Annotated in this window: 77 protein-coding genes, 4 tRNA genes, 2 rRNA genes, 3 pseudogenes and 1 CRISPR repeat array (1 of these 87 cut by a window edge); of the genes and pseudogenes, 19 read left to right on the forward strand and 67 right to left on the reverse strand. The window is 35.7% G+C overall.

Annotation, left to right across the window (positions count from 1 at the left end):
* The 13 genes from bamA to accD all read right to left on the reverse strand — a co-directional run.
* Positions 1–1,773, reverse strand: partial view of an outer membrane protein assembly factor BamA gene (bamA, locus tag A9G42_RS06315; RefSeq protein ID WP_065579674.1) — the 5' portion only. 651 nt of this gene lie to the left of the window's left edge; only the first 1,773 of its 2,424 coding nucleotides appear in the window; it begins with the start codon at positions 1,771–1,773; its stop codon lies off the left edge, out of view.
* A 25-nt stretch (positions 1,774–1,798) separates the two neighbouring features.
* Complete coding sequence (gene rseP / locus A9G42_RS06320) at positions 1,799–3,157, reverse strand: RIP metalloprotease RseP (RefSeq protein ID WP_179854623.1); 1,359 nt, start codon at positions 3,155–3,157, stop codon at positions 1,799–1,801.
* 13 nt (positions 3,158–3,170) lie between these two features.
* On the reverse strand, positions 3,171–4,028 hold the full coding sequence (locus A9G42_RS06325) for a phosphatidate cytidylyltransferase (RefSeq protein ID WP_065652973.1): 858 nt from the start codon (positions 4,026–4,028) through the stop codon (positions 3,171–3,173).
* Positions 4,029–4,037: 9 nt separating this feature from the next.
* Positions 4,038–4,754: an isoprenyl transferase gene (locus A9G42_RS06330; RefSeq protein WP_065652974.1), complete on the reverse strand. Its 717-nt coding sequence runs from the start codon at positions 4,752–4,754 to the stop codon at positions 4,038–4,040.
* Between the two features lie 52 nt (positions 4,755–4,806).
* Positions 4,807–5,439 carry a cAMP-activated global transcriptional regulator CRP gene (gene crp / locus A9G42_RS06335; protein WP_065566905.1) on the reverse strand — a complete coding sequence of 211 codons (633 nt, stop codon included), beginning with the start codon at positions 5,437–5,439 and terminating at the stop codon, positions 4,807–4,809.
* An 82-nt stretch (positions 5,440–5,521) separates the two neighbouring features.
* Positions 5,522–5,728: a YheU family protein gene (locus tag A9G42_RS06340; protein WP_065566873.1), complete on the reverse strand. Its 207-nt coding sequence runs from the start codon at positions 5,726–5,728 to the stop codon at positions 5,522–5,524.
* A 134-nt stretch (positions 5,729–5,862) separates the two neighbouring features.
* The gene (locus A9G42_RS06345; RefSeq protein ID WP_065652975.1) at positions 5,863–6,852 is read right to left on the reverse strand and encodes a hypothetical protein; all 990 of its coding nucleotides are present in this window, start codon (positions 6,850–6,852) and stop codon (positions 5,863–5,865) included.
* Positions 6,853–6,967: 115 nt separating this feature from the next.
* The gene (locus A9G42_RS06350) at positions 6,968–9,652 is read right to left on the reverse strand and encodes an inverse autotransporter beta domain-containing protein (RefSeq protein WP_065588140.1); all 2,685 of its coding nucleotides are present in this window, start codon (positions 9,650–9,652) and stop codon (positions 6,968–6,970) included.
* A gap of 463 nt (positions 9,653–10,115) precedes the next feature.
* On the reverse strand, positions 10,116–11,633 hold the full coding sequence (gene purF / locus A9G42_RS06355; protein ID WP_065588948.1) for an amidophosphoribosyltransferase: 1,518 nt from the start codon (positions 11,631–11,633) through the stop codon (positions 10,116–10,118).
* Between the two features lie 17 nt (positions 11,634–11,650).
* The gene (locus A9G42_RS06360) at positions 11,651–12,136 is read right to left on the reverse strand and encodes a CvpA family protein (protein WP_065566906.1); all 486 of its coding nucleotides are present in this window, start codon (positions 12,134–12,136) and stop codon (positions 11,651–11,653) included.
* A gap of 89 nt (positions 12,137–12,225) precedes the next feature.
* Complete coding sequence (locus A9G42_RS06365; RefSeq protein WP_065588949.1) at positions 12,226–12,807, reverse strand: SPOR domain-containing protein; 582 nt, start codon at positions 12,805–12,807, stop codon at positions 12,226–12,228.
* Positions 12,808–12,819: 12 nt separating this feature from the next.
* Positions 12,820–14,091, reverse strand: a complete 1,272-nt coding sequence (gene folC, locus A9G42_RS06370) for a bifunctional tetrahydrofolate synthase/dihydrofolate synthase (protein ID WP_065588951.1) — start codon at positions 14,089–14,091, stop codon at positions 12,820–12,822.
* A gap of 6 nt (positions 14,092–14,097) precedes the next feature.
* Positions 14,098–14,988: an acetyl-CoA carboxylase, carboxyltransferase subunit beta gene (accD, locus tag A9G42_RS06375; protein ID WP_065566878.1), complete on the reverse strand. Its 891-nt coding sequence runs from the start codon at positions 14,986–14,988 to the stop codon at positions 14,098–14,100.
* 318 nt (positions 14,989–15,306) lie between these two features.
* Here accD and tmaR point away from each other — a divergent pair, with 318 nt between their 5' ends.
* Positions 15,307–15,627, forward strand: coding sequence for a PTS system regulator TmaR (tmaR, locus tag A9G42_RS06380; protein WP_065566879.1), 321 nt, complete (start codon positions 15,307–15,309; stop codon positions 15,625–15,627).
* Positions 15,628–15,688: 61 nt separating this feature from the next.
* Here tmaR and yciH read toward each other — a convergent pair whose 3' ends face one another.
* From yciH to tmk, 7 genes are all read right to left on the reverse strand, one after another.
* A complete protein-coding gene (gene yciH / locus A9G42_RS06385) occupies positions 15,689–16,009 on the reverse strand; it encodes a stress response translation initiation inhibitor YciH (RefSeq protein WP_065579680.1) in 321 nt (106 codons plus the stop codon).
* A 7-nt stretch (positions 16,010–16,016) separates the two neighbouring features.
* Positions 16,017–16,721 carry an orotidine-5'-phosphate decarboxylase gene (gene pyrF, locus A9G42_RS06390; protein WP_065579681.1) on the reverse strand — a complete coding sequence of 235 codons (705 nt, stop codon included), beginning with the start codon at positions 16,719–16,721 and terminating at the stop codon, positions 16,017–16,019.
* Positions 16,722–16,750: 29 nt separating this feature from the next.
* Positions 16,751–17,914 (reverse strand): GDSL-type esterase/lipase family protein, encoded by a 1,164-nt coding sequence (locus A9G42_RS06395; protein WP_065566882.1) that lies wholly within the window; start codon positions 17,912–17,914, stop codon positions 16,751–16,753.
* Positions 17,907–19,124: an SGNH/GDSL hydrolase family protein gene (locus tag A9G42_RS06400; RefSeq protein ID WP_065652976.1), complete on the reverse strand. Its 1,218-nt coding sequence runs from the start codon at positions 19,122–19,124 to the stop codon at positions 17,907–17,909. Before A9G42_RS06400 ends, A9G42_RS06395 begins: the two co-directional genes overlap by 8 nt.
* 12 nt (positions 19,125–19,136) lie before the next feature.
* Complete coding sequence (locus tag A9G42_RS06405) at positions 19,137–20,537, reverse strand: MBOAT family O-acyltransferase (RefSeq protein WP_065652977.1); 1,401 nt, start codon at positions 20,535–20,537, stop codon at positions 19,137–19,139.
* Between the two features lie 62 nt (positions 20,538–20,599).
* A complete protein-coding gene (gene holB / locus A9G42_RS06410; RefSeq protein ID WP_082211978.1) occupies positions 20,600–21,595 on the reverse strand; it encodes a DNA polymerase III subunit delta' in 996 nt (331 codons plus the stop codon).
* A complete protein-coding gene (gene tmk / locus A9G42_RS06415) occupies positions 21,595–22,233 on the reverse strand; it encodes a dTMP kinase (protein WP_065588665.1) in 639 nt (212 codons plus the stop codon). The genes holB and tmk overlap by 1 nt, the downstream gene beginning before the upstream one ends.
* A gap of 424 nt (positions 22,234–22,657) precedes the next feature.
* On the opposite strand from tmk, the pseudogene A9G42_RS06420 reads away from it, so the two are divergent.
* Positions 22,658–23,059 (forward strand): annotated as a pseudogene (locus A9G42_RS06420) (tail fiber assembly protein); the annotation flags it as partial.
* Positions 23,060–23,061: 2 nt separating this feature from the next.
* Here A9G42_RS06420 and A9G42_RS06425 read toward each other — a convergent pair.
* The 9 genes from A9G42_RS06425 to casA form a co-directional block, all read right to left on the reverse strand.
* On the reverse strand, positions 23,062–23,355 hold the full coding sequence (locus A9G42_RS06425; RefSeq protein ID WP_081297932.1) for a helix-turn-helix domain-containing protein: 294 nt from the start codon (positions 23,353–23,355) through the stop codon (positions 23,062–23,064).
* Positions 23,348–23,668: a type II toxin-antitoxin system RelE/ParE family toxin gene (locus A9G42_RS06430; RefSeq protein ID WP_065652978.1), complete on the reverse strand. Its 321-nt coding sequence runs from the start codon at positions 23,666–23,668 to the stop codon at positions 23,348–23,350. The genes A9G42_RS06425 and A9G42_RS06430 overlap by 8 nt, the downstream gene beginning before the upstream one ends.
* Positions 23,669–23,737: 69 nt before the next feature.
* Positions 23,738–25,419: a CRISPR direct-repeat array (repeat unit 29 nt; unit sequence CGGTATATCCCTGTACATACAGGGAACAC).
* An 84-nt stretch (positions 25,420–25,503) separates the two neighbouring features.
* Positions 25,504–25,797: a type I-E CRISPR-associated endoribonuclease Cas2e gene (gene cas2e / locus A9G42_RS06435; RefSeq protein ID WP_065582533.1), complete on the reverse strand. Its 294-nt coding sequence runs from the start codon at positions 25,795–25,797 to the stop codon at positions 25,504–25,506.
* Between the two features lie 2 nt (positions 25,798–25,799).
* Entirely contained in the window at positions 25,800–26,717 is a 918-nt protein-coding gene (gene cas1e / locus A9G42_RS06440) for a type I-E CRISPR-associated endonuclease Cas1e (RefSeq protein ID WP_065653020.1), read from the reverse strand.
* Between the two features lie 11 nt (positions 26,718–26,728).
* Positions 26,729–27,400: a type I-E CRISPR-associated protein Cas6/Cse3/CasE gene (gene cas6e, locus A9G42_RS06445; protein WP_065588379.1), complete on the reverse strand. Its 672-nt coding sequence runs from the start codon at positions 27,398–27,400 to the stop codon at positions 26,729–26,731.
* On the reverse strand, positions 27,401–28,144 hold the full coding sequence (gene cas5e / locus A9G42_RS06450; protein WP_065652979.1) for a type I-E CRISPR-associated protein Cas5/CasD: 744 nt from the start codon (positions 28,142–28,144) through the stop codon (positions 27,401–27,403).
* 13 nt (positions 28,145–28,157) lie between these two features.
* On the reverse strand, positions 28,158–29,222 hold the full coding sequence (cas7e, locus tag A9G42_RS06455) for a type I-E CRISPR-associated protein Cas7/Cse4/CasC (RefSeq protein ID WP_065652980.1): 1,065 nt from the start codon (positions 29,220–29,222) through the stop codon (positions 28,158–28,160).
* A gap of 5 nt (positions 29,223–29,227) precedes the next feature.
* Positions 29,228–29,851, reverse strand: coding sequence for a type I-E CRISPR-associated protein Cse2/CasB (casB, locus tag A9G42_RS06460; protein ID WP_065652981.1), 624 nt, complete (start codon positions 29,849–29,851; stop codon positions 29,228–29,230).
* Between the two features lie 21 nt (positions 29,852–29,872).
* Complete coding sequence (casA, locus tag A9G42_RS06465) at positions 29,873–31,399, reverse strand: type I-E CRISPR-associated protein Cse1/CasA (RefSeq protein WP_065652982.1); 1,527 nt, start codon at positions 31,397–31,399, stop codon at positions 29,873–29,875.
* Between the two features lie 623 nt (positions 31,400–32,022).
* On the opposite strand from casA, the gene A9G42_RS06470 reads away from it, so the two are divergent.
* Positions 32,023–32,433 carry a hypothetical protein gene (locus tag A9G42_RS06470; protein ID WP_065588383.1) on the forward strand — a complete coding sequence of 137 codons (411 nt, stop codon included), beginning with the start codon at positions 32,023–32,025 and terminating at the stop codon, positions 32,431–32,433.
* Positions 32,434–32,447: 14 nt separating this feature from the next.
* A complete protein-coding gene (frdD, locus tag A9G42_RS06475) occupies positions 32,448–32,804 on the forward strand; it encodes a fumarate reductase subunit FrdD (RefSeq protein WP_065652983.1) in 357 nt (118 codons plus the stop codon).
* A 70-nt stretch (positions 32,805–32,874) separates the two neighbouring features.
* Here the strand turns inward: frdD and A9G42_RS06480 are convergent, their stop codons facing one another.
* Genes A9G42_RS06480 through A9G42_RS06500 form a run of 5 tightly spaced genes read right to left on the reverse strand, consistent with a single transcriptional unit; the run spans position 32,875 to position 39,556 of the window.
* On the reverse strand, positions 32,875–33,729 hold the full coding sequence (locus tag A9G42_RS06480; RefSeq protein WP_065652984.1) for a hypothetical protein: 855 nt from the start codon (positions 33,727–33,729) through the stop codon (positions 32,875–32,877).
* Positions 33,730–33,761: 32 nt separating this feature from the next.
* Positions 33,762–35,486 carry a microcin C ABC transporter ATP-binding protein YejF gene (yejF, locus tag A9G42_RS06485; RefSeq protein ID WP_065652985.1) on the reverse strand — a complete coding sequence of 575 codons (1,725 nt, stop codon included), beginning with the start codon at positions 35,484–35,486 and terminating at the stop codon, positions 33,762–33,764.
* The gene (locus A9G42_RS06490) at positions 35,483–36,514 is read right to left on the reverse strand and encodes an ABC transporter permease (protein WP_065652986.1); all 1,032 of its coding nucleotides are present in this window, start codon (positions 36,512–36,514) and stop codon (positions 35,483–35,485) included. The genes yejF and A9G42_RS06490 overlap by 4 nt, the downstream gene beginning before the upstream one ends.
* Positions 36,514–37,602 carry a microcin C ABC transporter permease YejB gene (locus tag A9G42_RS06495; RefSeq protein ID WP_065652987.1) on the reverse strand — a complete coding sequence of 363 codons (1,089 nt, stop codon included), beginning with the start codon at positions 37,600–37,602 and terminating at the stop codon, positions 36,514–36,516. Before A9G42_RS06495 ends, A9G42_RS06490 begins: the two co-directional genes overlap by 1 nt.
* A gap of 1 nt (position 37,603) precedes the next feature.
* Complete coding sequence (locus tag A9G42_RS06500) at positions 37,604–39,556, reverse strand: extracellular solute-binding protein (protein WP_082211984.1); 1,953 nt, start codon at positions 39,554–39,556, stop codon at positions 37,604–37,606.
* 282 nt (positions 39,557–39,838) lie between these two features.
* Between A9G42_RS06500 and A9G42_RS06505 the strand changes: the two genes are divergently transcribed.
* On the forward strand, positions 39,839–42,556 hold the full coding sequence (locus A9G42_RS06505; RefSeq protein WP_065652988.1) for a CRISPR-associated helicase/endonuclease Cas3: 2,718 nt from the start codon (positions 39,839–39,841) through the stop codon (positions 42,554–42,556).
* Positions 42,557–42,573: 17 nt separating this feature from the next.
* On the opposite strand, the gene A9G42_RS06510 is transcribed toward A9G42_RS06505, so the two are convergent.
* The 10 genes from A9G42_RS06510 to A9G42_RS06555 form a co-directional block, all read right to left on the reverse strand.
* Positions 42,574–42,726, reverse strand: a complete 153-nt coding sequence (locus A9G42_RS06510) for a hypothetical protein (protein ID WP_218837779.1) — start codon at positions 42,724–42,726, stop codon at positions 42,574–42,576.
* Between the two features lie 95 nt (positions 42,727–42,821).
* A tRNA-Ala gene (locus tag A9G42_RS06515) sits at positions 42,822–42,897 on the reverse strand.
* Between the two features lie 125 nt (positions 42,898–43,022).
* A complete protein-coding gene (gene secF, locus A9G42_RS06520) occupies positions 43,023–44,015 on the reverse strand; it encodes a protein translocase subunit SecF (protein WP_065566199.1) in 993 nt (330 codons plus the stop codon).
* 15 nt (positions 44,016–44,030) lie between these two features.
* A complete protein-coding gene (secD, locus tag A9G42_RS06525) occupies positions 44,031–45,887 on the reverse strand; it encodes a protein translocase subunit SecD (protein ID WP_082211986.1) in 1,857 nt (618 codons plus the stop codon).
* A 59-nt stretch (positions 45,888–45,946) separates the two neighbouring features.
* Positions 45,947–46,276 carry a preprotein translocase subunit YajC gene (yajC, locus tag A9G42_RS06530; protein ID WP_065566193.1) on the reverse strand — a complete coding sequence of 110 codons (330 nt, stop codon included), beginning with the start codon at positions 46,274–46,276 and terminating at the stop codon, positions 45,947–45,949.
* A 185-nt stretch (positions 46,277–46,461) separates the two neighbouring features.
* The gene (locus A9G42_RS06535; protein ID WP_065652991.1) at positions 46,462–48,168 is read right to left on the reverse strand and encodes an NADH-quinone oxidoreductase subunit N; all 1,707 of its coding nucleotides are present in this window, start codon (positions 48,166–48,168) and stop codon (positions 46,462–46,464) included.
* A 6-nt stretch (positions 48,169–48,174) separates the two neighbouring features.
* Complete coding sequence (locus A9G42_RS06540) at positions 48,175–49,719, reverse strand: complex I subunit 4 family protein (protein ID WP_065652992.1); 1,545 nt, start codon at positions 49,717–49,719, stop codon at positions 48,175–48,177.
* Between the two features lie 17 nt (positions 49,720–49,736).
* Positions 49,737–51,584: an NADH-quinone oxidoreductase subunit 5 family protein gene (locus tag A9G42_RS06545; protein ID WP_082211989.1), complete on the reverse strand. Its 1,848-nt coding sequence runs from the start codon at positions 51,582–51,584 to the stop codon at positions 49,737–49,739.
* Positions 51,581–51,883 carry an NADH-quinone oxidoreductase subunit NuoK gene (nuoK, locus tag A9G42_RS06550; protein ID WP_065652994.1) on the reverse strand — a complete coding sequence of 101 codons (303 nt, stop codon included), beginning with the start codon at positions 51,881–51,883 and terminating at the stop codon, positions 51,581–51,583. Before nuoK ends, A9G42_RS06545 begins: the two co-directional genes overlap by 4 nt.
* Position 51,884: 1 nt before the next feature.
* A complete protein-coding gene (locus A9G42_RS06555) occupies positions 51,885–52,376 on the reverse strand; it encodes an NADH-quinone oxidoreductase subunit J (protein WP_065652995.1) in 492 nt (163 codons plus the stop codon).
* Positions 52,377–52,726: 350 nt separating this feature from the next.
* Here A9G42_RS06555 and ppc point away from each other — a divergent pair, with 350 nt between their 5' ends.
* A complete protein-coding gene (ppc, locus tag A9G42_RS06560; RefSeq protein WP_065652996.1) occupies positions 52,727–55,372 on the forward strand; it encodes a phosphoenolpyruvate carboxylase in 2,646 nt (881 codons plus the stop codon).
* Positions 55,373–55,390: 18 nt separating this feature from the next.
* Here the strand turns inward: ppc and A9G42_RS06565 are convergent, their stop codons facing one another.
* From A9G42_RS06565 to aspS, 5 genes are all read right to left on the reverse strand, one after another.
* Positions 55,391–56,455 (reverse strand): SEL1-like repeat protein, encoded by a 1,065-nt coding sequence (locus A9G42_RS06565; RefSeq protein WP_065652997.1) that lies wholly within the window; start codon positions 56,453–56,455, stop codon positions 55,391–55,393.
* A gap of 388 nt (positions 56,456–56,843) precedes the next feature.
* Complete coding sequence (gene ubiD, locus A9G42_RS06570; protein ID WP_065652998.1) at positions 56,844–58,307, reverse strand: 4-hydroxy-3-polyprenylbenzoate decarboxylase; 1,464 nt, start codon at positions 58,305–58,307, stop codon at positions 56,844–56,846.
* Positions 58,308–58,396: 89 nt separating this feature from the next.
* The gene (locus tag A9G42_RS06575; RefSeq protein ID WP_065566184.1) at positions 58,397–58,807 is read right to left on the reverse strand and encodes a hypothetical protein; all 411 of its coding nucleotides are present in this window, start codon (positions 58,805–58,807) and stop codon (positions 58,397–58,399) included.
* A 10-nt stretch (positions 58,808–58,817) separates the two neighbouring features.
* Positions 58,818–59,270, reverse strand: a complete 453-nt coding sequence (nudB, locus tag A9G42_RS06580) for a dihydroneopterin triphosphate diphosphatase (RefSeq protein WP_065652999.1) — start codon at positions 59,268–59,270, stop codon at positions 58,818–58,820.
* Between the two features lie 9 nt (positions 59,271–59,279).
* Positions 59,280–61,037 carry an aspartate--tRNA ligase gene (gene aspS / locus A9G42_RS06585; protein ID WP_065653000.1) on the reverse strand — a complete coding sequence of 586 codons (1,758 nt, stop codon included), beginning with the start codon at positions 61,035–61,037 and terminating at the stop codon, positions 59,280–59,282.
* 284 nt (positions 61,038–61,321) lie between these two features.
* Between aspS and A9G42_RS06590 the strand changes: the two genes are divergently transcribed.
* From A9G42_RS06590 to dusC, 6 genes are all read left to right on the forward strand, one after another.
* On the forward strand, positions 61,322–61,867 hold the full coding sequence (locus A9G42_RS06590; protein ID WP_065653001.1) for a cysteine hydrolase family protein: 546 nt from the start codon (positions 61,322–61,324) through the stop codon (positions 61,865–61,867).
* Between the two features lie 28 nt (positions 61,868–61,895).
* A complete protein-coding gene (locus A9G42_RS06595; protein ID WP_065566180.1) occupies positions 61,896–62,690 on the forward strand; it encodes a DUF3100 domain-containing protein in 795 nt (264 codons plus the stop codon).
* Positions 62,690–63,139 (forward strand): hypothetical protein, encoded by a 450-nt coding sequence (locus tag A9G42_RS06600; protein WP_065653002.1) that lies wholly within the window; start codon positions 62,690–62,692, stop codon positions 63,137–63,139. Before A9G42_RS06595 ends, A9G42_RS06600 begins: the two co-directional genes overlap by 1 nt.
* A gap of 20 nt (positions 63,140–63,159) precedes the next feature.
* The gene (locus A9G42_RS06605) at positions 63,160–64,479 is read left to right on the forward strand and encodes an amidohydrolase (protein WP_065653003.1); all 1,320 of its coding nucleotides are present in this window, start codon (positions 63,160–63,162) and stop codon (positions 64,477–64,479) included.
* A 78-nt stretch (positions 64,480–64,557) separates the two neighbouring features.
* A complete protein-coding gene (locus tag A9G42_RS06610) occupies positions 64,558–65,331 on the forward strand; it encodes a molybdopterin-synthase adenylyltransferase MoeB (protein ID WP_065582832.1) in 774 nt (257 codons plus the stop codon).
* Positions 65,328–66,290 (forward strand): tRNA dihydrouridine(16) synthase DusC, encoded by a 963-nt coding sequence (dusC, locus tag A9G42_RS06615; RefSeq protein WP_065653004.1) that lies wholly within the window; start codon positions 65,328–65,330, stop codon positions 66,288–66,290. The genes A9G42_RS06610 and dusC overlap by 4 nt, the downstream gene beginning before the upstream one ends.
* A 343-nt stretch (positions 66,291–66,633) precedes the next feature.
* Here dusC and A9G42_RS06620 read toward each other — a convergent pair whose 3' ends face one another.
* The gene (locus tag A9G42_RS06620) at positions 66,634–67,911 is read right to left on the reverse strand and encodes a hypothetical protein (protein WP_143426115.1); all 1,278 of its coding nucleotides are present in this window, start codon (positions 67,909–67,911) and stop codon (positions 66,634–66,636) included.
* Between the two features lie 187 nt (positions 67,912–68,098).
* Between A9G42_RS06620 and A9G42_RS06630 the strand changes: the two genes are divergently transcribed.
* Positions 68,099–68,305: a hypothetical protein gene (locus A9G42_RS06630; RefSeq protein WP_065653007.1), complete on the forward strand. Its 207-nt coding sequence runs from the start codon at positions 68,099–68,101 to the stop codon at positions 68,303–68,305.
* Positions 68,306–68,791: 486 nt separating this feature from the next.
* Here A9G42_RS06630 and murJ (A9G42_RS06640) read toward each other — a convergent pair.
* A pseudogene (gene murJ, locus A9G42_RS06640) lies at positions 68,792–69,560 on the reverse strand (murein biosynthesis integral membrane protein MurJ); the annotation flags it as partial.
* Positions 69,561–69,569: 9 nt separating this feature from the next.
* Here murJ (A9G42_RS06640) and A9G42_RS14755 point away from each other — a divergent pair.
* Positions 69,570–69,722, forward strand: a pseudogene (locus A9G42_RS14755) (AbgT family transporter); the annotation flags it as partial.
* 192 nt (positions 69,723–69,914) lie between these two features.
* On the opposite strand, the gene A9G42_RS13915 reads toward A9G42_RS14755, so the two are convergent.
* The 3 genes from A9G42_RS13915 to murJ (A9G42_RS06655) all read right to left on the reverse strand — a co-directional run bounded on the left by A9G42_RS13915 (position 69,915) and on the right by murJ (A9G42_RS06655) (position 72,721).
* Positions 69,915–70,067 (reverse strand): hypothetical protein, encoded by a 153-nt coding sequence (locus A9G42_RS13915; RefSeq protein WP_179854624.1) that lies wholly within the window; start codon positions 70,065–70,067, stop codon positions 69,915–69,917.
* Positions 70,068–70,198: 131 nt separating this feature from the next.
* The gene (locus A9G42_RS06650) at positions 70,199–71,092 is read right to left on the reverse strand and encodes a hypothetical protein (protein WP_065653011.1); all 894 of its coding nucleotides are present in this window, start codon (positions 71,090–71,092) and stop codon (positions 70,199–70,201) included.
* A 90-nt stretch (positions 71,093–71,182) separates the two neighbouring features.
* Entirely contained in the window at positions 71,183–72,721 is a 1,539-nt protein-coding gene (gene murJ / locus A9G42_RS06655; RefSeq protein WP_065653012.1) for a murein biosynthesis integral membrane protein MurJ, read from the reverse strand.
* A 335-nt stretch (positions 72,722–73,056) separates the two neighbouring features.
* On the opposite strand from murJ (A9G42_RS06655), the gene A9G42_RS06660 reads away from it, so the two are divergent.
* A complete protein-coding gene (locus tag A9G42_RS06660) occupies positions 73,057–74,616 on the forward strand; it encodes an AbgT family transporter (RefSeq protein ID WP_065567790.1) in 1,560 nt (519 codons plus the stop codon).
* 23 nt (positions 74,617–74,639) lie between these two features.
* Positions 74,640–75,872: a peptidase T gene (pepT, locus tag A9G42_RS06665; protein WP_065580064.1), complete on the forward strand. Its 1,233-nt coding sequence runs from the start codon at positions 74,640–74,642 to the stop codon at positions 75,870–75,872.
* A 178-nt stretch (positions 75,873–76,050) separates the two neighbouring features.
* On the opposite strand, the gene A9G42_RS06670 is transcribed toward pepT, so the two are convergent.
* The 8 genes from A9G42_RS06670 to znuA all read right to left on the reverse strand — a co-directional run bounded on the left by A9G42_RS06670 (position 76,051) and on the right by znuA (position 85,030).
* A tRNA-Lys gene (locus tag A9G42_RS06670) sits at positions 76,051–76,126 on the reverse strand.
* 128 nt (positions 76,127–76,254) lie between these two features.
* Complete coding sequence (gene ybgF / locus A9G42_RS06675; RefSeq protein WP_065653013.1) at positions 76,255–76,971, reverse strand: tol-pal system protein YbgF; 717 nt, start codon at positions 76,969–76,971, stop codon at positions 76,255–76,257.
* A gap of 64 nt (positions 76,972–77,035) precedes the next feature.
* On the reverse strand, positions 77,036–77,515 hold the full coding sequence (gene pal, locus A9G42_RS06680) for a peptidoglycan-associated lipoprotein Pal (protein ID WP_065653014.1): 480 nt from the start codon (positions 77,513–77,515) through the stop codon (positions 77,036–77,038).
* A gap of 169 nt (positions 77,516–77,684) precedes the next feature.
* Complete coding sequence (gene tolB / locus A9G42_RS06685) at positions 77,685–78,980, reverse strand: Tol-Pal system beta propeller repeat protein TolB (protein WP_065653022.1); 1,296 nt, start codon at positions 78,978–78,980, stop codon at positions 77,685–77,687.
* A 416-nt stretch (positions 78,981–79,396) separates the two neighbouring features.
* Positions 79,397–80,206 carry a bifunctional DNA-formamidopyrimidine glycosylase/DNA-(apurinic or apyrimidinic site) lyase gene (gene mutM, locus A9G42_RS06690; RefSeq protein WP_065580065.1) on the reverse strand — a complete coding sequence of 270 codons (810 nt, stop codon included), beginning with the start codon at positions 80,204–80,206 and terminating at the stop codon, positions 79,397–79,399.
* A 12-nt stretch (positions 80,207–80,218) separates the two neighbouring features.
* Positions 80,219–82,561: a bifunctional glycosyl transferase/transpeptidase gene (gene mrcB / locus A9G42_RS06695; protein ID WP_065588402.1), complete on the reverse strand. Its 2,343-nt coding sequence runs from the start codon at positions 82,559–82,561 to the stop codon at positions 80,219–80,221.
* Positions 82,562–82,693: 132 nt separating this feature from the next.
* Positions 82,694–84,049: a murein DD-endopeptidase MepM gene (gene mepM / locus A9G42_RS06700; protein WP_065567796.1), complete on the reverse strand. Its 1,356-nt coding sequence runs from the start codon at positions 84,047–84,049 to the stop codon at positions 82,694–82,696.
* 27 nt (positions 84,050–84,076) lie between these two features.
* On the reverse strand, positions 84,077–85,030 hold the full coding sequence (znuA, locus tag A9G42_RS06705; RefSeq protein ID WP_065580068.1) for a zinc ABC transporter substrate-binding protein ZnuA: 954 nt from the start codon (positions 85,028–85,030) through the stop codon (positions 84,077–84,079).
* A gap of 93 nt (positions 85,031–85,123) precedes the next feature.
* Between znuA and znuC the strand changes: the two genes are divergently transcribed.
* The 3 genes from znuC (at position 85,124) to A9G42_RS06720 (ending at position 88,350) form a co-directional block, all read left to right on the forward strand.
* The gene (gene znuC / locus A9G42_RS06710) at positions 85,124–85,903 is read left to right on the forward strand and encodes a zinc ABC transporter ATP-binding protein ZnuC (RefSeq protein WP_065653015.1); all 780 of its coding nucleotides are present in this window, start codon (positions 85,124–85,126) and stop codon (positions 85,901–85,903) included.
* Positions 85,900–86,700 (forward strand): zinc ABC transporter permease subunit ZnuB, encoded by an 801-nt coding sequence (znuB, locus tag A9G42_RS06715; RefSeq protein ID WP_065653016.1) that lies wholly within the window; start codon positions 85,900–85,902, stop codon positions 86,698–86,700. The genes znuC and znuB overlap by 4 nt, the downstream gene beginning before the upstream one ends.
* Positions 86,701–86,826: 126 nt before the next feature.
* The gene (locus tag A9G42_RS06720; RefSeq protein WP_065653017.1) at positions 86,827–88,350 is read left to right on the forward strand and encodes a YifB family Mg chelatase-like AAA ATPase; all 1,524 of its coding nucleotides are present in this window, start codon (positions 86,827–86,829) and stop codon (positions 88,348–88,350) included.
* 4 nt (positions 88,351–88,354) lie between these two features.
* Here A9G42_RS06720 and A9G42_RS06725 read toward each other — a convergent pair whose 3' ends face one another.
* From A9G42_RS06725 to A9G42_RS06745, 5 genes are all read right to left on the reverse strand, one after another.
* Positions 88,355–88,693 (reverse strand): DUF413 domain-containing protein, encoded by a 339-nt coding sequence (locus A9G42_RS06725; RefSeq protein ID WP_065567801.1) that lies wholly within the window; start codon positions 88,691–88,693, stop codon positions 88,355–88,357.
* A 132-nt stretch (positions 88,694–88,825) separates the two neighbouring features.
* Positions 88,826–88,901 (reverse strand) — tRNA-Trp (locus A9G42_RS06730).
* A gap of 9 nt (positions 88,902–88,910) precedes the next feature.
* Positions 88,911–88,987, reverse strand: a tRNA-Asp gene (locus A9G42_RS06735).
* Between the two features lie 37 nt (positions 88,988–89,024).
* Positions 89,025–89,140 (reverse strand): 5S ribosomal RNA (rrf, locus tag A9G42_RS06740).
* 165 nt (positions 89,141–89,305) lie between these two features.
* A 23S ribosomal RNA gene (locus A9G42_RS06745) occupies positions 89,306–90,492 on the reverse strand; the annotation flags it as partial.

Genomic DNA, 90,492 nt, shown 5'->3' on the forward strand with positions numbered 1-90,492 from the left:
TCCACGATCTAAAGAATTATATGTCCAATAAGCGCTTAGTAATAAATCATTAGTATCGAAAGAAATAGAATTTTTATTTTTCAAATTTTCGCCCATGGAGTCAAAATAACGCCACATACTATATTGCGCTTGCATATCGGACAAATTATGATTAGCGTATTCGGCACCAAAACGAACAAAATTATTTTCACTAATAGGGAAACCTAAATTAGCTGAAGCGCCCCAAGTCTTGCTCGCATATTCTGACTCATCATCTTTATCATCGTTTTTATAGGTGTTATAGTAAATGCTACCGCCTAAACTTACACCATCAACAGTAAAATAAGGATCAACAATAGAAACAGACGCTGTTTTATCTGTATCAGTAGTGTTAATATCAAATGAGACACTATTACCTGTGCCTAACCAGTTATCTTGAGAGATACCTGCATTGAAGCTAAGACCGCTATCAGAACCGACGCCAACACCAAATTTGATACTACCCGTATTACGTTCAGCAACTTTATAAATAATATCAACTTGATCATCAACACCAGACACACGCTCGGTGTTTGCTTCAACAGTATCAAAAAAGCCAAGTCGATTTAAACGTTCTTTACCTAATTCGACTAACCCGTTACTTAACCAAGCTCCTTCCATTTGTCGAAGCTCACGACGGATTACACTTTCGCTTGTTACGGTATTTCCTACTATCTTAATATTGCGAACATAAAAACGCTCACCAACATCAACAAGAACAACTAATTTAGCCGTATGTTCTGAATCATCCATTTCTGGCTGAATGGAAACTTTTGGATATGCATAACCAAAATTAGCAAGTAAACGTTTAATGCTATCCTCAATTTCAGTAATTTTTTTACCATTATAAAGCTCACCAACGGTTACTTTTTCGTTAGCGATTTTAGCAATTGCTTCTTTATAATTTGCAAAATTACCCATAAACTCAAGTTTAGAGAGCTTATACTGTTCACCTTCATGGATATTAATTGTAACGTAAATACCTTTTTTATCTGGCGTTAAACTAACTTGTGTTGACTCAATATTGAAACGAGCATAACCACGATTTAAATAAAAACTTTGTAACTCATCCAAATCAGAGGCTAATTTTTGTTTTTGATATTTACGATCACCAAGCATATTCCACCAAGGAACTTCATCACGCAAGGTAAAACGTGAAATAAGTTCTTCTGATGAAAAAGCCTTAGCTCCAACAATATTGATCTGATCGATTAATGCTGATTTACCTTCAGCAACAACTAATTTTAAATCGACACGATTACGAGATAATGGAGTTACAACAGCTTTAATTTGAGCATTATATTTACCAACACTGTAATAAAAATCTTCTAAGCCTTTTTCAATACCTGAAAGCATAGTGCGATCTAAAGCTTCACCCTCACGAATGCCTGAACTATCTAGATTTTTCTTAAGCATGTCATTTTTAACTGACTTATTACCAGAAAAACTTATACTAGCAATAGTTGGGCGTTCTTGAACATGAACAATTAACCGATCACCATCACGAGAAATAGTAATATTATCAAAGTTTCCACTAGAATAAAGCGATTTAATTATACGCCCTAAATCCGCTTCATTAACATAATCACCAACTTGGATTGGCATTTCAAGCAATGCTGCCCCAACAGTAACACGCTGTAAACCTTCAAATTTGATATCTTTTACCACAAAATCATCAATACAAAATGCGTTAGAACTATATACTGCTGTAGTACTAAGCAACAAAGATGCTATAAGTAATTTATTTATTTTCATCGTAAATATTTATGCCCTCATTCCATCACAACCGTAAAATATCATTAAATAGTGCAATTCCCATTATTACCATTAATAAAAAAAAGCCAATACGAGAAAAACGCTCTTGTGCTTTATTTGATAAGGTTCGCCCTCTTATTTTTTCAAGTAATAAAAAAACAAGGTGTCCCCCGTCTAATATAGGTAATGGAACAAGATTGATAACTCCCAAACTTATACTTATAAAGGCTAGAAAATATAAGTAAGAAGTAAAACCATAACTTGCTGTTTGCCCTGCGCCTTTTGCTATTGTTATTGGGCCAGATATATGTTCTAGACCAATAACACCCGTTACTAATTGATAAAGCGAACGAATAGTTAACTTTGTAGTTAACGCCGTTTGCGCTATACCTTTATTAAACCCTTCGAAAAAACCATATTGCACAACTTTTACATCAGTTGTAGGATATAATCCCGCAACACCTTTCCCGTTTTTTTGAACGGTTGGAACGAGTGTAAGATAAATATCTTTGTTTTCCCGATCGACCTTCAACATCATTGTTTGAGCTTTTTTAATCGTGTTGGAAAAAACCTGCCAATTTGTATATAGCTGATCATTATAACCAATAATTTTATCGCCAACACGCAAACCTGCACGTTCTGCTGCCGAACCTGATACAATTTTACTCACAATTGGATAAATTTCCACCTCTTTAGGAACAAAACCAAATGCGGTAATAGCTGAGTCTTTTTCTATATCAAAATACCAATTGCTAATATCTACACTTTTCTTAACTTCTTTTTTTTGATCGCTATTATTGGTACCATCAATATAGGTGAAAGACATATCATTCTTTCCCATTAGAGAGATTAAAGCCAAGTTTACATCTTGCCATGTTTCAATTTTGATATTATCAATAGTTTTCAATTCAGCACCAACTGGAATTGCTATTGTGGAAGCAGGTGTGTTAGGTATCACTTCCTTTATTTTAACAGGATAAACATTTACACCTATTAAAAAAATAATCCAATAGCTTATTAAAGCTAACACAAAATTAGCAAACGGACCTGCAAAAATAATTGCAGCCCTTTGCCAAATTTTCTTTTGATCAAATGCCAAGCTATTGCTATTGCTATTGCTATTGCTATTGCTATTGCTATTGCTATTGCTTGATAATGCTGTTGATCTGGTATTTAACATTTTAACATAACCACCAAGTGGAATCATAGCAATTACCAATTCTGTTCCACTTGAAAATTTATGTGACCATAATTTTTTACCAAAACCAATTGAAAAACATTCAACTTGAACCTTACATAAGCGAGCAACATAAAAATGCCCAAACTCATGAATAGTAACTAGTATACTAATCGTAATAACAAATAATAACAGTGACCACAGCAAAATCAATCTCCATTTATAATAAATAAAAAGATAATGTAGTAAAAACAGGAACAGCAGCAGTTAAACTATCAATACGATCTAAAATTCCACCATGACCTGGAATTAAGTGACCACTATCTTTTATACCTGCTTCACGCTTAAACATGCTTTCAGTTAAATCACCTAAAACCGAAACAAAAATTGCCGATAAAGAGCTAATAAAAAATGTACTAAATGTCATATCAAATAAATTAAGCATATAAGCAATGATACTAATTATGATAGCCACACTTATACCACCAATAAAACCTTCTATGGTCTTACCTGGAGAAACTTTTGCAGCTAATTTTCGTTTACCAAATGCGCGTCCTGCAAAATAAGCACCTGTATCTGTTGCCCAGACCAACACAAAAACATAAAGTAAGCAAACTGCACCAGTATAAGAATTAGACATATAGTTAATTGCTCTTAGTTCAATCATACCAATAAAAAATGGCACTATCGTAAAAAAAGCAAATAGTAGCTTTATAAAAGTTGAATTAATAACCGTTGAATCACTCCAGTATTTGGTTGTATCTGGATAACTAACCACCAAATACAAAGCAATTAGCCACCATATAATTGATAAAGATAAAATCACAGTGTATAGCTTTATTTTTAATTCAACTGAATTTGGGATCAAATAAAGTATAGTTAATAAAATAACGATTGAAAGAGCAAATATTAATTTTGAATGTTTTTTAGTAATATGAAGAAACTGAGCCCATTCCCATGCAGCTAATCCACAGACCAAAATAATAGTTAGAGAAAATACAGATAAAGGAACAAAAAAAAGAACGACTATGACAAGTGGAATAAGCACAGCTGCAGCAAGTATACGATGAATTAACATAAATGATCCTTAATTGCGAATGCCACCAAAGCGCCTCTCTCTGGCATTAAATGCATTGATTGCTTCATCAAATAAAGTTTGGTTAAAATCAGGCCATAAAGTATCGGTAAAATAGAGTTCAGAATAAGCAATCTGCCATAACAAAAAATTACTGATTCGATATTCTCCCCCAGTACGGATAACTAAATCAACATCAGGAAATTCTCCCATACACATTATTGAAGCAAAACGATCTTCTGTTACTTCATCTAAAGTGATCTCACCGTTAGTCACTTGGGTAGCCATTTTTTTTGCCGATTGCAAAATATCCCAACGCCCACCATAGTTGGCGGCAATATTTAGTACTAAACCCGAATTGTTTTTGGTTAAATTTTGCGCTTGAATAATCATATTTTGTAAATTATCACTAAAACGAGATATATCACCAATAATATTCAAGCGAACATTATTTTTATTCAAACTTTTGATTTCTCGTTTTAATGCATAGATAAAAAGGGAAATTAGAGCGGAAACTTCATTGGGTGGGCGCCTCCAGTTTTCACTGCTAAATGCATATAAAGTAAGAACTTTAACTTTTAAAGTTGCCGCGTAAGCCACAATTTTCCGTACCGTTTTTAATCCTGCCCGATGACCAACAGCGCGTAACTGGTTACGTTGCTGAGCCCAACGACCATTACCATCCATAATTATAGCCACATGACTTGGAATACCTCTTTTTTTTGTCATGCGATATCTCGTATTGTATTAATCATTGTATTAATTATATCATCTTGGTCAATCAACGCGTACCATAAACAACAATTGTCTTGCCATGAGCTGAGATTAAATGCTGATCTTCAAGCATTTTTAAAATTCGCCCCACCGTCTCACGCGAACAACCAACAATTTGACCTATTTCTTGGCGTGTAATTTTTATTTGCATACCATCAGGGTGTGTCATAGCATCAGGTTGTTTAGCAAGGTTTAAAAGCGTTTGCGCAATACGCCCAGCAACGTCTAAAAAGGCTAAATTACTGACTTTTTCAGATGTGACTTGTAATCGACTTGCCATTTGACTGGCAAGATGCATTAAAATATCTGGATTGACTTGAACAAGCTGTTTAAATTTTTTATACGAAATTTCTGCAACCTCACAACTTGTTTTGGCTTTAACCCAAGCAGTTCGCTCAGTACCTTCTTCAAAAAGTCCCAACTCGCCCAAAAATTGATTTTGGTTTAAATAAGATAAAATCATTTCATTACCTTCATCATCCTTAATCAATACTGCTACAGAACCTTTTAAAATGTAATAGAGAGTTTCTGCTTTTTCGCCTTGATGTATAAGAGTACTCTTAGCTGGATATTTATGAATATGGCAATGAGATAAAAACCATTCTAACGTTGTATCCGATTGCTGTTTACCAATCATTATTCCCACCTCTCCATTTAATTTACAACAATAACACTATAACAAAGTTACACAATAAATTATATACAAACAATCATTTTAACCATTATTTGATTGGCTTAATATCCATTGTTTCGTGCAATTGCGACCAAAAAATTGCAACAGAGCCATTAATTAATTGCAGTTTAACTTCATCAACCTTTTCTTGTAGTGATTTTTCTTGTAAACCGTAGTCAGTACCTTCGCGTAATACAAAATATTCAATTAGATTAGTTAATGTTTGTGGATCGAGGTCTTGCCAAGGAATAATCATATATTATAACAATAAATTCAAATTATAATTATTTTATAACAAAGCTTCGATAATATAAAGCATACAAAGTAATGCTTCATCACTAACAAAAAAACCACTCAAAAGAGTGGTTTTTGATAGCAACATGGCTTAACTTACTTTGTTCTAACTGCAAGTTTATAACCTTGAATACCAGCCTTATAATCTGTTGAGTACAGGCTATTATGCTTAGCTCCAGAATCTGAACCTAATAAGATAGCATCGTTAACCCCTACTTTATTATATGCGCCAGATAGAGCTGTATCTACTGCTTCTACTGTCTCATATGTACCAGTCACGTACCATTCATAAGTAAATCTTGAGGTATAATCCCCATTATCCGCTGTATCTTTCACTACTACAGCAAATTTTTCACCATATTTAGGACTAACCGCTGTAGATGCATAGTCAACAGCCTCTTCTAGATTACCAGCTACATCTAGCTTGTAAATATAAACTTTATACGAATCAGATTCAATTGGTCCAGGACTAGGGTGATCAGGATTAAGCTTACCAGGACCTGTTGGTTCTGTTGGGTTGCCTGGGTTTTCTGGGCCTGACCCCGGGTTAGTCGGATCAGATTGCTCTACAGCTGGAGGATTACTAGCAAAAATATCACTTACAGTTATCCATTGGTTTGATAGAGGGTAACCAAAATCTGTTCTTTCTAAAATTTTAAAACCAATTTCAGTTTTACCAGCAAAATCGTTAGTAATAGCGAATGAAATTTCACCTACTCCGTCATTATTATACGTTGTACTGGCTGTTATAGCTACAGGAAGCCATTGACCATTTGTATCTTTAACAAAAACTTTTAAGGAGTCTTTTATTCCTGAAGTATCTGTATCACCATCTGCATCGATCAATTTATATTGAATGTGAATTGTATCGTTAACTTTAAGCGTGTCGTTGCTAGTAAGAAGACGTCCATCACGTTTGAAAGAGACCGCCATTGTATGCTCTGCTGATGAGTCGTCAGCTTTCATTACAGGTGCATTACCGGCGATAACTGCTTGGGTTGTCCCACCTATTGCAAATGCGCTACTTGCTGCATAGCCAGCCAAAAGCAAGCCTAACGCAACTTTTTTTACTGTAAAATTTTTCATGTTTAACTTCCTATTTTTCTATCAATTAACATGTTGTATTTATATAAATACACCACTTTTACTGGTGTTTCCTTTTGATTAACGATACGGCTCGGTAATCAAAATTCTTGTTCTATTACAAGACAGTTACTTGTAATTTAAATCCTTGATCGCCTGCACACGCAGAAGATGGTGCCGAAATTGGGCTGAAATCTAATAAACTAGTTGGCGCATCTGCTACAGCTTGAATACTAGTGCCTGATGTTGCATAACTGTCATTTATCCCCCTTATTTTGTAAGGTGCATCTTTACCCATAGCAACGTTAAACCATGGTCCTTTAGGATGACTAATAACATCATGTTCCAATAAAGTCGCATGAGTACCAGGACAAGCTTTATCATTTGAACCAACTAATGACCAAATAACAAACGGATCAGCAATTGGTGTATTGTTTGTGGTAAACGCTTTAACATAGTATTCATGACCAACTAACCATTCTTTTGGTCCTGCTGGGGTAAACTGAAGTATAGCCCCTTCACTTTTAGCAACTAATGTTCCATCTGCCTTCCAAACTTCAATGTAACCTGATTTACCGCCAGAAAAATTAACAGCAGCTTTATTAAATGATGAACCAAAACCGTATTGATCTAACGAAATTGAAAAATCAACTATTCCCTCAATATTTGAAGCCACATCTAAAGTATAACTGTCACCAATCACTTCTATGCCCGCAGCGGTTGAAGCATCAGATGACACTTTTTGACCTTTTGCAACTTTCTCAAAGGATTTGACAATCACGCAAGGTTTTTGCTCTGGGCATTCGTTTACATCGCCCGATGTACCATTAATTAAAGCTATTTTTTCACCGTTACTCGTTGCAGTCCATAACGCTGAAAATTCATTAAATGTTCCCGGTATACGATCCATTATTTCATTATCACTAAAGCCATCTACATCATCAAATGAGTTGACTGAACCGTTATCTACCTTTGGCTTAACAAGCGTTGCCAATACTGTCAAACTACTTAAACCATCAGCTCTTTGAGTCGCCAAGGTTGTTTTATTCCCTGAACTATCAACTGCCCAGACGCCAACTTTACGCATTGCTGGATCGGGCAATACCTCAAAGCTGACTGCATTAGATGTTGCGGATTTACCACGACTATCTGTAACTGATACCGATAAAGAATATTTACCATTTGTGCTCACTGGACGACGTTGACCATTTTGATCAACATAACTTGGTGCAACAATTTGCCAGTTATTGGTATCAGTAGGAGGATTAAGCCATGAAGAAGCAGAACATGTCCCTGCTGCTGCACATAAAAAACCACCTCCAGCATCAATTTCTAGCATATCACCAGACCATACTAGGCTTGATAAATCCTTAGCATTATGAACACTAATACTTAATGGATAAGTTTGTCCTTCGATCAATTGCGTTTGTTCAAGCCCTAGATCGACAGACATTTTCTTTTCTTTATATTCAAGAACAATATAGTTATTACGGTCAACTAAATCATAACGGCTACCCTTTAAAGAACGAGCTGATTGAACCATATCTGGATCCAATTGATCTTTTAATGGCGTGCCTATACGATAGTTCATCGTTAATTCTGCTTTAGTTGCCTTTTTATTATCTTGACCACGTTTATGTTCAGCTTTAATCGTGAAAAGAGGAACTGGCGTATAATCAAGACCAACAGTAATGGCTCTTGGATCTTTTTGTAGATTATCTTTACCAAATAAAGCTACTTTATCACCATAGTATTGCTCATACATCAGTGATCCACCTAAATGCGGATATTGTGGTAAATACCCTTGGAAGCGAACATCAAATCCCCTTGCTGCACGTTCTAAGTAATCATCGAAATCCTTAGAATCTTTCCAATCAGATAATGGGTGATAATAGTTAACCGCAAATTTCATGTAATCACTCCACGCTTCAGCACCAATACCTAAGCGGTTGTGATCACGCTGGAAATCATGATCAAAAAATACGTTATAACCAAGTAACCATGTTTTATCAGCAACATCCCAACGTTGACCAATACCAAAGTTACCTATACGGCGCTTATGCTCATATTCTTGAAATGATATTTGGCTAAATATTAATGTATCTTCAGAATCATATAATGGGCTAAATAATTTTAGGTTAACGTTATTAAATTCCCCTTTATCACTCAGATCAAATTGCAACTGAGCGGTACCAAAACGCCCTAAAAAATCCTGTACAGCATTACGAACTGGATCAACAACTTGGCTTTTAACGCCATTGCGTACATAACTTTCGGCGTAATCTCTACCTTTATTTTTTAAATGCCCTGATAAACCACCGTTGTCTGCCGAGGTTATTTGTTTCCAATCCTGACTAGCTAAAGTTTGCAAAGTTGAAGCAATTTGCGTTGAAAGTGCATCTTTGTCTTTTTTTACATCATAGTTATCATCTGAACCAAGCTGAGGCAAATTAACATGTTTGTCATCTTTGTCATCTTTTATTTTAATTGCCGGCAATAAAGGAGAGTTTTCAGGCAAAACAATGCGCTCACCGACATTAACAACATCTTTTTTATCAAAACGCCCGGCGTTCATTGCACGTAATTCTGAAATAGAGATACTACTTAAAAGCGCAATCTGATAAAGACTACGTTGCTGATTATTAATCATTTCACGAGCTTTTGAGCCATCTTTTAATTCAATTATCGCATTGCTATCTACAGGACCTTGCGATACCTGAGCATCAGTAGCATAAGCAGATTGCCAACTTAATGTGGCAATTACAAATGCAGAGATAATTGTTAAATTAAGATTCTTTCTCATCTTAATAGTCCTTATATTCCACCGACAATGCCCATAACATAAAATTTATAGCCAATATCAATTTATCTTTATTAAATATCAATGTTATTATTTATTAATATATTTTAGAGCACGGTTTCTTCTTTTGTGCTTTACATTTCTTTACAAAGCTTACTTAAGTTTTGCAATTCTATTACAAAAAAGTCATTTATCAAAATATTTTATTACTTTTTTTGATCTTTTTTTATTGGTTTAGAATTTCTTTATATAATTCAATTTATTAATTTGTATTTTTTTGCTAATTTCATTACATTTGATTATATCTTTATGAAAAACAATGATTAAATAACGCCCATATTTTACGTAGGATGACATAAAAAATGTTAAAAATAATAAGCTAAAAATACTATTTCAATAAAAACTTAAATTTTGGGATTAGGTCTTTATGTAATATTTCTGCTCTTTTACAACAGCTATTGTTGTTTTATTGTCCTTCATTATAAATCTCTAAGTTTTCAGGCTCTTTAGATTCTGAAGATTTTTTACTTTCAGTTCTTTTTTGTTCTAATAATGACAAATAGTTATCATCAATCCCTTCAGTAATATATTTTCCATCAAAAACAGAACACTCTAAATGATGAATATTAGGATTTTGCTGTGTAATTGAATCAATTAAATCAGATAAATCTTGAAAAATAAGTTTATCAGCACCAATATCTTTTGCTATTTCATCAACCGTTCGATTATAGGCAATAAGTTCACTGGCAACAGGCATATCGATCCCATAAACATTGGGATGTCTAATTTCTGGTGCAGCAGATGCTAAATAAACTTTTTTGGCACCAACTGAACGCACCATTTCAAGAATTTCCTTTGAGGTTGTGCCACGAACAACAGAATCGTCAACTAATAGTACATTTTTGCCTTCAAATTCAATACGATTCGCATTGAGTTTTCTTCTTACTGATAATTTACGTGTGCTTTGTCCTGGCATGATAAAAGTGCGACCAATATAACGATTTTTAACAAACCCTTGGCGATAAGGTTTATTTAAAATACGCGCTATTTCAAATGCCGCATCGCATGATGTTTCGGGGATAGGGATGACAACATCAATATCAATATCCTTCCACTCTCTCGCTATTTTTTGCCCAAGCTTTTGCCCCATCAAAATACGTGATTGATAAACCGATACGCCATTCATTAATGAATCTGGTCTTGCAAAATAAACATATTCGAAAATACATGGGTAATATTGAGGATTATTAGAACATTGTTGAGAATATAATTGGCCATCTTGAGTAATATAGATGGCTTCGCCTGGTTCGACATCGCGCATAAATTCAAAATCAAGAATATCTAATGCGACGCTTTCAGATGCAACCATGTATTCGACTTTTTGATTTTCAAGAGTACGTTTGCCTATCACTAAAGGGCGAATCCCATAAGGATCACGAAAAGCAACAAGACCATGACCAATAATCATCGCAACACAAGCATATGCGCCTTTAATAATATTATGTACATTATGTATTGCGGTAAAAATATTATCTGCGGTTAGAGGATAAGTTGGGAATTTGTCGAGTTCGTGAGCAAAAATATTGAGTAAAACTTCAGAATCAGAATTCGTGTTGATATGCCTTCTTGCTAGCTCAAATACTTTATTGCGTATTTGTTCAGTATTGGTTAAATTTCCATTGTGGGCAAGAGCAATACCATAAGGTGAATTAACATAAAATGGTTGCGCTTCGGATGGATTGGAACTACCTGCTGTTGGATAACGGATATGCCCTATGCCCAAATTACCTTGCAGCCGTTGCATATGATGTTCTTGAAACACATCTCTAACTAAGCCATTTGCTTTGCGTAAACGAAAGCGATTTTGATTATCAATAGTCACAATCCCTGCGGCATCTTGCCCTCGATGCTGCAAAACAGTCAATGCATCATAGATCGATTGATTAACAGTACTATACCCTACAATACCAACGACACCACACATGCTATAGTTACCTCGATTTATTGTACTAAAAAAGAAGAAGACTGCTGTATAAAATCAAAAAACCAACGAATAATAAAATGAAAATGTGGAATTAGCTGCGATTGCACCCAGTAAGGTGATTGCGATAACGGTGTAAAAGTATCAACTAAAAAGAGTATTGCAGCAACAACTAAAACTCCTCGTAGCACACCAAAACAGATACCTAATATGCGATCAGTGCCAGATAATCCCGTTTTTTGAACTAATTGACCAATAACATAAGACACTATCGCACAAACCAATAGTGTAGTAATAAAAAGGAGAACAATAGCTACAGCAATACGTATTATATCGCTATCAAAATAAGTTAAATAATCGGTAATATAGATATAAAATCGGCTGGAAATAAAAAAAGCTAAGATCCAACTAATTAATGATAATGCTTCTCGTATAAATCCTCGCACAATGCTAATCAATGCCGAGAATGCAATCACTCCGATAATCGTAAAATCAATCCAATTCAACATAATAATTCACAATTTTATATTAATAATATTTTATTTTAATTACTGTTTACAACATAAAAAAACGATAGCAACCAATAAAACAGAACTTAATTAGCAACGATCATACCTTTTAATTTTGTTAGATTATTTAAGTTAATAATGACTTGTTCTGCTTGCTTTTTATTAGCATATGGGCCAACCTGTAACTTAATTAACTGATCAGGTTCAGGCTTTTGTGGTATTGTTCTAACGTTATAATTATTTAACCTTAATAATGCAACTAATTCTTCTATTTTTTGCCTATTTTTCAAAGCAGTAAGCTGGATCATATAAGGTTTAGGTTCTTGTTGCGAAGTTGAAGAATTAGCTATCGTTGTTGAAGTGTCGATATCAACAATATCTGGCGAAACAAATGAACTTGGATTTTGCTCTGAGTCTGATATATAAGAATCTTTTGATCTATCACTGGTTAAATTGTCATCAAAATCATCTGGGGATTCTACTTCACGGTTTTGCTGAGTAATCACTTCTGGTTGCAAAATAGGTGTTGTCGAAGTTCGTAAGTTGGATTTATCCGTTATAATGGAAGGGATAATTGCTGCGATAATAAGCAATAATGTAGCAAAACCTACAAGGCGATTCCTTACTTTATTTTGGTTTTTGGGGCTAATTTTTTGATTGTTCACCATGTTCAATTTCACTTAATGCTCTGTTTCAGCTAAAACCTCTGATACCGTATGAAATGAGCCACATACCACAATAATATCATCCTCTTTAGCATCTTGAATTGCTGTTTGATAAGCAGTAGAAACTGTATCAAATGTTGATATATTAAGCTCACCTTTACTTAATAAGTGCTGTTTTAATACTGCTGCGCTACAACCTCGCTCACCATAAAGTGAAGCGCAATACCATTTATCCCCTTTTAAAATGGACAACGTACTTTTAATATCTTTATCTTTAAGCATACCAACAACAAATCTAACTTCACTAATACTTGGATATTCCATTTTTAGTTTTTCCAATTGTTGTGTTAAATAGCCTGCGGCATGTGGGTTATGTGCGACATCAAGGATCACAAGAGGCTTTTTTTGAATAATTTGAAAACGCCCAATCAATTTAGATTTTGCCAAACCTTTAGTTATTTGTTCTTTGGTTATTTTAAGTGATGAGTAACTTAAGGCAGCAATTGCGGTTGCGGCATTAGCTAAAGGAACATCGGCAATAGGTAGATTGTCATATTGCTTTATTGGTGATTTAAATGTCCAAGCATCTTCGCTAACTTGTTGATAGTGCCAATCGCCATTGACCGCATGGATAGGACAACTGGCTAATTTAGCTGCATTTAAGATGGATTCAGGTATTTCTGGCTCGCCTACAATAGCAATACTTTTAGGCTTGAAAATACCTGCTTTTTCTCGTCCTATGCTTTCACGGGTTTCCCCTAAATAATCAACATGATCAATGCCAATTGTGGTAACTACGGCTACATCAGCATCAACAATATTAGTTGCATCAAGCCTCCCACCAAGCCCAACTTCTAATATAACAACATCTAATTTTGCTTGTTTAAATTGATAAAGCGCAGCCAATGTTGCATATTCAAAATAAGTAAGCGATATATCGCCTCTGGCTTTTTCTATTTCTACAAAGGCTTTTATGGTGTTTTGTTCACTTGACTCTTGATTATTAATACGTACACGTTCTGTAAACCGTAATAAATGAGGTGAACTATAAATGCCAACTTGTAAGTTAGCCTCAAGCAATATCATTTCAAGAGTTCGGCATGTTGTGCCTTTGCCATTAGTGCCTGCAACAGTAAAAACATAAGGTGCAGGTTGTAATAAATTTAGGCGTTTAGCTACCGTTTTGACTCGTTCTAAACCCAAATCAATAGTTGTAGGATGTAATTGCTCTAAATAACAAAGCCATGTACTTAAATCGGACATGGCGTTGGGTTGTTTGTTTTGCATACTCAATTAAACTGTCTCGTTTAGAGTAACATCATTAAAAGGATCCGGCTGTTTCATCAGTTTTGTTATTAAACTGGCAATCTTAGGTCGCATATCTTTACGATGAATAATCATATCAATGGCGCCTTTTTCAAGTAAAAACTCACTGCGTTGAAATCCTTCAGGCAATACTTCACGTACAGTTTGTTGGATCACTCGTGGCCCTGCAAAGCCGATTAACGCTTTAGGTTCAGCTATATTAATATCGCCTAACATTGCCAAACTTGCCGATACCCCTCCCATTGTGGGGTCGGTCATGACTGAAATATAAGGTAAGCCTTCATCTTGCATTTTGGCAAGAATAGCACTGGTTTTTGCCATTTGCATTAATGAAAATAATGCCTCTTGCATTCGTGCTCCACCGCTTGTTGAAAAACAAATTAACGGACATTTATCGGCAATAGCTTGTTCCGCTGCACGAGTAAATAATGCACCAACAACAGAGGACATCGATCCACCAATGAAAGAAAACTCAAAACAAGCGACAACGACAGGTGTACCAAACAATGTCCCCTTCATTACCACCATCGCTTCTTTTTCGTGAGTTTCTTTTTGTGCAGCAGTTAAGCGATCCTTATATTTTTTAGTATCTTTGAATTTTAAGATATCTTTAGGCATAAGATCTGTGCCAATTTCGACATCTGAACCATCGTCTAAAAAGCGGTATAAGCGCACACGGGCGGGAATATGCATGTGGTGATCGCATTTTGGACAGACTTCTAAATTAAGATCCAGTTCAGCCTGATAAATAACTTGCTCACAGTTACTGCATTTTGTCCAAACACCACCAGGAATATTCGCCTTTTTATGATCTGACGATATATTATTTTTACTAAGAATTTTTTCAATCCAGCTCATTATGATTCTCTCATTCTGGCACTCTTTACAAATTTCGGAGTATTGTACAATACTTTGTACTAATTCTTAATAGTTGTTTTTATTTTTATCTTATTTTGTAAATAAATTTTGCTAGAAGACATAACCTTTAAAGAAAAATGTGAAGCTAAATCTGTCATTAAAGTCAAATTAAATGCAATTGATGTGCAAGTAGGCAGTTTTAGTTAATGTAAAAAATATCATTTATTGCTTAATAAATATAATAAATATGACCAAAAAAAAATATTAGTATATAATTAGTAGAAGTTTATTTTCCATTTTTCAGATAAGGGGTTATAGATGGACAAGGAAAAAGCAAGCGCATCGTCATTTCAAGATGTATTAGAATACATTCGTCTATCACGTCGTTTAAATAAATTAAAGCGTGAAATATCAGACAATGAAAAGAAAATTCGTGATAACCAAAAACGTGTACTCTTACTTGAAAACTTAAGTGAATATATTAAACCTGATATGACTTACGAAGAGCTTCAAGCAATTATTGCGAATATGAAAAGCGATTATGATGATCGTGTTGATGATTATATTATTAAAAATGCCGAAATATCTAAAGAACGCCGTGAAATAAGTAAAAAAATGCGTACTTATCGATCAAATTAATATCTATGTTTTTATAAGTAGCGTCCTTTTTAGTTATGGACGCTATTTTTATAGCATGAAATCAGCCTCCAGCTAATTTTACTTTGAATCCTTTTTCTTCTAACAATGATTTTAGTAAATCTCGTTTATCACCTTGAATTTCAATAGCACTATCTTTAACTGAACCACCACAACCACAGCGCTTTTTTAATTCAGCAGCTAACTGTAATAATTGTGCATCGTCTATCTCAAATCCGGTAATTACACAAACACCTTTACCTTTACGGCCTGAAGTTTGTCGCTGAATTCGAATAATGCCATCTCCCTTTGGACGTGAAATAGCTGGCTTTGTCGGTTTAATTCGACCTTGATCGGTTGAATAAATAATCGGGTTATCAGACATAATTTAATTAACTCTTACTTGTATCAAGTGTGGCCAAAATTGTTTTTAACGCTTTAGCTGGATCTTCTGCTTGAGTAATTGGCCGTCCAATGACTAAGTAATCAGAGCCAGCAGCTTGAGCACGTTGAGGTGTCATAATACGGCGTTGGTCATCAGGGTTACTACCCGCTGGCCTAATACCTGGTGTCACTAATTTAAAGTCACTACCTAAACGCGTTCTAAAACTTTGTACTTCTTTTGCTGAACAAACTACCCCATCAAGTCCACAATTTTTAGCTAGCATAGCTAATTTAGTTGCTTGCTCTAAAGGCGATGCATTAATACCTATTTCTTGTAAATCGGTCGATTCCATGCTGGTTAATACTGTCACAGCGATTAATATTGGCGCATCTTTACCATATGAATAAAGAGCATCTTTAGCTGCTGTCATCATGCGCGCCCCACCACTCGCATGTACATTGGTCATCCATATACCTAAATCAGCCGCAGCAGTTACGGCTTTAGCAACCGTATTTGGGATATCATGAAATTTAAGATCTAAAAAAACGTCAAAACCTTTTTGCATAATTTGCTTAATAAATTCGGGACCTGCGTGTGTAAAAAGCTCTTTACCTATTTTAAGACGACAATCTTTTGGTTCAACACGATCAATAAAATTCCACGCTGATTTTACATCTGCAAAATCAACAGCAATAATAATAGGTGATGGCATAACTTATTTGTTCCTTTTAATCAAAATTTTTAGCTATTTTTTCTAACAAATTCATTCAAATCAGCATAAAAGATACGAGCACTTTCTTTATATCCTTTTAATGTTTGGTGAACTAAATCTGCACGCGCAAGTCCACGTTTTCGCCACTGCTTAATAGAAAACTGACCACCCATTGCCACTTGCCAATCCCAAAATAACGTTTTTTCAGATTTAGCAACTTGCTTTTGAATAGTCATTATCTTTGCAAAAGATTTAGGCATATTTTTTTCATTTGCCATAGTGTCTGGGGGTGTCATTATTAAAATAGCAGCATTAGGCAATGTTTCGCGAATCATTCTGATATTATTCACTAAATTTTTTCGATATTGATTACTGTCTAATGTTTCATCAAAACTTTCATTGGTACCATATGCTAGGATCACTAAATCACTTTGCGATACAGCAAGTTCTTTAAACCAGTTTTTTCCCCACTTTTGCCAAATGGTTTGTTTAGCGCCATTAGTCGCAATGGGTGAAACAACAACACCAGATTGTTGATTACAAGTTAACCAAATACCGCCCAGTTCCATCTCTTTTTGGCCTTTGATAACTAAAGGCATTTTAGATAAAACCGATGCAGTTTGCCAAACCTTTGGGGTTGGTGTATAGCTGAAGTTAATCTTATTGTTATTAGCATCATAAAGCGATAGTAGGTTTGAGTTGTTTTTTAGTGTTTTAAAGGTCAATTTAACTTGCCAATTTTTATTGCAAGATCCTCTTGCTGTAATTTGGACAGTAGCAGAATCTTTAATGGGTTTAGCAATAAAACCACCCATGGGAAAATCAAGATTACTTAAAGTTCGGCTACTTAGCATATCCCAATCTCTAGCTCGCCATGTAACCGCTGCATGGCTTTGCCCTTTTATCGCTATAGGCGTTATCCAACCAATACCTGCGTTGCCATACTTTTTTTGCATTAATGTTCTAAATTCACCAGTAAAAAAGTCGGCTGCCACATGTGAATCGCCAAATTGAGTAATATTGATTACTCGGTTAGTTTTTTTATGATCCGCTAACGAGTTCAAACGCGCTGCAAATTGTTTAGCGTTAGGATCCCCAAAATCAACAACAGTAGATGTTTTACTTTCAGCTACACTACAACCAGTAATCGTTATTGCAATGAGGGCTATAATATATTTTAAAAATTTAATCACTATGGGTGTCCTCTAATTCTTTATAAATTATTTTTTCCATAATGGCCTTTGCTAGAATTTTTTGGCCTGTTGGCGTAAAGTGAACACCATCATCAACCCTTACCTTAACTTTTGCTTTATTGCTTTCTACGAAATTACTAAATTTTTGATACGTACATCCCAATAAATCATTTGTCATTAAGAAATGTTGTTGGACTTTTTCTAATTCGGACTGATATAAATTATTTAGATAAACCATCGCATTATTTAATTTTGGTTTGCGCATACAAGGCGCTGCCAGCCAAAGTATTTGAACATCATGCTCTATGGCACTATTTAAAATAGATTCAATACGCAAACGGTAGTGTTCTTCCCACAAGTCGGATTGGAATTTAGCATATTTGACATAGCCTTTAACTGGAAAATCCCAAGGATCATTTGCGCCAAGAAAAACAATAAGCAATTTAATTGAAGGATCTGCAATTAGATTATCACTAATTGTTTTTGGCCAATCAAAAGCACTCGGATAAGCAAGCCCAGTGCTCTGTTTGCTCAAATCAAGGCTTTCTATTTTATACTGCTTGAATAGCATTTTTTTAACATATGGTGCAACACCTTGCATTAAAGAATCACCAGCAAAAAACACCTTATCATTGCTTGTTAATATAATGGGTTGTGGCTCAACTGGTACCGTGTCTTTTTGTGCTTTTTGATTTTCATCTTGCTGTGCTAGGTCTGTTTCGGACACGTTGTCAGTATTGACTCTTTGTCCACTTTCAAGTTTTGCATTCTTTAAAGCATCAATTGTCTTATTTTTAGCATCTTTCACCGCAACATCAAGCAACTGAGAAAACGGAGGAAGTATTTTTATTGATATATATTTTTGAAAATCCTGTTCGTCATCCTTGCTTGTTTCAAGCTCTTGTATCAAACTTTCTTGGTTTGCAAGCGTATTATTATTCAACAAATCGGTATGATACACTTGCTCGCAATAAATCAATATTGATTTGTAGTAAATGGCTATTAACGCAATAGCGGTAACAAACATTATCAAAAATACATAGTGAGTAGACAAAAGATTGCTAGTAACAACAAGAGATGAATTTGTTTTCTTATTTTTTTTACAATCTTTTTTAAGCGTATTTTTATGCTGTGATTTATTACGTTGCCGTTTCAAATTCGGTTTGGATTTTTTATTATTTTTTGAAAACGATTTTTTATATATTTTCATAATTAAGCATCATTAAAAATTAGCGTAAATAAAGTTTGGCATTCCTGATGGTGCAATATAAATCGTCAGCCATAAAATCAAAATAAAAACTAAAGGTAAATAGTAATACGGCATTTTAGTCAACTGTAAAATAAACCACTCAGTCAAATTTTTACACATTGGGTAGGCAAGGTAGATGACACAAATAACCAAAAACGCCCCAGCATGATGCGGTTCTATCAAGAAGTTATGCGTTAATGCTGTCAAATAATCTACAGCATCAGATAAACTTTCACTATTAAAAAACAGCCATGTAAAACAAATATAGTGCCATGTTAATAACCGTGCCATCAGTGGCGAACGCGCAGCTATCCAACCTTGCCCCAAATAACGGTCGCCAATGTTAAGTACCACAATACCAATACCATGACATGCCCCCCAAATAATAAAATTAACGCCAGCACCATGCCACAATCCCGATAATAACATGGCTAACATGACATTAATTTGAGTGCGTATAAATCCTCGACGACTTCCGCCTAAAGGAATATAAATATAGTCACGAATCCAACGTGATAAACTAATATGCCAACGTACCCAAAACTCTCTCAAATTCAATGACAAATAAGGAAGATTAAAGTTGATTGGCAAGCGAAAACCTAATAATAGAGCAATGCCAGTAACTAAATCAGTATATCCAGAAAAGTTTAAATAAATCTGTATTGCATACGCATAAAGGCCAACTAATAAATCAACCACACTAAATTCTAGTGGGTTAGCAAATATAGGTGTAACCCAATGCTCATTAACTAAACCACCTAAACAGTAAACCTTTATCACAGCTAAAATAAGTAGCGTAAATGCGCGAAATGGCTCTAAAATTTCACGCGGTTGATTAACATTAATTTGAGGTAGAAAGTCTTTTGCTCGGTTAATAGGGCCTGCAATAATACTTGGGAAAAAGGACAGAAATAAGGCAAAATCCCAAAAATTAGCAACAGGTAACTCCTGATTTTTTACTGAAACTAAATAACTTATTGAATGAAAGGTGTAAAATGAGATCCCAATAGGGATTAATACCGTAATAGCGGGAAGCAAAATCGGTAAATCTAATAAATTAAACAGATCTTGTAACTCGTAACGGAAAAAATCAAAATATTTAAATAATGCTAGATTAATTATAGATACGCATAACCCTAAAATTAACCATCGCTTGGCATTGCGTTCTGATGCAGCGATCATCACAGAAAAAAAATAGATCACACAGGTATAAATAAAAAGGATGAGTGAAAATCGCCAGCTGTAACTACCAACAATCAGGTAACTTACAACTAAAAGCAGAGTATTTTGTGTTTTGGGTGATAAGCGACAACCCCAATACAAGGCAAAAAAAGCGATAAAAAGTAAACAAAATTCAATAGATAAATAACTCACTACGATCCTTTTAGCTTAAATGTGTGCTTTTTTGAAGCATTAATAAAATTTTTATAAACAGCTTAGCTTTTTGCCTCGCTAATTAATTCGGATTGAGCAAGTACATTATAAATAATCAGCTCCTTATTCAATCCTGTAATAGTCAATAACTGATTTCTTGCTTGTAACCATAAATGATAAAGAGCAGAAAGCTTTTCATTATTTTGAGTCGCAAGTAATCGAACTAACGGGACTTGATCACGATTAACAATAAAGCGCCCCGCTTTTTGCTTTGCTTTAAGCGCATCGCTTAATAAAGCGCAAAACCAAATAATTCGTTCAATAAAATCTTCATTATCAAAGGTCTTTGCTAATTGCCAATAATTATTTTGAGGAATAACCTCTAATAATTGGCTACAAAACACGTTTCTTTGTTGCCACTTTTCTGGTGCTAATAGTGCGATAGCTCTTAGTGGCGCATTTTCGCTCAATAATAACGCCGAAGCAAGCTCATTATCACTGTATTGTTGATCATGTTTGTTTTTTAACCACTCAATAGATTGTTCCAACTTTGGAGTTGATAAAAAATAAGAAAAACAACGGCTATGAATCGTAGGTAATAATTGGCTATTATGCTCATCACTTAAAATAAAATATGTACTGTCTGGCGGTTCTTCTAACGTTTTTAGTAGTGCATTAGCCGCTGCTTCAGTCATTAAAGCGGCATGTTTTATCCAAATAACTTTATTACCGCCTTGCTGGGATTTTTCGTAAATCTTGCTAGATATATTACGTATTTGATCAATACCTATTGATTGCTTACCTTGTTCATTAGTTATCGCATAATAATCAGGGTGATGATGAGACAAAAACAATTGGCAACTGTGGCATTTAAAGCACGGCTCCAATTGCTGTGAATTTTGGCATAACAAACGGTTGACAAGATTTTCAATAAATTCATTTTCACCGCTACCTTGGACATAATTAATTAATAGCGCATGATGAGCACGCTTATGCATAATACCAGAAGCCAATTGCTGATAAGGTAGCAAAAGCCAAGGATAATCACTTAACATCATTAAATATTAACCTGTTTTGTTAACCAATCTATTAAAATTTGTTCAATTTGCTCAGCTACATTGTCAATTGATTTTGTAGCATCGACCATCCTAATCGTTTCATCTTGTTTGGCTAGTTCTAAATAGCGTTGATGAACTCGCTTAAAAAAAGGTAGCGACTGTTGTTCAATACGATCGAGATCGCCTCGAGATCTTGCTCGCCGCAAACCACTTTCAGGATCAATATCCAAATACAAAGTCAAATCAGGTTTAAAATCACCTAATACTTGTTCCTTTAGTGTCATCATAAAAACTTTATCTAACTGACGCCCTCCACCTTGATAAGCTTGTGTGGATAAATCATGACGATCGCCAATAACCCATTTACCCGCATGCAGTGCTGGTTTAATCACATTGTCAATCAACTGAATACGTGCGGCATATAGCATAAGTAATTCAGCTTTATCAGTCAAAGGCTCATTATCTAAACCATTTTTAATAATATTACGTAAAGCTTCAGCAATCGGCGTGCCCCCTGGCTCACGAGTGAATTGTACATCATCAATATGATGTTGATTCAAAATGCGAGCAACGATATTAATCGCCGTCGTTTTACCTGCGCCTTCAAGCCCTTCAATGGCAATAAATTTGCCTGTCATACTAAGTTCCTAAATTATTTATAATAAATCTGCATTTATATGCCATTATATTGTACGCCATTTTTGCTAATTATTTTAGACAGCATTATTAATAATTTCTTTTAGTTTTACAGTAAATATTATAATAACAACTATATTGTTAAACTTTCCGTTAATTGTAAACTATTTATAATAAAGAGAATATTAAACTTATAATTAATACAATAACAACCAACCAATAGATATTTAATGTAGCAATAAAAATCATTCAGAAAACCCATTGATTTTATTAAAGTTTTTATTTTGATTAAATTTCTATAAAATAAATGAAACATATAACAAATACAGCTTTACCTCTGTGGGTACAAGGAACACAGCTTCAGAGGCTTTCTGAGTTAATTTCTCAGCGGTTTATCCCTGTACCTACAGGGAACACACATTTTATAACGCAAACACCAACGGTTTTTATGATTCTAATATTAGTGAACCGCCGATAGATTCTATAGAAATCACTCAAGAATATCATTCTGAATTACTACAACAACAATATGCCGGTTTAGTTATACAACCTGATGTTTCTGGATATCCCGTGGCTGTAAAACGAGTATTAACAGCAACAGAGGTTACAGCAATAAATAAATCAAAAAAACAGCAATTAATTAATGACGCTAACGCTCACATAATATTGTTACAACGAGCTGTTAAATATAATAAAGCTACAGAGCCTGAAAAACAGTTATTAGAAAATTTAGAATTGTTTACGATTGATGTTGTACGCATTGATACAACAGATATTAACGTTATTTTCCCAGATTTGCCAAAAAGTAGTGCTGATGCACTACTTTAAATTTATAATGTAGATAAATTCATATCTATTTTTGCATTACACGCGTTTAAATATTTTAAAATCGTTTTTATGTTTGTGTTCAACGGAGCCCGTTCAATTCTGTTTATGTTAGACGGTGCAATATCTAAACGTTTTGCTAGCTCAGTTTGAGATAGTTTTGCTGTTTCTCTCGCTGTCAACAATAATTCACGTAATTTCCACTCGTCCTCTGCATCATCATATGCCGCACGCGCTACAGGATCTGCTAGCGCTATATCTTTGATTTCATTAAATGTTGTGCTGTGTTTTTTATTCATTTTCAATCATCTCCTTCAGTCGGATTCTCGCTATTTGCATTGCGCCAACTGGTGTTTTTTGTGTTTTTTTAACAAACGCATGTAAAATAAAAATCGTTTGCTCTTTTTGATAAACATAAATAGTTCTAGCTATATTATTACGCTCTAACGCTCTCAATTCAAACAACCCACCCCCCAACGATTTACTATGTGGCATTTGCATTTGTCCAAATTGTTCTAGTTTTTCAATCAATTTAATTGTTCGACCTATTAATTCTGCGGGTAAATCTAGAATTTCAGATTTAGCATCATCATGCGTTTTTATCGTAAACATTTAATCAATCTGTTTTGTTATTTTTAATAATTATATCAAATTTGATAAAAATATCAATGAAATTTCTATTGGTTTATCCCTGTACCTACAGGGAACACTTATTTCGTTCTCGTCGTCATTTTTTTGTGCTCGGTTTATCCCTGTACCTACAGGGAACACTTTCGCCATCATGAACGGGGATAACATCGAAATCGGTTTATCCCTGTACCTACAGGGAACACTTTCGCCATCATGAACGGGGATAACATCGAAATCGGTTTATCCCTGTACCTACAGGGAACACATTAAGTCGCTCTCGTGCTGTTTGATAGCGTTCGGTTTATCCCTGTACCTACAGGGAACACATCTACATTTCTTATTGGTATTTTTATAAATACGGTATATCCCTGTACATACAGGGAACACAAGCTATTTTGGGATTCCTCAAACTATCAGGGCGGTATATCCCTGTACATACAGGGAACACGGCGATACGATTCTAGTTGTGTAGCCGATATTCGGGTATATCCCTGTACATACAGGGAACACTTTCGAGCAAATATTTTAACAAATTGATTGATCGGTATATCCCTGTACATACAGGGAACACTCAAGCTGTCGGCGGCAAAACAAGCAGTCAGCACGGTATATCCCTGTACATACAGGGAACACCTCTTTAACGCGCGCTTTTATCTCGTCCGCCTCGGTATATCCCTGTACATACAGGGAACACGGCGAGCAAGTATACGCCCTTTTTTGTACCTACGGTATATCCCTGTACATACAGGGAACACATCAGTATTTTTTTATCCAGAGGCTTGGATTGCGGTATATCCCTGTACATACAGGGAACACAGTTTGATACAACACCAGCGATTAGCGCAAGACGGTATATCCCTGTACATACAGGGAACACGGCGATACGATTCTAGTTGTGTAGCCGATATTCCGGTATATCCCTGTACATACAGGGAACACGTGGCATTACCCTCAAAAAACATCAGAAAAAACGGTATATCCCTGTACATACAGGGAACACTTAACCAAGCCCCTGAATTTTGGGTGTTTTGTGGGTATATCCCTGTACATACAGGGAACACTGCTTGTGATTGAGTCCCAGCCGTCCATTCGACGGTATATCCCTGTACATACAGGGAACACCAACTGGCATTGCTCAACAGTCAAAATAATACCGGTATATCCCTGTACATACAGGGAACACATTTTTCTTCAAAATCAAATTTGCCACCAATTCGGTATATCCCTGTACATACAGGGAACACTTCTCGTATTACTAGGTTCCAAGACGAAATTGCGGTATATCCCTGTACATACAGGGAACACATAAGTGCAATGAATTGCCTTTAGTTATTGAGCGGTATATCCCTGTACATACAGGGAACACATACCCATCCAAGCCAACAGTAAAGGTGATTACGGTATATCCCTGTACATACAGGGAACACATTCAGACATGGGGCGGTTAACAATTGATGTCCGGTATATCCCTGTACATACAGGGAACACTTTTTTCTCCTTATTTGCTATATATTGATTTACGGTATATCCCTGTACATACAGGGAACACTTAAAATGCTGGGGTCTAATTTCGGTGTAAGACGGTATATCCCTGTACATACAGGGAACACTTTTCCATTAAATATCAAAGCCACATTAGTGGCGGTATATCCCTGTACATACAGGGAACACTCGATAAATGGTTGCCAGTACTCGCCAAACAGACGGTATATCCCTGTACATACAGGGAACACTCTAAATATAGATATTTGTTTTATTTAAACTTATATCTGCTATTAAATCCTACCAAATTTTTCTAATTTTTAAAGAAAATTAACTTATTGATTTTTAATAGGTAAAAATGATACTAAGCGTAGCCCATCAAGATCTACCGGAACTCTTCTATTTGTACCATAGGTTTGAAAATCAAATCCTGATTCAGTATTAGTTGCCCAAGCAAGGACAACATTACCGTCTTCTGCAAATTTAATAATTTGTTGCCATATCATTTCTCTTATCGGTCTTGATATATCACCAATATAAACCCCAGCCCTAATTTCAAGTAACCAAATGGCTAAACGGCCTCGTAATCGAGCTGGAACATTTTCAGTTACAACAACACACATACTCATTATTAGCGACGCCTAAAACCGCTATCGGCAAGAGATTGAGGTTCGGGAATAGCGGGGGGTTGAACATTGTCTGGATGCGGTGGCGGTTCAATGCCACCGGCTGACAAAACTTCTTCAATAAGAGGGATTAATGTTGCTAATGTTTTCTGGCTTCTAAAAATTTCGCGACACGCAATTCTAACTTCGCGATCAGGATCGCTCTTGTTCTTTGCGGCGATTTCGAAAGCTTTGGGAACGACAGTATCAAATTTAATAATATCAGCAATATCATAAACAAATGATAGTGGCTTGCCACTATGCACAAAGCCAATTGCTGGAGCATAGCCTGCTGCCAAGACAGCGGCTTCCGTAATGCCATATAAGCAAGAGGTGGCTGCACTTATACATTGATTAATGGTATCGCCTTTTTGCCAATCTTTGGGATCATACTTTCGCCCATGCCATTTTACGTTATAACGTTTAGCCAATAAAGAATAGGTTTCTCGCACTCGTGCGCCTTCAATTCCTCGTAATTGTTCAATCGAACGACGACTAGGTGCAAGTTCACCAAATCGCAATTCAAACATCTTTTTAACCACTTTTAAACGTAAATTATCATCTAAAGCCAATTTAGCTTGATAAAGCAGTTTGTCAGATCTTGCTCCACCGGGTTGACCTGATGAATACATTCTTACGCCAGCTTCACCAACCCAAACTAGCAAGGTTCCGACCGTTGCTGCTAACTTGACTGCGGCATGTGAAACGCGAGTTCCAGGCTCAAGCATTATGCATGCTATAGAGCCTACTGGAATATGTGTTCTAATACCTGTTTGATCGATTAATACAAATGCCCCATCTAAAACATCAATTTGTCCATATTGTAAAAAAATCATTGAGGTTCTATTTTTTAAAGGAATAGGATTAAGAGGAACATAAACCATAGCACCCCATCCTATTGATAATGTTTTATCAAAAATAAGCCACAACCAAATCCTTTACTTTTACCAATACCTCGATAAATTGTGTTCAAAAACAATTCTGTATCCGTCACCGTTAACACCCCTTGATAATCAACGGTGCTATAAGTAATCGGTTTAAGATCATTTCTTTTACTAAATTGCTGTTGGTTATAACTGGTTACCGTGCAATTTACTTGTTGATCATCCGTTGTTAATAATGAAAATCCTCTGGTTTCACTCTGTTTTATTAACCAGTTGATTGCTGCATCATGTTGTCGGATTTTTATCTCTTTTGAGCTTAAACCTTGTTGTTTTGCTAGATATTTAGCATTCATCATTACATCACTACGTTTACCATTTTTAAATACCACAGGATTAGCTCGTAAGGAAAAAATCAATCTCATTCCAACAGTTAATTTGGGTTGATATGGTTTAGTTTCTATTGAAAATAGATCATGATTTGAAAGTGGCTCGGTTTCCGATAATAAATAGTATTGATAACCTTTACCTATTTGTTCCTCATGGAATAAAAAGGCGCGTTTATCTTGATTAGGGAAGAGTTGCCATAACCATTGATGAATTGCATAAGGCCCCGAATTTTGCATTTTCTGATGTAAAACATCATGAAGCCGATTCAGTTTTAAAGTAACTCGAGAAAAATACATCTATTCACTCCCTTTCAAATGGCCTGAAAATTGCTGACGGTTAATAAATTGCCATCGATGACGATTTATTGGTTGATCTTGTCGGCACTGAATTTTAATGACATCAAATCGATCTTCTTGATTGTTCTGTTCCCAATAATATTCATCCGCAGTGCCTTGTAATAATTTATTGATAACAGGATCTTGACGATGGCAATCTTGGTAATGTTTATCGGCAAAAATAAAAGCATCGCTCAATGTGCCTTGGCACAAGATAGGCGATAATGGCAGTGATAATGGTGAGTTTTTTCTGCCTGCATATAATGGAAAAACGGGCTTAAGTAATGCTTGTTGTATTTGCTCTAAACGATAGGGCGCCTTGTCGGTTTCAGACATGACAATTTGATAATAAACGTCATTATAATATTCACGCTGTGATAATAAGGTTTCTAGCTCAAGAGGGCTTTTTCGTATTTCGTCAAAACGGGTATGCCATACTTGCTTTTTGTTCGCTTTAGGTGCTTGTACCGTTTGAAAATCTCTAAACCAACTATTACTAGCAATAAAAGGACGAATAGCAAAATGATAATACAAATTAAAGTTATCAATTTGTTTATCATCACGCCTTATACCAAGTGCGGCAGCCACTATTCCTAATAAAGCCGAACGTGAAGGGATGATATTGCTGTGGCGAACTTCACCAACAGCCGGTTCGCCCCATGAGGTAAAAGGGGCATAAATCTGAAAAATAAGATGGTTTATCATCTTGTCCGCTCTCCTATTTTTGCGCAACAAAATCTAATGCAGCACTCAGTGTTCCTTCTCCTGTTTCACTGTTGAGAATATAGCCGCTATCGGCACATTGCCCATAAACTTTATCAAATTTATCACGTTGCTCTTCTAAACGAGTAATCGCATCATTCACCATATCTTGGCCACGAATTGGGTTAAAATAGGCCACAGCTAAAGAGCGTGGTTGTTGGGAGCCTTTCTCTATTAATAGATAAGAGGTATATGCTCTTGAGGCAAAACTGTTTTGCATACCAGTTGGAGCCACTTTTGTTGCCGATTCGGTTAAAGCTTTTAAGGTTTTTTCTACTAATGCTTCATCACCATTTAAATTCTCTAGTAGTAAATCACGGCTGATACAAACATAGGTGTAAAATAGTGCTGAAGCAAATCCTCGCTCACCCAGATGAGCAGAACCAGCATCAACATCGTTATTATTTAAATCATCAACAGCAGTAAAGAAATCATCTTCTATCGTAACCGTACTTACACCTAATGCATGAGAAACTTGGCACGCGGCTTCAATATTAAATGCTGGGCTATCTGCTAACATTCGTCCAAATAATGCCACATCAACACTACTATTCTCTTTACGCAGTAATTTCACTTCATCATCGCTAGGTTCACGTTTTTCACTAATCAATAATTCCACTAATTGCTTGATTGCTTGTTGCTCATTACTGCTAATATGCACCAATTGTTCAATCTCTAAATTAGTTAATGGATCTTTAGGTGATTTTTCATTTTTTACTTTACCAAACTGGCTTGCTATTTTGATGGTACTGTCTTTGGCTATTTTTTCAGAAATACCACTCTCAATCATTGGCGTATATACCCAATCTCGCGCAAAACGACGTGAACGAACACCAATATGATCGCTTAGTGATTGATAAAAAAAGTCCGAGGTTCGCCAAGCTCGCTTTAAACTTTGTGATGAAATACGTAAACGATCGGTGTTGCCCATTTTGGCTGTTTTTGGTCGCCCTAAATCATCACGGTTTAAATTTGAAGGCGCATAAGCAGTTAATAAGTGTAATTGAATAAATGTAGTCATGATGATTATTCCTTAGAATTATTTTTTGTTGAAGAATAGTCCATTGCCCAACGAACAGAAAGGCGTTCAAACGGATTAGTTTTGGCTGATGAATTATGCTTATACTCTCGCTCATACCACTCTTGCATCCATAAAAAGATGCCATCGGCAAGTGAAATAAGGTTAACACCTTTTTCGCCACGTATTTTTACCGCACGAATTAAGCGACGACAAAATTCTTCAGGGTTTTGGCTTGCTAAAAGTTGTTGAAACCGTAGAGAAGATAAGTAGTTACGTTCACTGCCTTTTACTTTTTCACTTAATTGTGCGGCAAATGGGGCTTTGTCATTATTAGCTTGAGCAAAAACAGCGGCATTGACAAATATCTGTAATGCTTGATACTGAACATCCGTTTGCGCCAATTTACTATCGTTATGAATAAGCGCTTTAGCTAAAATCGTATAGCCTTCTTGCAAGATTATAAATTCAGATAGTGCATTCCGACGTAATTCAGCTCGCAATTTACGTCCATTGTAGTTAATACCATTAAATTTATGTTGCCTTAGCTGCAACATAGAAAACCACTCATCGATGATCTTTTTATGGTTATCATTTAAGATCATCAGCTTTTTTTGGATAGTGCCTGACATGTTGTTCTCCCCCACATGCAATCAAGACGATTTGTTATTTTTAATCTTTTTGATATTTCTCAATTTATTAAAATCTTTAATTAAGTTTTCTCTTGCGGTGATTTTTTCAGAGCTAATCATTAGTTGATCTGGGTCAGCAAAAGCAGCTTTATCATAAATTTGTGTGATATATTTCAATAAGGTATTGGTCCAATCGAATAACAAAGGAAAGCGACCATTTGGGTTGTCTTTCTCTTCAATCAATTGTTTAATATATTGATAAAAAGGCGTTTCAGTCTCCTTCCAATAAGCGATATCAACGGTGCTTGATTGCTTGTTAATACTACTCATCGCTTTACGGAGTATTGGCAAGGTATCTTTGCTGAAATCTAGCGCAAGTGTTATTAGTTCTTTAATATCGCTATCCAAATCATCAAATATTGCATAAACAGGGAAAGTATGTTCATACCAACAACGAGCCTTCATATTGTCAAAATCATAGCCAAAACACCAAAGATGATATTTTTCTGAAGCTCTCAATCCACGCGAATAATGAACTGCAACTAATCTGGCTGACTGAGTTTCGTCATTGGTACTGACCATACCTAACCAATCACGATAAATTAATCCTCCCGGTTGGCCTTTAATCGCAATCGGTTCCCCCGTTTTACTGTCGGTCCGATAAGGCGATAACGGATGTCGCCAATTTTTATATTGAACACCGTAATTTTTTGTTTGATACTGACTAATAAGTTCGGACGATTTTTCACCACAAAGGTCACAATTGCCTTGCGTGGTATTTTCAAAATCAAGCTCAATGCGGCGAGGCATCCCCCAATATGCTTGACAGCAATTAGCTTGCTCAGGGAATACACTTAAATTTTTGGGTGGTTCGCTAGTTACTGTTTTGTTTAACCACGGGAAGACGGTTTCATCATAATGTTGAGGTTTTTCGTCATCATCAAGAGGCATCACATTTAGCCATAACTTTTTCCATAATGGCGTTGATGTATCGAGTGCAGGCATCATTAAAGTGGTAATCGGCCCACCGCCTCGCAAACTAACGCGATGCCCTTGTCCTCCCGATGGCGCATTAGTTTGTAAAGTAAACAGTGCCATAACGGCACAATGTGGGCAGATCGCTTTGACAAAATCACGTTTGATAAAATGGTCAGTATTTTTCTTTAATGCGTTTTCACCCGGTGCTTCAACCAATAAGCCCGATATTGGTACTTTATTACCATCTAATGGCGTAAAATCTTGCATAAATGCCGGTTTATGTTCACCAAATTGCATGGCCTGTTTAGCTGGTTTGAATGCTTCATCTAATTGTGATTGAGTAATACCTTCATGCCAATATTCTAACCATTCATCATTATCTTCAGGAGAAAAAGTGGTTTGTAGCAAACCGATAAGAAATTGGTATGCAGCACCTTGGAAGTCAGGTCTAAAATAGGCCAAATCGGAGATGGTTTCGTCAGCAATTTGGCTAGGCTTAATTTTACTTATTTGACCATTAAAATGTCTCACGGGGAGCCATTCTTCGTCTAAAAGAGATAAACAGAACAAAACTCACTCCTTTTATTGATAATAAGCAATACATTATACCGCTTATCTTTTTTGTTTTAAATCCAAAATTTAATGAAGTTGTTTTCTACAGTTAAGTAATAATATGTAGTTACTATTAAATTAACACACAAATTCTACAACAACAATAATTTTTACAAAGACAGTTAGCAATAATGCACATTCAAGTATGGCATATTATAAATATAAAACACCTTTAGTTATATGTTACAATTAGCTATCTGAATAATCGTTCCTTATATTAATAGGGATAAACCAACAGTTAGCAATAATTGCGATCCGTTCCCCACATTCGTGGGGATTTTTATTTTATCGCTAGTGAGTTAAGCGGGAGTTATTAGTCTAACGAAAATTAACCTAAAAAAATGTGATCTTAGCTTCTTTTTTAAAAAACTTACTTGTTTGAACTTGGTTGGAAATTGACCATGAAAATAATATATCGATTAAACCAACGCACTTTCTGCCTAGGCTATTACATGAAAAACCGATATCATGCATGACTTTAATTTGACTGCTTCAATGGCTTAGTGTTTATAATATTGCATAAAATACTAACCACTCGAAACATCAATTACATAATAATGTTACACACATTGAGAAATGTTATGATTAAAAAAAATAATGATCTAGATAACAGCAACAGTCCATCTGAGCGCCTTGATTCACCTAAAGAACAGTCTTCAATTCTGTCAATCCTTAATAAATTAGTTCCCTTTTCAATGATTTGGGTCAGTTTAGTTTTAATGTTTGGTGTTATTTGTATGTACACCAATGCCATGGGACAAGACGAATTTTATCGCTTTATCTTCTTTTTACGTAGTCCTTTTGCTATTGTGCTCAATAGCATTGCATTGTTGGTTGCTATTTTTCATTCAATCTGTTGGTTTAATTCCATTCCTAAAACGATATTTTTATATCGTACTGCTAAAAAATCACAAGCTTATTTAATTATTATAGGGTTGTGGATAGCAACAATTTTTGTGTCAGCCTATTTGCTGTTATTTATCTTAAGATAAGTGGTATTTAATCAATGAAAAATCAAGAAATCCAAGCTAGAAGCACCAATGGAAAAGTTGTAAAAGGGCTATTTGCGCTAGGGGGTACATGGGCGGCTGTTTTTTATCCCATTGTGCTAATAATTATGATATTTATCATCCCTTTTGGTGATGCAGCAACACGTTCTTATATTCTTAAAATAGCCAATACGGAATTTGGCAAGATCTTTTTATTTTTGATGATTTCACTACCTATCTGGTGTGGATTACAACAAATTTTAACCATTTTGCATAAGTATAATATTCACCCAAAACGCGAAAAACTACTTACTTTTAGTTTAGCATTGGCATGGACAGTTCATGCCATTTATGTCTTATTTATTCGGATATAGCAAGCATTTGAAAATTGCGACAAAATAAAAAGCGTTATTAATCAATTAACGCTTTTTTTATTTTTGGAAACTAATAATAAGTAATTTCGCGAATAATATTAGTTTGTTTGTTATTTTTAGATTTTTTGGCTGTAAGCCAATCGTTTTTTTCATTAAATGTTAAAAATTGAGTGACATAATGTGCTAATTCTTTACCAGCAGATAGATAAGATGTTTCTATAGTTGTAAAACGATGAAGGTTGTTATCATACTGATACAAAAAATCACTCTCGTTTTGCATATTATTACTAAATTGATAGCGCACTTTCGCTAATTGGTGTGTTTGGTATTCAAATGTGTAGGTTGAAGCTCCTTTTTGCTCTTTCCCTGTATATTTGCCATTCTCATCAACTTCTTTGAGTTGCCATTGGACATTTTTATTGATAAGGCAATTATTACTATCGTAAACATAGTTATCGGTTTCAAAAAAAATGAAATCAACCGCTTTTTTAGTCTGTTGTGATACAATAATTTTACCTTGTTCATCAGTATTAAATTGGATAATGCTATTGGTTTTATCTTCGACATCTTCAATAATATTTTCCCAACCCGATTTATTTTTTTGTAGGTGTTCAGAATAGATTCGAACGTTTTTATCTAAATAAAGATCATAATGGCTTTTTATTATTTCTCCGTTAGTATCATATTCTAATGCATGTTTAGCGTTCGTACTGTTAGTTTCAGTAGTTAATTTAGTGGTTAATGTTCTCACCTCGTGTTTAATGCCTTGTACAGGGGAATCAATATAATCAAGGATCTGAAAAATATAGTTATTGGCATTCGCTGTATTTTGAGTAGGATTATCACTACAAGTTAGCGCCATGGCGTCTATTGATGTGAGTGATAAACAGAGTGTTAATAAAAAAAATCGTATTTGTTTTTGCATCGTGTTCCTGCTGAATAATTTATTGTATGCTTTTACCTTTTGCCCATTAATAATGCATCATCCCAATTCACTTTTTTACCTTGTTTTTTACTTGATTGGCTGTCATCTTGATGAGTAAATTTTTCTTCTTTGTTTTCATCTATCAACGTGTTACTCGCTCTACGAGGTGGTTTATCTAAAAAAGAAAGTAACTCTTTGGTGTATTCTTCTTCAGGAGAATAGAAAATCTTTTCTCGTGAGCCTTGCTCTATAATTCTACCCTCTTTCATAACAACAACTTGATGACACATTGAGTAAACCAGCGCTAAGTCATGGCTAATAAACAGGTAACTGAGCTGATGTTTTTCTTGCAATGATTTCAGTAAATTAATAATTTGTTTTTGAATTGTATGATCTAAAGATGAAGTTGGCTCATCTAAAATTAACAATTCTGGCTTTAAAATTAAAGCTCTAGCAATAGCTATTCGTTGGCGCTGCCCACCAGAAAACTCTGTTGGATAGCGATAACGCATATCGGGATCTAGACCCACTTCTTGCATAATATCAATAACGGCCTGCTCACGTTGTTTCTTACTTTGTTTTTTGTGCGTCATTAATCCTTCACTAATAATCTGTTCAATATTAAAACGAGGATTAAGTGACGAAAACGGATCTTGGAATACCACTTGGATACGACTTCGGAATGGCAATAATTTTTTGCCAGTTAGATTTTGTATCGGATGGCTATCAAATACAATATTACCTTGTGATTTAATCAACCGCAAAATAGCTAGTGCCGTTGTGCTTTTACCGGAGCCCGATTCACCCACAATACCGACCGTCTCGCCTTGATGTACAGCAAAACCAACATTATTGACAATTTTCTTTTTAGTTTTTTGAAAAAATCCCTTTCTAGCGATTACCTCAACATCCAAATGGTTAACATTAAGCAGTATTCCTGGCGTATTAGGCAATGGCGCAGGATCGCCACTCGGTGCTGAATTTAATAAGGTACGAGTATATTCATGTTCAGGACGTAAAAAAATGCGTTGCCTATTATTATACTCAACGATTTTCCCTTGCTGCATAACAGCAACTTTATCCGCCAGTTTTTTGACAATGCCAAGATTGTGTGAAATAAATAATAGACTCATATTTAATTCATTTTTTAACTCTTTAAGCAAGCGAATAATTTGTGCTTGTACCGATACATCTAGGGCCGTAGTTGGCTCATCGGCAATTAACAATTTGGGATGAGTTAAAATGGCCATGGCAATCATAACTCGTTGCCGTTCTCCGCCCGACAGTTGATGAGGGTAAGAGGATAATTTACTTTTTGGATCTTTAATGCCCACCCGATCAAGATATTGCAAAATTTCATTACGTGCGACATTTCGGCGCATGCCTCGATGTAATGACAGCACTTCATAAAGCTGTTTTTCAACCGTGTGTAGTGGATTAAGTGACACCATCGGTTCTTGGAAGATCATGCTAATTTGATTACCACGCACACTTTGCAGTGTTTTGTCTGTCGCATGTAATAACGATTTTTCTTCAAACAAAATATCCCCTGTGGGATAAGTCACTTGATCTTTACACAGTAAACGTAAAATAGACAACGCGGTTACACTTTTTCCCGAACCAGATTCACCAACTAAGGCTAATGTTTCTTGTTCATGGATATCAAAACTAACATTGCTTACTACTTGGGATTCAGCTTGAATGTTACGTTTAAAAGCGATACTTAAATCCTGAACGGATAATAAAGGAGAACTCATCGATACACTCCTTTGTTTGGATCAAATGCATCCCTGACTGCCTCACCAATAAAAATAAGCAGCGAAAGCAAAGTTGCAATGATTAAAAATGAACTAATCCCAAGCCAAGGTGCTTGCAAATTATTTTTACCTTGTAGCAATAAACGACCAAGAGACGGCGAATCAATAGGCAAACCAAAACCCAAAAAATCTAGCGACGTTAAGGTGGTAATTGATCCACAAAGAATAAATGGTAAAAAGGTTAATGTTGCCACCATCGCATTAGGTAATATGTGACGGAACATAATTTTAATGTCACTAACCCCCATAGCTTTAGCTGCACGAATATAATCAAAATTGCGGGTACGCAAAAATTCAGTACGTACAATTCCCGCCAATCCCATCCAACCAAATAAAACGGTAATACCAAGCAACCACCAAAAATTAAGCGGTAAAATACTAGCTAATAGAATAATCACAAATAATCCAGGTAAACCACACCAAATTTCAATAAATCGCTGACCTATCAGATCAACGATACCACCATAATAACCTTGAATCGCACCAATAATAACACCAATGACAGAAGTAAATACTGTCAAAAAAATGGCAAAAAACATTGAGAGACGAAAACCATACAAGATATTGGCAAACACATCAAAACCCGCATCAGTAGTGCCTAACCAATGTGATGATGAGGGCGGCGTTGGAAAGGTATTTGCCGTATCATAAATTAATGTACTATAGCTATAGCGAAATGGTGCCCATAAAATCCAACCATTAGCTTCTATTTTCTTTTGTACAACAGGATCAAGATAATTGGCTTGTGTTTCTAATTGACCACCAAACTGTGTTTCTGGATAAAAATGAAAAATCGGTGAATAGTAATTATCCTGATATTTAATAAAAATAGGTCTATCGTTAGTAATAAAATCAGCAAATAAACTAACCACAAGCAAAATTGAAAATAACCAGAGTGAATAATAACCACGGCGATTATGTTTAAACCGTTGCCAACGTTGCTGATTAATAGAATAGTTTTTGGTCATTATTTGTGTGCCTCAAAGTCAATGCGTGGATCAATCATCATATAAGATAAATCCGATAAGAGTTGAGTGATGAGCCCTATTAATGTAAAAATATACAAAGAACCAAAAATGACAGGATAGTCACGTTGAATAATAGCTTCATAACCCAATAAACCAAGTCCATTGAGCGAAAAGATAATTTCAATGAGTAACGACCCAGTAAATAGAATACCAACAAAAGCAGCAGGAAAGCCCGATACAATCAGTAACGTTGCATTACGAAAAACATGTTTATATATAATTTTTCGTTCACTTAAACCTTTAGCTCGTGCAGTAATGACATATTGTTTACGAATTTCATCTAAAAATGAGTTTTTAGTCAGCATGGTGAGCGAAGCAAAACCACCAATGACCATTGCAATGGTGGGCAAGCAAATATGCCATGCGTAGTCTTTCACTTTGCCCCAAAAATCAAGTTGTTCAAAATGATTTGAAATAAGCCCTCGTAGAGGGAAAATATCCCAATAACTACCACCAGCAAACACCACGATTAGCAATACAGCTAATAAGAAAGGAGGTATAGCATAACCAATAATAATTAGTGTGCTTGTCCAAAAGTCAAATATAGAACCCTCTTTCACCGCTTTACGAATGCCTAAAGGGATTGAAATTAGGTAAACAATTAGTGTGCTCCACAGCCCCAACGAAATCGAAACAGGTAAGCTTTTAACAATTAACCCTAATACCGATTCACTTTTAAAAAAACTATTGCCAAAATCGAATAAAATATACTTTTTGAGCGTTTCAATATAACGTTCAAATATTGGTTTATCAAAACCATACTGTTTTTCAATCATTGCGACAATTTGTGGATCGAGCCCGCGTGATCCTCGATAGCTAGATTCATTCTTATACTGTTCAATTGATGTCGATGAACTAATGCTTCCGGGCAATAGTCCTTGTCCTGCTTGCGATCCATTTTCAATCATAGCAAGCGCCTGATCGACAGGCCCACCAGGGGCTACTTGCACAATAAAAAAATTGATAGTTAAAATCACAAATAATGTTGGAATAATCAATAGAAGTCGACGAATAAGATAATTGAGCATATTAATGTTTCCGATTTTTAGGCAGGCTAGCTGCTTTGTTAGCATCATACCACCAGCTATCAACACCTATTGCATAAGTCGGTTGTATGGCTGGTTGCCCAAATTTGTTCCAGTATGCATAATACGTTTTGCTGTTATACCACATTGGAATCATGGGGTACTCTTGCGTTAGAATTCGGTCAAGAGCTCGCCCTAGAGGGATTAATGCTTCTTGATTATCTACATTTTTGGTAATTTCAGCAATAATGCCATCAATCGCCTTGTTATGCAAACCCGATGCGTTCCACGATGAATTAAGATACTCGCTCCCCCAAAGTATCTGCAAATTAGAGTTTGGGTAATTGACGGCATAATAATCACGAGCAACCATATCATAATCACGCTCACGAACACGGCGTAATTGTTGTGCTGAATCTAATAAGGTAATTTTCATGGTGATCCCTAAGCGCGCTAAATTTTGTTGGAAGGGAATTGCATACTTAATATCACTACCAAGATAACTAATCAGTTCAAATTCAAAAGGTTGCTGTGTTTTAGTGTTAATCAGTTTACCTTTTTTAATTACCCATCCAGCTTGTTTTAGTAATTCAGCAGCTATTAATAAATTATCACGATTAAAACCCAATCCATCACTTTTAGGTACATAATAAGCATTACCAAAAGCACGCTTTGGAATAATATCTTTATAAGCATTTAACCATTTTAGCTCTTGTTCGCTAGGCTTGCCGATTGCTGCATAGATTGTGTTTTCAAAAAAACTATAAGGCCTTTTGTAACTGTCATAATAAAATGCATGATTTAACCATTCAAAATCAAATGCCAGTGTGATTGCTTCACGCACTTTAACATCGTGAAACAGATCTTTTTGCAAATTAAACGCTAACCACTTAGTATCAGTTGCCGTTTGAACGGGTTTTTCTTGTTTAACAATGTGGTTAGCATCAAAATATTTTCCTTGATATTGAGTAAACCAGTTTTTAGGTTGATCTTCAGCTCGTAAATCATATTCACCTGCTTTAAAGGCCTCTAACGAGATATTATCATCCATATAATAGTCAATTCGTTTTTCGTCAAAATTATCTAACCCTTTATTAATCGGCAAATTACGTGCCCAATAATTGGGATTACGTCGATAAACAACATATTGCCCTAATTTATATTCGCTAATATAGTAAGGACCACTACCAATTGGTGGGGTGTTTAAAGGTTCAGCAAGATCATGATTCTGCCAAAAATGTTTTGGCATAACTCGCATACCACCGACAAATGAAAATAATTTTTCACGATCAGAATTAGGGATATCAACACGCAAACGATAATTATCTATCACTTTAACGGTAATGCCTTTATTATAAACACGATATTGAGGCACACCTTCGGTCATAAATTTGTGAAAAGTAAACGCAACATCCTGTGCAGTAATTGGCTGATCATCTTGAAAACGAGCATTTGGGTTAATTGAAACTTCAGCCCAGCGATAACTATCAGAATAAGTTATTGAAGTAGCAATAAGTGGATAAAAACTGGTAATATCATCGGCAGTATTGGTAAAAAGTGTGTCATATAACGATCCCGAACTCCGCTCAGGAGCTCCTCGGCTAGCAAAACGATTAAAATTATCAAAAGAGCCAACTTCAGCTAGCTTAATCGCACCACCTTTGGGTGCATTTGGATTGACATAATCAAGATGTTGAAAATTAGCTGAATATTTAGGTTGACCTGAAAGTGAAAAAATCGTTTTATGATAAATTTTTTCAGTTATTTGGCTAGGACCAACAATATCAATTGGTTTATCCCCAGATAATTGAACTGGGACATTAACATCCTTGTTTAACTCAGTTTGAGGCTCTCGTTGTTCTTCATCGGCAAAAGCAGGCGCAGAACAAATAACTAGACTAGTTAGGCAACTCAAGATGAATAATGTTTTTATAGGTTGTTTAATTCGAATAATCATCCCAATTCCATTAGTAATTTATTTAACAATAGCGTATTTATGCTACTTTTTTATTTTTAACATATCTAAACCATTTAAGGTGATAACACTCCCCCTCAACTTAGGCTGTCTATTTTGCCAAACTTCAACTAAATGAGCAAAACCTAATTAATAAAGTTGATATAAAATGATAATGTTAGGTAAAAAGATACCTTTATTTTTACATAAAACAAGTTATATTAAATCAATTATTAAAGAATAAACATCATAAAAAAAGACAAACGTAATGAAGGGATAAAATCAATGACTGAATCGTTTTATCAATATTGGGGAAAATGTCGACAAAGGGACAATAGCGATGATAGCGATGATTATCACCTACTGGCTTATCACAATTTAGATGTCGCTGCTTGTGGATACCATATTGTTAAAAAGAATTATTTTTATTCTGCTGAATTATTTGAGCAACTTGGCTTCTCATCAGATGAGATGGAAAACGCAGCCCTTTGGTTTGCCTATTTTTTAGCTTGGCATGATATTGGTAAATTTGCTAATGGGTTCCAGCAATTATTCAAGCATAATAATCCCAAGCTCGTCGCCGCCGATCCAGCAAAAAGTTACACTACCCGACATGATTCGCTTGGTCACTGGTTATGGCAGAACTATTTAATTGAAAAACCAGAAATACAGCTAGAATCATACAATTATAATATAAAACAAGTATATAATATCTGGTTATTAATCATGACAGGCCACCATGGTAAACCGCCTATATTGGATGCCAATGGTAACTTATCATTTAACGCACAAGATAAACAAGCTTCATTAGATTATATTAAAGCAATTAATCAACTGTTTATTGTGGATAATAATTTAGCCAGTTACCACACCCGCTTTTTTGACAAAACATTCCGTAAAAATCTTAACAAACTAAGTTGGCTATTAGCGGCAATAACCGTTATTAGTGATTGGTTAGGTTCCAACCAACAATTTTTTCCTTTTTCTTCAAATGTGATGGAATTGTCAGAATATTGGTTAAACTACGCTCTAGTTAGGGCTGAAAAAGCCGTAGCGGCTTTACCTCAACAATCCCCTATTATGCCTTTCAATGGTATCCAAAATTTATTTCCATTTATTGAAAAACCAACCCCCTTACAACAACAAGCATTATCTTGCCAACTATCAGATAATGACCCAGAGTTATTTATTATGGAAGATGTTACTGGAGCGGGTAAAACAGAAGCTTCAATGATTTTGGCACATCGATTAATGGCAGCAGGGAAAGCACAAGGGATTTATATTGGCTTACCAACTCAAGCTACCGCAAATGCAATATATCAACGCACAGCACAGGTATATGGGCAATTATATCGATCTAACAGCCATCCATCGCTTGTTCTAGCTCATGGTGCAAGTTATATGAATCCCAATTTTACCCAAACAGTCATTAATTTGGATAATCTTAGTCAACCCAAATACCTCACAAATGAAAATTCCGCGAGTAACGAGTGTAATGAGTGGTTTGTTGACACACGAAAAAAATCATTGCTTGCTGAAGTTGGAGTTGGAACGCTAGATCAAGCTTTAATGGCAGTTATGCCGTTTAAACATCAATCGTTGCGGCTATTAGGACTACGACATAAATTACTGATTTTAGATGAAGTTCATGCTTATGATAGTTATATGGCGAAATTATTAGAATCACTGTTACAGTATCATGCTTCACAAGGCGGGAGTGCGATTATACTTACCGCAACTTTACCCTTTTTTCTACGTGAAAAATTACTTAATGCTTTTTATAAAGGATTAAATTCAAATCAATCGCCTTTAACGCTAAATTCAGATTTACCTTTTCCTTTATTGACAAAACTCAATCAACAAGGCTTAGTCGAACAAGCAATAGAGACAAGAGATGAAGTAAAGCGGCAAGTTGATATTAACTGGATTGATAGTATTGATTCTGGTATAGAAAAAATTAAGATTGCTATCCAGCAAGGGAAAATTATTTGCTGGATAAAAAACAGTGTGGCTGACGCAATTAGTTTATATCAACAACTACAGCAAGAGTTGAATATTGATAGTAAACAAATCTTGCTATTTCATAGTCGCTTTGCATATTGTGATCGCTTGGATATCGAACAAAAAACGTTAGCATGGGCAGGAAAAACCTCAAATCATGCAATTCGCTCAGGAAAGATCATCATTGCAACTCAAGTCATTGAGCAATCATTAGATCTCGATTTTGACGAAATGATTAGTGATATTGCCCCAATTGATTTATTGATACAACGTGCAGGTCGTTTACAACGACATGTACGAGATAAACAAGGAAATATCAAACTATCCACAAACCAAAATCAACCTTGCGATGATCGAGATAAACCAATATTAACGATATTTGCGCCAACTTGGAATGACAATCCAACCGAAGATTGGCTAGATTACCCAGAATTTGGCAATACTAAGTATGTTTACGCTAATCATGCTTATTTATGGTTCACGCAACGAATCTTACGTCAAAAAGGCGCCATAAAAATGCCCGAAGATGCCAGATTACTCATTGAATCAGTTTATCATAGCGATCTTGAACCACCAAAAGGTTTACAAGCGGTTTTTTATAAAGAATTAGGACAACAACTTGGGCAAAGTTCACAAGCTAAAAGTATGATATTGAATTTTAAAAATTGTTATAGCCGAGCGCAATTCAATGCTGAATGGGATCATGAAATTGAAGTATCTACCCGTTTATCAAGAGATAATATTGATCTTTATTTAGCTTATCAGCAAGATGATAAAATCGTTCCTTACTGTAGTAGTAGTGAATATGCTTGGGAACAAAGCCATCTTACAATTAGTGTATCAAAATGGAATAGAATAAAAAGTGCAATTCCACAACTAGAACAGCACCATCTAGAAAAATTAAGGCAAAAGATACATAGGCCTAATGCAATAATTGTTTTAATTGAAAAGGAAAAAGTATCTTGTTTTTACACTAAAGAATTAGGCTTTTATCTCAATTAATTAATGCGGTAGATTAATCATATTTGATTAACCAAAGCTAAAATATTTTGGATGGTAGTTTTTGCTTGGTGGCTATTTTTCCAACATGATGATCCAGTTAACAAAGTGCCTTTGTTTAATATTTCATCCAATGTGGTATTACGTAGTTTTTCAAAAGAATCTAATTCCATTTGTTGCAATCTTTCAATAATTTTATCACCAACAAATTTTAGTTCTAAAATTGCTAGGTTTGGTATGCTTTAAAGAATGTTACCATTTATTAAATTGGTGGAGCCAAGGGGGATCGAACCCCTGACCTCAACGCTGCCAGCGTTGCGCTCTCCCAGCTGAGCTATGGCCCCAAAAGAAAGGGATAAAACTATGGCTAATAATATGCAACTAAATGGTAGGTGTCAATCAATTTGGTATCATTTGTTTTAAAAATAGTCTAATGAAACTCTGCCAATTAATGGCAGAGTTTAAACAATTAGCGTAATATTGAAGGTTGATCAGCTCCTTCTGCTTCAATTTTTGGTGGCATAAAGTGTTCTCTTTTTACGCCTAATTTAAGTGACATATAAGCCGCCACATAAATTGATGAGATGGTTCCAAGCACAATACCCACCCCTAATGTTTCAGAAAATCCTTTTAACATTGAACCGCCAAAGATATATAGAATAATCACCACCACAAGCGTTGTCCCTGATGTCATTAAAGTACGATGCAACGTTTGCGTTAATGAGATATTAATTACATCATAAGGTTCTGCACGGCGTATCTTTCTAAAATTTTCACGAATTCTATCAAAGACAACAATAGTATCGTTGAGCGAATAACCAATAATGGATAACATTGCAGCAATAATCGTTAAATCTAATTCTCGTTCAAATAGTGATAGATAACCTGCAGTAATGACGACATCATGTGCTAAAGCAACAACCGCTCCAGTACCAAATCGCCACTCAAAACGGAATGCAATATAGATTAAAATACAAACTAATGCAGCACAGATTGCCAAAATACCATCTTGAGCAAGTTCAGCGCCAACAGTTGGACCTACAAATTCAATACGTTTGATTTGAGCATCTGCATCAATATCTTTATGTATTAAATTGGAAATCTTTGTACCTAGCGCATTATCAATAGCCGATGAGGTATTGTCTTCTTGCTTAGCCGAAGGTAACCGAATGATGATATCTTTACTACTACCGTAATATTGCACTATCGGCTCATGATAGCCTGCATCGCGTAAACTATTACGAATATCATCAAGATTAACATTTTTTGTTACGGTAAGCTCGACTGTTGTTCCGCCAGTGAAGTCTTGTCCTAGATTGAATCCTTTAACAAAAATAACGACAAAAGACGCTACAACTAAGAGCATAGAAATAACAAAAGCAACGAAGCCAAATTTTAAAAAGTCGAGGACTCTGCGACCATGATTTAATTCTCTAACATCATGATTTTCTTTTTTATTAATAATCACAATAAACCTCTAAATTGATAACTTATTAACGCGACGACCGCCATAAATAAGATTGGCTAATGCGCGAGTACCAACAATCGATGTAAACATTGATGTAACGATACCGATACCTAACGTAATAGCAAAGCCTTTAATTGAACCAGTACCAACTGCATAAAGAATAACCGCAGTAATTAAAGTAGTAAGATTGGCATCAAAAATACTGCTCCAAGCTCCTGCATATCCTTCATTAATTGCATGTTGCACACTTCTACCATTACTCAGCTCTTCTTTTATTCTTTCGTTAATCAGTACATTAGCATCAACAGCCATACCTACGGTCAATACAATACCAGCAATACCCGGCATACTTAGCGTTGCCCCAGGAAGTAAAGACATTGCACCAACAATTAAAATTAAGTTTGCAACTAATGCAAGGCTAGCAAACACACCAAATAGGCGATACATTACTAACATAAAAATAACTGAAACCGCCAAACCCCATACACAAGATTCTAAGCCTTGGGTGATATTTTCTTGCCCCATGGATGGCCCAACAGTTCGTTCCTCAATAATTTGGATCGGTGCAATTAATGCCCCTGCACGTAATAATAGTGATAAATTTTTAGCTTCATCAATACTACCTATACCCGTTACTTGGAAACGATCACTAAAAATACCTTGAATAGTCGCGACGTTAATAACTCGTTCTTGTTTTTCAAGAATCGGCTTGTCGTTTTCATCGCGTTTTCCTGTATCTTTGTATTCAACAAATAAGGTTGCCATCGATTTATGAAGATTTTTTTGGGTAAAATCAAACATTTTTTTACCGCCTGCGCCATCAAGCGTAATAGCAACTTCAGGCAACCCATATGGATTAACACGATATGAAGAATCAGTAATATGATTTCCTGTTAATACAATACGTTTATAAAGTAATACAGGACGTCCATTTTCCATATACTGAATTTCTGAACCATAAGGAACACGCATATCACCATTGATAATGGCCGGTAAATTTGGTGTGCTTTCTTCGTTAACTTGCCTAAACTCAAGTGTCGCTGTTGCCCCTAAAATGCGCTTAGCTAACGCGGTGTCTTGAATACCTGGTAATTCAACTACAATACGATCAGCACCTTGGCGTTGAACAATAGGTTCGGCTACGCCTAGTTGATTAACACGATTACGTAAAATAGTAGTATTTTGTTGCACAGCATCATTTTTAGTTTGTTGTAAACGTTGTTCACTGATATCGACAACGATACTGCTGTCTGTTTGAGAAGCTACTTTGTAATCTCGCAATCCATTAATTTTAGTAATACCTTTATTGCGATCATCCGTATTATCAAATTGTAATACAATTTGTTGATTACTATTTTTGCTGATTTTTTTATAATTTAATTTGCTATTTGTAAATTCAGTTTTTATGTTTTCAATAGATTGTTCAGTGAGTTTACTTAATGCGGTTGTCATATCGACTTCCATTAAAAAGTGAACGCCACCACGTAAATCAAGACCGAGTTTCATAGGTTCAGCACCTAATGCTGTCAGCCACGTTGGTGTTGCGGGTGCTAAGTTCAATGCAACGATATATTCTTCACCTAATGCTTCTGATATGAGCTCTTTTGCTTTAAGCTGTGTATCATTATCACCAACGCGAATTAAAATTGATTTATTTTCATAAATTAATGATTTAGTCTCGATGTGATTATCAGCTAAAAGTTTTCTGATTTTACCTTGCGTAGCAACATTAATTTCAGCAGTATTTGAGCCTGAAATCTGTATAGCAGGATCTTCACCATAAATATTTGGAAGTGCATAAAGAAGGCCGAGGCAAATTACAACGACCAACATAATGTACTTCCACAAAGGATAGCGGTTTAACACGACATATTCTCTTGTAGAATTAGATAATCAATACAATGAACAATAATAGATGATCCCTATTATAGCGATTTCATTGTCCCTTTTGGTAAAACTGATGTGATAAAGTCACGCTTGATCACAACTTCAGTAGTATCATTTAATTCTAGCGCTATGTAGCCATTTTCGTTGACTTTTGATACACGACCAATAAGTCCGCCATTGGTTAATACTTCATCACCTTTGGAGATAGAAGCCATAAGATCGCGATGTGCCTTTGCGCGTTTTTGTTGTGGGCGCATGATCATAAAATAGAAAAATAAACCAAACACAACTAACATAATTGGCATGAAAAAATCGCCACCGGGTTGGCTACCATCTGCGGCATAAGCATTAGAGATTAAAAAGTCCATACTGGTCCTCTTGGTTAAAATAAATTTTTAAAGGTCAGAATTATAACATAATAAATAAATCTGTTATTAACTATTTCTTGTCAAAAAGCCTTAGGAAAACATATGCTTTAGGATAAAATGCTGGTTTTATTTATTTTAGTTAAGATGACTCCACTATTGAATTAAAGGAAGCTGATATAGGCTCATTATGTGGTTAAATATTGAGCTATGCTAACTAAGTTAAATAACCATTTAGGGTAAATTCCGCAAAGCATCGTCAATAAGGCACATAGCACGATGATTAACTCGCTTATTCTAATATTAGTCCATTTTAACTTAATTGAGGCTCCACCTAACAGTTTTCCATCACAGTTAATTGGTTTTATATAAAGATTGATAATTAAGCGAGCATAAAAATAAAGTCCTAATGCACTACCAATCACTACAGCGGCAACTAACCACCATAATTCTGCTGTAACACCTAATAGCACCAGTAAAAATCGACCGACAAAACCTGCGGTTAATGGTGTACCAGCTAAAGATAAAAAACCAATCCCCATAGCTAGCGCAAGAATTGGTCTTCGCCAAAATAGACCTGAAAGATCGATCTCATTTTCATGATCTTGTAATTCATCTGAATGGGAATCTAAGCTGATTGTGCCTAAAATACAGATATTAGCTAAAATATAGCCAATGAGATAAACGCCAATAGTTTCTAATGCAAGCACTTGATATTGCACAGCAATTAACGCTGTAAATAAATAGCCAAAATGTGCAATTGAGGAGTAAGCAAGTACTCGCTTTAAGCTACTTTGCATCAATGCCAATAGATTGCCCCATAAAATAGAACAAAAAGCCATAATAACTAAAATAATACGGATTGTTTCATTGTTCACAATCGGTGCCAATAAAAACAGCCTAGCAATGGCACAAAAAACAGCTACTTTTCCAACTGTTGATAATAATAAAGCAACAACCGTTGGTGCGCCTTGATAAACATCGGGTAGCCAAAGTTGGAATGGAACGAGAGATAATTTAAAACCAATACCAACTAACATCAAACAAACACCCATCAGTAATAATGTACTTGGGTAAGTCATCGTTGAGAGTTGATAACTTAGTCCACTGAATGTTAGCTCACCAGTAGTTGCATAATAAAATGCAATCCCTATCAATAAAAATACACTGGCAATAGCAGATAAAATCATGTATTTAACTGCTGCTTCTAATGAATGAGTCTGTGTATATTGATAGCCAATTAACCCTACAAATGGAATAGATAGCAGTTCAATCCCAATAAAAAATGCAATGAGATGGCTTGCGTATAAGAGTGTTGCTCCACCTAATGTCATGAAAAGTAGGATTAAATAAAATAGTCCGTGATGAATCTTTTCTTGCCTGAACCAACGATAAGCAAAACAGGCTACAGCAATAGATATCATTAAAATCAAACTGGTATAAAGCAACCCATAACCATCACAAGTAAAAAGTGCAGTGATATGGTGCGCTTTCCACTCATCTATTGAACTATTATCAGTGTTTGAATTAGCATCAATATTTGTCTTATCAATCTTACTGTTGTTGACGTTATCATCAATATTTTCATTTTGTTTGTCCACATCATCAGTAGACACAGTATCAATTGCTATCGTTTTTTCAGTTGATGGAGTTAGTTCTTTATTGGCGTCTGAAACTGATACCGATAATTGCATATTATCACTACTGATATCCGCAATAGCTTGTGCATTAAATGAAATTTTATAGCCAACCACCGCGGAACAAGCTAACGCACATGTTAATCCACAAATGGTTAAAATAGTACATCCTTTAGTGCTTATTTTAAAAACAAATAATGAAAATAACACAACAATGATGGCAATGCTTAGTACAAAAATAGGCGATAAAGCTATCATAGATTATTACTCTCCCACTCGCTCTGTGGTTATGTATTGTTGTGTTTGATTCATGATAGAGTAAGACATATCTAAAATCAGTTGTGGATACAAACCAATAAAAATAAGGACAATTAAGATGCTTGATAATAACAAAATATCTTTTTTACTAAGTAGATGTTTTGTGGAAGCCTCTTTATCTGCGGCACCATAGAATATTGGCTGCATACGCACGATAAATGAAATAGACAATAATAATAAGCCAATTACTAGCAAAATGGTATAAAAAGAAAATGTGTTATAACTACCAAGTAACATCATATAATTACCAACAAAATTAGCTGTACCTGGAATACCTAACACAGCCAATATAAAATATAAAGTTAACGAAGATAGATAAGGCACTCGTCCTTTTAACCCAGTGAACTGGTTTATATTCCGAGTGGAATAACATTCAACCAATAACCCACTGATTATAAACATACCAACGATTGCTAAATTGATGGCTATCATCTGGATAACTACACCTTGATAAGCAATAATAGAACCGCTATAAATTATTGCAGTAACAAATCCCATTAAAGCAATATGAATATAAGCAACAAGTTTTTTAATATCCGTTTGATTAAATGCAAGTAATGCTACATAAACAACAGTAACCAGTGCACAAGCTAACATCAATGGCATAATCATGATTGAGGCATTAGGAAATAGCGGTATAACAAAACGTAATAAACCAAATGCTGCTGTATTGAGTAATAATCCACTAATCATCATTGAGCCAGTTGTTGAAGATTCAATATGGGCTTCAACAAGCCAACCATGAAAGGGAACAAAAGGAATGCGTACTATCAAAGCAGCTAAAAAGCCTAACATCAGTAAAAATTCAGTATGGCTTGATATTGGTGTTTTTATTAGCTCCTGAGAATCAAATGTCCAATGACCTGTTAAGTTCCAGTTGATTAGTGCCAATGAAACGATTGAAATTAGCATGAGCAAACTACTTAATTGGGTATAAATCAAAAATTTGCTTGCCCCATTAAAGCGCAATTGCGAGCTCGAATCTCGGCGCCCCCATAAGGAGATCAAAAAATAGACCGGTATTGCCACAGCTTCCCACAGAAAGAACATTAAAAATAAGTCAGTGGCGACAAACAACATCATAATGGTTGATGTCATAAATAATAGGCACAGGTAAAATAAACCAAGATTGTTTAAATTTTCTTTACTAGAATAAACAATAGTCAATAATACAATAAATAATGTTGAGGTAATAACAACCATTGATAAGCCATCTAAAACAAGGTGAAAACGGATGCCTAGTAATGGGATCCACTCTAGATTAATTTCCTTTCCCCAGTTTGCGCCTTGCTTTAGTGTTTCAGCGGCATCTATCCATAATACGATCGCTATCGATAATGTAATACAAATTGTGGTAAATGCTACAATTATGGGTAATTTTGACCAACGTTTTTGTACGTTGATGGAAACAACCCCTCTTTGTAAACATGCATGGCATAACCAACCAACAAATCCGCCTATTACAGGTAAAAAAACAAGCCATAACAACATGAATGATTACACCTTTATTAAATGAAAATCAGTAACATTAATATAATAATACTGCCTATAACCATCGAAACCATATACCATCTAATTTGCCCATTTTCTAGATCAACGATAAATGCGTTTATTTTTTTTATGCCCAACATTATCCAATTATCCCATAAAGCAATAGGATCTTTTTTTAACAATTTAGCTAGATAGATATAAGGTTTAACAAATAAGCAATTTAACAAATAATCATAACGCCAATCACTATTACACAAACGTAAAAATAATTTAATCATTGGTGTACTAAGTACTTCTCGCACTTCGCTATTAGGGCGCACATATAAAATGTAGGCAATAAGAAAGCTCAAGCCTGTCACTGCGGCTAATAGTAGTTGAAAAGGCAATTGCCCATTAGTATCTAACTTGCCTAATGGAATAATGCCATGAATCGGTAATGGAAAATAAATAAATAAAGCGGTAGTAAATATCAATAAGATAAAAATCGGGCTATAGCTTATCCATTTAATTTTTGTAAAATCATACCATTTTTGTTTATGATAAAATACCATTGAAATTAAACGCCAAATGCCTAAGCTAGAAAATAAAATACCTATCAGACCAATTGTTCCAGATATTAATCTACCCTGTGCCATTACTCCCCAAATGATATCTCCTTTGATATAAAATGATGCCGAAATCCAAGGAATAGCACTGAGTGAAAGCATAATTAACAAAAATACAATATACAGTGCTGGCAAAGATTTAATTAAACCGCCTAATTTGCTTATATCTCGCTCGCCTTGGCATTTTCTAATTACAATAGATGAGGCTAAAATTAACAATGTGCTTGTTACGGAGTAATTAATTAAGCAATTCAGAGACAAATTCCAACTTTGTGTTGAAAAAGCATAAAAAAGGTAACTAATTTGCGCTAAATTGATATACGTGATAATTCGTTTAATATCATACTGCACTAATGCAATAGTACTAGCAAATAATATCGTTAATGATGAAATCATCGATATAATAGCTAAGACATCGCTCGACATCATAAACAAATTACTTAATCTTAAAACTAAATATACCCCAGCTAAAATAACTGTTGATGATTGTAACAAAGCTACCGCGGGCATTGGTGCTAATGTTGTTTCGGTAAACCATGAATGCATGGGAAACAGTGCAGATTTACTCATTGCTCCAAGAAATAACATTAAAGTTATCCAGAATATAATGTCTGAATCAACCGCTAAATTATCATGTGCTTGCACCAAAACATCATGAATATTTAATGTGTTTAAAGTCTGATAAAGTAAAAATATACCAATGATTAAAAATATATCCGTTAAATGCATAACGATAAATGCTTTCACTGCAGCATAACCATTACGCGCTTGTTGATAGTAAATACCAATAAGTAAGTAAGTACTTATGCTCACACCTTCCCAACCAATTAGCATAACAAATAAATTATCAACTAATATAATAGTTAACATGCTAGCAATTAATAAGTTACTGTAAGCATAAAAAGTATAAATATCCTTTCTTAACGTCAAATAACAAGCTGCAAAAAAATAGATCAAGAAACCAAAAAATGAGATTAGCACTAAAAAAGTTAGCGATAAACCATCTAGTGTCAAAGATAAAGGTATAACGAAATCACCAACAGAAATCCAATTCCACAATAACCTAGTATAGATTAGCGTCATGTCGGGCACTGTATTTGAATAAAAATCAATACATGAAAATACCGTAATTAATGCAATGATGAGCATAGTGCTGATACCTATAATTATTACATTAATTGAGCGTATATGCCTCCCTAGGCAAATTAATCCAAGAAAAGAAAGCAAGGGAACAATGATAGTTAAATAAAGTAGATTCATCCTTTCATCTCACTCAGTGAGTCAATATTTAAGGTTTTTCGGCGGTAGAATAGTTTCATCATTAATGCTAGCCCAACACAAATCTCTGCTAAGGCTGTTATTACCGCGAGTATTGCAAGTACTAGCCCATCAGATTGTTGCCAATAACTACTTGCCGAAAACAACGCAACGATTGCACCATTATTCATAATCATCAGGCTAAGCAACAAAAAATAGAGATTGCGTCGAATCATTACCCCTAATAAGCCGATCACAAATAAAATAGAAGCAAAGATAAGACAATGCATAAGTGGGATCATATTATTTCTCCGACAACAGCCGATGCATAAAATGATAAGCAATCACAGCTGCACCTAATAATAAAAATATAGCTAATTCAGCCATTAAAATGTATGCATATACAGACATTTCATGCATTAATTCATGAGACTCTTTCAGCTCCGAATAGTTGGCCGTTACTACACCATAAATAAGCACGACTAACAAAATAAAGGCTAAAATTAATGGCCCTAACCAAATTTTTGGGCTAATGCCTTGTTTTTTTGTTTCTATATTATCAACACGAATTGTCAAAATTGAAGCGACAACACAAAAAAGAGCCGTTGTTCCACCAATAAACAATAATATATATATAACAGCAGAAAAATAGGTATTAAGTAGAATAAATATCGACGCTGAAGCAAACAGTGAAATAATAAGGTACAAAATTGCCTTATCAACTCGCAAGCTACTAATCACTTTTATACTAGCAATAACAGCAATAATCGACGCGATATAAAAAACAGCGATCATCAAATTATCCAATATATATTCATAATACTGTTAGTATATACCCAAATGATATTAATATACAGTTTGCAACACTGTGTTCACTGAAAAATAAACCAGCTAAATACTATTTAGACGGACATTTCAAAATGAAAGAAATATTTTTACTTATTAATATTTTGAAGTAAATATAATTAAAACAATTAAAAATAATAAAAACCATAAAATTTTATTATTTAAATTCAAAGCAACATTGTTATAAAGTATATATCTTAAACAAGTTAACCAACAATTATACCGATGTCATTAAACTGCCATTTTTTTCATGCATTTTAAAGGATCTTAGGCATAATAAAATCAAAAACGAGAAAATCATGAATAACCAATACTCCTCAATGCGAAGTAATGTCAATATGCTGGGTACTTTACTAGGCAATGCGATTAAACGCGCCACAGGCAATGAAACATTCGATTTAGTCGAAAAAATAAGACAATTATCAAAATCAGCTCAACAAGGAAACGTTCAAGCACATAATGAGCTACTCAAATTAATTGAAAATCTGAATGATGATGATCTATTGCATGTTGCACGCGCATTTAACCAATTTTTGAACTTAGTTAACACTGCTGCTGAGTATTATGGTATTTCACCGCATGGGGAAGCTTCTAGTAGCCCTAAAAAAATGACTGAATTATTTAGTACTCTAAAAAAACTTAATTTTTCAAATGAAACCATTACCAAAGCAATTAATGATTTATCAATTGAATTAGTATTAACCGCTCATCCAACTGAAATCAATCGTAGAACCATGATAAACACCTATACCGCAATTAATAACTGTTTATCTCAACTTGATCATGATGATTTAGCTGATTATGAGATAGAACGGATTATGCGGCGCTTGAAACAGTTAGTTTGCCAAGCTTGGTATACCGATGAAATCCGAAAAAAACGCCCAAGCCCAATTGATGAAGCTAAATGGGGATTTTCTGTCATTGAAGATAGCTTATGGCAAGGCGTGCCTTTATTCCTACGAGAACTTAATGACCAGTTGGTTGATACTTTTGATGAACAACTCTCCGTTGAACATGTTCCCATAAAATTTACTTCATGGATGGGCGGTGATCGTGACGGAAATCCAAATGTGACAGCAAAAGTGACAGAAAAAGTAATGTTACAAGCTAGATTAAAGTCAATTGAATTATTTTTATCTGATATTCAAATACTTGTCCGTGAACTTTCAATGACAGAATGTAACCAATCTGTTATCGATCTATTAGATGAAAAGAACAAAACCGTTTCCGAGCCCTATCGAGCTGTAATGAAACAGTTACGCACTCGTTTAATAAAAACTCACAATTATATTGAAGCTTTACTGAATAGTGAACAAGTACTACCACCAAGAGATATTTTAATTAAAAACGAACAGTTATGGGCACCACTTTATACCTGTTATGAATCATTAATTGATAATGGCATGTCAACAATTGCCCATGGTCCATTACTTGATACTTTACGGCGGATAAAAAGTTTTGGTTTACAATTGGTTAGATTAGATATTCGCCAAGATAGTTCCGTACATATTCAGGCACTTGATGCGTTGACCCAAGAACTGAATTTAGGTAGCTATGCAAAATGGTCAGAGGAAGAAAAACAAGTATTTTTATTAACTGAGTTGCAATCTAACCGACCATTACTACCTTATAACTGGCAACCAGATGAAACGGTTCAAGAAGTATTAGATACTTGTCGAGTTATCAAAAAAGCCGGCGAAGAATCAATTGCTTCTTACGTAATATCAATGGCTAAGGCGCCTTCAGATATTTTAGCCGTTCACCTATTATTGAAAATCGTTGATTGCCAAAAGTATATCCCTGTTGCGCCATTATTTGAAACATTAGAAGACTTAAATAACGCTAAATCGGTCATGCAAAAGCTGCTGGATATACCTTGGTATCGTGACAAAATCCAAGGTAAGCAAATGGTGATGATAGGTTATTCTGACTCGGCTAAAGATGCAGGTACACTTGCCGCATCTTGGGCACAGTATCGATCGCAAGAAGAGCTAGTTAGCTTATTTAAAAAATATAATATTAATTTAGTATTATTCCATGGTCGAGGTGGCTCAATTGGTCGCGGTGGTGCGCCTGCTCATGCAGCTCTACTTTCTCAACCACCCGGATCGTTAAAAAGTGGGCTTAGAGTTACCGAACAAGGTGAAATGATTCGTTTTAAACTTGGTTTACCAGAAGTTGCTCTCAGTAGCCTAATGCTTTATACCTCAGCGATTTTACAAGCCAATTTATTGCCACCACCATCACCAAAACAAGCATGGCGCCATATTATGGATGAAATGTCGGAACTTTCCTGCAATTGCTATCGCAGTTATGTACGCGAACGAGCTGATTTTGTTGATTATTTTAGAGCGGTAACGCCAGAGGTTGAATTAGGCAGATTACCACTAGGCTCCAGACCACAAAAACGTCGAACGGGAGGGGGGATTGAAAGCTTACGTGCTATTCCATGGATTTTTGCCTGGACACAAAACCGATTAATGCTACCATCTTGGCTTGGAGCCGGTAACGCACTGAGATCTGTCATTGAGGAGGGAAAAAAAGAGCTTCTTAAAGAAATGTATCACAAGTGGCCTTTTTTTAATGCTCGATTAGGCATGCTTGAAATGGTTTACGCCAAATCGGCGCCTGATATCCACGAATATTATGAGAAACGTTTGGTCGATCCTGCTTTATGGCCATTAGGCGAAGAATTAAGGCATTTGTTAACCCAAGATATCAATACTGTGCTAACGATCACCGATGATGTTAGTTTAATGGCTGATTTACCTTGGATAGCACAATCTGTAGCCTTGCGTAATACCTATATTGAGCCATTAAACTTATTACAAGTAGAGTTATTAAGCCGTTCACGGAAACACTGCGGCGATGACAATATTATAGTAGAACAAGGACTCATGATCACCATTTCTGGCATTGCCGCAGGTATGCGAAATTCTGGGTAAAGCAAAAATACAGCGCTTTTATTTTTTAGGTAATAAGTGTTCTAAATAGGTTTTAGCGTCTTGGTCTCCTTGTTCGCTAGCTTTAGTAAACCAATAAATGGCACGATCGTTATCTTGATCTGTGCCTTTACCTTCTAGATATTTAATGCCTAAATTATATTGTGCATCAACACTGCCTTGCTCTGCAGCTTTTAGATACCACTCAACGGCTTTCTTATCGTCTTTAGAAACACCACCGCCTACATCATACATTACACCAATATTATACTGAGCATCAGCATTGCCAGCTTCGGCAGCTTTAGTAAACCAATATGCAGCTTGCGTATTATCAGGTTTAGCTCCGGTACCTGTTGCGTACATAATAGCCAAATTATACATAGCAAGTACGTGCCCCCGTTCTGCTGCTTGTGTATAAAAATAACTAGCAGCCATATAATCTTGGGTTAAACCATCTCCTTTTTCTGACATTAGTCCTAAATAATATTGCGCTTCTGGCATATTTTCTTTAGCTGCTTTACTAAACCAATCAGCAGCAATCATACGATCTTCTTTTATGCCATCACCAAAAAAATATATAATTCCAAGATTTAAATAAGCATCATAAATCCCGCTATCACCTGCTTGTGTAAAATAATCAATTGCGGTCAATGTGTTTTTTTCAACACCTTCACCTTGTTGATACATTAAAGCTAAATTGTATTTAGCCAATGCATAATTTTGATCTGCCGCTAATTTGAAATATTTAACGGCTTCATTGAAATCGCGATTAGTACCCAAACCACTTTGATACATTAATGCTAGATTATTTTGTGCTTTAGCCAGACCCTGTTCTGCTGCTTTTTTATACCAGAAAAAAGCACGAACATCACTAACTTCAACGCCCAAGCCTTGTTTATAAACACTTCCTAACGAATATTGTGCTTCTGCATTACCTTTTTCTGCAGATAAACGCAAAGCGGGAAGCAACAAATTTGATTCTTTAAGCTTTAATTGAGTATCATCTGGCTGTGCCTTATAACTGGTGGCCTGTACACTATAAGAAATGGATAATAACAATACAAATAATATCTTGATTTTTTTCATTTTTTCTAATTTTTATGAGGTTACCTATAATTATACATAAATGCATCTAAAAGGAATAGTTTTTGTTTAAGACTTATTTGGGTTATTTTATTTATACAACAGAAATTATTTTTAAAATAAAACATTATTAATCAATAAAGTTGAATCATCATGCCACATAAGGTCGATAACAAAAAATGTGATTAGGATTGAACAACGATATCAATATTATTGCCATTTTTAAAAAGAAACTTATTTAGCGCATTATTTTTATATTCAATATACCGTTTATTCATTTATAGGAATAAATTCTTTAATGCGCATTTTGTCTTTTACAATTCTATTCTTCTGTATCACACCTAATGAGTTTTTTAACTTTACCATAATAAAAAATGTGATAACGATAATACTATAAACCAAGTTCATTCCAGATTTCGTCAATTCGAGCAATAACTTTAGGATCTTTTTTAATGATTTTGCCCCACTCTCGATTTGTTTCACCAGACCATTTATTAGTGGCATCCAATCCCATTTTAGAGCCTAATCCAGAAACTGGTGAAGCAAAGTCTAAGTAATCGATCGGTGTATTATCGATAAAAGTCGTATCACGCTGTGGATCCATGCGAGTAGAAATCGCCCACATCACATCTTTCCAGTCTCGGGCATTAATGTCATCATCACAGACAATCACAAATTTAGTGTACATAAATTGTCGCAGATAAGACCACACTCCCATCATGATTCTTTTAGCATGGCCAGGATATTGTTTTTTAATTGTCACAATCGCAATACGATATGAACATCCTTCAGGCGGTAGATAAAAATCAACAATTTCAGGAAACTGTTTTTGTAAAATTGGAATAAAGACTTCATTTAACGCCAGTCCCATTATCGCCGGCTCATCTGGTGGCCTGCCTGTATAAGTTGAATGATAAATGGCGTCTTTACGGTGAGTTAAATGCGTCACCGTAAAGACAGCAAATTGTTCCACTTCATTATAATAACCCGTGTGATCGCCATAGGGTCCTTCTGATGCTAGCTCATTAGGATCAATATAACCTTCAAGAATTATCTCGGCACTGGCAGGAACGTCTAAATCACTTGATAACGATTTGACGACCTCTGTTCGACTACCGCGCAATAATCCTGAAAAAGCATATTCGGGTAACGTGTCTGGCACTGGTGTCACTGCACCTAAAATAGTTGCGGGATCAGCACCAATAGCGACACTAATAGGGAATCTCTCGTTAGGATGCGCTTGTTGCCACTCAGCAAAATCAAGTGCACCGCCACGATGTGAAAGCCAGCGCATAATTAATTTATTTTTACCTAATAATTGCAAACGGTAAATTCCCACATTTTGCCGTTCTTTATAAGGGCCTTTGGTAATAGTTAATCCCCAAGACAGCAATGGTGCCACATCATCAGGCCAACAATGCATAATAGGTAAACGGGTCAAATCCACATCATCATCTTTAAAAAACATCTCTTGGCATGGCGCCGATGAACGACGTTTAACAGGCATATTTAGTACTTGTTTATATTTAGGCAAGACATTAAAAAATTGCCGTATCCCTTTTGGTGGATCGGGCTCACGCAAAAATGCCAATAGCTCACCAATTTCACGCAAAGCTGAAGTATCTTTGCGCCCCATTCCCATCGCAACACGTTTAGCTGTGCCAAACAAATTACATAAAACAGGCATATCATAACCAATTGGGTTTTCGAATAATAAAGCTGGGCCTTCACTACGTAAAACGCGATCAGCAATTTCGGTCATTTCAAGATAAGGGTTAACAGGGAACGAAATCCGCTTTAATTCACCGTGTTGCTCAAGATAATCTAAAAAATCCCGAAAATTTGAAAAATTCATTTATTATGACTCTCTATTACTAACTAACCTTGAGTTAACTAAACCCAGAATATTTTTAATCCTTAATACTCACTTATTTATCAGTCTAACTACGGCAAAACCTTCCTATATATAGGCGTTTGTTTATCTTGATTACATTCAATAATTTTAGATGATAAAGCGTCAAATTGTTTTTCATCGATATCAATAAATTGATTCTGATCAACTTGGTAAAGGAGATATTGTTCAAATTTATCATCAAATAAAAAAGAAGCGATCCAATCATTGCGATCATCGTGATTTTCATTAGCAAATATCTTAATAATAATATATTCGTGTTTTTCTGATTGATCATGTAATTTATAATCAATGATTTTTTTAGCGATTTTATCATCATCATCATTAAAAATAACATGATCATTTTGATTAGGTTGACATTTTTTTATGTCTATATCTGCATGGCTAGTTGATACAAAAAAGTATAAAAAGGATAACACAATAGCATATAGATTCGATTTCATTTCCTACCTCTTAACTCGATTCAATCAAACGATGAATGTTACCGATAGCTTCACTGTTATTGGGAGATAAAGTAAGATTGGCGGCATCATCAATCTTAAGCCATTGATAAGCTAAATGTTCGGTAAGTATTGGCGTTATCTCGTCAATAAGAGGAAGATAAAACCAATGTTCTTTATTTACCGTAACATCTGGCGCATATCGATGCCTGAATTGTGGAAAAATTTCAAATTCAACGATATGCTCTACATCAATTAATTCAAGATTTTGACCAAGAATATCAATACCTGTTTCTTCTAAAACTTCACGAATTGCTGTTTCTTGTGGCGATTCATGACCCTCCATACTACCTGTTACTGATTGCCAAAAATGGGGATCATCTTGGCGTTGTAACATAAGGCAACGTTTTGTTGTCTGGCAGAAAATGACTACCAGAACAGATTCAGGATTTTTAAATTTTTTCATCAAATATGACTATTTTTTACTTACTTCAATACCCAGTTCAGTCAAAGCTGCTGCATTTGCTGGGCTTGGCGCATCGGTAAGTAAACAAGTTGCCGCAGTTGTTTTAGGAAATGCTATCACATCGCGAATATTATCCGTTCCGGCTAATAACATACTTAACCTATCTAAACCGAAGGCTAATCCTGCATGTGGTGGCGTACCGTATTTCAATGCATCAAGTAAAAACCCAAATTTCTCACGTTGATCATGTTCGTTAATACCTAAAATTGAAAAAACGGCTTGTTGCATTTCACTACGGTGAATACGGACAGATCCCCCTCCAACTTCATAACCATTAATGACCATATCATAGGCATTAGCAACCGCATTCTCAGGATTTTTAATAAGATCTTCTGGCGAATAATCTTTTGGTGACGTAAATGGATGATGCATCGCACTTAACCCTTCATCGGTTTCTTCAAACATCGGGAAATCAACCACCCAAAGTACAGCCCATTTATTTTCATCGGTTAACGCTAAATCTTTACCGACTTTCAAACGTAATGCCCCTAGTGCATCGCTCACCACTTTATAGCTATCAGCACCAAATAATAAAATATCACCATCTTTAGCATTGGCACGATTAAGTAATGCTTCCATTTGCGATTCATTAAAGAATTTTGCCACAGGGCTTTGTACACCATCTAACCCTTTACTACGTTCATTAACCTTAATCCATGCCATACCTTTAGCGCCATAAACCGAAATGAATTGTGTATATTCATCAAGTTGTTTACGTGTTAATTGCGCACCATTTGGTACACAAAGTAAAGCTACACGCCCTTTAGGATCATTAGCTGGTGTTGAAAATACTTTAAAATCGACATCTTTAACTAAATCAGCCACATCAATAATTTCAAGGGGATTACGTAAATCGGGTTTATCACTACCATAACGACGCATCGCTTCAGCAAAAGTCATAATAGGGAACTTTCCTAAATCCACATTTTTTACATGCAACCAAAGTTCACGGATCATCTGTTCCATAACATCACGCACTTGTTCGGCTGTCATAAACGATGTTTCAACGTCAATTTGGGTAAATTCAGGTTGGCGATCAGCACGTAAGTCTTCATCACGAAAACATTTTACAATTTGATAATATCGATCAAATCCTGACATCATTAATAATTGCTTAAATAGTTGTGGTGATTGCGGTAGTGCGTAAAACTCACCTTTATGAATTCTGCTTGGCACCAAATAATCTCGAGCGCCTTCAGGTGTTGCTTTAGTCAACATCGGTGTTTCGATATCTAAAAAGCCATGTTCATTCATAAATGAGCGAACAAAAGCGGTAATTTTTGCTCGAGTTTTAAAGATCGTTGCCATTTCAGGGCGACGCAAATCAATGTAACGATATTTTAAACGTTGTTCTTCACTGTTGTTTTGATTGAAATCAAGCGGTAAAACATCACTACGGTTAAATATAGTCAACTCGGTGGCTAAAATTTCAACCTCACCTGTCGCCATATCTTTATTAACTTGCCCTTCTGGCCTTGCTCTTACCTTGCCTTTAATTTGGATACAAAATTCATTACGTAACTCACCTGCTAATTGATATGCTTGTTGATAATCAGGATCAAAAAAAACTTGCACAATTCCTTCACGATCACGCATATCAATAAAAATCATTCCACCTAAATCACGGCGTTTATTGACCCATCCACATAATGTGACGTCTTGATTAATATAATTTGCGTTTAGTTGTCCGCAATAAATTGTTCTCATTAAATATATCCTGTGTGCAATTGTCAAAAATAGCAATTATTATAGAGCAATTTATCAGGGGATAAAGCCTATGTTTTAAAATAATCACTATTTAATTTATTTATACTCGGTTGATGATAATAATTTTACTTTATAGGTAATTTTATAAATTATTTTAAATTCAATAGGATAACAAAATTAAATTCCTTTTTTCTTGATGAAATCGGAAAATGATTCATTTAAAACTTGTCATATCAAATATTTATTACTAAGCTTTAGTATGATTTAGATATTATTAACTTGATATGAAAGCTTTAATTTCAATTGACTACACTAATGACTTCATTGCTGACGATGGTGCGTTAACTACTGGTTCTGTGGGTCAACAAATTGAGCCCGAAATATTAAATATAACTGAATCATTTATTAAAAATAATCAGTTTGTCGTTTTTGCTATTGATGCCCATGAAACTTCAGATACATATCATCCTGAAAATTCACTCTTCCCACCTCATAATATTGTCGGAACAGTTGGACAACAATTATTCGGCCATTTACAGCAAATCTATCAAAAACAGCGAAATTCAACCAATATTTATTGGATCAATAAACGCCACTACTCAGCATTTTGTGGCACAGATCTCGATCTTCGCTTACGCGAAAGACATATAACTGAAATTCATTTAATTGGTGTTTGTACTGATATTTGCATTTTACACACGGCTGTTGATGCTTATAACTTAGGTTATAAAATAGTTATTCATAAAAACGCCGTCGCAAGCTTTGATCCTATCGGACATCAATGGGCTTTAAAGCACTTTCAAAATACCTTAGGGGCGGCCCTAGTATAAAATAGATAAAAATAAAAAAGGAGCAGGAATGGAAATTTTAAAAGACTACAAAGTGCATTTACTCGCAATGATAGTCGTTTTATTCTGTGAGTTTATTGGCAAACAATCTATTTGGATTATCACATTATATCCCATGTTATATGCCATGATTATTGGCGGCATAATCAGCCTACCAAAATTTAAAATATTAAATCTAAAAAATATGAATCATGCTAGCGCCATCATGATGGTAACGTTAATGCTACTTATCGCCAAACTGGGGCTTTCTGTGGGACCAAAAATAGAAATGATTCTAGAAGATGCAAAATCGGCATTAATCTTTCAAGAGTTAGGTCATTTTGCTGGCACCATTTTACTTGGTTTACCACTAGCAATGATGCTAGGTATGAAACGCGAAGCAGTTGGAGCAACCTACTCTGTTGCTCGTGAACCCAATATCGCAATTGTTGCCGATAAATACGGATTGGACTCTGCCGAAGGTCGAGGTGTTATGGCAATGTATATTTGTGGCACACTTTATGGTGCTATATGGATGAGTATACTAGCCAGTGTGATGGCAAAATTAGATATTCTCCACCCTTATGCCTTAGCTATGGGCGCAGGCGTTGGAAGTGGTAGTATGATGGCTGCGTCACTGGCACCAATAAGTGATCTTTATCCAGAAATAAGTGAAGATATTAAAGCCTATGCCACGACAGCGAACTTAATGTCTAGCATTGTTGGTATTTATATTTATACATTATTTTCATTACCTTTTGCCTCTTTCTTGTATAACACTTTTAGCCGTTTACGTCGTAATCGTCATAAAGAAGGAGCACTATAATGAAGTTTTTAGAAACAGTTTTTTTATTGATCTTAGTTGCCATTATTATGGCAGCCGGTAATACTGTTGGCTATAAAATTGACTTTATGCAGTCAATAGAAGCATTATCAATTTTAGTTGCCATATCAATTGTTGGATATATTATTAGCAAGATTCCTTTATGCAACAAACTGCCTGTCATATTATGGGTATCGGTCGTTGCAGCAACCGCTTCATCACCTATTTTCCCTTTGCATGAGCAGATTGTTTCAATTACTGACAAGGTTTCTTTATTGGCTGTTTGTACTCCGGTACTTGCTTATGCAGGGCTTGCTATTGGCAAAGATTTAGCATTATTTAAAAATATCTCTTGGCGAATCATTCCGGTTTCTTTAGCGGTGTTTTCAGGTACCTTTATTTTTGCAGCAATCATTGCGCAAATCACCTTACATTGGGAAGGTGTTATCTAATTTGGATTAGGATTTAATTTATGACAAAAGAAGAACTTAAAAAGAAGGTTTGTATTGCTATTGCAAATCGTAAGGCCGATATCAAGGCGGTCGCCGAATCAATTTGGGCAGAGCCTGAACTTGGTTACAAAGAACACAAGACGGCCAAAAAAGTTGAAGAAAGCTTTGAAAAACTGGGCGTACCATTTAAAAATAAATTAGCAATAACGGGAGTAAAAGGCCGCTTAAAAGGGGGCAAAGGCAGTAAGTATAGCATTGCTGTTATAGGGGAGCTTGATGCCATTATTTGCGCTGATCATCCTGCTGCTGACGAAACATCTGGCGCGGCACACTGCTGTGGTCATAATGCTCAAATTGCCAATATGATGGCTGTGACCATGGGGCTAATAGATTCTGGCGCCATGCAATTTTTAGCGGGGGATGTGGTACCTTTTGCGGTTCCAGCTGAAGAATATGTTGAAATCACTTATCGAAATCGCTTAATTGAAGAAGGTAAAATCAAATATATTGGTGGCAAACCAGAGCTAATTTCGCGGGGTGAATTTGACGATGTTGATATGGCACTGCAAATACACTTAACTAGCGTACCCAATGACCGCCAAGATGGTTTTATTGAAATATCAACAACAAGCAATGGTTTTATCGGTAAACTGATTAAATATAAAGGCGAAGCGTCGCACGCGGCGGCTGCGCCACATGCGGGTGTCAATGCTTTAAATGCAGCTATGATGGGAATGATGGGTGTACATACCATACGCGAAACATTTCAAGAAAAAGATTATATTCGATTTCACCCAATTATTACCCAAGGCGGTGATTTAGTTAATGTGGTTCCAAGCGATGTCAGAATGGAAAGCTATGTACGAGCAGGCAATGTGCCCGCCATGATTGATGCCAATGAGCGAATTAATCAAGCACTAAAAGCAGGCGCTATGGCGGTTGGGGCAACCTGTGAAATTAAGGACTTGCCTGGCTATCTACCATTAAATAACAACTCAACGCTTAACGAGCTGTTAAAACGTAATGCCGAAGCGTTAATTGGTAAAGAAAATGTTTCGGTTGCCCCTCATATGACAGGAAGCACGGATACTGGCGATCTATCCCACATTATGCCTGTTAGCCACCCATGGATTGGTTCGGTTCGAGGTGTTTTACACGGTAAAGATTATACCGTATTTGATGAAGATATGGCTTACATCCGTCCCGCACAAATGATGGCCTGTACAATTATCGATTTACTTTATGACGACGCAAAACCAGCACAAACACTGATGTCAGAATATAAACCACTCATGACCAAAGAAGAATATTTAACATTCCTATCTGGCTTTGACAAATAATCTTAATGGCTTGGCACATTATTGTGCCAAGTTTCTGTTATAATGCTTCTTCATCATTAACCACAATAAACACCCACTATGCAAGAACTGACTGATCAAGAACTGTTTCGTTATGATAGACAAATCACATTGCGTGGTTTTGATATTGATAAACAACAAATATTAAAAAACAGTTCAGCACTGATCATCGGTTTAGGTGGACTCGGCTGTGCGGCATCGCTCTATTTGGCTGCATCAGGTTTAGGTAAATTAACATTAATTGATTTTGACACCATATCAAAATCCAACTTAAATCGACAAATCTTATATACTGAAAGCGCTATCAATCAATACAAAGTCGAGGTGGCAAAAGAGGCCTTAACCAATATCAATGCCAATACGTTAATTGAAACAGTGCATCAGCAACTTGACGATGACAAGCTCATTTCGCTTATCAAACAGCATAATATTGTCATCGACTGCACTGATAACTTAGTGACACGAGAGCAAATTAACCGTTGTTGTTTTCATGTAAAAAAACCGCTAGTTTCTGGAGCGGCTATCCGTATGGAGGGGTTATTAAGCGTATTTACTTATCAACCTGATGAACCTTGTTATCACTGTTTGAGCCACTTATTTGGTCAAGATCAACTCACATGTGTTGAAGCGGGTGTCATGGCGCCACTTGTTGGCATGTTTGGCACCATGCAAGCCTTAGAAGCCATCAAAGTGCTAACCCAATATGGAAAACCATTAATTGGTCGTGTATTAATGATTGATACAATGACAATGGAATTTAACCAAGTTAAATTTACCAAACAATTTAACTGTCGCATTTGTGGAAATAGTCATACTAATCAGGTTTCGCAATGAAAATTAACCGAATTATTTTAGCGCCCATGGAGGGTGTACTTGATTATCAAGTCAGGCAACTTTTAACTGAAATTAACCAATTTGATTATTGTGTGACTGAATTTATTAGAGTAACCCATCATAAATTATCTAATCGGACTTTTTACCGCCTATGCCCCGAACTTTACAATAATGGTAAAACTAAATCAGGCACGCCAGTTCGCATCCAAATTCTTGGGCAATCACCAGAATGGATGGCTGAAAATGCCGTTAAAGCCATTGAGTTAGGCTCTTATGGAATAGATATCAATTTTGGTTGCCCCGCCAAAACGGTGGTTGGCAGTCACGGAGGTGCTTATTTATTACAATATCCCGAACAGATATTTAATATTGTCAGCCAAGTCAGGCAAGCAATAGGGGCAACAAATCAATTATCAGTCAAAATTCGCTTAGGGTGGGATAATAAATCACATTGCAACGAAATCGCTAGCGCCATTGAACTTGCCGGTGCCAATGAAATTGCTATTCATGGCAGAACCAAAGAAGATGGTTATAAAGCCGAAAAAATAGATTGGCAAACAATAGGCCAAATCAAGCAACAGCTAAATATTCCTGTTATTGCCAATGGTGAAATTTTTGCTATTGAGGATGCAAAAAATTGCATAAATCAAAGCCAAACTAACGATATTATGCTAGGCCGTGGTATTTTAACGATTCCGAACTTAGCCAATATGATTCGAACTGAACAATCAGCATTCAGTTGGCAACAAGTGATGGAAATATTAATCCTTTATGCGACATCCTCCATTGATGACGTTAAACCGCTTTATCATTCTGCACGCATCAAACAGTGGCTTACTTACTTAAAACAGCACTATGCTCAAGCAGCAGACGTCCTACAAAATATTAGAACACTCAAATCACAGCAAGAAATCTGTGATTTCTTAACGCAGAACAGCCCAAATAACTTCCTTAGATAATAACAAAATAGCAATTGATGTTCATTTATTATAACGATGTAGGGGAATAGGTGAGCATAAAAATCGGTCAGAAAAGCTATTGATTTTATTAAAGTTTTTAATAAGCCATTTCATTAAAAAACCTCAATAAATCAATACTTTTTTGTGATTACAATTGATTGGGTGCAGTGGTTTCGGACGTATTAGCTTTGTTGAATAAAATAAACTTCGAATTTAAACCACAACAACCGCACTCCCAATAAAGCGCCCCAACTACGCTAGGGCGCTGTTCTTTAATAAATTATCCTCTGTTTGCACCATCTCCCCCTCCACGACCTAAGGGTTAAGGGCTAAGAAATAAAAGCTAAGGTGTGGTGCAATAAATGTAATTGCGGTGCGACCCATCATCGAGGAAGACAGTACCGCGACTGACACTAAAGATGACATCGTTATCTGTAGCGTCGCTTGTCCAGGTTGAACTTCTGAAGCTCATCTCGTAGTTCATTTCATCGAAATAAAGTTCTACGTCGTCCCACTCCGTGAAAAATCCTGCTCCTATATAACTCGTGTGATACCGTGTATTTGACGACGGCGTGGCACCATCTATGCCATCATAACATGGAAACCGATCATCTGAACCACACTTCGCGTTAGTTAAATCCTTCATCTTTGGCGCACGATAACCCAAACGACCACACCAAGGTATTTGGTTAGACCAATAATCCCATTTATTACCCCGATGGACAAACCACTGCCTCAACACAAATCCATACTTCACCTCATTCCCACTACTATCTCTACCCACCAACTCAAATGTCTGTGGCAAAGATGGTACGGTTAAAGGGCTAGGATTATCTGACTGCATTTGAGCATCACTTGCCCTAGGCCCCGTTAAAGTTACTCGCGTTACATAACTGGATCTATCTTCATCATGAATCCACGCATCTTCTTCGCCGCCTTGTTTTGGCAGTCTCCAACTCACCGTAGCTGTTATCCCTCCACGCGAGACTGAAGACCATGTCAACTGACTCGCATCAACCCCAGCTATGAGTAAATCAAAATACAAACCATCCCCCCCCGTTGTTGGAAAATTAAGGCCATAAGATGACGAACTTGTTGACTGAACTAAAAATCCCTTATCAGGAACCATGCCAGAGGGTTCGAAGGAGGAAGAATGAGTACTCGGCCTGACAAAACAAATACGAGGACCACTATACGGATTAATATAATACGTTACTGTTTGGCTACTAAAATTTCTTGTATTAGGTAACCCGTACTTTGTTTGTAAATCCCCTCCTGTACTACTTAATGTCATCTTATAAGGCGCCTTACAAATATCTAATGCATCACTACGACTTACAGTATTATTATCCGCATCAGTAAAACTCACCGATACACTCCCCATCGCAGTAACACCATTAGTACCCTGACCATCCCCATCGTCATCTCCCCAATTACCTTGAGTAATTAAGTCATTTAAACTGACTGTATTTACCGATAATGGCACCACCATGTGTATATCATTAAAAGTAGTTCCATTGACTAGCTGTATCGGATTTCTCGAACTTGATGTGTTAGTTGATGGCTTGAGGGTTCTACCATCTGGCAACTCAATAGCTAATAGATTATCCGTCGAAGTCACCTTAGTTCGCCCACCATCTACGGCGCATTACCCTCAATTTCCCTTGATGTATGCGCCGTTAATGCCTGAGAACCCTGCGTATATGACAATAAAAGCAGTGGCGCAAAGAACAGCGAGAACTTAGTTAATTTAAATAATTTATGTGATTTAGGTAACCTAAATAAATTAGATAGATTAAAGAAGAAAAATGAAAAAGGTAAAAAACGCAATCTCCACAAAAAAAACACCGATATATCCAACAACTTTATTAAGCGTGATGATTTCGATAACTTCGGTGATAAAAATAAGAAATGAGTTTGATTTTGACTATAGTGAAAATAAAAAAGATTTTGGTCGTAGATTTGGCAGACCTAGCCCAGTCATGATAACGCATTCCGATCATCCTATCAATTAACTTTATGTTTTTATTTAATTTTTAAAAATCACTCAATTAATGAGTATTCCTTTGCTTTAAAGCACTTGAATCATAACCTATTGATTAATAGTACGCTACTTTTTTGTTGAAGAAATACAGCAATTATCGAAAATATCATCATTATGTAAATCAATAGCATTATATTTTATTAACCATATGAACATTAGCGTAATGAAGAACAAGCAACAACACGCCAAAAACCCATAATGTATCTACAAATTTATTTTGATAAAAATAAATTGAAGTATCAAAATCTAGTGACCGAAATACGTCTAAAAAAGTTTGGTAATGGTATTGCAAAAATGCGAAATACATCGAAAAAAAACAACTCAATAAAAATAAACTACACCATCAATAATGGGGAGAGTAAAAAAGACACTTTATTCATCTTATTTGCTTATTAATTTTTACTTAAACATTCCTGTTACCTAAAATTTTTAACAAAATTTTAATTATTGGTTGTTGTTAATCAATTCGTTTAATAAAGTGTTTAATCTTAAATCCCATAGCAATTAATGACGCAAAATAGACAACGATGCCAACAATTACCAATGCAAATAATCGCCCAATACGAACCCAAATTGAACCCGTTGACCAATCAGGTAATAGCTGTGAGCCAAACCATAACACTCTGGACATTAATATTACGGCAATAATGACTTTAATTAAAAAGTAATACCAACCAGATTGGGGATGATAAAGTTGTTTTTTACGCAGTTGCCAATACAATAATCCAGCATTAAAGCAAGCGGCTAAACCAATGGATAGTGAAAGGCCTGCATGTTGCAATGGGCCAATAAAGGCTAGATTCATTAATTGCGTTAACATTAGCGTAACGATTGCAATTTTGACTGGCGTTTTAATGTCTTGACGTGAATAAAAAGCTGACGCTAACACTTTAATCAAAATTAAGCCAAGCAAACCTATTGAATAAGCCACTAAGGCTCGTTGTGTCATTAAGATATCATTTAGGGTAAATTGCCCATACTCAAATAATGTTGATATAAGGGGACGAGAGATAACGCCTAATGCCACGGTACTTGGCAGAGCCAGTAAAAAACAAAGTCGCAATCCCCCAATCTAATACCTTAGAATATTGCTTATGATCACCTTTAGAAAAACTTTTCGCTAACGAGGGTAATAAAATCGTACCTAATGCTACGCCAAGCACGCCAGCAGGAAATTCCATTAAGCGGTCTGCATAATACATCCATGAGACCGATCCTGAAACTAGAAGTATTTTGTTACTTTTTTTACCAAGATAGTACCTAATTTTATCAGCTTTCCACCGCTTGGAATTACAATTGTGGCGACATTAGGCATAGGTATTGCTGAGAGCAGTGGTTATATCCATGTGCTACTCAAAAAATTACTGGCTATTACCCCGAAAAATATAACAAATGTTAGCACATTCGAAACTACACAATCCCAATAATCTTCATTTTACGCTAAAACCATTCAGAAAACACATTGATTTTATTAAAGTTTTTATTTTGCTTTTTTTATAAAAGTCACCCACTTTTTATCTACAACGGTGGTTAATGCCGTACCTTATTCGACGTCATAATGTGCCATCGACAAAGCAAGGTTAGCACGTCAAACAAGAATGTTTGGCTAAGGCTATTTTATCGGGAATAATTTTGTCAGAAATAAATCGGTACCGATGCGTAAAACCGAGTAAACGAGACGGACAGTGCAGACCGCATTCGGCAACCATTTCACGGGCTGGGTGATTCAGCATAACCCCCCCCCCAGCGCAAGCGTTATCATCAATCGCTTATTATATCCTCAAGGCTCAAAATGACCGCCACCCTCAAAACAAATCATTTTTTAAAATCAGCCAGAAAAACCATTGATTTTATTTGATCTCTATTATTTTTGTTTTAAAAAATAATGCTTAGTCACTTTCTTAATAATCAAACAAATTAGCATAATAAGCAATACCAATAGGAGTAGTCTACAACCTGCATGTATCAATACATCAGCGTTAATATAATATCTTATCGGCATTTTGTACATGAAAGTAAAATAAAGAATGTCGCAAATAAAAATCATCATGGCAGACACAGAAATACTTTTAATGAGTTTCTCTAATTGAATTTTATTAAAGGGTTGCTTAAAACAGCTTTTAGACAAAAACAGCCCAAGCAATATAGCACCAATATACAAAGACTCTTGAAAGTCACTAAGCATTAAATCAAAAGCATTAGTGATTAATTCATACCCTTTAATCAAAATAAAACCAATAAACGTTGAAAATAAAATGAAGTGAATAGTTGAGCTATTAGTTTCTGTAATTGCAAATGACTGTTTGCTTTTTATAAAGTATTTTTCAAAGAAATTTGTTAAATAGTAAATTAATAAGCTGTATAGCAAAGCGCAAAAAATAACTGATGAGATAACTATTATCATTATTGGGAAAATAGGTAGCTCGTAGTAATAAACAATTATAGTTTGTTGAATAAATGCAGCAATTATTGAAAATATCATCATCATAAAACTCAACAGTATTACATTGATTTTATTAACAATATGAACATTAGCGTAATGAAGAACAAGCGACAACACGCCAAAAACCCATAATGTATCTACAAATTTATTTTGATAGAAATAAATTGAAGTATCAAAATCTAGTGACCGAAATGCGTCCCAAAAAGCTTCGTAATTGTATTGCAAAAATGCGAAATACATCGAAAAAAAACAACTCAATAAAAAATAAACTAGACTACCTATAATAGGTAGGGTAAAAAAAGAGACTTTATTCATTCTATTTCCTCATTGGTTTTATAATTAATGATTTTTACTATTTGATAATTTTTAGAAAAAACGAAATTTATCTTTACCCGTTGTTTATTATTAATCAATTCGTTTAATAAAGTGTTTGATCTTAAATCCCATAGCAATCAATGATGCAAAATAAATAACAATTCCAACAATTACCAATAAAAATAATCGCCCAATACGAACCCACATTGAACCCGTTGACCAATCAGGTAATAGCTGTGAGCCAGACCATAACACTGTGGACATTAATATTACGCCAATAATCACTTTAATTAAAAAGTAATACCAACCAGGTTGGGGTTGATAAAGTTGTTTTTTACGCAGTTGCCAATACAATAATCCAGCATTAAAGCAAGCGGCTAAACCAATGGATAGTGAAAGGCCTGCATGCTGTAATGGTCCAATAAAAACAAGATTCATTAGCTGTGTTAAAATTAACGTAACAATTGCAATTTTGACGGGAGTTTTAATATCCTGACGCGAATAAAATGCGGGTGCTAACACTTTAATTAAAATCAATCCAAGTAGACCGATAGAATAAGCCACTAAGGCTCGCTGTGTCATTAAGGTATCATTTAGGGTAAATTGCCCATACTCAAATAATGTTGATATAAGAGGACGAGAGATAACGCCTAATGCCACGGTACTTGGCAAAGCCAGTAAAAAACAAAGTCGCAATCCCCAATCTAATACCTCAGAATATTGCTTATGATCACCTTTAGAAAAACTTTTCGCTAACGAGGGTAACAAAATCGTACCTAATGCTACGCCAAGCACGCCAGCAGGAAATTCCATTAAGCGGTCTGCATAATACATCCATGAGACCGATCCTGAAACTAGAAATGAGGCAAAAATCGTATTAATAATTAAAGAGATTTGCCCTACTGACACCCCTAAAATTGCGGGTCCCATCTGTTTCAAGACTCGCCAAACACCACTATCTTTAAAACTAATACGTGGCAACACTAACATGCCAATTTTTTTTAAATAGGGAAGCTGATACAGTAATTGCAAAATACCGCCTACACCAACCGATGCAGCAAGCGCTAATACTGGAGGGTTAAAATAAGGAGTCAAAAATAGCGTGAATAGAATCATACTTACATTCAGTAATGTTGGAACAAAAGCAGGAACAGAGAAGCGATTCCATGTATTGAGTATCGCGCCAACAAGTGAAGCCAGTGATATAAAAAAGATATAAGGAAAGGTTATACGCAACATGGTCGTTGCAAGTTCAAATTTTTCGGCTGACTCTTGCATAAATCCGGGAGCCGTTAACATTATAATAAAAGGTGCAGTAACAACGCCAATTAAGGTAACAAAGGCTAATACTAAGGTTAAAAGCCCAGCTATATAAGCAACAAAAGTACGTGTTGCCTCAATACCTTGTTGATTCTTATATTCAGCCAGAATGGGCACAAAGGCTTGAGAAAAGGCGCCTTCAGCAAAAATACGCCGTAGCAAATTAGGCAATTTGAAGGCAACAAAAAAAGCATCGGTCGCCATGCCTGCGCCAAAAAAACGCGCAATAATGGCATCGCGCACAAAACCTAATACACGGGAAACCATTGTCATGGAACTTACGGTTGCTAAAGATTTTAAAAGATTCATATTTAATTTATATACAAAGTATACAACCTAAAACGGATAATGATGCATAGTCTACAAACTATCGCTTAAAACCACCATGCTTTTTTCAATAAACTTTGCCTTTTATTAGGTAAGCCGCTAGCGTATAAATTTAACATTATCTCTTATAAAATTAATCTTTTGTTCATCTTTGGAATGCACTTTTGACACAATACCAACCACATCAATTAGGTAAAAAATAGTGATGTAAAAAATATTCAGAAAAAGGATAATTTCAGTATAAAACAACGTTATTTGCCCACATTATAAATATGTGTTAGATTGTCAATTCGAAGAATATTTACACTAATTTTATTATGAATCAGACAACAAATCCGTCACCAATAAGAACAGGGGGTTTTCTAAATACTATTGAACGAATTGGAAACAAAATCCCCGATGTAACCACTCTTTTTTTCTATGCTTTAGTCATCTGTTTTGTTGCTTCGCTATTACTTTCTTTTGTGAGTTTTAACTATATTAATCCTGTCACGCAAGATAAGCTTGTTGTTGTTAATATGTTAGCGCCTGAGCATCTTGTTACTTTTTTTACTAAGATGGTACCTAATTTTATCAACTTTCCACCGCTTGGAATTACAATTGTGGCGACATTAGGCATAGGTATTGCTGAGAGCAGTGGTTATATCCATGTGCTACTCAAAAAATTACTGGCTATTACCCCGAAAAATTTAGTCACACCATCAGTGATTTTTGTCAGTATGGTTTGCCACATTGCTGCTGACTCAGCTTATGTGATTTTAATGCCCGTATCGGCTATGATGTTCTATGCAATTGGTCGCCACCCGTTAGCTGGGATTGCGGCTTCATTCGCTGGATTAGCTGGTGGATTTAGTTCAAGCTATACACCATCTATTATCGATCCAATCATGCAAGGTTTTACTCAAAGTGCAGCACAAATTATTGATCCATCTTATCAAGTCAATGTGCTTTGTAACTATTTCTTAAGTTTTGGCGGTACCTTTTTTGTACTATTAGCTTGCTGGTTTGTTACCGATAAAATTGTCGAGCCTCGATTAAATGCAACCATGCCTTTAAATAGTGATCTAAAATTAGATAACATTGCCAACTCGCCAGCGATTACACCCGTTGAAAATCGTGCTTTCAAAGTAGCTTCAATTGTCTTTATAATTATTGCTATTGGTTTAATTTTATTATTGTTACCAGAAAACTCTTTATTGCGTGCATCTGATGGAAGCATGACAAGCAATAAGGCTCCAATTATGCAAATTATTGTGCCATTATTATTTGTATTTTTTGCTATTCCAGGCTTAATACATGGTTTTATAACTGGTACATTTAAATCATCACGCGATATAGTAAAATCAATGGAAAATATCACTAAATCACTTATTCCATTCATTGTTTTTGCTTTCTTTTGTGCTCAATTTCTATATGTCTTTTCTCATTCACAAATTGGAACATTAATTGCAATTGGTGGCGCCGATTTATTAAAAGCACTGCATCTGCCTCCAGTTGTAACCATATTTGGTGTGATCATTCTAACAAGTATGTTAAATGTGTTAATTACCTCGGCATCATCGAAGTGGGCTATTTTAGCGCCGATTTTTGTGCCTATGCTTATGTCTGTTGGTATCTCGCCAGAATTAACTCAAGCCGCTTACCGCATTAGTTCTGCGGTTAATGTTAGTACGCCTATGTTTGCTTTTTACCCTCTGATTATTGCCTATTGCCAGCAATACTGTAAAAACACGGGTGTAGGTACATTAAGTTCAATGATGATTCCTTATACCGCTGCACTGCTTATTGCATTAACGATAAACTTATTACTTTTTTGGTTCTTCGGCCTACCAATTGGTTTTGATAGCGGTTATGTTTACCCGCCAGTAAATAATTAGTCACCACAAGGAGTCAAAATATTATGAATATTACCGAACAACTAGTTAAACGTTTTTTACGCTATGTCAACGTTCCAAGCCAAAGCGCTATTGGTTGCGCACATGTGCCCTCAACTCTAGGGCAAGCAGAATTAGCCAAATTACTTAAACAAGAGTTAATCGAGCTTAATCTACAAGATGTTCATCTTGATGAACATAGTATTGTAACGGCTAAGCTCCCCGGCAATAACCCAAATGCGCCTAAAATTGGCTATGTTGCCCATCTTGATACTGTCGATGTTGCCTTATCAGATAAAGTTAAGCCACAGAGAGTAACCTTTACTGGCCAAGATATTCTATTAAACAAAGATAAAAATATTTGGTTTAAAGTCGATCAGCATCCCGAACTGAATAAATATCTCAATGATGAATTGATTGTCACTGATGGTACTAGCGTACTTGGTGCTGATAATAAAGCAGCCATTGCCATTGTGATGACTATGTTAGAGCAATTACAACAACAAAATTATACATATGGCGATATTTATGTTGCCTTTGTACCCGATGAAGAAGTCGGCTTAAATGGTGCAAAAAAACTGGATTTAAACCGTTTCAAGCCTGATTTTGCTTACACAATCGATTGTTGTGAGTTAGGTGAAGTCGTTTATGAGACATTCAATGCTGGCTCAGCCATTATTGAAATTGAAGGCATCTCTGCTCATCCTATGTCTGCTAAAAATGTTTTAATCAATCCTATCGGCATTGCCAATGACATTATTAACTGTTTTGATAGCTTTGAAACACCAGAACATACCGAAGGCAAAGAAGGGTATTTTTGGTTTAATGATATCGTTGGTAATCAAAGTACCACAACATTAAAAATGAGTATTCGTGACTTTGATTTAGCTAAGTATGAGGCGCGTAAGGCTTATATACAAGAAGTTATACGTTTTATTAGCTTAAAATATCCAAAAGCAAAAATTGAGTGTAACATTACCGATACCTATAGCAATATCGCTAACTATTTAGGTAATGACCGTCGCTGTATTGATTTAATTTATCAATCATTTGAACAACTCAATATTCAACCAAAAACCATCGCAATGCGTGGAGGAACCGATGGTTCTGCTCTTTCTGCTAGAGGGCTTACCACGCCAAATTACTTTACTGGTGCTCATAACTTCCATTCATGCTTTGAATTTTTACCATTATCATCATTTCTTAAATCATTTGAAGTAACAATGAAAATTATTGAATTAGCAGCCAAGAATAAATAACCTTAAAAAGGGATATATCTCCCTTTTTCCACCTACGAAGCATTTCGATAACGATAAGAAGCAATCCTCTCACTGATCCAACATTGTTAATACAAAATAAAATTATTTCATTAACACCTTAGCAAGCTTTATAAAGGGCTAATAAAAAATAATTGATTGATGAATTTGCTATAGAGAGTGGTGGGTCGTGAGCGATTCGAACGCTCGACAAACGGATTAAAAGTCCGCTGCTCTACCGACTGAGCTAACAACCCATTTCAGAAAACAACTACTTAACCCCTTAAGGTTTCAAATAATTTCGGGTTGGTATAATACTTATAATTATAATGTTACGCAACCCTTTTATTGATATTTCTATTTAACAGATGGTTATTTGTACATTTTACTTTATTGATGCTAACTTTTTTTTAGCCTGATCAATAACGTTTTTATTTTTAGAATATTTACTTATAACTTGTTGAAAAACGATTCTAGCGTTTTTCTTATCGCCTTTCTCAAGTAAAATCAAACCAACTTTATATAGGCTATCTGCAGCTTTGGAAGAGGTCGCAAACTTTTTCACTACAGTTGCATAATAAAATGAAGCCTGATCTTTATTTCCTTGCTTATAATAAAGTTGACCTATCCAATAATTAGCATTAGCTAAATAACCTGACTTTGGATAAGCTTTTATAAATTTTTGAAATGCCGCAACGACCTCATTACTTTTTTTCCCATCGTTAACAAACTGCATGATAAAATTATAATCAGCCTTATCACGACCCGAAGTTTCCCAACCAGATAAATCAGATGATGGCGTTGTTGCCGTTGATGAAGAAGTATTATCCTCAGAAGTGTTCGCATTTGCAGAAACGCCTGAGCCGCCAACCATTTGTTGAAGAATCATTTTTTGACGTTCTATCGTCTGATTAAGTTGGTATCTAGTTTCTTCTAATTGCCCTCGAAGCGCATCCACTTCAGTTTGTAAATCATTAATCCTTTCCTGATTTTGTATTAATAATTGGCCTTGTGCCTGAATAGTTCTATCCGATTCTGAACTGCCTGCTGCACAGCCAGTGAATAAAAGAAATAAGAACAATACGAGTGTTTTTTTATGCATATTATATTACTCAGCATGAATGTAGAAAAGAAACGGCTGAATAATCAGCCGTTATAAAATGCTATTAGTTGATAGCATAAGTTACTACAGCACGACGGTTTTTAGCATAAGCTTCTTCGTCATGGCCTAATACTGCTGGTTTTTCTTTACCATATGATACAATTTCCATTTGGCTACCAGAAGCACCATTACCTTGTAAATATGATTTAACTGCAGCAGCACGACGTTCACCTAATGCAATGTTATATTCTGGCGTACCGCGTTCATCTGCATGACCTTCGATAATTACTTTCACGTTATTTGCACGAATAAATACTGCATGTGCATTTAATAATGTTGCATAGTCAGATTTAACATTATATTTATCAAAATCAAAATATACTGTATTGATTTGTTGTAATTTATTTAATTGCTCTAAAGCTTCTTTTGATAAAGAACCACTTGCAACACCAGCTACATTGCTACTGTTATTAGACGAACATGCAGTTACAGTAATTAGTGGTAAAGCAACCGCGGCTACTTTAAGAAATTTAGAAAATTGCATTGTATTAACTCCTTTTGTTTAAATAAATTATTACCTGTATTTTTACACACCTAACCAACTTCAAAGTAACAGCCGTTACCAACCAGAACGATTAGAGGTATATATTATAATGCCCTTGTGCTTTACACAATTTTAATAATTGCAATATTATGCAAATTATAACCTCTTCTTATAAATATGGCGACCATGAAGGGAATTTTACTTGCCCATCTGTTGCTGGTAATCTTGCTTTAAAATTACCATCTGTTGAAACTAGATTCAAAATTGTACCTAATCCTTGTGATGAGCTATAAATGATCATAGTACCATTTGGCGCAATGCTTGGCGTTTCATCCAAAAAGGTGTCTGTTAAACGTTGATAGGTATTTGTGCTTATATCATATCGAGTAATATGTTGTTCACCATTATTGGTTGATATCATAGCAATAAAAGAGCCATCAGGTGATACCCGCGCATTTTGATTCTGTGTATTATCCCAAGTTAGCCTTTGAGATGCACCGCTATTAATGTTGATACTATAGAGTTGAGGGCGACCTGCTTGATCAGAAGTATAAACAATAGTTTGATTATCAGGCATCCAAGATGGTTCTGTATTATTATTACGATTAGAAGTAATTTGCGTGATTTTTTTGCTACTTAAATCCATCATATATAAATTTAAACTTCCCCCTTTAGATAAGGCAAAAGCTAATTTACTGCCGTCTGGAGAAAACGCTGGCGCACCATTATGTTGTGGAAAAGACGCAATTGTTTGAACAGCGCCACTATCCAATGTTTTTAAAACTAATGAAGAATGGCCTCCTTCAAATGTTACATAGGCTATTTTTTTACCATCTGGTGACCAAGTTGGAGACATTAATGGCTCTTTGGAACGATGAACAGTGATTTGATCATAACCGTCATAATCAGATACTCTTAATTCATGTGAAAAAGGTCCTTTGGTTGTTTTAACAACATAAGCAATTCGTGTTCTAAAAGCACCTTTAATACCGGTTAATGATTCAAAAATTTCATCACTTGCAGTGTGAGCAGCGTAACGGAGCCAACGCTTATCAATAGAATATTGATTTTGTGCTAAAACGGCACCTGGACGGTTTACGGTATCAACTAATTGATAATTGATAAGGTATTTTCCTGAGGCATCTGGCTGAATCGAACCGACAACTACCGCAGAAACCCCCAGATTATTCCAAGCCGCAGGCGTAACTTCAGAAGCTGTTGTTGGTTTTTGTGGCATACTATTAACTTCAACAGGATTAAATTTACCACTATTACGTAAATCTGAAGCAACGATATCTTCTATAATTTGTGGTGGTTGACCAGAGCCTGTCCACTTAAATGGCACAACCGCGACTGGTTTAGCAGAGCTTACGCCATCGGTAATAATAATTCTTACCTCAGAATTAGCCATCGTGGTAAAACATAGAATAAAACAAGTTGTCAAAAAGCGAAAAGCGAATTTGATCATCTTAAATTCCTTAATAAAAATAAGACACATTGAGTTAAATAAAATATAAACCCGTAAAAAAGAAAACAAAACCTTTGAAAATTAAGATACAACAGCTAATTGCCCCCCATATATTAAACTTTACAAGCTATAAACAATGATTCAGCAAAAAGATAGCTGATAACAGGTAACAAGTCCATAGCCTTTAAAATAAAAAGATCTCTGTAATATTAATGGTTTTACTATATAAAGTAATCAACGCAGTAACAAAAATAACTTCTTTAATTGTAGTTGCTTATACTAATCTTATTTAAATAAGGTTTAAAGGGCTTAAAAAGATATTTTTGTAAAAGAAAGGGAGCCAATACATGCAAAATATTTAAAATTCTTAGCAACTAATCACAAAAAATAATAATTTGGTAGAGCTAACGTTGCTATATTTGGCAATATTCACAATAAAAGGTATTGCGTTGTCCTATTTTTTGCGATTTTATCTCTGCACCACAAATTAGACATCGCTCGCCATTGCGCCCATAAACTTGTAGCTCTTGTGCAAAATATCCTGGTTTTCCATTAGATTGAAGAAAATCCTTGAGCGTTGTCCCTCCTTGTTCAATGGATTTGCTAAGAACTTGCTTAATAGCAGCAACAAGCCTTTCAAATTCATTTAATTGTAATGAGCTTACTTTACGGTTAGGATTGATTTTCGCCATAAACAATGACTCAGAAGCGTAAATATTGCCAACGCCAACCACAATATGGTTATCCATAATCCAACTTTTAATGGAAACCTGTCTATTTTTGGCTTTTTCGAATAAATATATAGCTGAAAACTCATGACTTAACGGTTCTGGACCTAAATGTTGTAATTGCAGTATTTCGTCTAGCGAATTTGCCCAGAGCCAAGATCCAAAACGCCTAGGATCAGTATAACGCAATGTAACACCATTTTCTAAAATGAGGTCTATATGATCATGCTTTTGTGCTTTTTGAGGCTTTGGTAAAATACGTAAACTACCTGACATACCTAAATGAATTACGATCCAGTTATTAGATAGCTGTAGCAATAAATATTTAGCTCGACGCTGTATATCTAAAATAACCTGTCCATGTGCATTACTTATAGCGCTATCAACAGGCCAGCGTAATTTAGGTTGTCTAACAATAATTTTATGTATAATCTGTCCTTTTAAATATGGCAAAATGCCTCGACGACTTGTTTCAACTTCGGGTAATTCAGGCATATTATTCCCCTCTTAATTATTTAATAGGTCTGTAACCCAATTGGGTACCTGTTCAGTGGCCATCATTTGGTTATTTCCAGAACATAAATCCTTAGGGTTAATGGTCCATACGGGTAAAGTACGCACACCATCGCCATTACATAGCCACTGACCATTACTATCAATTGGTACCATAAAAACATTTTGCGGTATCGGCAATACCAATTTCTTTGGTGGATTGTTTTGTAAATATTCACTATAAATTTTCAGCGCTCCTGTAGCTCCAGTTAATTTCATTGGTGAATGATCATCTAAACCAATCCAAATAACAGCAACATTCCTGCCGTCAATGCCTGTAAACCAGCTATCACGAGAATCATTGCTTGTCCCCGTCTTAGCAGCTAAATTAAACGAACCGTATTTAGCTTTTAATGAACGAGATGTGCCCGAACTAACAACTTGTTGCATAGCATAAGTTGTCAAATAAGCTGATTGTCGAGACACTGCCTGAAGTTGTTGTGGATAGCTTTGATAAACTAGCTTACCTTTATCAGTCAATACATATCTTAAAATAGTAAGCGGAGAACGTTGCCCATTATTAGTGATAGTTTGAAACATCTGAGCTGTTTCTAATGGTGTTAATTCTAATGCACCAAGCAATCTTGATGGTAAATTAGGTATACGACCCGTAGGAACTCCTAATGCTTGTAAAGTATTTTTCGTTGCATCCAGTCCTAATTCCATACCTAAATTAACCGTTGGCACATTTAATGAAAGTGCCAACGCGTCCACTAACATAACACGATCACGGAATTTACGATCGTAATTTTTAGGCTGCCAATACCCGCCACTATCAAGCTTAACCGATAATGGGCTATCATTAAGCCATGTATTAAGTTGGTAATAATCAGGTTGCCCAAGTGCAGTTAAATACGTTGATGGTTTAGCTAATGAACCAATCGCTCTTTGCATTAACCAAGCACGGTTATAACCAGGGTAACGTGGGTCTGCACTACCAATAATTGAGCGAATTTCCCCTGTTTCTCGACTAACTACAACCATTGCTGATTGTAATTCTTTTTTCGTTGATTTGCGCAATTTGTCAATTTCGTTAGTCACCGCTTGCTCTGCTGCAGATTGAGCTACCGGATCAAAAGTGGTAAAAATCTTCATACCTGACAAATGATCTGCTTTATCACCCAATTGTCTTCGCAGTTCGCTACGCACAACTTGCATAAATGCTGGTTGCGGAGAAATTACACCACCCTTGGGTAGCACTGATAGTGGGCGCTGACTTAATAAGTTATACAACTCATCATCAATTATGCCTTGTTGCTGAGCAAGTTTTAACACCACGTTACGGCGCTCAATAACTTGTTGAGGTTGTGTCCACGGATTATATAACGAAGCGCCTTTTACCATACCAACCAGCACTGCTTGCTGATCTAATGTAAGTTCATTAACTGGCCGCCCAAAATAGTAAAGACTTGCCAATGGAAAACCATGAATCTCTTCTCCTCCCGCTTGCCCAAAATAAACTTCGTTTAGATAAAGCTCTAAAATACGTTCTTTACTATAACGTCCATCTAAAATCAAAGCCATATAGGCTTCGCGTATTTTACGGCTTAAACTACGTTCATTAGTCAGAAAAAGGTTTTTAACAGTTTGCTGGGTTAAGGTACTGCCTCCTTCGATGCGGCCAGTAGTCAAATTAACGAAAATAGCACGACCGATAGAATATAAACTTACACCATGATGATCATAAAAACGCTTATCTTCTGTAGCAACCAATGTTTGCAATAACGAATCAGGAAACTGCTTCAATGGAACAAATAATCGTTGCTCGCCATTTGGAGAATGCATCATGGTAATTAATTTAGGATCAATTTTTAGCAATCCAAAATCTCGCCCAGTTTCTAGATTAGTAATGCGATCTATACGATTTTCATAAAAAGTAATACTAACTCTAAATGACGGTTCTTCACCATCAGGAAATGTAAAAGGTCGTCGATAAACTTCAACAGCATTATTACTTACAATAAACTCACCTGGGCGGCTGGCTTTTGTATCTTGCTGACGATATTGTGCACCCTCTAACATTGTCACTACATCATTTAGACTATATTCACTATCAGGCTCAAGATCTATAATTTGTCCATAAACTGCCGCTGGCAACTCCCACACATTACCATCAACTCGCTCCTTGATTTGTTGATCAAGATAAACGCCGTAAACAATAGCCACAGCTGCAATGACAAGAAATAGTTTAAATAATAAGGTCAAAAACCGGCGACAAAGTGTAGACTTCTTATTTTTTTTATTTTTTGGAGAATTTTTGGGAGACCGTTTTTTTGATGTTTTAGTTGACGTGTTCAAACTGCACCTAATATTTATTATCCAATAAAAATTAGCTTATCATAACATAATTTTTTAAGGATATTGCGGTCTTCTTTTTGTAAAAGAGTTTCAGGTAAAATAGATTTTGAAGCATAAAACAAGCGTATGAATTTAAAAATCTAGCTGTGAGCTAATAGTTTTAACTTTCGACAAAAACGCTTTTTTTGACTTACCTGTCAACCCTTCCGAAATAGGTAAACTTGCTGTCAATGGATTAACCGGCTTATTATTAATGTGTAGCTCAAAGTGCAGGTGAGGTCCTGTAGAACGCCCTGTATTTCCAGATAACCCAATCTTATCACCTTGTTTAACTTGCTGACCTGGTTTGACTAAAATCTTATCCAAATGCATATAAGTTGTCATATACTGACGCCCATGCCGAATAGCAATATAATTACCAGCCGAACCACTATACTTTGCAATAACTACTTCACCATTACCAACTGATAAAACTGGTGTACCACGAGACACTGCAAAATCAACACCATTATGTGGAGTTATCGCACCGGTAACAGGATGTAAGCGACGAGGGTTAAAACCAGAGGAAACTCTAGCTTGCTTTGCTAATGGATAGCGGAAAAAACTTTGCGACAAACTGTTCGCATTAATATCATAATATTTACCATCATCTGCTAAAATAGCGTAATAATCTTTGGTACCATTTTTAATGCGTACACCTAACAGCTGACTATTAGATAAACGATTACCATGCATCTCTCTGGTTAAAACAACTGAAAATTTATCACCAACTTGCAAACGACGAAAATCTAAACGCCATTGCAAAGCACGAGTAATCACGCCAATTTCATTACTGGTTAATCCATTTTTGCGAGCATCTGCAACAAAGCTACTTTTAATATCACCTTTTATCACAATATTTTGTGGTACACTTTCAACTGTTTCTGAACTTTCTACAAATTTATCGCCCGATTTTTCATAAATTCGAATATTATTACTGGAGATTGTCCAACTAAAAGTTTGCAAATTATGATTATCATCAGTCGTCCAACTAATTTGTTGACCTATTCTCAAATTTGCAAGTTGTTTAAATTTTGTCGTTAACTGATAGATGTCATTTCGATTAACGTTATAACGAATCAAGATATCATGCAGGGTATCCCCTCGCGCAATAGTGTATTGCACAGTATTATCTTTATCATCAACAATGTCATCTAATTCATCTTTAACAATCTCATCTTCAGGAATATCTGATGATTCAGTAACTGTAGAAGGTTTCCCATTTACCATCTCAACTTTTCCATCATCGATAACAACAGAAGAATGGGTGTTATCATTTACAGTCGTTTCAGCTTGAGGCGTTAAAGGAACATAAACCGTTCGATTCAAATTGAGTGGATTCCACAGAACGATAAATAAGATAACAATGAAAAGAACACCTAATATTGAAAAATAGGTATTTCTAAAATTATTTTTTTCAATATCAGGTGATTTTATTTGTCTTGCCAAAATTAACCTTAACTATTTATTCTAAAACTAGTCTTTATCTAAACAATCCAACAGTTGCTCTGTTAATTTTGCTAAAAATTGTGAATATGCATCTTTAGAAAGAGCAATACCCGTTCCTAATGGATTTAGCTCTCCAATACGTACATCTGTTCCATTCACTATTTTTTCAATAACTGCAGGGCTAAACTGTGGCTCTCGAAATACACATACTGCTCGGTGCTCTTTGAGCGCCTGTTGAATTGCATAAACCTTTTGAACACCCGGCTGAATTGCTGGATTTATAGTAAAACTGCCTAAATTCTTTAATCCGAACTGCGATTCAAAATACCCATAAGCATCATGAAACACAAAATACCCTCTATTTTGTACGTTAATGAGTTTTTTTGCAATGTTTTGTTCTGTTTCTGCAAGTTTTATGATGAATTCGTTTAGATTTGCATCAATCAATGCGTTTTTATCTGGATACAGGGTAATAAGTCGATCATGGATTGACTGCGCAATCACCTTGGCAATTTTAGGTGAAAGCCAAATATGTTCATCATATTCACCATGATGACCATTAGCAGGTATAGGATGGGAGTGAGTATCTTCATGTTCATGATCCTCATGACCTGTTCGAAGCAATACTTTAATCTCTGGTATTGCCATTAATTCAATTTGTTTTTGCTTATCAATACTTTTTAATATTGTTGGCATAAAAGCTTCCATATCTTCGCCAACCCAAACCACAAGTTCAGCTGATTTAACTTTAGCCAAATCAGATGGTTTTAAATAATAACTATGTGGAGATGCGCCATCAGGAAGTAAAATATCATTATCAGTTACTCCTGAAGCGATTGCTTCGACAATAAATCCTATTGGCTTTACAGACGAAATAACTTTCGCATTAGCATAATTAACAATACTTTGAATAAACATTAATGAACCAAGTATCATTAAGAAAACTAAATTTTTACTATTTAGTAGAATATATTTTTTCATACAATTTTCCTATATTTATTATGTATGGTAAAATAGAGTTAATTATTGTTATAATATAACATAACATATTTATAGACAAGGGTGATTAACAAAATGACTCCTCTCATTTCGCTTGATAATGTTTCGGTGCAAATTGACCATCAAAAAATATTATATGATGTTTCGTTAGTCATTCATCTTAATCAAATTATTACAGTACTTGGTCCTAATGGAGCGGGTAAATCGACACTGGTGAAAGTTATTTTAGGATTAATGCCATACACCTCAGGAACAATCACATGCTTACCTAACTTAACGATTGGTTATGTGCCGCAGTCAATCAACTTAAATCCAACGCTACCTATTACTGTTAGACGTTTTATGTGTCTTAATAGTCAGTTAAATAAAAAGGATATTTTTAATATATTATCAATGGTAAAAGCTGAATATTTAATCAATGAATCTATGCATCAATTATCAGGTGGTGAATTGCAACGTGTTTTGCTCGCTCAAGCTTTAGCTAAGCGCCCTCAATTACTGATTCTTGATGAACCTACTCAAGGGGTAGATGTCAATGGCCAAGTACTATTATATGATTTAATCGCTGATGCAAAAAAACAGTTCAATTGCGGCGTGTTAATGGTTTCCCATGATCTTCATTTGGTCATGGCAAAAACCGATGAAGTAATCTGCTTAAATCATCATATATGCTGCTCTGGCACACCAGCAATTGTTTCTAATGATCCAGAGTTTATTTCTCTTTTTGGACAACATGAAACCTCGCAACTCGCTATTTATAAACATCATCACAATCACAAACATGATTGTTGTAAACAATCTATTGAGCAAAATAAGCGTATTGTTTTGCCAAGTTATAGAAGAAAAAAACAATGATTGAATTACTATTACCTTCTTTATTAGCGGGATTATGTTTAACTAGCATAACTGGGCCTTTAGGTACTTTCGTTGTTTGGCGAAGAATGTCTTATTTTGGCGATACTTTATCACATGCTGCTTTACTTGGTATCGCATTTGGCTTTTTGTTGAATATCAATTTATTTTATGCAGTCATTTTTGTCACACTCTTACTAGCTATCGGATTACTTTGGTTAGAAGCACAAAAACAATTACCAATTGATACATTACTTGGTATCTTAGCTCATAGTGCCTTATCACTAGGCTTAGTAGTAATTAGTTTAATGGACAATATCCGTATCGATTTAATGGGATATTTATTTGGCGATCTTTTATCAGTAACATATTCAGATCTTTATCAGATTATTATTTGTGTAGCATTCATTGGTGCTTTATTATTTTGGCGATGGAATAACATTTTATTTATCACTGTAAGCGAAGAATTAGCTTTTAGCCATGGCATTAATGTACAGCTCACAAAATTGCTTTTGACTTTACTACTAGCATTAACCATAGGTCTGTCAATGAAATTTGTTGGAGCGCTAATTATTACATCTTTACTTATCATTCCTGCCGCAACAGCAAAATATTATTCAAAAACCCCCGAAACAATGGCGTTAATTGCAATAATAGTAGGAATGCTATCGGTAGTTGCTGGAGTGCTATTCTCATTTGTTTATGACACCCCAACAGGCCCCTCTATAGTATTAAGTAATACTTGCCTATTTTTTGTATCATTACTTATTTCAAAACGCATTTTAAATAAAACAAATTAAAATCATTGCAAAATCGTATTATTTATTTGTGTGTTATATCCCATTAATAAATAGCTTTAATGGGTTTTCGATATTTTCTAATATGATAATAATAAAATTAAACATATTAATTAATAATTAGAAACTATGTCACTTGCAATTATTTATACTCGAGCCTCTATTGGAATACAAGCACCATTAATAAACGTTGAAGTTCATATTAGCAATGGGTTACCAGGCTTTGTATTAGTTGGTCTTCCTGAAGCAACCGTTAAAGAAGCAAAAGATCGAGTTAGAAGTGCCATTATTAATAGTGGTTTTACCTTTCCAGCTAAAAAAATAACGGTAAACTTATCTCCAGCAGATTTACCCAAAGAAGGAAGCCGCTTTGATTTGCCAATAGCTATTGCTATTCTTGCCGCAACAGAACAAATTCCAACAGAAGATTTATTACATTATGAATTTTTGGGGGAGTTAGCTCTTTCAGGAAATATTAGAGCCGTAAAAGGCGCAATACCTGCTGCAATTTCCTCTAAAAAGAAAAATCGCACATTAATTATTTCCACCGAAAACCAATCAGAAATTTCTTTAATTCACCAAAGCAACGCATTAATCGCCAGTAATTTACTAGAATTATGCCAATATTTATATAAAGAAATTGATTTACCAACAGTTCAATATCGTGAATATCAAGACAGTAACAATAACCCAGCTAGTTTACAAGATATAATTGGGCAAGAACACGCCAAAAGAGCATTAGAAATTGCTGCAGCGGGAGGACATAATTTATTATTAATTGGACCTCCAGGTACGGGAAAAACTATGTTAGCAACGCGTTTAACCTCTTTATTACCTCAATTATCTGATGATGAAGCACTTGAAAGTGCAGCAATAACTAGCCTTGTCAGTTCATATGGATCAGTAAAAAATTGGCGTAAAAGACCTTTTAGAGCACCTCACCATAGCGCATCAACTGCAGCACTTGTTGGCGGAGGAACAATCCCTAGACCTGGAGAAATTTCTCTAGCGCATAACGGTGTATTATTTTTAGACGAATTACCAGAATTTAATCGAAAAGTATTAGATGCTTTAAGAGAACCCATTGAGTCGGGAGAAATTATCATTTCAAGGGCAAATGCAAAAATAAAATTTCCCGCTAGATTTCAGTTAATAGCCGCAATGAATCCAAGCCCAACAGGACATTATCAAGGCACACATAATAGAACAACACCACAACAAACTATTCGCTATTTGAATCGGCTTTCAGGGCCATTTCTTGACAGGTTCGATATTTCTATTGAAGTTCCTTTACTACCTAAAGGTGCTCTAAGCCAAAAAGTAACTTCAGAAGAATCAACTGAAACAATAAAACAACGAGTTCTAACAGCAAGAAATACTCAATTAAAAAGAAGCAGCAAACTAAATAGCCAATTAAGCACAAATGAAATTCAATGCTATTGCCAATTATCAAATGAAAATAATGAATATTTAGAACAAGCTTTAATTAAATTAGGCCTCTCTGCTCGCGCATGGCACCGGATACTAAAAGTATCGCGTACAATCGCAGATTTAGATTTATCAGACACCATAGAACGAAAACATGTTTCAGAAGCATTAAGTTATCGCTCTATGGATCGGTTACTAATTCAATTACACAAAAATATTGGTTAAAGAATTAGTCATCACTATCTACAAAATCGTCTGTTACATCAACCTGTGGTTTTCCACCAGATAATGTATGAAAACGTTTTGGCTTATTGATACGAGAAAGATACTTCAACCATGTTTTTTCAAAATCAGTTGATGGCTCTTTTTTACCTTTGCAAACCTCTACAAATGATTTTTCTTCTGCAGTGGTAGGCTTTTTAGCTTCTGTGTCAAGATCTTTAAAAGCACAACCATGCTTTTCTAAAATCATAGCTTCTTTAATAGTAAAATCGCCGTGGCGAGAAAATCCTCTTGGATAATTCTTATTATCGAAAAAACGTTGTTGACTCATAAAACTCTCAGCCATGTTCTATCCTCTAGATTGTAAAAGTAGTTGGCGGGAATTATAATTGACAAAGTTAATCTGTAAACAAAATTCTTTCATTTATATAGATAAAATCGGTTAATTGGCTAAAATTAAAACATAAATGTTATCTTGTGGCAGGGGCGGAGAGTCTCGAACTCCCAACACCCGGTTTTGGAGACCGGTGCTCTACCAATTGAACTACGCCCCTAAATGGAAGTGGCGGAACGGACGGGGCTCGAACCCGCGACCCCCTGCGTGACAGGCAGGTATTCTAACCAACTGAACTACCGCTCCACCGTATTTGGTATGTTAATATAAATAAAATTTAAAAGTCTGGCGGCACCCTACTCTCACATGGGTAATACCCACACTACCATCGGCACTACGGCGTTTCACTTCTGAGTTCGGCATGGGGTCAGGTGGGACCACCGCGCTATTACCGCCAGACATATCCTGTCTTCTCTCAATTACTGTGTATTATCTCATATCCACAACAATCTCTCAATCCGGAACAAACTGCTCTCTCATTTATTAAACAATTTAAAGTCAATCTCTATACAATCATCAACTTCAATCATCCTATCGCGTAACTCCAAAACAACTCCGAGTTGTAAGGTTAAGACTCTCGGTTCATTAGTATCAGTTAGCTCAATGTATCACTACACTTACACACCTGACCTATCTACGTCTTAGTCTCAAACGGACCTTACTGAATCTCTTCAGGGAAAACTCATCTCAAGGCTAGTTTCGTACTTAGATGCTTTCAGCACTTATCTATTCCGCACGTAGCTACCGGGCAATGCAATTGGCATCACAACCCGAACACCAGCGGTGCGTTCACTTCGGTCCTCTCGTACTAGAAGCAAACCCTCTCAATTTTCCTACGCCCATGGCAGATAGGGACCGAACTGTCTCACGACGTTCTAAACCCAGCTCGCGTACCACTTTAAACGGCGAACAGCCGTACCCTTGGGACCTACTTCAGCCCCAGGATGTGATGAGCCGACATCGAGGTGCCAAACACCGCCGTCGATATGAACTCTTGGGCGGTATCAGCCTGTTATCCCCGGAGTACCTTTTATCCGTTGAGCGATGGCCCTTCCATTCAGAACCACCGGATCACTATGACCTACTTTCGTACCTGCTCGAGCCGTCACTCTCGCAGTCAAGCTAGCTTTTGCCATTGCACTAACCTCCTGATGTCCGACCAGGATTAGCTAACCTTCGTGCTCCTCCGTTACTCTTTGGGAGGAGACCGCCCCAGTCAAACTACCCACCAGACAGTGTCCCTTACCTCGATTCAGAAGTATAGGTTAGAACATCAAACATTAAAGGGTGGTATTTCAAGGGCGACTCCATGCATACTGGCGTACACACTTCTTTGTCTCCCACCTATCCTACACATTAAGGCTCAATGTTCACTGTCAAGCTATAGTAAAGGTTCACGGGGTCTTTCCGTCTTGCCACGGGTACACCGCATCTTCACGGCAATTTCAATTTCACTGAGTCTCGGGTGGAGACAGCCTGGCCATCATTACGCCATTCGTGCAGGTCGGAACTTACCCGACAAGGAATTTCGCTACCTTAGGACCGTTATAGTTACGGCCGCCGTTTACTGGGGCTTCGATCAAGAGCTTCTGCATAAGCATAACCCCATCAATTAACCTTCCAGCACCGGGCAGGCGTCACACCGTATACGTCCACTTTCGTGTTTGCACAGTGCTGTGTTTTTATTAAACAGTTGCAGCCAGCTGGTATCTTCGACTGATTTCACCTCCATCCGCATGGGACTTCAATTA

It is taken from the genome of Gilliamella sp. Nev6-6 (genome assembly GCF_001690605.1).
Taxonomy (GTDB): Bacteria; Pseudomonadota; Gammaproteobacteria; order Enterobacterales; family Orbaceae; genus Gilliamella; species Gilliamella apicola_C.

Excerpts from the sequence above, each read along its gene's own strand:
- A9G42_RS06325 (WP_065652973.1), bottom strand. The coding sequence starts at position 4,028 with ATGTTAATTCATCGTATACTTGCTGCAGCTGTGCTTATTCCACTTGTC.
- A9G42_RS06330 (WP_065652974.1), bottom strand. The coding sequence starts at position 4,754 with ATGACAAAAAAAAGAGGTATTCCAAGTCATGTGGCTATAATTATGGAT.
- A9G42_RS06340 (WP_065566873.1), bottom strand. The coding sequence starts at position 5,728 with ATGATTATTCCTTGGCAAGACCTCGATCCACAAACATTAACTAATCTA.
- A9G42_RS06345 (WP_065652975.1), bottom strand. The coding sequence starts at position 6,852 with ATGAAAAATTTTACAGTAAAAAAAGTTGCGTTAGGCTTGCTTTTGGCT.
- A9G42_RS06350 (WP_065588140.1), bottom strand. The coding sequence starts at position 9,652 with ATGAGAAAGAATCTTAATTTAACAATTATCTCTGCATTTGTAATTGCC.
- purF (WP_065588948.1), bottom strand. The coding sequence starts at position 11,633 with ATGTGTGGTGTCGTTGGTATTGTAGGGTATAGTACTGTTAATCAATCG.
- A9G42_RS06365 (WP_065588949.1), bottom strand. The coding sequence starts at position 12,807 with ATGGTGAACAATCAAAAAATTAGCCCCAAAAACCAAAATAAAGTAAGG.
- folC (WP_065588951.1), bottom strand. The coding sequence starts at position 14,091 with ATGCAAAACAAACAACCCAACGCCATGTCCGATTTAAGTACATGGCTT.
- accD (WP_065566878.1), bottom strand. The coding sequence starts at position 14,988 with ATGAGCTGGATTGAAAAAATTCTTAGTAAAAATAATATATCGTCAGAT.
- tmaR (WP_065566879.1), top strand. The coding sequence starts at position 15,307 with ATGGACAAGGAAAAAGCAAGCGCATCGTCATTTCAAGATGTATTAGAA.
- yciH (WP_065579680.1), bottom strand. The coding sequence starts at position 16,009 with ATGTCTGATAACCCGATTATTTATTCAACCGATCAAGGTCGAATTAAA.
- pyrF (WP_065579681.1), bottom strand. The coding sequence starts at position 16,721 with ATGCCATCACCTATTATTATTGCTGTTGATTTTGCAGATGTAAAATCA.
- A9G42_RS06400 (WP_065652976.1), bottom strand. The coding sequence starts at position 19,124 with ATGAAAATATATAAAAAATCGTTTTCAAAAAATAATAAAAAATCCAAA.
- holB (WP_082211978.1), bottom strand. The coding sequence starts at position 21,595 with ATGATGTTAAGTGATTATCCTTGGCTTTTGCTACCTTATCAGCAATTG.
- tmk (WP_065588665.1), bottom strand. The coding sequence starts at position 22,233 with ATGACAGGCAAATTTATTGCCATTGAAGGGCTTGAAGGCGCAGGTAAA.
- A9G42_RS06425 (WP_081297932.1), bottom strand. The coding sequence starts at position 23,355 with ATGAATAAAAAACACAGCACAACATTTAATGAAATCAAAGATATAGCG.
- A9G42_RS06430 (WP_065652978.1), bottom strand. The coding sequence starts at position 23,668 with ATGTTTACGATAAAAACGCATGATGATGCTAAATCTGAAATTCTAGAT.
- cas2e (WP_065582533.1), bottom strand. The coding sequence starts at position 25,797 with ATGAGTATGTGTGTTGTTGTAACTGAAAATGTTCCAGCTCGATTACGA.
- cas1e (WP_065653020.1), bottom strand. The coding sequence starts at position 26,717 with ATGGTTTATGTTCCTCTTAATCCTATTCCTTTAAAAAATAGAACCTCA.
- cas6e (WP_065588379.1), bottom strand. The coding sequence starts at position 27,400 with ATGTATTTTTCTCGAGTTACTTTAAAACTGAATCGGCTTCATGATGTT.
- cas5e (WP_065652979.1), bottom strand. The coding sequence starts at position 28,144 with ATGATAAACCATCTTATTTTTCAGATTTATGCCCCTTTTACCTCATGG.
- cas7e (WP_065652980.1), bottom strand. The coding sequence starts at position 29,222 with ATGACTACATTTATTCAATTACACTTATTAACTGCTTATGCGCCTTCA.
- casB (WP_065652981.1), bottom strand. The coding sequence starts at position 29,851 with ATGTCAGGCACTATCCAAAAAAAGCTGATGATCTTAAATGATAACCAT.
- A9G42_RS06470 (WP_065588383.1), top strand. The coding sequence starts at position 32,023 with ATGATTAAAAAAAATAATGATCTAGATAACAGCAACAGTCCATCTGAG.
- frdD (WP_065652983.1), top strand. The coding sequence starts at position 32,448 with ATGAAAAATCAAGAAATCCAAGCTAGAAGCACCAATGGAAAAGTTGTA.
- A9G42_RS06480 (WP_065652984.1), bottom strand. The coding sequence starts at position 33,729 with ATGCAAAAACAAATACGATTTTTTTTATTAACACTCTGTTTATCACTC.
- yejF (WP_065652985.1), bottom strand. The coding sequence starts at position 35,486 with ATGAGTTCTCCTTTATTATCCGTTCAGGATTTAAGTATCGCTTTTAAA.
- A9G42_RS06490 (WP_065652986.1), bottom strand. The coding sequence starts at position 36,514 with ATGACCAAAAACTATTCTATTAATCAGCAACGTTGGCAACGGTTTAAA.
- A9G42_RS06495 (WP_065652987.1), bottom strand. The coding sequence starts at position 37,602 with ATGCTCAATTATCTTATTCGTCGACTTCTATTGATTATTCCAACATTA.
- A9G42_RS06500 (WP_082211984.1), bottom strand. The coding sequence starts at position 39,556 with ATGATTATTCGAATTAAACAACCTATAAAAACATTATTCATCTTGAGT.
- A9G42_RS06505 (WP_065652988.1), top strand. The coding sequence starts at position 39,839 with ATGACTGAATCGTTTTATCAATATTGGGGAAAATGTCGACAAAGGGAC.
- A9G42_RS06510 (WP_218837779.1), bottom strand. The coding sequence starts at position 42,726 with ATGGAATTAGATTCTTTTGAAAAACTACGTAATACCACATTGGATGAA.
- yajC (WP_065566193.1), bottom strand. The coding sequence starts at position 46,276 with ATGGACTTTTTAATCTCTAATGCTTATGCCGCAGATGGTAGCCAACCC.
- A9G42_RS06535 (WP_065652991.1), bottom strand. The coding sequence starts at position 48,168 with ATGATAGCTTTATCGCCTATTTTTGTACTAAGCATTGCCATCATTGTT.
- A9G42_RS06540 (WP_065652992.1), bottom strand. The coding sequence starts at position 49,719 with ATGTTGTTATGGCTTGTTTTTTTACCTGTAATAGGCGGATTTGTTGGT.
- A9G42_RS06545 (WP_082211989.1), bottom strand. The coding sequence starts at position 51,584 with ATGAATCTACTTTATTTAACTATCATTGTTCCCTTGCTTTCTTTTCTT.
- nuoK (WP_065652994.1), bottom strand. The coding sequence starts at position 51,883 with ATGATCCCACTTATGCATTGTCTTATCTTTGCTTCTATTTTATTTGTG.
- A9G42_RS06555 (WP_065652995.1), bottom strand. The coding sequence starts at position 52,376 with ATGATCGCTGTTTTTTATATCGCGTCGATTATTGCTGTTATTGCTAGT.
- ppc (WP_065652996.1), top strand. The coding sequence starts at position 52,727 with ATGAATAACCAATACTCCTCAATGCGAAGTAATGTCAATATGCTGGGT.
- A9G42_RS06565 (WP_065652997.1), bottom strand. The coding sequence starts at position 56,455 with ATGAAAAAAATCAAGATATTATTTGTATTGTTATTATCCATTTCTTAT.
- ubiD (WP_065652998.1), bottom strand. The coding sequence starts at position 58,307 with ATGAATTTTTCAAATTTTCGGGATTTTTTAGATTATCTTGAGCAACAC.
- A9G42_RS06575 (WP_065566184.1), bottom strand. The coding sequence starts at position 58,807 with ATGAAATCGAATCTATATGCTATTGTGTTATCCTTTTTATACTTTTTT.
- nudB (WP_065652999.1), bottom strand. The coding sequence starts at position 59,270 with ATGAAAAAATTTAAAAATCCTGAATCTGTTCTGGTAGTCATTTTCTGC.
- aspS (WP_065653000.1), bottom strand. The coding sequence starts at position 61,037 with ATGAGAACAATTTATTGCGGACAACTAAACGCAAATTATATTAATCAA.
- A9G42_RS06590 (WP_065653001.1), top strand. The coding sequence starts at position 61,322 with ATGAAAGCTTTAATTTCAATTGACTACACTAATGACTTCATTGCTGAC.
- A9G42_RS06595 (WP_065566180.1), top strand. The coding sequence starts at position 61,896 with ATGGAAATTTTAAAAGACTACAAAGTGCATTTACTCGCAATGATAGTC.
- A9G42_RS06600 (WP_065653002.1), top strand. The coding sequence starts at position 62,690 with ATGAAGTTTTTAGAAACAGTTTTTTTATTGATCTTAGTTGCCATTATT.
- A9G42_RS06605 (WP_065653003.1), top strand. The coding sequence starts at position 63,160 with ATGACAAAAGAAGAACTTAAAAAGAAGGTTTGTATTGCTATTGCAAAT.
- A9G42_RS06610 (WP_065582832.1), top strand. The coding sequence starts at position 64,558 with ATGCAAGAACTGACTGATCAAGAACTGTTTCGTTATGATAGACAAATC.
- dusC (WP_065653004.1), top strand. The coding sequence starts at position 65,328 with ATGAAAATTAACCGAATTATTTTAGCGCCCATGGAGGGTGTACTTGAT.
- A9G42_RS06630 (WP_065653007.1), top strand. The coding sequence starts at position 68,099 with ATGAAAAAGGTAAAAAACGCAATCTCCACAAAAAAAACACCGATATAT.
- A9G42_RS13915 (WP_179854624.1), bottom strand. The coding sequence starts at position 70,067 with ATGCTGAATCACCCAGCCCGTGAAATGGTTGCCGAATGCGGTCTGCAC.
- A9G42_RS06650 (WP_065653011.1), bottom strand. The coding sequence starts at position 71,092 with ATGAATAAAGTCTCTTTTTTTACCCTACCTATTATAGGTAGTCTAGTT.
- murJ (WP_065653012.1), bottom strand. The coding sequence starts at position 72,721 with ATGAATCTTTTAAAATCTTTAGCAACCGTAAGTTCCATGACAATGGTT.
- A9G42_RS06660 (WP_065567790.1), top strand. The coding sequence starts at position 73,057 with ATGAATCAGACAACAAATCCGTCACCAATAAGAACAGGGGGTTTTCTA.
- pepT (WP_065580064.1), top strand. The coding sequence starts at position 74,640 with ATGAATATTACCGAACAACTAGTTAAACGTTTTTTACGCTATGTCAAC.
- ybgF (WP_065653013.1), bottom strand. The coding sequence starts at position 76,971 with ATGCATAAAAAAACACTCGTATTGTTCTTATTTCTTTTATTCACTGGC.
- pal (WP_065653014.1), bottom strand. The coding sequence starts at position 77,515 with ATGCAATTTTCTAAATTTCTTAAAGTAGCCGCGGTTGCTTTACCACTA.
- mutM (WP_065580065.1), bottom strand. The coding sequence starts at position 80,206 with ATGCCTGAATTACCCGAAGTTGAAACAAGTCGTCGAGGCATTTTGCCA.
- znuA (WP_065580068.1), bottom strand. The coding sequence starts at position 85,030 with ATGAAAAAATATATTCTACTAAATAGTAAAAATTTAGTTTTCTTAATG.
- znuC (WP_065653015.1), top strand. The coding sequence starts at position 85,124 with ATGACTCCTCTCATTTCGCTTGATAATGTTTCGGTGCAAATTGACCAT.
- znuB (WP_065653016.1), top strand. The coding sequence starts at position 85,900 with ATGATTGAATTACTATTACCTTCTTTATTAGCGGGATTATGTTTAACT.
- A9G42_RS06720 (WP_065653017.1), top strand. The coding sequence starts at position 86,827 with ATGTCACTTGCAATTATTTATACTCGAGCCTCTATTGGAATACAAGCA.
- A9G42_RS06725 (WP_065567801.1), bottom strand. The coding sequence starts at position 88,693 with ATGGCTGAGAGTTTTATGAGTCAACAACGTTTTTTCGATAATAAGAAT.